Source organism: Microvirga sp. RSM25, assembly GCF_044784385.1.
Classification (GTDB): Bacteria; Pseudomonadota; Alphaproteobacteria; order Rhizobiales; family Beijerinckiaceae; genus Microvirga; species Microvirga tunisiensis.
In genome coordinates, this window is record NZ_CP173039.1 from 4,898,719 (window position 1) to 5,014,061 (window position 115,343).

Annotated in this window: 97 protein-coding genes and 3 pseudogenes (2 of these 100 only partly in view); 38 read left to right on the top strand and 62 right to left on the bottom strand. The window is 62.8% G+C overall.

Features of this window, described 5'->3' with window-relative positions; genetic code table 11:
* A protein-coding gene (locus ACD578_RS23290; RefSeq protein ID WP_404288918.1) for an SLC13 family permease crosses the window boundary here: on the top strand, nt 1-660 show its end. The gene continues 1,119 nt to the left of window position 1, outside the view; the window shows 660 of its 1,779 coding nt (coding positions 1,120-1,779); its start codon lies beyond the left edge, outside the window; it ends in the stop codon at nt 658-660.
* A 6-nt stretch (nt 661-666) separates the two neighbouring features.
* On the opposite strand, the gene ACD578_RS23295 is transcribed toward ACD578_RS23290, so the two are convergent.
* Nucleotides 667-918: a hypothetical protein gene (locus tag ACD578_RS23295; RefSeq protein ID WP_152710090.1), complete on the bottom strand. Its 252-nt coding sequence runs from the start codon at nt 916-918 to the stop codon at nt 667-669.
* A gap of 217 nt (nt 919-1,135) precedes the next feature.
* On the opposite strand from ACD578_RS23295, the gene ACD578_RS23300 reads away from it, so the two are divergent.
* Together ACD578_RS23300 and ACD578_RS23305 are read left to right on the top strand one after the other, a co-directional pair.
* The gene (locus tag ACD578_RS23300) at nt 1,136-1,909 is read left to right on the top strand and encodes a hypothetical protein (RefSeq protein ID WP_404288921.1); all 774 of its coding nucleotides are present in this window, start codon (nt 1,136-1,138) and stop codon (nt 1,907-1,909) included.
* A gap of 70 nt (nt 1,910-1,979) precedes the next feature.
* Complete coding sequence (locus ACD578_RS23305; RefSeq protein WP_152710092.1) at nt 1,980-2,939, top strand: DMT family transporter; 960 nt, start codon at nt 1,980-1,982, stop codon at nt 2,937-2,939.
* Here the strand turns inward: ACD578_RS23305 and ACD578_RS23310 are convergent.
* Nucleotides 2,908-3,861, bottom strand: a complete 954-nt coding sequence (locus ACD578_RS23310) for a hypothetical protein (RefSeq protein ID WP_404288923.1) — start codon at nt 3,859-3,861, stop codon at nt 2,908-2,910. The two genes, ACD578_RS23305 and ACD578_RS23310, sit on opposite strands and share 32 nt — an antisense overlap.
* Before the next feature lie 256 nt (nt 3,862-4,117).
* On the opposite strand from ACD578_RS23310, the gene ribA reads away from it, so the two are divergent.
* Nucleotides 4,118-5,230 carry a GTP cyclohydrolase II RibA gene (gene ribA / locus ACD578_RS23315; protein WP_404288925.1) on the top strand — a complete coding sequence of 371 codons (1,113 nt, stop codon included), beginning with the start codon at nt 4,118-4,120 and terminating at the stop codon, nt 5,228-5,230.
* Nucleotides 5,231-5,377: 147 nt separating this feature from the next.
* Nucleotides 5,378-7,061, top strand: a pseudogene (locus ACD578_RS23320) (L-lactate permease).
* Between the two features lie 66 nt (nt 7,062-7,127).
* Here ACD578_RS23320 and ACD578_RS23325 read toward each other — a convergent pair.
* The 8 genes from ACD578_RS23325 to ACD578_RS23360 all read right to left on the bottom strand — a co-directional run bounded on the left by ACD578_RS23325 (nt 7,128) and on the right by ACD578_RS23360 (nt 14,310).
* Complete coding sequence (locus tag ACD578_RS23325; protein WP_404288927.1) at nt 7,128-8,297, bottom strand: M20 aminoacylase family protein; 1,170 nt, start codon at nt 8,295-8,297, stop codon at nt 7,128-7,130.
* Between the two features lie 93 nt (nt 8,298-8,390).
* Complete coding sequence (locus ACD578_RS23330) at nt 8,391-9,320, bottom strand: peptide ABC transporter permease (protein ID WP_404288929.1); 930 nt, start codon at nt 9,318-9,320, stop codon at nt 8,391-8,393.
* Nucleotides 9,251-9,601 (bottom strand): hypothetical protein, encoded by a 351-nt coding sequence (locus ACD578_RS23335; protein ID WP_404288931.1) that lies wholly within the window; start codon nt 9,599-9,601, stop codon nt 9,251-9,253. Before ACD578_RS23335 ends, ACD578_RS23330 begins: the two co-directional genes overlap by 70 nt.
* A gap of 225 nt (nt 9,602-9,826) precedes the next feature.
* Entirely contained in the window at nt 9,827-10,717 is an 891-nt protein-coding gene (gene mmsB / locus ACD578_RS23340) for a 3-hydroxyisobutyrate dehydrogenase (RefSeq protein ID WP_404288933.1), read from the bottom strand.
* Nucleotides 10,714-11,148: a DUF4267 domain-containing protein gene (locus ACD578_RS23345; protein WP_404288935.1), complete on the bottom strand. Its 435-nt coding sequence runs from the start codon at nt 11,146-11,148 to the stop codon at nt 10,714-10,716. The genes mmsB and ACD578_RS23345 overlap by 4 nt, the downstream gene beginning before the upstream one ends.
* Nucleotides 11,145-11,516: a DUF5367 family protein gene (locus ACD578_RS23350; protein ID WP_404288937.1), complete on the bottom strand. Its 372-nt coding sequence runs from the start codon at nt 11,514-11,516 to the stop codon at nt 11,145-11,147. Before ACD578_RS23350 ends, ACD578_RS23345 begins: the two co-directional genes overlap by 4 nt.
* Nucleotides 11,513-12,664, bottom strand: a complete 1,152-nt coding sequence (locus ACD578_RS23355; RefSeq protein WP_404288939.1) for an isobutyryl-CoA dehydrogenase — start codon at nt 12,662-12,664, stop codon at nt 11,513-11,515. Before ACD578_RS23355 ends, ACD578_RS23350 begins: the two co-directional genes overlap by 4 nt.
* Before the next feature lie 149 nt (nt 12,665-12,813).
* Nucleotides 12,814-14,310, bottom strand: a complete 1,497-nt coding sequence (locus ACD578_RS23360; protein WP_152710101.1) for a CoA-acylating methylmalonate-semialdehyde dehydrogenase — start codon at nt 14,308-14,310, stop codon at nt 12,814-12,816.
* 121 nt (nt 14,311-14,431) lie between these two features.
* On the opposite strand from ACD578_RS23360, the gene ACD578_RS23365 reads away from it, so the two are divergent.
* From ACD578_RS23365 to ACD578_RS23375, 3 genes are all read left to right on the top strand, one after another.
* Nucleotides 14,432-15,322, top strand: coding sequence for a LysR family transcriptional regulator (locus ACD578_RS23365; RefSeq protein WP_404288941.1), 891 nt, complete (start codon nt 14,432-14,434; stop codon nt 15,320-15,322).
* Nucleotides 15,323-15,392: 70 nt separating this feature from the next.
* Complete coding sequence (tal, locus tag ACD578_RS23370; protein ID WP_404288943.1) at nt 15,393-16,364, top strand: transaldolase; 972 nt, start codon at nt 15,393-15,395, stop codon at nt 16,362-16,364.
* Between the two features lie 5 nt (nt 16,365-16,369).
* Complete coding sequence (locus ACD578_RS23375; protein ID WP_404288945.1) at nt 16,370-16,933, top strand: cysteine hydrolase family protein; 564 nt, start codon at nt 16,370-16,372, stop codon at nt 16,931-16,933.
* 64 nt (nt 16,934-16,997) lie between these two features.
* Here the strand turns inward: ACD578_RS23375 and ACD578_RS23380 are convergent, their stop codons facing one another.
* The 3 genes from ACD578_RS23380 to ACD578_RS23390 all read right to left on the bottom strand — a co-directional run bounded on the left by ACD578_RS23380 (nt 16,998) and on the right by ACD578_RS23390 (nt 21,755).
* Nucleotides 16,998-18,677, bottom strand: a complete 1,680-nt coding sequence (locus tag ACD578_RS23380; RefSeq protein ID WP_404288947.1) for a thiamine pyrophosphate-binding protein — start codon at nt 18,675-18,677, stop codon at nt 16,998-17,000.
* A 187-nt stretch (nt 18,678-18,864) separates the two neighbouring features.
* Nucleotides 18,865-20,415, bottom strand: coding sequence for an aldehyde dehydrogenase family protein (locus tag ACD578_RS23385; protein WP_404288949.1), 1,551 nt, complete (start codon nt 20,413-20,415; stop codon nt 18,865-18,867).
* Between the two features lie 206 nt (nt 20,416-20,621).
* A complete protein-coding gene (locus ACD578_RS23390) occupies nt 20,622-21,755 on the bottom strand; it encodes a saccharopine dehydrogenase family protein (protein WP_404288951.1) in 1,134 nt (377 codons plus the stop codon).
* A gap of 114 nt (nt 21,756-21,869) precedes the next feature.
* On the opposite strand from ACD578_RS23390, the gene ACD578_RS23395 reads away from it, so the two are divergent.
* Complete coding sequence (locus ACD578_RS23395) at nt 21,870-22,298, top strand: Lrp/AsnC family transcriptional regulator (RefSeq protein WP_404288953.1); 429 nt, start codon at nt 21,870-21,872, stop codon at nt 22,296-22,298.
* Nucleotides 22,295-23,503, top strand: coding sequence for an NAD(P)/FAD-dependent oxidoreductase (locus ACD578_RS23400; protein ID WP_404288955.1), 1,209 nt, complete (start codon nt 22,295-22,297; stop codon nt 23,501-23,503). The genes ACD578_RS23395 and ACD578_RS23400 overlap by 4 nt, the downstream gene beginning before the upstream one ends.
* Here the strand turns inward: ACD578_RS23400 and ACD578_RS23405 are convergent.
* On the bottom strand, nt 23,500-24,222 hold the full coding sequence (locus ACD578_RS23405; RefSeq protein ID WP_404288957.1) for a hypothetical protein: 723 nt from the start codon (nt 24,220-24,222) through the stop codon (nt 23,500-23,502). The two genes, ACD578_RS23400 and ACD578_RS23405, sit on opposite strands and share 4 nt — an antisense overlap.
* A 207-nt stretch (nt 24,223-24,429) precedes the next feature.
* On the opposite strand from ACD578_RS23405, the gene ugpB reads away from it, so the two are divergent.
* The 5 genes from ugpB (at nt 24,430) to hutH (ending at nt 31,296) form a co-directional block, all read left to right on the top strand.
* Nucleotides 24,430-25,740: a sn-glycerol-3-phosphate ABC transporter substrate-binding protein UgpB gene (ugpB, locus tag ACD578_RS23410; protein WP_404288959.1), complete on the top strand. Its 1,311-nt coding sequence runs from the start codon at nt 24,430-24,432 to the stop codon at nt 25,738-25,740.
* 123 nt (nt 25,741-25,863) lie between these two features.
* Nucleotides 25,864-26,745: a sn-glycerol-3-phosphate ABC transporter permease UgpA gene (gene ugpA / locus ACD578_RS23415; RefSeq protein WP_404288961.1), complete on the top strand. Its 882-nt coding sequence runs from the start codon at nt 25,864-25,866 to the stop codon at nt 26,743-26,745.
* Entirely contained in the window at nt 26,745-27,590 is an 846-nt protein-coding gene (gene ugpE / locus ACD578_RS23420) for a sn-glycerol-3-phosphate ABC transporter permease UgpE (protein ID WP_404288963.1), read from the top strand. Before ugpA ends, ugpE begins: the two co-directional genes overlap by 1 nt.
* Before the next feature lie 115 nt (nt 27,591-27,705).
* Nucleotides 27,706-28,782: a sn-glycerol-3-phosphate import ATP-binding protein UgpC gene (locus ACD578_RS23425; protein WP_404288965.1), complete on the top strand. Its 1,077-nt coding sequence runs from the start codon at nt 27,706-27,708 to the stop codon at nt 28,780-28,782.
* Nucleotides 28,783-29,664: 882 nt separating this feature from the next.
* Nucleotides 29,665-31,296, top strand: a complete 1,632-nt coding sequence (hutH, locus tag ACD578_RS23430; RefSeq protein ID WP_404288967.1) for a histidine ammonia-lyase — start codon at nt 29,665-29,667, stop codon at nt 31,294-31,296.
* Nucleotides 31,297-31,347: 51 nt separating this feature from the next.
* Here hutH and ACD578_RS23435 read toward each other — a convergent pair whose 3' ends face one another.
* Nucleotides 31,348-31,653 (bottom strand): hypothetical protein, encoded by a 306-nt coding sequence (locus ACD578_RS23435; protein ID WP_404288969.1) that lies wholly within the window; start codon nt 31,651-31,653, stop codon nt 31,348-31,350.
* Nucleotides 31,654-31,733: 80 nt separating this feature from the next.
* Between ACD578_RS23435 and ACD578_RS23440 the strand changes: the two genes are divergently transcribed.
* On the top strand, nt 31,734-32,249 hold the full coding sequence (locus ACD578_RS23440) for a GNAT family N-acetyltransferase (RefSeq protein ID WP_404288971.1): 516 nt from the start codon (nt 31,734-31,736) through the stop codon (nt 32,247-32,249).
* Between the two features lie 6 nt (nt 32,250-32,255).
* Here ACD578_RS23440 and ACD578_RS23445 read toward each other — a convergent pair whose 3' ends face one another.
* The 8 genes from ACD578_RS23445 to ACD578_RS23480 all read right to left on the bottom strand — a co-directional run bounded on the left by ACD578_RS23445 (nt 32,256) and on the right by ACD578_RS23480 (nt 40,203).
* On the bottom strand, nt 32,256-32,696 hold the full coding sequence (locus ACD578_RS23445) for a GNAT family N-acetyltransferase (protein ID WP_404288973.1): 441 nt from the start codon (nt 32,694-32,696) through the stop codon (nt 32,256-32,258).
* Between the two features lie 10 nt (nt 32,697-32,706).
* Nucleotides 32,707-33,945 carry an allantoate amidohydrolase gene (locus ACD578_RS23450; RefSeq protein WP_404288975.1) on the bottom strand — a complete coding sequence of 413 codons (1,239 nt, stop codon included), beginning with the start codon at nt 33,943-33,945 and terminating at the stop codon, nt 32,707-32,709.
* A gap of 73 nt (nt 33,946-34,018) precedes the next feature.
* Nucleotides 34,019-35,062, bottom strand: a complete 1,044-nt coding sequence (locus ACD578_RS23455; RefSeq protein ID WP_152710116.1) for an NAD(P)/FAD-dependent oxidoreductase — start codon at nt 35,060-35,062, stop codon at nt 34,019-34,021.
* 169 nt (nt 35,063-35,231) lie between these two features.
* The gene (locus tag ACD578_RS23460; protein WP_152710141.1) at nt 35,232-35,546 is read right to left on the bottom strand and encodes a 2Fe-2S iron-sulfur cluster-binding protein; all 315 of its coding nucleotides are present in this window, start codon (nt 35,544-35,546) and stop codon (nt 35,232-35,234) included.
* A 104-nt stretch (nt 35,547-35,650) separates the two neighbouring features.
* Nucleotides 35,651-36,367 (bottom strand): ABC transporter ATP-binding protein, encoded by a 717-nt coding sequence (locus ACD578_RS23465; RefSeq protein ID WP_404288978.1) that lies wholly within the window; start codon nt 36,365-36,367, stop codon nt 35,651-35,653.
* Nucleotides 36,364-37,140: an ABC transporter ATP-binding protein gene (locus ACD578_RS23470; RefSeq protein ID WP_404288980.1), complete on the bottom strand. Its 777-nt coding sequence runs from the start codon at nt 37,138-37,140 to the stop codon at nt 36,364-36,366. The genes ACD578_RS23465 and ACD578_RS23470 overlap by 4 nt, the downstream gene beginning before the upstream one ends.
* Nucleotides 37,137-38,984, bottom strand: a complete 1,848-nt coding sequence (locus ACD578_RS23475) for an ABC transporter permease (RefSeq protein WP_404294008.1) — start codon at nt 38,982-38,984, stop codon at nt 37,137-37,139. The genes ACD578_RS23470 and ACD578_RS23475 overlap by 4 nt, the downstream gene beginning before the upstream one ends.
* A 13-nt stretch (nt 38,985-38,997) precedes the next feature.
* Complete coding sequence (locus ACD578_RS23480) at nt 38,998-40,203, bottom strand: ABC transporter substrate-binding protein (RefSeq protein WP_404288982.1); 1,206 nt, start codon at nt 40,201-40,203, stop codon at nt 38,998-39,000.
* Nucleotides 40,204-40,358: 155 nt separating this feature from the next.
* Between ACD578_RS23480 and ACD578_RS23485 the strand changes: the two genes are divergently transcribed.
* From ACD578_RS23485 to ACD578_RS23500, 4 genes are all read left to right on the top strand, one after another.
* Nucleotides 40,359-41,549: an amidase gene (locus ACD578_RS23485; RefSeq protein ID WP_404288985.1), complete on the top strand. Its 1,191-nt coding sequence runs from the start codon at nt 40,359-40,361 to the stop codon at nt 41,547-41,549.
* Nucleotides 41,550-41,735: 186 nt separating this feature from the next.
* Nucleotides 41,736-42,614: an SMP-30/gluconolactonase/LRE family protein gene (locus tag ACD578_RS23490; RefSeq protein ID WP_404288987.1), complete on the top strand. Its 879-nt coding sequence runs from the start codon at nt 41,736-41,738 to the stop codon at nt 42,612-42,614.
* Nucleotides 42,615-42,619: 5 nt separating this feature from the next.
* Nucleotides 42,620-43,621, top strand: coding sequence for an aldose epimerase family protein (locus ACD578_RS23495; RefSeq protein WP_404288989.1), 1,002 nt, complete (start codon nt 42,620-42,622; stop codon nt 43,619-43,621).
* Nucleotides 43,622-43,708: 87 nt separating this feature from the next.
* The gene (locus ACD578_RS23500; protein ID WP_153885288.1) at nt 43,709-43,885 is read left to right on the top strand and encodes a hypothetical protein; all 177 of its coding nucleotides are present in this window, start codon (nt 43,709-43,711) and stop codon (nt 43,883-43,885) included.
* Nucleotides 43,886-43,914: 29 nt separating this feature from the next.
* On the opposite strand, the gene ACD578_RS23505 is transcribed toward ACD578_RS23500, so the two are convergent.
* Both ACD578_RS23505 and ACD578_RS23510 read right to left on the bottom strand, forming a co-directional pair.
* Nucleotides 43,915-45,993 (bottom strand): M3 family metallopeptidase, encoded by a 2,079-nt coding sequence (locus ACD578_RS23505; protein WP_404288991.1) that lies wholly within the window; start codon nt 45,991-45,993, stop codon nt 43,915-43,917.
* Between the two features lie 51 nt (nt 45,994-46,044).
* Complete coding sequence (locus ACD578_RS23510; protein ID WP_404288993.1) at nt 46,045-46,827, bottom strand: dienelactone hydrolase family protein; 783 nt, start codon at nt 46,825-46,827, stop codon at nt 46,045-46,047.
* Nucleotides 46,828-47,021: 194 nt separating this feature from the next.
* Between ACD578_RS23510 and ACD578_RS23515 the strand changes: the two are divergent.
* Nucleotides 47,022-49,039, top strand: a pseudogene (locus ACD578_RS23515) (AI-2E family transporter).
* A 6-nt stretch (nt 49,040-49,045) separates the two neighbouring features.
* On the opposite strand, the gene ACD578_RS23520 reads toward ACD578_RS23515, so the two are convergent.
* From ACD578_RS23520 to bcsN, 19 genes are all read right to left on the bottom strand, one after another.
* On the bottom strand, nt 49,046-50,029 hold the full coding sequence (locus tag ACD578_RS23520) for a peptide ABC transporter ATP-binding protein (protein ID WP_404288995.1): 984 nt from the start codon (nt 50,027-50,029) through the stop codon (nt 49,046-49,048).
* A complete protein-coding gene (locus ACD578_RS23525; RefSeq protein ID WP_404288997.1) occupies nt 50,026-51,042 on the bottom strand; it encodes an ABC transporter ATP-binding protein in 1,017 nt (338 codons plus the stop codon). The genes ACD578_RS23520 and ACD578_RS23525 overlap by 4 nt, the downstream gene beginning before the upstream one ends.
* Nucleotides 51,043-51,044: 2 nt before the next feature.
* A complete protein-coding gene (locus ACD578_RS23530; protein ID WP_152710127.1) occupies nt 51,045-51,956 on the bottom strand; it encodes an ABC transporter permease subunit in 912 nt (303 codons plus the stop codon).
* Nucleotides 51,953-52,963, bottom strand: a complete 1,011-nt coding sequence (locus ACD578_RS23535) for an ABC transporter permease subunit (protein ID WP_152710128.1) — start codon at nt 52,961-52,963, stop codon at nt 51,953-51,955. The genes ACD578_RS23530 and ACD578_RS23535 overlap by 4 nt, the downstream gene beginning before the upstream one ends.
* Before the next feature lie 65 nt (nt 52,964-53,028).
* Nucleotides 53,029-54,630, bottom strand: coding sequence for an ABC transporter substrate-binding protein (locus tag ACD578_RS23540; protein ID WP_152710129.1), 1,602 nt, complete (start codon nt 54,628-54,630; stop codon nt 53,029-53,031).
* Nucleotides 54,631-54,874: 244 nt separating this feature from the next.
* Nucleotides 54,875-56,773 carry a response regulator gene (locus tag ACD578_RS23545; RefSeq protein WP_404289000.1) on the bottom strand — a complete coding sequence of 633 codons (1,899 nt, stop codon included), beginning with the start codon at nt 56,771-56,773 and terminating at the stop codon, nt 54,875-54,877.
* 14 nt (nt 56,774-56,787) lie between these two features.
* A complete protein-coding gene (locus ACD578_RS23550; RefSeq protein WP_404289002.1) occupies nt 56,788-58,512 on the bottom strand; it encodes a response regulator in 1,725 nt (574 codons plus the stop codon).
* Nucleotides 58,509-59,585, bottom strand: coding sequence for a chemotaxis-specific protein-glutamate methyltransferase CheB (gene cheB / locus ACD578_RS23555; protein WP_404289004.1), 1,077 nt, complete (start codon nt 59,583-59,585; stop codon nt 58,509-58,511). Before cheB ends, ACD578_RS23550 begins: the two co-directional genes overlap by 4 nt.
* A 10-nt stretch (nt 59,586-59,595) precedes the next feature.
* The gene (locus tag ACD578_RS23560; RefSeq protein ID WP_404289006.1) at nt 59,596-61,797 is read right to left on the bottom strand and encodes a response regulator; all 2,202 of its coding nucleotides are present in this window, start codon (nt 61,795-61,797) and stop codon (nt 59,596-59,598) included.
* Between the two features lie 26 nt (nt 61,798-61,823).
* Nucleotides 61,824-63,500, bottom strand: a complete 1,677-nt coding sequence (locus ACD578_RS23565) for a methyl-accepting chemotaxis protein (protein ID WP_404289008.1) — start codon at nt 63,498-63,500, stop codon at nt 61,824-61,826.
* A gap of 1 nt (nt 63,501) precedes the next feature.
* On the bottom strand, nt 63,502-64,098 hold the full coding sequence (locus ACD578_RS23570; RefSeq protein ID WP_404289010.1) for a chemotaxis protein CheW: 597 nt from the start codon (nt 64,096-64,098) through the stop codon (nt 63,502-63,504).
* A 2-nt stretch (nt 64,099-64,100) separates the two neighbouring features.
* Entirely contained in the window at nt 64,101-65,546 is a 1,446-nt protein-coding gene (locus tag ACD578_RS23575) for a CheR family methyltransferase (protein ID WP_404289012.1), read from the bottom strand.
* The gene (locus tag ACD578_RS23580) at nt 65,546-66,052 is read right to left on the bottom strand and encodes a chemotaxis protein CheW (protein ID WP_404289014.1); all 507 of its coding nucleotides are present in this window, start codon (nt 66,050-66,052) and stop codon (nt 65,546-65,548) included. Before ACD578_RS23580 ends, ACD578_RS23575 begins: the two co-directional genes overlap by 1 nt.
* A gap of 94 nt (nt 66,053-66,146) precedes the next feature.
* The gene (locus ACD578_RS23585) at nt 66,147-67,856 is read right to left on the bottom strand and encodes a tetratricopeptide repeat protein (RefSeq protein WP_404289016.1); all 1,710 of its coding nucleotides are present in this window, start codon (nt 67,854-67,856) and stop codon (nt 66,147-66,149) included.
* Nucleotides 67,857-67,960: 104 nt separating this feature from the next.
* Nucleotides 67,961-68,263, bottom strand: coding sequence for a hypothetical protein (locus tag ACD578_RS23590; RefSeq protein ID WP_404289018.1), 303 nt, complete (start codon nt 68,261-68,263; stop codon nt 67,961-67,963).
* The gene (locus tag ACD578_RS23595) at nt 68,254-69,351 is read right to left on the bottom strand and encodes a glycosyl hydrolase family 8 (protein ID WP_404289020.1); all 1,098 of its coding nucleotides are present in this window, start codon (nt 69,349-69,351) and stop codon (nt 68,254-68,256) included. The genes ACD578_RS23590 and ACD578_RS23595 overlap by 10 nt, the downstream gene beginning before the upstream one ends.
* Nucleotides 69,348-71,579: a cellulose biosynthesis cyclic di-GMP-binding regulatory protein BcsB gene (locus ACD578_RS23600; protein ID WP_404289022.1), complete on the bottom strand. Its 2,232-nt coding sequence runs from the start codon at nt 71,577-71,579 to the stop codon at nt 69,348-69,350. The genes ACD578_RS23595 and ACD578_RS23600 overlap by 4 nt, the downstream gene beginning before the upstream one ends.
* Before the next feature lie 365 nt (nt 71,580-71,944).
* Complete coding sequence (gene bcsA / locus ACD578_RS23605) at nt 71,945-74,140, bottom strand: UDP-forming cellulose synthase catalytic subunit (protein WP_404289024.1); 2,196 nt, start codon at nt 74,138-74,140, stop codon at nt 71,945-71,947.
* 161 nt (nt 74,141-74,301) lie between these two features.
* Nucleotides 74,302-75,084 carry a cellulose biosynthesis protein BcsN gene (gene bcsN, locus ACD578_RS23610; RefSeq protein WP_404289026.1) on the bottom strand — a complete coding sequence of 261 codons (783 nt, stop codon included), beginning with the start codon at nt 75,082-75,084 and terminating at the stop codon, nt 74,302-74,304.
* A gap of 530 nt (nt 75,085-75,614) precedes the next feature.
* Here bcsN and ACD578_RS23615 point away from each other — a divergent pair.
* Complete coding sequence (locus tag ACD578_RS23615) at nt 75,615-76,802, top strand: multidrug effflux MFS transporter (RefSeq protein ID WP_404289028.1); 1,188 nt, start codon at nt 75,615-75,617, stop codon at nt 76,800-76,802.
* Here the strand turns inward: ACD578_RS23615 and ACD578_RS23620 are convergent.
* The gene (locus tag ACD578_RS23620) at nt 76,793-77,689 is read right to left on the bottom strand and encodes a LysR family transcriptional regulator (RefSeq protein WP_404289030.1); all 897 of its coding nucleotides are present in this window, start codon (nt 77,687-77,689) and stop codon (nt 76,793-76,795) included. The genes ACD578_RS23615 and ACD578_RS23620 overlap by 10 nt on opposite strands.
* A 144-nt stretch (nt 77,690-77,833) precedes the next feature.
* Between ACD578_RS23620 and ACD578_RS23625 the strand changes: the two genes are divergently transcribed.
* The 3 genes and pseudogenes from ACD578_RS23625 (at nt 77,834) to ACD578_RS23635 (ending at nt 81,034) form a co-directional block, all read left to right on the top strand.
* The gene (locus tag ACD578_RS23625) at nt 77,834-79,033 is read left to right on the top strand and encodes an acyl-CoA dehydrogenase (protein ID WP_404289032.1); all 1,200 of its coding nucleotides are present in this window, start codon (nt 77,834-77,836) and stop codon (nt 79,031-79,033) included.
* Nucleotides 79,034-79,050: 17 nt separating this feature from the next.
* A pseudogene (dapB, locus tag ACD578_RS23630) lies at nt 79,051-79,856 on the top strand (4-hydroxy-tetrahydrodipicolinate reductase).
* A gap of 5 nt (nt 79,857-79,861) precedes the next feature.
* Nucleotides 79,862-81,034: a CaiB/BaiF CoA transferase family protein gene (locus tag ACD578_RS23635; RefSeq protein ID WP_404289034.1), complete on the top strand. Its 1,173-nt coding sequence runs from the start codon at nt 79,862-79,864 to the stop codon at nt 81,032-81,034.
* Between the two features lie 90 nt (nt 81,035-81,124).
* Here the strand turns inward: ACD578_RS23635 and ACD578_RS23640 are convergent, their stop codons facing one another.
* A complete protein-coding gene (locus ACD578_RS23640) occupies nt 81,125-81,697 on the bottom strand; it encodes a TetR/AcrR family transcriptional regulator (protein ID WP_404289036.1) in 573 nt (190 codons plus the stop codon).
* A gap of 143 nt (nt 81,698-81,840) precedes the next feature.
* Here ACD578_RS23640 and ACD578_RS23645 point away from each other — a divergent pair, with 143 nt between their 5' ends.
* On the top strand, nt 81,841-82,974 hold the full coding sequence (locus ACD578_RS23645; RefSeq protein WP_404289038.1) for an efflux RND transporter periplasmic adaptor subunit: 1,134 nt from the start codon (nt 81,841-81,843) through the stop codon (nt 82,972-82,974).
* Between the two features lie 9 nt (nt 82,975-82,983).
* Nucleotides 82,984-86,067, top strand: a complete 3,084-nt coding sequence (locus ACD578_RS23650) for an efflux RND transporter permease subunit (RefSeq protein ID WP_152714306.1) — start codon at nt 82,984-82,986, stop codon at nt 86,065-86,067.
* An 85-nt stretch (nt 86,068-86,152) separates the two neighbouring features.
* Here the strand turns inward: ACD578_RS23650 and ACD578_RS23655 are convergent, their stop codons facing one another.
* The 7 genes from ACD578_RS23655 to ACD578_RS23685 all read right to left on the bottom strand — a co-directional run bounded on the left by ACD578_RS23655 (nt 86,153) and on the right by ACD578_RS23685 (nt 93,229).
* A complete protein-coding gene (locus tag ACD578_RS23655) occupies nt 86,153-86,605 on the bottom strand; it encodes a Fur family transcriptional regulator (RefSeq protein ID WP_152714305.1) in 453 nt (150 codons plus the stop codon).
* A 202-nt stretch (nt 86,606-86,807) separates the two neighbouring features.
* Nucleotides 86,808-87,218, bottom strand: coding sequence for a Fur family transcriptional regulator (locus ACD578_RS23660; RefSeq protein WP_404289041.1), 411 nt, complete (start codon nt 87,216-87,218; stop codon nt 86,808-86,810).
* 103 nt (nt 87,219-87,321) lie between these two features.
* A complete protein-coding gene (locus tag ACD578_RS23665; protein ID WP_404289043.1) occupies nt 87,322-88,497 on the bottom strand; it encodes a Gfo/Idh/MocA family protein in 1,176 nt (391 codons plus the stop codon).
* Between the two features lie 19 nt (nt 88,498-88,516).
* The gene (locus ACD578_RS23670) at nt 88,517-89,578 is read right to left on the bottom strand and encodes a sugar phosphate isomerase/epimerase family protein (RefSeq protein WP_404289045.1); all 1,062 of its coding nucleotides are present in this window, start codon (nt 89,576-89,578) and stop codon (nt 88,517-88,519) included.
* Between the two features lie 120 nt (nt 89,579-89,698).
* Nucleotides 89,699-90,649, bottom strand: a complete 951-nt coding sequence (locus tag ACD578_RS23675; protein WP_404289047.1) for a substrate-binding domain-containing protein — start codon at nt 90,647-90,649, stop codon at nt 89,699-89,701.
* 64 nt (nt 90,650-90,713) lie between these two features.
* On the bottom strand, nt 90,714-91,712 hold the full coding sequence (locus tag ACD578_RS23680; protein ID WP_404289049.1) for an ABC transporter permease: 999 nt from the start codon (nt 91,710-91,712) through the stop codon (nt 90,714-90,716).
* Nucleotides 91,709-93,229 (bottom strand): sugar ABC transporter ATP-binding protein, encoded by a 1,521-nt coding sequence (locus ACD578_RS23685; RefSeq protein WP_404289051.1) that lies wholly within the window; start codon nt 93,227-93,229, stop codon nt 91,709-91,711. The genes ACD578_RS23680 and ACD578_RS23685 overlap by 4 nt, the downstream gene beginning before the upstream one ends.
* Before the next feature lie 253 nt (nt 93,230-93,482).
* On the opposite strand from ACD578_RS23685, the gene ACD578_RS23690 reads away from it, so the two are divergent.
* Entirely contained in the window at nt 93,483-94,541 is a 1,059-nt protein-coding gene (locus ACD578_RS23690) for a LacI family DNA-binding transcriptional regulator (protein ID WP_404289053.1), read from the top strand.
* 6 nt (nt 94,542-94,547) lie between these two features.
* On the opposite strand, the gene ACD578_RS23695 is transcribed toward ACD578_RS23690, so the two are convergent.
* Complete coding sequence (locus ACD578_RS23695) at nt 94,548-94,928, bottom strand: hypothetical protein (protein WP_404289055.1); 381 nt, start codon at nt 94,926-94,928, stop codon at nt 94,548-94,550.
* 350 nt (nt 94,929-95,278) lie between these two features.
* On the opposite strand from ACD578_RS23695, the gene ACD578_RS23700 reads away from it, so the two are divergent.
* Nucleotides 95,279-95,692: a VOC family protein gene (locus ACD578_RS23700; RefSeq protein WP_404289057.1), complete on the top strand. Its 414-nt coding sequence runs from the start codon at nt 95,279-95,281 to the stop codon at nt 95,690-95,692.
* Between the two features lie 6 nt (nt 95,693-95,698).
* Here the strand turns inward: ACD578_RS23700 and ACD578_RS23705 are convergent, their stop codons facing one another.
* On the bottom strand, nt 95,699-97,330 hold the full coding sequence (locus ACD578_RS23705) for an alpha-D-glucose phosphate-specific phosphoglucomutase (RefSeq protein WP_404289059.1): 1,632 nt from the start codon (nt 97,328-97,330) through the stop codon (nt 95,699-95,701).
* Nucleotides 97,331-97,853: 523 nt separating this feature from the next.
* Here ACD578_RS23705 and cphA point away from each other — a divergent pair.
* Both cphA and ACD578_RS23715 read left to right on the top strand, forming a co-directional pair.
* Nucleotides 97,854-100,688: a cyanophycin synthetase gene (gene cphA / locus ACD578_RS23710; RefSeq protein WP_404289061.1), complete on the top strand. Its 2,835-nt coding sequence runs from the start codon at nt 97,854-97,856 to the stop codon at nt 100,686-100,688.
* 87 nt (nt 100,689-100,775) lie between these two features.
* A complete protein-coding gene (locus ACD578_RS23715) occupies nt 100,776-101,630 on the top strand; it encodes a cyanophycinase (protein WP_404289063.1) in 855 nt (284 codons plus the stop codon).
* Here ACD578_RS23715 and ACD578_RS23720 read toward each other — a convergent pair whose 3' ends face one another.
* Complete coding sequence (locus tag ACD578_RS23720; RefSeq protein WP_404289065.1) at nt 101,631-102,290, bottom strand: alpha/beta hydrolase; 660 nt, start codon at nt 102,288-102,290, stop codon at nt 101,631-101,633.
* A gap of 40 nt (nt 102,291-102,330) precedes the next feature.
* The gene (locus ACD578_RS23725) at nt 102,331-102,588 is read right to left on the bottom strand and encodes a hypothetical protein (RefSeq protein WP_404289067.1); all 258 of its coding nucleotides are present in this window, start codon (nt 102,586-102,588) and stop codon (nt 102,331-102,333) included.
* A gap of 211 nt (nt 102,589-102,799) precedes the next feature.
* On the opposite strand from ACD578_RS23725, the gene ACD578_RS23730 reads away from it, so the two are divergent.
* Nucleotides 102,800-103,786: a Bug family tripartite tricarboxylate transporter substrate binding protein gene (locus ACD578_RS23730; RefSeq protein WP_404289069.1), complete on the top strand. Its 987-nt coding sequence runs from the start codon at nt 102,800-102,802 to the stop codon at nt 103,784-103,786.
* Nucleotides 103,787-103,810: 24 nt separating this feature from the next.
* Here ACD578_RS23730 and ACD578_RS23735 read toward each other — a convergent pair whose 3' ends face one another.
* Complete coding sequence (locus tag ACD578_RS23735; RefSeq protein WP_404289071.1) at nt 103,811-104,608, bottom strand: DUF1194 domain-containing protein; 798 nt, start codon at nt 104,606-104,608, stop codon at nt 103,811-103,813.
* Nucleotides 104,609-104,945: 337 nt separating this feature from the next.
* Between ACD578_RS23735 and ACD578_RS23740 the strand changes: the two genes are divergently transcribed.
* The 5 genes from ACD578_RS23740 (at nt 104,946) to ACD578_RS23760 (ending at nt 110,176) form a co-directional block, all read left to right on the top strand.
* Entirely contained in the window at nt 104,946-105,365 is a 420-nt protein-coding gene (locus tag ACD578_RS23740; protein WP_404289073.1) for a DoxX family protein, read from the top strand.
* A gap of 297 nt (nt 105,366-105,662) precedes the next feature.
* Nucleotides 105,663-105,953: a hypothetical protein gene (locus tag ACD578_RS23745; RefSeq protein WP_404289075.1), complete on the top strand. Its 291-nt coding sequence runs from the start codon at nt 105,663-105,665 to the stop codon at nt 105,951-105,953.
* 409 nt (nt 105,954-106,362) lie between these two features.
* Entirely contained in the window at nt 106,363-108,669 is a 2,307-nt protein-coding gene (locus ACD578_RS23750; protein WP_404289077.1) for an EAL domain-containing protein, read from the top strand.
* Nucleotides 108,670-108,951: 282 nt separating this feature from the next.
* Nucleotides 108,952-109,716, top strand: coding sequence for a LuxR C-terminal-related transcriptional regulator (locus tag ACD578_RS23755; protein ID WP_404289079.1), 765 nt, complete (start codon nt 108,952-108,954; stop codon nt 109,714-109,716).
* Nucleotides 109,717-109,960: 244 nt separating this feature from the next.
* Nucleotides 109,961-110,176 carry a hypothetical protein gene (locus ACD578_RS23760; RefSeq protein ID WP_152711429.1) on the top strand — a complete coding sequence of 72 codons (216 nt, stop codon included), beginning with the start codon at nt 109,961-109,963 and terminating at the stop codon, nt 110,174-110,176.
* Between the two features lie 85 nt (nt 110,177-110,261).
* Here the strand turns inward: ACD578_RS23760 and ACD578_RS23765 are convergent, their stop codons facing one another.
* The 4 genes from ACD578_RS23765 to ACD578_RS23780 form a co-directional block, all read right to left on the bottom strand.
* Nucleotides 110,262-110,462, bottom strand: coding sequence for a hypothetical protein (locus ACD578_RS23765; RefSeq protein WP_404289081.1), 201 nt, complete (start codon nt 110,460-110,462; stop codon nt 110,262-110,264).
* Nucleotides 110,463-110,557: 95 nt separating this feature from the next.
* Nucleotides 110,558-111,448, bottom strand: coding sequence for a LysR family transcriptional regulator (locus ACD578_RS23770; protein WP_404289083.1), 891 nt, complete (start codon nt 111,446-111,448; stop codon nt 110,558-110,560).
* A gap of 440 nt (nt 111,449-111,888) precedes the next feature.
* Nucleotides 111,889-113,049 carry a hypothetical protein gene (locus ACD578_RS23775; protein WP_404289085.1) on the bottom strand — a complete coding sequence of 387 codons (1,161 nt, stop codon included), beginning with the start codon at nt 113,047-113,049 and terminating at the stop codon, nt 111,889-111,891.
* Between the two features lie 198 nt (nt 113,050-113,247).
* Nucleotides 113,248-114,042 carry a DNA-binding response regulator gene (locus tag ACD578_RS23780; protein WP_404289087.1) on the bottom strand — a complete coding sequence of 265 codons (795 nt, stop codon included), beginning with the start codon at nt 114,040-114,042 and terminating at the stop codon, nt 113,248-113,250.
* 788 nt (nt 114,043-114,830) lie between these two features.
* Between ACD578_RS23780 and ACD578_RS23785 the strand changes: the two genes are divergently transcribed.
* Nucleotides 114,831-115,343: the 5' portion of a hypothetical protein gene (locus ACD578_RS23785; RefSeq protein WP_404289089.1), read on the top strand. It continues 873 nt past the right edge of the window; 513 of the gene's 1,386 nt are visible here — the first part of the coding sequence; the start codon lies at nt 114,831-114,833; the stop codon falls past the right edge of the window.

Consider the following 115,343-nt stretch of genomic DNA (forward strand, 5'->3'; position numbering starts at 1 on the left):
CTGCCCGACACCTTGCGCGATCTCGGCTGTCTGCCCTTGGCCGAACGGGAGATCCGGCTCGGCAGCGCGCGGCGCAGCTTCATGCCGGCCGCGATCCTCGTGGGTGCCATGGTGCTCGTCGCCTTCAACATCCTGCCGGTGGCGATCGCCTTCTTCGGGGCGGGCGTCCTCCTCGTCCTGTTCGGCTCCCTCACCTTGCGCGAGGCCTACGAGACGATCGAGTGGCCGATCATCGTCATGCTCGGAGCCCTGATTCCGGTCAGCGAATCGATCCGGACGACCGGCGGCACGGACCTGATCGCGGGATGGCTCTCAATGGCCGCCAGCATGCTGCCGCCCACCGGTGCTCTCGTGCTCATCATGGTGGCCGCCATGGCGGTGACGCCGTTCCTCAACAATGCGGCCACCGTGCTGGTGATGGCCCCCATCGCGGCGAGTTTCGCCACCCAACTCGGCTTCAAGCCCGACGCGTTTCTCATGGCGGTGGCCATCGGGGCAGCCTGCGATTTCCTCACCCCCATCGGCCATCAGTGCAACACCCTGGTGATGGGGCCGGGCGGGTACCGATTCGGCGATTACTGGCGGCTCGGGCTGCCGCTTTCGATCCTGGTGGTGGTGATCGGCGTACCGCTCATCATGCTGGTCTGGCCGCTGCAGTAATATCAATCAGCGGAAGATCGCCGTGAGGAGCAGGGTGGTGCCCGCCACCGACGACGAGAGCGCGACGATCATGGCCCAGATGTGCAGCCGGTCCCGCTCCTCCTGATTGAGCAGGGGGCGATAGCGCGAATCCGAGCGACCGAAGATGAAGCTGGTATTCCGCGCCGGCCGAGGATCGTGAGGCAGCACGCAGAAGCTCGACCGCACCGCGTGATGGCGGACGCTGTAGGACGGTTCGCGGGAGAGCGGCGGGGTCATGGCGGGGCGCTACATGGGACAAGATTACGGGCGAGAGGTTCGCCTTAAAGCCGTGAACGAGTGGTAAAGGCGCGGGGTCACTTTCCATCGTCGTAAACCAAACCTTGATGACCCTTCGATCTTCCCTGTGGATCGTCCGGACCATTCAGGGCTGTTATTTCATTTTCCAACGTTTTATTGTTATATTATGTCGTAACGTCAGCGGAAGAGGCGAATCATGATCAAGATCGCAACCGGGGCAGGCGCTCTAGCGGGGGTAGGCGCTCTTGCGATGGTGCTCCTTCTGGCCGCCTGTAATCAGAATGGGGCCGGATCGGTTGCGCTTGGAGCGGCCACGGGACTGGATCCGACCGGCCTGTCCGGAACCGCGGTCAGTATGGTCCAGAGCGCTCAGCCCGAGCGGGATCCGGACTCGCAGAGCGTGGATTTCAGCCGATTCGCCTCACGTCTCTCCGATGCGGCTGCCGGCAACACGGCGCGACCAAATTATCTGGGTGAACTCGATCGCCAATCGAGCCTGATGATGGCCAGGCACGCGGCTGGGATGGCCAGTACGGTTGCATCGGCTGCCATCGGCGGAGCCATGACCGGCGGTGTCGGCTTGGCGGCCGCGGCTCCTTCTCTCGCCATGCAGGCTGCAGCAGCAGGCATGACGACAAGCCAGCTGGCCGCTGCGAGAGGTCAGGCCAGCGCCGCCATCGCACAGGCGGAGGCTCAGCGGGCTGCCGAACAACTCGTTTCCGATGCGGATCGCCCTGCGGAGGCACAGGCCGTTCTCTCCATCCTCAATGGTGCCGGCGCAGCCAGCGCCACTTGGCAAAATCCGTCGACCGGGGCTTCCGGCAAGGTGAGCTTGAAACCGATGAACAAGAAGGCGTTCGGCGCGCTCGATTGCCGCCTCGTCCGGCGAGAAATGCGAAGCCGTGGCGCCACGCGGACCGGCGAGATGCTCGCGTGCCGAAGCAACGGGGAATGGTACGACCTCTCCTGACCGCAGAAAACGGGTCGTGCGGCGGTCGGCTTTGTGTCATTTCCGATCGGTAAGATCCGGAATCGACCCTATGACGCAAGCCTCCATCCAAAAAACCATGACCGCGTCCGATTGGGCGCTGTTGGCCATTCTCTCGATCGTCTGGGGTGGCTCCTTCCTCTTCGTGGGCGTGGCCGTCCGCGAATTGCCGCCCCTGACGATCGTGGCGCTGCGGGTGGTGACGGCGGCCTCGGCGCTGCTTCTCACCTTAAGACTCATGGGGGTGGATCTGCCGCGTACCCGTCAGGTCTGGTCTGCCTTTCTCGGCATGTCGATCCTCAACAACGTCATCCCCTTCACCCTGATCGTCTGGGGGCAGAGCCATATCGCCAGCGGCCTCGCGTCCATTCTCAATGCGACGACGCCGCTCTTCACGGTGATCGTGGCCCATTACCTGACCGAGGACGAGCGCCTGACGGGACAGCGCTTCGCCGGCGTGATCGTGGGTTTTGCCGGCGTTGCGGTGATGATCGGGGCCGCGGCCTTCGCTTCGTTGGATGCGAGCATCCTGGCGCAGCTGGCGGTCCTGGGAGCGGCCCTCTCCTATGGCTTTTCCGGCGTGTTCGGGCGACGTTTCAAGACCATGGGCATTCCACCTCTTGCGACCGCAGCCGGACAGGTCACGGTCTCAAGCGCGATCCTTCTGCCCACTGCGCTGATCGTCGATCGGCCCTGGACGCTGGCGATGCCGAGCACCGGGGCGATCGTGTCCCTGGCGGCCCTCGGCCTGGTCTCGACGGCTTTCGCCTATCTGATCTTCTTCCGCCTGCTCGCGCGGGCGGGCGCCACCAATGTGGGCCTTGTGACCTTCCTCATCCCGGTCAGCGCCATCCTGCTCGGCGTGCTCGTCCTCGGCGAGACCTTGGCGATGCGGCATATGGCCGGCATGGCTCTGATCGGCGGAGGCCTCATCCTGATCGATGGCCGCCTCCTCTCGGCTTTGAAAGCGCGGTTCAGCGTTAAGGAGCCGGCGCCGCACGGAAACGGTTGAACATCATGTCGGGCGCGCTGGTATTGTGGCGCGAGGGAACGAGCCTGCCCATCCACGCATCGGTCACCTTGGCGCCCGGAAAATTCATGATCGGCTCTTCGCGCCAGGAGCGGGCCCCAGCCTCCCGTACGGCGATGCGCGCCACGTCGGCGTTGAACTCGGTCACGTACATGGAACGCAGCCCTGCGAAGGGCAGGCCGGAGACACCCAGATCGAAGGCGACATCCAAGGTCATGCGCTCCTCATTGAGGGCCTTGACGGCAACGGTTGATCTGCCGCCCTTCGCCAGGGTCAGCGTGAAGGTCATGGTCTTCGGGTCGAAGGCCACGTCCTTGAGATTCACCACGGGCCGCTGGTCGAATTCCACCGGGCCGACGAGGAAAGAGGAGCCGTAGGAGGTCCAGTCCAGATGCTCGGGCGGGAGCGGCTTGATGCGCCAATAGCCGTCGCCCGGATAGATCACGAGCACTTCCACCGCCTTGTCGCCGCGCTTCTTGAGCAGCTGAAGGAGATGGATCCTATGCGTGACCTTGTCGCCGATGGTCACCGTGACGTCGCTCGGGCGCCAGAACTCGGTGAACGACAGCCCCATGATTCGGACATTGCCGTCCTCGTAGAGGGTGCTCATGGTGGGATGCGGCTTGGCCGAGGTTTCCTGCGTGATGTCCTCACAGGCGGTCCAGTCCGGCTCCCAGCGGTCCTGGCGCAGGGACCCCATATAGGCCGGATGCACGGCCTCGATCTGGAAATGCTTCACCGCGGGCGAGGTGAAGTTGATCGCCACGTTGTCCTTTTCCGCGCACAGCACCGGTTCGCTGGTATTCGTCACGTCCACGGCCAGCCCATCGAGGGTGGCGGCGCCTGCCGTGGAGGCAAAGCCGAGGAAGCCAAGGGCGATAAGCCGGGGCAAGAACATGGGCATCGTCCAGTATCTTTACGGAAGCTAAAGCGGAGGGAAGCGCCAGAGATAGCGCGGTCCGGCTATGCCGTCGAGCCAAGAGACTTTTGCAGCCGAGCCTGTTGATGAGGCATGGCTGCCATCGCATCTATGGGGTTAGGGATCGGGGGTAGCCTGTGATAGGGTGAAAATCGTCCTGAAGCGTGGCTTCAGGGGCCGTCTGGCCCCAAAGACCCCCTGACCTGCCAGATTTGAGGCCGTCTTTCTTGAGTTTCCGATTATGCGCCTGACCTTGAGCCTGTCCGATAATCCCGCCACGACCTCGGTCGAGCGGGCGATCATGGAGTTTCGCAGCGCCCGTCCCGTGGTGATCGACGGGACTGAGGGCAGCGCGCTCGTGGTCGGCGTCGAGAACCTGGACGAGACCATGGACACCGAGATCGAGGCCGTTGCAGGCGGCCACGCCCATCTCGTCCTGCCGGCAGCAAGGCTCCGTCGCCTCGGCCTTGAGCGTGAGGTTCCCGGCCGGGTGGCTCTGCCGGTGGTGGACCGGAACCGCGTGGAAACCTTAGGCCTCAAGGTCGATGGTCGCATCGACGCGCCGGTTCGCCCCGCCGACGAGCTGGACGGCGAGGCGCTGGAACTGGCCCGCCTGTCGCTCGTCCTGCCGGCCGTGATCGTGGTGCCGCTGGCGAAGGGCATCGAGATCGCCCCGTCACTCGTGCGCGTGTCGGGCGAAGCCATTCGCGGCTATCGTCGTGCCAAGGCCGCCGACCTGGAGATCGTCAGCCGGGCGCCGGTGCCGCTGGAAGGCGCTCCCACCAGCGAGTTCGTGGTGTTCCGTGGCGGCGAGGGCCTGCGCGATCAGGTGGCGATCGTCGTCGGCAAGCCGGATGTCTCGAAGCCGGTGACCGTGCGGCTGCATTCGGCTTGTCTCACGGGCGATCTCTTCGGCAGCCTCAAATGCGATTGCGGCGACCAGCTGCGCGAGACCGTACGCTTCATGGCCCAGAATGAGGGCGGCATCCTGCTCTATCTCGACCAGGAGGGACGCGGGAACGGCATCGCCAACAAGATCCGCGCCTACAAGCTTCAGTCGCAGGGCTACGACACCTACGATGCCGACGAGGTACTGGGCTTCGAGGCCGATCAGCGCCGCTTCGATTTCGCCGCCGCGATGCTGCAGGGGCTCGGTGTCGGCAAGGTCCGCCTGATGACTAACAACCCCGAGAAGATCGCGGCGCTGACCAAGGCGGGCCTCGAGGTGATTTCCGATCACCGCGTGCTGGGGCGTCCGACGGCGGAGAATGTCAGCTACCTTGCCGCCAAGCGCGACCGCGCCGGCCATTACATCGACCTCGAGGGCATGCTCGCCTGCTCGAACAAGGATTGAGCGGTTAGCGCCGCAATATTCCTGTCAAGCTTGTATTGTCACTGTAAAACAATGTTCTAGCTTCTCCTTAAGGCGGAAAGGACCGCTCCGGCCCGACCGCTACGCCATGCATGCCAGCTTCCGCTGGCAGGTTGAGGGGGAAAGCCCATGTGGAGCCAAGTCTATAATCCGTTCAACAATGCGACGTTGTCGACCATAGCGGCCGCCGTTCCGGTCGTTCTGCTCTTGGTGATGATCGCCTCCGGCAAGGTGAAGGCACACATTGCCGCCGTCATCGCGCTTCTCGCGGCGATCGCCGTCTCCGTCTTCCTGTTCACCATGCCCACCGGGCTTGCCACACGCGCCGCCTTGTTCGGCGTCGCAACCGGCATGTTCCCGATCGGCTGGATCATTCTGAACGTCATTTTCCTCTACCGGCTGACGGTGGAGAGGGGGTATTTCGCCACGCTTCAGCAGTCGGTCGGGAACATCACGACGGACCGACGCCTTCAATTGCTGCTCGTCGCCTTTGCCTTCGGGGCTTTCTTTGAAGGCGCAGGCGGCTTCGGCACGCCGGTTGCCGTGACGGGTGCCATCCTCATCGGTCTTGGCTTCTCGCCGCTGGCGGCCTCCGGTCTCTCGCTGATCGCCAACACCGCTCCGGTCGCCTTCGGCGCCCTCGGCGCGCCGATCCAGGGCCTTGCTTCCGTCACCGGCTTCGATCCTTATGTTCTCGGTGCCATGGTCGGCCGTCAGCTGCCCTTCTTCTCGCTCATCGTGCCGTTCTGGCTTATCGCGGTGTTTGCGGGGTTGCGCGGCATGATGCAGATCTGGCCTGCGATCCTGGTGTGCGGCGTCTCATTCGCGATCCCGCAATTCCTGATCTCGAATTACATCAATCCCTGGATCGTCGACATCGGTGCATCTCTGATCTGCATGGCGTGCCTCGTCGGCTTCATGCGAGATCTGGCACCCGAAGGAGATCTGGACCTCGCCGGCCCTGCGCACGCGCGACGATTCCGTGGGAACCCTGACCCGGACTGCTCCCCTGAGCGCCGCCACACCCACCATGACCCCTCAGGTGGACCGGGGAGAGGTTTTCCGTGCCTGGGTACCGTGGATCATCCTCTCCGTCATCGTCGCGATCTGGGGCACGGGCTGGTTCAAGGCGCTCGTCAACCCGATCTTTACCTGGAGCTATCCCGTCCCAGGCCTGCACAACATGGTGCAGAAGGTTGCGCCCATCGTGGCCAATCCGACGGCGGAGCCTGCCGTCTTCGCCTTCACCTACATGTCCTATACGGGCACGGGCGTGCTGATCGCAGCCATCATCGCCGGCTTCGTCATGGGATTCTCCCCCTTGCGGCTCATCACCGCCTGGTTCGAGACGATCTGGGTGCTGCGCTATTCTCTCATCACCATCGCGGCGATGCTGGCCATCGGGACGCTCACCCGCTTTTCAGGTGTCGACGCAACGCTCGGATTGGCTTTCGCCGGGACGGGAATCCTGTATCCGTTCTTCGGCACCTTGCTCGGCTGGCTCGGCGTGGCGCTGACGGGCTCTGACACCGCGTCCAACGTCCTGTTCGGTGGCTTGCAGAAGATCACGTCCAACCAGCTTGGGCTGTCACCCATCCTCATGGCGGCGGCGAATTCGTCCGGCGGCGTCATGGGCAAGATGATCGACGCGCAATCCATCGTCGTGGCGTCGACGGCGACGAACTGGTTCGGGCATGAGGGAAGCATCCTGCGCTTCGTGTTCTGGCACTCCATCGTGCTCGCCTGCCTCGTCGGCGGCCTCGTGATGCTGCAGGCCTATGTCCACCCGTTCACGGAAATGGTCCTGCACTGACGGAAGACGTGGGATGAAAGAAAGCCGCCGCCGGAGAGATCCGGCGGCGGCTTTTGTCAAAGAAAACTACCGGGCCGGCATGCCGGTTTCGACGATCTTCGCCCAGAGCGAGACGCCGTAGGGGCTCGCCTCGTCGTTGAAGTCATAGGCCGGGTGGTGTACGCCGGCCGTGTCGCCGTTGCCGAGGAAGATATAGGCGCCCGGGCGCTGCTCCAGCATGTAGGAGAAATCCTCCGCGCCCATGAGGGGGAGCACGGTCGTGTCGACGGCATTCTCACCGCTGACGGCACGCGCGACGTTTGCCATGAACTCGGTCTTGTCGGGATCGTTCATGGTGACCGGATAGCCGCGGTCATAGTCGATTTCGGCCTTGGCCCCGAAGGCGGCGCAGACATTCTCGACGATGGCGCGGATGCGAGTCTCGGCGAGATCTCGCACGTCCGGAGAGAGGGTGCGCACGGTGCCGAGAAGCATCGCGGTCTGCGGAATGACGTTGAAGGCATCGCCCGCCTTCACGGTGCAGACGGAAACCACCACGGAATCGAGTGGATCGACGCTGCGCGAAGCGACGGTCTGAAGGGCCGTGATCACGTGAGCCGACACGACCACCGGGTCGATACAGTCATGCGGGCGCGCCGCGTGGCCGCCCTTGCCTTCGATGTTGATGGTAAAGCGGTCCGCCGCCGCCATCATCGCGCCGGGGCGGATGGCGAACTGGCCCACGGGAATGCCCGGCATGTTGTGCATGCCATAGACCTCGTTCACGCCGAAGCGCTCCATCAGGCCGTCCTTCAGCATTTCGTTGCCGCCGCCGCCGCCTTCCTCTGCCGGCTGGAAGATCACCACGGCCGTGCCGTCGAAATTGCGCGTCTCGGCCAGGTACTTCGCAGCCCCGAGCAGCATCGCCGTGTGGCCGTCATGGCCGCAGGCGTGCATCTTGCCGGGCACCTTGGACTTGTGCGGAACGTTCGTCGCCTCCTCGATGGGCAGCGCGTCCATGTCGGCGCGAAGACCGATCACCTTGCCTGAATTGTTCGAGCGGCCCTTGATCACGCCGACGACGCCGGTCCGCCCGAGCCCGGTCACGACCTCGTCGCAGCCGAAGCTCTTCAGCTTCTCCGCCACGATGCCGGCCGTGCGATGCACGTCGAACAGGAGCTCCGGGTTTTCATGGAAGTCGCGACGCCAGGCGGCGACTTCATCGGCAAGGTCGGCGACGCGGTTGATGATCGGCATGAACGTTCCTCGGGTTAACGAATCCGCAAGCCGTCAGCCAAGCAGAGGCAGGGCCTCTCCGTCAATCCTTCTCCACGAGGGAGAAGGAGGTCGTTACACTGTGCGACGCAGAGCGGCCTTGGGACGCTTCGTGCGAAATTGCCCGCGCTCGATGGCGACGAAGATCAGCACCAGAACCACGAGCGCCGTGAACCACCAGACCTGCGCGGTGCCGATGCCGAGGCAGCCCAGGGTGAAGGCGCACGCGAACGCGGCCATGATGCCGGGCGCCACGGTGGCACGATGGCTCTTCGCGCCGACGACGGCCTGATACAAAAGAACGCTGCCGGCCGCCGCGCCCACCAGTCCGAGTTCGTACCAGATTTCGAACAGCAGGGTGGATGGCGCGCTCGGTGGAACCAGTCCGAAGAAGCGGCCGCGCAGGGCGGTCTCCAGCCCGTGTCCTGTCAAGAGCCGCAGCGGCTCGTCCAGAATGATCCGGCGCCACACCTCGAGGCCGAGGGTCGTCGGCGAGTTTGCGCCGAGCAGGCTGGCCGCCACGGGCTTCAGGATGAAGGGCAGGACCGGTGCAAACAGCAGAAGGCCCGCCATGACGAAGCCGATCAAGCGAGAGCCGAAGACCGGATTCCATGCCGTGATAACGAAGACGACGGCGCCTGCAGCCAGACCGTAGAGGGGCAGGCCGTCACGCGTGAGGAGGGAGCAGATGGCAACGGCGAGCGCAAGGCCGATGGCTTCCAGGTTGCGTCCGCGGGAGTGGAGCCAGGCGATGGCAGGCCAGAGCAGCAGAACGAGCATGAGCATGCCGCGCTCCAAGCTCAGGCCCTCCGGGTCGAAGTGGCTGCCGCCGGTGATCGTCAGGGAAATGGCGATCAGGGCCGCGAGGCCCACGCCGACGGGAAGAAGATAGAGGTTGGCCGAGCGCATGCGCTCGGGAATGGCGAAATACCCGCCTAGCCCCATGAGGGCCATGCCGATGATGTTGAGAAGCCGCTCGGAGGCCTGGGGCAGAAAGGAGTCCAAACCAGGGACAGCCCGGCCCAGAACAGCAGGACCAGCCCGGCCACTCCGCCCGGAGAGGCGGCAAGCGCAGTGAGCTTATCCCATGCATGCCTTGCGCCTCCGTCGAGCACCGAGGCGAGGACGAGGAGAATGACCGCGAGAGGCGCCATCACCACCAGCGCGCGCCGCGTGAAAAGGGCCGCCAGAGGCACGGCAAAGAACAGGATCGCAAAGCCGAGGCGCCGCAGCATGGCGGCGGCATCGGCTGAAGGATTGGCCGTTTGGGAAACGGAGCGGATCATGGAGGTGGACAATCGGCGGTTGAGTGTTCAGGAACGGAAAGCGTAATGGACGGGAGCACCAAAAGCTGTAGGTGCGATGCAACACATCCCAGCCCTTGTGCCTTTTGGGAGAGCATGCCCTCCTTCGTCATTGCCGGCCTTGCGCCGGTGATCCCGATCCGAAAGGCGCAGCGCTCTTCCAATCGAGATGGCCGGCGCAAGGCCGGCCATGACGTGGGAAGGTTCCTACCCCTTTTGTCCCCGTATGAAGTTGATGATGCCGGAAAAGTCGTCGCCCTCGTGTCCGGCATTGTTGAACAGGGCATAGAGTTGGGCCGCCTCCGCGCCCAACGGCGTCGAAGCTCCCGAGCCGAGGGCCGCCTCCTGCGCCAGCTTCAGGTCCTTGAGCATCAGCGCCGCCGCGAAGCCCGGCTTATAGCCGTTATTGGCGGGCGAGGCCGGCACGGGTCCGGGCACCGGGCAATAGGTGGTGAGCGACCAGCACTGGCCTGAGGACGTTGAGGCGACATCGAACAGCGCCTGATGCGACAGCCCAAGCTTTTCGCCGAGTACGAAGGCTTCCGCCACGCCGATCATCGAGATTCCGAGGATCATGTTGTTGCAGATCTTCGCCGCCTGGCCCGCGCCGGCCTCGCCGCAATGGACGACTTTCTTGCCCATCTTGGAGAGGATCGGCTCGGCCCGATCATAGGCTGGCTTGGCGCCACCCGCCATGAAGGTGAGCGTGGCACCCGTCGCGCCGCCGACACCCCCGGACACCGGCGCGTCGAGGCTCAGCAGGTTGCGGCCCTGCTCGCGCGCCATAGCATGCGCCTTGCGCGCGCTCTCCACATCGACAGTGGAGCAGTCGATGAGCAGCGTGCCTTCCTTCACCGAGGGCAGGATGTCGGTCCAGACCGAGAGCACATGCTTGCCGGCCGGCAACATGGTGACGACGACCTCAGCATCCTTCACTGCATCGACGGTGGAGGCGGCGATGCTCGCTCCGTCGTTCCGCGCCTGATCACAGGAGGCGGGCGACAGATCGAAGCCGGTGATGGTGTGCCCGGCCCTGACGAGATTGGCGGCCATCGGCCCGCCCATGTTGCCGAGGCCGATGAAGGCGATGCTGGTCATGAGAGTCCTCCCGGATTGCGATGTGACGTTCGGTTGAGCAGCCAGAATGCGCCCGCCGCCATGACGATACCGCTGCCGGCATGCAGCAAGAGGTGTTTCGGGCTCTCGAAGCCCCGCTCCAGAAAGACGAGGATGACGTCGCCGGCAGGAATGAGAATTGTGAGCCCGAGCACTGTGCCTACGATGCGACGGGTCGACAGACGCGACAGGGCCGCGAGATATGCCCCGAAGGCGAGGTCCCGCAGACCGATGGCCGAGACATAGGACAGGCCCGGTCCCTCGGGCGCTGCGATTCCGAAAAGGGCTGCCCCGGCGCGCGGCGCGAAGATGAACAGCAACCCTAAGAGTACGAACACGCCCGACAGGGCGAACACGAGCCATGTGCTCGGCTCGTGCAAAGGCAATCCCGATGGTTCGTTCCTGAGCGTCATGCGCGTCGCGCCACCCACAGGGCTCCGACAAGCGCGAAGCCGTAGAACCACAGCATCAGCGATCCGAAGACCTTGTCCAGGGTAGGATCGAGCTGCGGGAAAAAGACTGCGAAATGCGAACCCACGGCGGCCATGATCAGCATGCCCGGAACAGCCGCCAGACCCATGACATGGATGGCAGCTTTTCGCGACACGCGCAGGATGCGGTCGATCGACAGACCAAATCCTAAGCCGAGCACCGCCCCTGCTGTGAAGTTGAGCTGGAACGGTCGGCGACCCTCCAGGAAGAACCATGGCCCTGCCCACGAGAACAGCGCGAAGATCGCCGCGGCGATGCCGAAGCCGAGGCCGAGCGATCTCACCATCATCGGTTGCCGCGTCCCACCAGGTCGCGCGCAACGATCAGGCGCATGATCTCGTTGGTGCCCTCGAGGATCTGGTGCACGCGCAGGTCCCGCACGATCTTCTCGACGCCGTAATCGGCGAGATAGCCGTAGCCGCCATGGAGCTGCAGGGCATCGTTCGCCACCTGGAAGCCCACATCGGTCGCCATGCGCTTGGCCATGGCGCAAAGCTTCGTGGCATCGAGCGCCTTCGCATCGAGGGCGGAGGCCGCACGCCACAGGAAGGTGCGCGCGCATTCGAGTTCGGTGGCCATGTCGGCGAGCTTGAACTGCAGCGCCTGGAAATCCGCGATGCGCTTGCCGAAGGCCTTGCGGTCGCCCGTATAGGCGAGTGCCTTGTCCAGCGCCGCCTGAGCGCCGCCCAGCGAGCAGGCGCCGATATTGATACGCCCGCCGTCGAGGCCCGACATGGCGATCTTGAAGCCCATGCCCTCGTCCGAGAGCCGGTTGGCCACGGGCACGCGCACGTCCTCGAAGATCACGGCGGCGGTGGGCTGCGCATTCCAGCCCATCTTCTTCTCCTGTGCGCCGAAGGAGACGCCCGGCATGTCCTTCTCGATCACGAGGGTCGAGATGCCGGACGGGCCGTCCTCGCCCGTGCGCACCATGGTCACGTAGATGTCGGATGTGCCGGCGCCCGAGATGAACTGCTTGACGCCGTTGACGATGTAATGATCGCCGTCGCGCATGGCCCTGGTCTTGAGCGCGGCCGCATCCGAGCCGGAGCCCGGTTCGGTCAGACAATAGCTCGCGATCAGTTCCATGGTGACCAAGCGCGGGATGTAGCGGCTCCGCTGCTCCTCGGAGCCGTAGCGGTCGATCATCCACGTCGCCATGTTGTGGATGGAGAGATACGCCGAGATGGCCGGGCAGCCGGTGGCGAGCGCCTCGAAGATCAGCGCCGCGTCGAGCCGCGTCATGCCCGATCCGCCCACATCGTCGCGGGTGTAGATCGCCGCCATGCCGAGGCTTGCGGCCTCGCGCATCACATCCACGGGAAAATGCTTCTTCTCGTCCCATTCGAGGGCGTGAGGGGCGAGGTTGTCCGCCGCGAAGGCGAGCGCCATGTCGCGGATGGCGATTTGATCGTCGGTGAGTGAGAACTGGGTCATGGGCCTAAATCGTCACGACAGAGGCGCTTCGTGCACCCCGACTTTGGATCTAGAGCATCCTTCGGCGAAGTGGCCTGAGGTCACGCAAAAAGATGCGGCCCCGAAAAAGCAAATGGCCGGGATCAAGGTCCCGGCCATCATGATCGTGCCTACTTCATCGTCGGAATGGAGAATTCCGCGCCTTCCTTGATGCCGGAGGGCCAGCGGGACGTGACGGTCTTGGTCTTGGTGTAGAAGCGCACCGCGTCCGGGCCATGCTGGTTGAGGTCGCCGAAGCCCGAGGCCTTCCAGCCGCCGAAGGTGTAATAGGCCAGCGGCACCGGGATCGGCACGTTGATGCCGACCATGCCCACATTCACCTTGGAGGCGAAGTCGCGGGCAGCGTCGCCGTCGCGGGTGTAGATCGCGACGCCGTTGCCGTATTCGTGGTCAGAGGGCAGGCGCAGCGCCTCGTCGTAGTTCTTGGCGCGCACGACCGAAAGCACGGGCCCGAAGATCTCTTCCTTGTAGATGCGCATATCGGGGCGCACATCGTCGAAGAGGCAGCCGCCCATGTAGAAGCCGTCCTCGTAGCCCTGCATCTTGAAGTCGCGGCCGTCGACCACGAGCTTGGCGCCTTCCTGGACGCCGAGATCGACGTAGGAGCGCACCTTCTCCATGTGCGCCCGGGTGATCATCGGGCCGAAATCGGCCGACGGATCGGTGGAGGGACCGACCTTCAGGCTTTCCACACGCGGGATCAGCTTGTCCATGAGCGCGTCGGCCGTCGCCTTGCCGACCGGCACCGCCACCGAGACTGCCATGCAGCGCTCACCGGCCGAGCCGTAGCCGGCGCCGATCAGCGCATCGGCCGCCTGGTCGAGATCGGCGTCGGGCATGATGATCATGTGGTTCTTGGCGCCGCCGAAGCACTGGGCGCGCTTTCCGTGCGCGGTAGCGCGGGAATAGACGTACTGGGCGATCGGCGAGGAGCCGACGAAGCCCACGGCCTTGATGTCCGGATCGTCGAGGATCGCGTCCACCGCTTCCTTGTCGCCGTTGACCACGTTGAGGATGCCGGCCGGAAGGCCCGCCTCGATCATCAGCTCGGCGAGGCGCATCGGCACGCCCGGATCGCGCTCGGAGGGCTTGAGGATGAAGGCGTTGCCGCAGGCGATGGCGGGCGAGAGCTTCCACAGCGGGATCATGGCCGGGAAGTTGAACGGCGTAATGCCAGCGACGACGCCGAGCGGCTGGCGGATCGAATACATGTCGATGCCGGGGCCGGCGCCCTCGGTGAACTCGCCCTTCAGGAGGTGCGGAATCCCGGTGCAGAACTCCGCTACCTCGACGCCGCGCTGGATGTCGCCCTTCGCGTCGGGAATGGTCTTGCCGTGTTCGCGGGCGAGCATTTCGGCGAGCGTGTCGGTTTCCTTCGCGATGAGCTCGAGGAACTTCATCATCACGCGGGCGCGGCGCTGCGGATTGGTGGCGGCCCAGGCCGGCTGCGCGGCCTTGGCGTTCTCGACGGCCTGGTGCAGCTCGTCCTTGGAGGCGAGCGCGACCCGGCCGAGGACCTCACCGGTCATGGGCTGGAAGAATTCGGTGGTGCGACCCGATTTGCCGGGAACCTGCTTGCCGCCGATGAAATGTCCGACCTCGCGCATGGCGTCTCTCCTCCTCAAGGGTGTTTTTCGTGGTCTTCTTCTATCATTGTTGAAATCGCACGACTATGGGTGAAACCAAAGCACCGTTGTGCGAAAACACCAATACGGCAAGGGCACGGGCATGAGCGCATTCGATTGGGACGATCTCCGCTTCTTCCTGGCCGTCGCCCGGGCCGGGCGCCTCACCGCCGCCGCTCGCCAACTCGAGGCGGACCACACCACCGTGTCCCGCCGCATCTCGGCCCTGGAGGCGGCGCTCAAGGCCAAGCTGTTCGAGCGCAGCCCTCAGGGCTACACCCTGACCGAACAGGGAGAACGGCTGCTCAAGCACGCGGAGACCATGGAGACCCAGGCTCTTGCGGTGGCAAGCGAACTCGGGGGCGCCGATCTCGCGCTCTCGGGGACCGTGCGCATCGGCGCGCCTGACGGGATCGGCACCTATTTCCTCGCTCCGGAACTCGGCGCCCTCGCCGAGCGGCATCCGGGCCTCACCCTGCAACTCGTGGCGTTGCCGCGGACCTTTTCGCTCTCCAAGCGCGAGGCCGACATCGCCGTGACCCTGGAACAGCCGACGGAAGGGCGCCTCGTCTCACGCAAGCTCACCGATTATCGCCTCAGGCTCTATGCCTCGCAGGATTATCTCAGGCGGCACGGGCCGGTGACGGAGCTGTCGGACCTGACGGGCAAGACCCTCGTCACCTATGTGGCCGACCTGCTCTACAGCCCCGTGCTCGATTACTTCTCGGCGCTCGAAAAATACACCGCCCGCCGGTTCGAGTGCGCCAGCGTGGTGGCGCAGGCGGAGGCCGTGCGGGCAGGCGTCGGCATCGGCGTCCTGCACGATTACGCGGTGCGGCAGTTCCCGGAGCTCCAGGTCGTGCTGCCCGATGTGTCCTACCTGCGCACCTACTGGCTCGTCACCCATGCCGATGTGCGGTCCTTACGCCGGGTGGAGGAGGTCTATTCCTTCATTCTGAGCCGCGTGCGGGCCAACCGGGGGCTTTTTGTCTGACGCTTTGCCCTTCACGCGGGTATCTTATGGGACTAAGTCAGACGTCAAAGGACAACCCACGGAGATCCCGATGCCCTCCAAGCTCGACCAATTGCGCACCATGACGGTCGTCGTTGCCGATACCGGCGACCTCGACGCGGTGCGCCGCCTGAAGCCCCAGGACTGCACCACCAACCCGACCCTGCTGCTGAAGGCGGCCGAGACCCCCGCCTATGTCCACATCATCGAGGAGGCCCTGGCCTGGGGTCGGTCCCAGGGCGGTAGCCGCGAAGGCGTGGTGGCGGCGATCTGCGACCGGCTGGCGGTAGCCTTCGGTACCGAGCTTGCGAACATCGTGCCCGGCCGCGTCTCGACGGAGGTGGATGCGGATCTCTCCTTCGACACCGAGGCGACGCTCGCCAAGGCGCGCGCCATCATCAAGGCTTACGAGGAGCGCGGCATCGGACGCGAGAAGATCCTGATCAAGATCGCCTCCACCTGGGAGGGCATCCGCGCCGCCGAGATCCTCGAGAAGGAAGGCATCGACTGCAATCTCACGCTCTTGTTCAGCCAGGCGCAGGCTCAGGCCTGTGCGGAAGCGGGCGTGTTCCTGATCTCGCCCTTCGTCGGCCGCATCCTCGACTGGCACGTGAAGGCCGGCGGCGGCCCCTACACGGGCGAGACCGATCCGGGCGTGGTCTCCGTGCGCAAGATCTACGCTGCTTACAAGGCTCAAGGCATCAAGACCGTGGTGATGGGTGCCTCCTTCCGCAACATCGGCGAGATCGAAGCGCTCGCCGGCTGCGACCGCCTCACCATCTCGCCCGCGTTGCTCGACGAACTGGCGAAGGCCGAGGGCGAGCTGCCGCGCAAGCTCTCGCCGGACACCATCGAGACAATCCAGCCCCTGCCGCGCCTCGACGAGAAGAGCTTCCGCTTCGCATTGAACGAAGACGCGATGGCAACCGAGAAGCTTTCTGAGGGCATCCGCTCCTTCGTGAAGGATCTGCGCGGCCTGCGCACGCTCGTGGCGCAGCGGCTCGATGAGGCGAAGGCCGCCTGATCGCGATGTCGAAAGCTCTTCTCATCATCGACGTGCAGACCGACATCCTGAACGTGCCGGGCGCCAAGCGCCCGGCCGTCAAGGAGCGCTTCGATCAAGTGCGCGGCAGGATCGGCGGTCTCGTGCGCGATGCCAGAGACCAGAAGCTGCCGATCATCTTCGTTCAGCACGACGGCGATCCCGGACACCGCCTCGAAACGGGCACACCCGGTTGGGAGATCTGTAGCGATCTGGGCCGGACACAGGACGATATCGTCGTTCGGAAAACGGCCTGCGACTCGTTCTACGAGACGGATCTTCAATCCGTTCTGTCCGGGCGCGGGATCCGTCATCTCGTGGTCGCCGGCCTGATGACGCAGTATTGCGTTGACACCACCTGTCGACGTGCGATCAGCCTTGGCTATGACGTGACCCTTGTAGCCGATGCTCACACGACGGCAGATACGGAGAAGTTCACGGTCGAACAGATCGTGGAACACCACAACGCTCTGCTCGACGGCTTCGATGCCGGAAAAGCCGTGATCCGGGTCAGACCCGCCAGCGCAGTAGAGATGCGTGCGGATGCTTGAGAGCGTCACTCTCTGAACGAAGCAGGGAGGCGGTGATCCGCCTCCCTTTGGTTATCGAACGACGTTATTTCTTTCCCGCCAGCGCCTTCTCGCGGATCGCCGTGAGCGACATGGTCGGCGTGATGACTTCCGGATCGATGATGCAGTGGAGGATCGCCGGCTTGCTGGAGGTCAGGGCCCGCTGCAGGGCAGGGCCGAACTCTTCCGTATTCGCCACCCGCTCGCCATAGCCGCCGAAGGCCTTGGCATAGGCTGCGAAGTCCGGGTTCTTGAGCATGGTTGCCGAGACGCGGCCGGGATAATCGCGCTCCTGGTGCATGCGGATCGTGCCGTACATGCCGTTGTCGAGCAGGATCACCAGGATCGGCAGGTCATATTGCACGGCAGTGGCGAATTCCTGCCCGTTCATGAGGAAGTCGCCGTCGCCGGCGAACACCACCACGGGGCTGTCGGGCTGGATGCGCTTGGCGCCGACGGCAGCGGGCACGCCGTAGCCCATGGAGCCGGAGGTCGGAGCGAGCTGCGTGCCGTATTCGCGGAAGGGCCAGAAGCGGTGGACCCAGGTGGCGAAATTGCCCGCGCCGTTGCAGAAGATCGTATCGGAGGGCATCACCCTGCGAAGATGCGCCATCACCTCGCCCATCTGCAGGCCGCCGGCGGTGCGGATGGCGCTCGGATCGCTCCAGGCGAGATAATCAGCATGCGCCGTCTTCGTGCTTTCGCTCCACGGCAGTGAAGCCGGCGGATGTACGCCTTCGAGCGCCGCCGTGAAGGCGATCGGCGAGGCGTTGATGGCAAGATGCGGGGAATAGACCCGGCCGAGCTCGCTCGGATCGGGATGGATATGCACCAGCGTCTGCTGCGGCGCAGGAATGTCGAGGAGCGAGTAGGCTTGGCTCGGAATCTCGGAGAGGCGGCCGCCGACGAGCACGACGAGATCCGCTTCCTTGATGCGCGCCAGAAGCTTCGGGTTCACGCCGAGCCCGAGATCCCCGATGTATGAAGTATGATCAGCAGGAAACAGCATCTGGCGGCGGAAGGTGCAGGCGACCGGCAGCTCGAAGCGCTCGGCAAAGCGCACGAAACGCTGCACGGCTGTTTCCGACCAGCGGCTTCCACCGAGGAGTGCAATCGGGTTCTTCGCGCCATGTAGAAGCTTCTGCAGCTCCGCCATCTGCGTGAGACCCGGATGCGTCTCGATGATCTGATAGCGCGGCGCATCGGCCACCGCCGCCATCTCGGTCAGCACGTCTTCCGGCAGCGCGATCACGACCGGGCCGGGACGGCCTGAGGTCGCCACATGGAAGGCGCGGGAGACGATCTCGGGGAAGCGCGCCGGATCGTCCACCTCCGTCGCCCATTTGGCGAGAGGGCCGAAGGCGGCGCGGTAATCGAGCTCCTGGAACGCTTCGCGCTCGCGCATGCCGCGCTCGATCTGGCCGACGAACAGGATCATCGGCGTGGAATCCTGCTTGGCGATGTGAATGCCGGGCGAGGCGTTGGTCGCGCCGGGGCCGCGGGTGACGAAGCAGATGCCGGGCCGGCCGGTGAGCTTGCCATAAGCCTCCGCCATCATGGCCGCGCCGCCTTCCTGGCGGCAGACCGTGACGTTGATGCTCGCATCATGCAGCGCATCGAGAGCCGCCAGATAACTCTCGCCCGGAACGCAGAAGATGTGATCGACTCCGTGGATGAGAAGCTGATCGACGAGGATCTGGCCGCCGGTGCGGGAGGGCTCTGTCATGGAAGGCTCGCATCGTTAAGAGGGCAGATAACAAAACGGAGGGCTAAAGCATCGGACCCAAAAGTGGCGCCCACTTTTGGGATCCAATCCGATGCCTTCTTTTTGATGAGAGCATCGTTGTGCGCGGAAAACCGGATCCACTTTTCCGCACGATGCTCTAACGCCCTCCGCCGGATTGTTGAAGCGATCAGGCGTCGACGTCAAACTTCACGCCTTGGGCGAGCGGAAGCGTCGAACCGTAATTGATCGTGTTGGTGGCGCGGCGCATATAGGCCTTCCAGGCATCCGAGCCCGATTCACGGCCGCCGCCCGTTTCCTTCTCGCCGCCGAAGGCTCCGCCGATCTCGGCGCCCGAGGGGCCGATATTGACGTTGGCGATGCCGCAATCGGAGCCGGCTGCCGACACGAAGGCTTCGGCCTCGCGCAGGTTGAGCGTGAAGATCGACGAGGAGAGACCGGCGCCGACCGCGTTGTGCAGCGCGATCACCTCGTCGAAATCCGAATAGCGCATCACGTAGAGGATCGGCGCGAAGGTCTCGCGAGTCACCGGGCCGGTCTGGCTCGGCATCTCGACGAGCGCCGGACGCGCATAGACGCCGTCATTCGCCACATCCGTGGTGCGTCCGCCGCCATGCACCTTGCCGCCGGCCGCGCGAGCCTCGTCGAGCGCGCGCTCCATGCCGTCGAAAGCCGCCTTGTCGATCAGCGGGCCGACGAGCGTGCCTTCGGCGCGCGGGTCGCCGATCTTCACGCTGCCATAGACTTTTACGAGGCGCGGCACGAGCTGGTCGTAGACGCTCTCATGCACGAAGAGACGGCGCAGCGTCGTGCAGCGCTGACCGGCCGTGCCCATGGCCGCGAAGGCAATGCCGCGGAGCGCGAGATCGAGGTCGGCGGAGGGCGCCACGATGGCCGCGTTGTTGCCGCCGAGCTCCAGGATCGCGCGGGCGAAGCGCTCGGCGAGCTTCGGGCCGACCTGACGGCCCATGGCAGTGGAGCCGGTGGCGGAGAGAATCGGTACGCGGTGATCCTCCACAAGGATTTCACCCACTTCGCGACCGCCCAGCAGCACCTCGCAGAGGCCTTCCGGCACGCCGCCGAAGCGCTTGGCGGCACGTGCGACGATGGCATGCGTGGCAAGCGCCGTCAGGAGGGTCTTTTCAGAAGGCTTCCACACCACGCTGTCGCCGCAGACGAGGGCGAGCGCCGCGTTCCAGGACCAGACGGCAACGGGGAAGTTGAAGGCGGAGATCACGCCGCAGACGCCGAGCGGATGCCAGGTCTCCATCATGCGGTGATCGGCGCGCTCGGTCGCGATGGTCAGCCCATAGAGCTGACGGGAGAGGCCGACCGCGAAATCGCAGATGTCGATCATCTCCTGCACCTCGCCGAGGCCCTCGGAGACGATCTTGCCGGCTTCCAGGGTCACGAGACGGCCGAGATCGTCCTTGGCGGCGCGCAGTTCCTCGCCGAGAAGGCGGATGAACTCGCCGCGCTTGGGCGCCGGGATCTTGCGCCAGGTCTTGAAGGCGGCGTCGGCCCGGCCGATCGCCGCCCTGGCCTCGTCCGGCGTGGTCTCGCGCACATGGGCGATCACCTCGCCGGTGATCGGCGACATGGCCGGCCGGCCGGTCGAGGCGAAGGCGCTCTCCGGCACCCCGAGGCGCGCGAGAATGGCGCGGGCCTCATCCGCAACGGAAGCGGGTGCGGGGGATACGGGTTTCAGGCTCGCGGTCATGTCGGGTCTCCCTGGATGCGGGCTTAGGGCTCATACAAGCCCACCACCCTCGCTTGTCTTGAGAACAAGAAGACGGCGGCTTTCATGCAACCGTCTTAATGCATGACCGGATGAGCTGGGAACTGCTTTTCCCGAATAGGGTCATGCCATTTTGTAAAGAACTTGGCCGCTCCCGCTTCAGCGGCAGCGGTCACATAGCCCATCTATCATGCCACTGCGTCGAGGTGGATGCGCTTCACCGCCGGCTCATGGTCCTCGTCCAGGCGCTCGCCGGCATAGACGCGGCCGAAGCGGTTGGCGAGGAAAGTCTCGAGGCCGATCTCCTCCTGGCGCACGAAACCTTGTTTCGGGAGCTTGCCCGCGACCAGCAGATCGAGCATGGCGCAGATGCCGGCGGCGGTGGTCACCTGGATCGCCGTGCGCTGGATGCCGGCGACCTTCTGACCATAGACGCTGCGGGCGTAGGTTTCCTGAACGAAGCGGCCGCCGCGCTCGCCGGTCACGGTGACGAAGACGATGACCATGTCCTGCATGGTGGCCGGAACGGCGTTCTCCAGGATGTCCTTCAGGACCTCGCGGCGGTTGCGCAGCTGAAGGTCGTTGAGCAGGACGCGCATCAGAGCGCAATGGCCCGGATAGCGGATGGTCTTGTAGTTCAGATTTCGCACCTTGCCTTCCAGCGTCTCGCACAGGGTGCCGAGGCCGCCGGAGGTGTTGAAGGCTTCGTAGCGCGTGCCGTCGAGGGAGAATTCCTCCAGCTCTTCCATGGCCGGAACCTCGCGCAGCTTGCCGTCGACGACGGCTTCGCAGCGCTCGATATATTCGTTGATGACGCCGTCCGTGCTCCAGGTGAGGTTGTAGGACAGGGCGTTCGACGGATATTGCGGCAGGGCGCCGACGCGCAGGCGCACGGTATCGAGCCTGTCGAAGCGGCTCGCGATGTCGTGAGCCACGATGGAGATGAAGCCGGGAGCAAGCCCGCATTGCGGAATGAAGGCGGTGGTGGCGCCTTCCGCCAGCTCCTTCACCATGCGCGTGGTGGCGACGTCCTCGGTCAGGTCGAAATAGTTGACGTCCGCAAGGCGCGCGGCCTTCGCCACGTGACTGGTCAGGTGATAGGGCGCAGCGCTGAGCACCGCGTAATGGCCTTTGAGAGCATTCTGTAGGGCGACCGCGTCACTGAAATCGAGCTGGATCGTCTTGATGCCATCCTTGGCGACCGCTTCGAGGGCGGCGGCGGACGCGTCCGCGACGGTGACGTCGTAGTCGCCGACCTCGTTGAGCATGTCGACAATGGTGGAACCGATCTTGCCGGCGCCGATGACGAGGATCGAATGCATGAAAATCTCCCTATGGTTCCTCAAGAAAACGGCAAAGCCATACAAAACGCCATAGACAAGCTGACGAAAAGCCGAGTAGTTCTCGGCATATTGCCATTATGACTGGTCATAGTGATGCTCGACGCCACAGATCGTGCCTTGATTGCCCTCCTGCGGGAGAATGCCCGGATCGGTCATGCGGAGGCGGCCCGGCGGCTCAGGCTTTCCCGCACGACGGTGCAGGCCCGAGTCGAGAGCCTGGAGCGCCGGGGCGTGATCGCCGGCTATACCCTGCGCCTTGCCGAGGAGGTCGCAAGCCGCATGGTGCGGGCGCACGTGACCATCGTCGTGGCGCCCAAGGCTTCGGGCGGCGTCGTCACGGCGCTCCAGCGCATGCCAGAATTGCGCGCGCTTCATTCGGTCGCGGGTGTCTTCGATCTGCTGGCGGTGGTAGAGGCTGAGGACGTTCCCTCCCTCGATGCCGCCATCGACAAGATCGGCGCGCTCGAAGGGGTGGAGCGCACGCAATCCTCCATCATCCTCTCAACGAAATTCGAACGATGACCTCCTCAGCCTCTCCTTCAGCCGACGTCGTGATCGTCGGCGGTGCCGTCATGGGCTCCTCCGCGGCCTATCACCTGCTCGCCGATTCCGGCTTCAAGGGACGCGTCATCGTCATCGAGAAGGATCCGACCTACCAACTCTCGGCTTCGGCTCTGTCGGCGGCCTCGATTCGTCAGCAATATTCGAGCGCGGTGAACATCCGCATCTCGCTTTATGGCATCGATTTCCTGCGCAGCATCGGTGACCGTCTTGGCGTCGATGGCGAGCGGCCGGAGATCGGGCTGAGGGAAGGCGGCTATCTCTATTGTGCGTCGGAGGCCGGTGCGTCGATCCTGGCGGAGAACCACGCGCTTCAAGCGGCCGAGGGCGCCGACATTCTTTATATGGATCCGGCTGCGCTCAAGGATCGCTTCCCCTGGCTCAACGTGGACGATCTCGCCGCCGGCACCTGGGGCCACTCGGGCGAGGGCTGGTTCGACGGCTGGGGTCTGCTCCAGGCCTTCCGCAAGAAGGCTCGCTCCCTCGGCGCCGAATATGTGAAGGGCGAGGTGGCCGAGATCGAGCGGGACGGCAGCACCATCGTCGCCGTGCGCCTCAAGGACGGCACGCGGATTGCCTGCGGCACGCTCATCAACTGCGCCGGCTCCGGCGGACGGGCGATCGCCGCCATGGCCGGGCTCGAGATCCCGGTCCAGGCCAAGCGCCGCTACGTCTTCACCTTCTCGTGCAAGGGACCAGTCGAGAATTGCCCGCTGCTCATCGATACCTCGGGCGCTTATGTACGGCCTGAAGGGGAGGGACACTTCATCTGCGGTGCCTCGCCGGAAGCGGATCTCGATCCCGACTGGTTCGACGAGGATCCCGCGTCCCAGGAGATTGATCACTCGTTCTTTGAGGAGTTCATCTGGCCGTCGCTCGCCCATCGCGTGCCGGCTTTCGAGGCGATCAAGCCGGGCCGTGCCTGGTCAGGGCCCTACGACATGAGCCTGCTCGATCACAATGCCATTATCGGCCAGGCCGGCGCGTTCAACAATTTCTACCTCTGCAACGGCTTCTCGGGCCACGGCCTGCAACAGGCTCCGGCGGTGGGCCGGGGCTTGGCCGAGTTGATCGTCCATGGCGGCTACCGAACGCTCGATCTGTCCGAGCTCGGCTACGAGCGCGTTCTCGCCAACCGGCCGCTGCTCGAACGGAACGTGATCTAGAGGCCTGTCTCCTCGGAGGTGCGGTAGGCCCAGACCCGACCGCCCCGGTTCATGTGGCGCTGCATCAAGCCGGGCTGGTCCGGATCGGGCTGGGTGTCGACCGCAAGCTCGTTGACGCCCTCCCGGTCGGCCCGTTCGTCGTCGCGGCGCGAGCCGGTGCCGACCGTCGTGTTCGAGCCCTGGTTCGACTGGGAGAACTCATCCGTCCTCAGGTCTGCGGTGCCGAGATCGTCCGCCCCTTCCGCCATGAGGCCCATGCCGGGCAGGATGCTCGTGGTAGTCGTTCCGCCACCCGAGCCGCCGGTAATCCCGGCTGCCAGTGGAGCGCCCGCATCGGCTCCAGCCTGGTCGGAACCGCTCTCTTTCAGCCATTCCCGGCTGCTGCCGTCGAGATCGACCGGCTCGAACATCTCCAGCACGCGCGCGGCCTCCTCGGCATTGTCCCGGTCGACCTGGGCGGCGATCAGGGTGAGATGCCTGTGAAGTCCCTGCTCGAAGATCCGCTTGTCGGATTCCGGCAGGTTCAGGTCGTGCAGGGCTTCAAGCGCGTCATCCCGGGCCGAGAGGCTGCGGAAGCCGGAGATCGACGAGATCTCACGGGCATCGGCGTTGCCGACCGCGACGATTCGGTTCTGGGCGATGCCCATCTCAAGCAGGGATTGAAGGGCCTGACGGGCCTGGGCGGGATCCCTGAACAGGGCAGTGATCATCTGGGGCATGGGTTTCTTCCGTTAGGATACTCCCTCAACGAAGAGGTGTTCGGGGCTGTTCCCAGGGGGTGCCATTAAGCCTTTTGGATGAAAGGGCTTCCATTTTGAAGCCGGCTATGATTGTCATGTTTTCGTCATAGAAACGTCATCCGGCCTTAATGCAGGGGTGATGAACGACAAGAACGTCCCCGACGGGATGACATGGGAGAGATTACTATGATGAAGAAGTCCCTCCTCGGCGCTCTGGCCCTCGGCCTGGCGACGAGCACCTCCGCCTTTGCCCAGACCGAGATCCAGTGGTGGCACGCCATGACCGGCGCCAACAACGAGGTCGTCAACAAGCTGGCCGAAGAGTTCAACAATTCGCAGAAGGACTACAAGGTCGTCGTCAGCTACAAGGGCCAGTACGCTGATACCCTGAACGCCGGCATCGCCGCCTTCCGCGCGGGCAACGCGCCCCACATCCTGCAGGTGTTCGAAGTCGGCACGGCGACCATGATGGGCGCCCGCGGCGCGATCAAGCCTGTCTACCAGATGATGGCCGATGCGGGCGAGAATTTCGATCCGAAGGCTTACCTGCCCGCGATCACCGGCTATTACTCCACGGCGAAGGGCGAGATGCTCTCCTTCCCGTTCAACTCCTCCTCCATGGTCATGTGGGTCAACAAGGACGAGCTGAAGAAGGCCGGCGTCTCCGAGATTCCGAAGACCTGGCCTCAGGTGTTCGATGCCGCCAAGAAGCTCAAGGCTGCCGGCCATGAGACCTGCGGGTTCTCCTCGGCGTGGACCACCTGGGCGATGATCGAGCAGTTTTCGGCCTGGCACAATGTGCCGATGGCCACCAAGGCCAACGGTCTCGACGGCTTCGACACGGAGATGAAGTTCAACTCTCCGCTGCACGTGAAGCATCTGCAGAGCCTGATCGATCTGCAGAAGGACAAGACCTACGACTACTCGGGCCGCGATTCGAAGAGCGAAGGCCGCTTCACCTCCGGCGAATGCGCGATCTTCCTGAACTCCTCGGGCTTCTACGGCAACGTGAAGGCCAACGCGAAGTTCGACTATACCTCGGTGCCGATGCCGTATTATCCGGACGCCCAGGGCGCTCCGCAGAATTCCATCATCGGCGGCGCTTCGCTGTGGGTCATGGGCGGCAAGAAGGCTGAAGAGTACAAGGGTGTGGCCAAGTTCTTCACCTTCCTGTCCGACACGGACCGTCAGGCGAAGCTGCACCAGGAATCGGGCTATCTCCCGATCACCAAGGCGGCCTACGAGAAGACCAAGGCCTCGGGCTTCTACGAGAAGAACCCCGTCCTGCAGACTCCGCTGCTGGAGCTGACCAACAAGGAGCCGACCGAGAACTCCCGCGGTCTGCGCTTCGGCAACATGGTTCAGATCCGTGACGTGGTCTCTGAGGAGATCGAGGCTGCCCTCGCCGGTCAGAAGCCCGCCAAGGATGCCCTCGATGCAGGCGTGACCCGTTCGAACCAGATCCTGCGCCAGTTCGAGCGCTCCGTCAGCCGCTAAGACGATCTGACATCACGACCTTTCATCCCGGGCGGCCCCGCTGCCCGGGATGATCTTATAGATCACCTTCGCAGACCGGTTGCCGCCGTCATCTGCCCCATCATTCGGACAGCCGTAAACGCGATGGAAAAACGAGCTCATTTTTCAGGTTGGACGCTGCCGCTTCTGCTGATCGTTCCGCAGATGGCGGTCACCGTCATTTTCTTCTATTGGCCGGCCTCTCAGGCCATCTGGCAATCCTTCCTGCGCGAAGACGCCTTCGGCCTCTCGTCGGAATTCGTCGGGTTCGAAAACTACATCGCGCTGTTCGAGCAGCCTGAATATTACCGGGCCATGGCCACGACGGCGATCTTCTCGTCCCTCGTCGCCTTCTTCTCGCTGGGCTGCTCGCTGCTGCTGGCGACACAGGCCGACAAGAACCTGCGCGGCGGACAGGCCTTTAAGACGCTGCTGATCTGGCCCTATGCGGTGGCCCCCGCCATCGCGGGCGTGCTCTGGATCTTCATGTTCCATCCGACGCTGGGAACCCTGTCCAAGCCGATCAAGGCGGTCGGCATCGACTGGAACCCGATGCTCAACGCCAACCACGCCATGACGCTGCTCGTGCTCTCCGCCACCTGGAAGCAGATCAGCTACAACTTCCTGTTCTTCCTGGCGGGTCTTCAGGCCATCCCGAAGAGCGTGATCGAGGCTGCGGCGATCGACGGCGCGGGCCCCCTGCGCCGCTTCTGGACGGTGATCTTCCCGCTTCTGTCGCCAACCACGTTCTTCCTTCTCGTGGTCAACATCGTCTACGTGTTCTTCGACACCTTCGGCATCATCGATGCGGTGACGGGCGGCGGTCCTGCCGGGCGAACCACGACCCTCGTTTACAAGGTTTACGCGGATGGGCGCCTCGGCGGCGATCTCGGCGGCTCGGCCGCGCAGTCGGTGATCCTGATGATCATCGTGATCGCGCTGACCGCCGTCCAGTTCCGTTATGTCGAGCGCAAGGTGCAGTACTGATGGTTGAGAATCGTCCGTTCACCCAATTCATGGCCTATCTGACGCTGGCCCTCGGCATCGTCATCGTGGTCTTCCCCGTCTATCTCGCGATCATGGCATCGACCTTCGACGCCGCCACGATCATCAACGGCAACATGCCGCTCACGCCGGGCAATCAGGCGGGCGAGAACTATACGCGTGCGCTGTTCTACGGCGGCGTGTCTGCTCGCGAACCCGTCGGCGGCATGATGCTCAACTCCATGATCATGGCGCTGGGCATCGCGATCGGTAAAATCCTGATCTCGGTCCTATCGGCCTATGCGGTGGTGTACTTCAAGTTCCCGTTCCGCAGGACCGCGTTCTGGATCATCTTCATCACGCTGATGCTGCCCGTCGAAGTGCGTATCTATCCGACCTACAAGATCGTCGCGGATCTCGGTCTTCTGGATACATATACGGGCTTGATCATGCCGCTGATCGCGTCGGCCACCGGCACGCTGCTCTTCCGCCAGTTCTTCATGACGATCCCGGACGAGCTGTTGGAGGCGTCGAAGATCGACGGCGCGGGCGCCTTCCGGTTCTTCAAGGATACGCTCCTGCCGCTCTCCATGACGACGATCGCGGCACTCTTCGTGATCCAGTTCATCTACGGCTGGAACCAGTATCTCTGGCCGTTGCTGATCACGACCAAGAGCTCGATGCAGACCATCGTCATCGGCATCAAGAAGATGATCACGACGACCGATGCGCTGACCGAATGGCAGATCGCGATGACCACGGCCGTGCTCGCCATGCTGCCGCCGGTGCTCGTGGTGGTCTTCATGCAGAGGCTCTTCGTGAAGGGTCTCGTCGAAACGGAGAAGTGACGCGAGGGATCGCGCAGAGCCCTCCCTGCAAGGGCGGGAGGGCTCGCTCTCACATCATTGAAATTTTCGCCCGGTACCCATGGCGGCGCGGGCAGTGGTCAAAAGGAACAGAACGATGGCAGGGGTCACCCTCGATACGGTCAGGAAGATCTATGCGGGCAACGTGGAAGCCGTGAAGGGCGTCTCTCTCGGCATCGAGGACGGCTCCTTCTGCGTGCTGGTCGGCCCGTCCGGCTGCGGCAAGTCCACGCTTCTTCGCATGATCGCAGGCCTTGAGACGATTTCCGGCGGCGAGGTGAAGATCGGCGACCGGGTCGTGAACCAGGTCGAGCCGGCCGACCGCGACATCGCGATGGTGTTCCAGAACTACGCGCTCTATCCGCATATGAGCGTCTACGACAACATGGCCTACGGCCTGAAGAACCGCGGCACGCCGAAGGACGAGATCGAGAAGCGCGTGAAGGAGGCGGCTCGCATCCTCGCCATCGAGCCCTTCCTCACCCGCAAGCCGCGTGCGCTTTCCGGCGGCCAGCGCCAGCGCGTCGCCATGGGCCGCGCCATCGTCCGCAAGCCCCAGGTGTTCCTCTTCGACGAGCCGCTCTCCAACCTCGACGCCAAGCTGCGCGTGCAGATGCGCGTCGAGATCAAGCGCCTGCAAAGGGCCCTTGGCGTGACGTCGATCTACGTGACCCACGATCAGGTCGAGGCGATGACGCTTTCTGACAAGCTGGTGGTGATGTCCGGCGGCCAGATCGAGCAGGTCGGCAGCCCGTCCGATGTCTACCGCCGTCCCGAGACCCGGTTCGTCGCCACCTTCATCGGCTCGCCGCCCATGAACATCCTGCCCGGAACGGTGGAAGGCCCCGGCCGCGTGTCGGTCGGTGGACAATCCATTGCCGTCACGGACATGCGTGAAGGCCTCACCCCCGGCTCCGCCATCGAGGTGGGCTTACGTCCCGAGGACGTGCAGGCGGGCGGCGCCGGTTCCAGCTCGCTCTCCATGGACGTGGATTTCGTTGAGGAGCTCGGCGCCACCCAGCTCTTCCACGGCAAGGTCGCCGGCGCCGAATTCGTCGTGCAGGCCTCCACCGGCCAGCTCCCGGCCGACACCCGCAAGCTGACCCTCGCCGTCGAACCGGCCAACGTCCACCTCTTCGACCCCCAGACCACGAAGCGCCTCGGTCGGGTGTGATTCTGTCAGTCGACATATGGGCATGAGTCCTGAGGCCTCGGCATAGCCGGGGCCTTTTTGTTGCTGGTAGGGAGCGGGGCGCCGTGTCATCCCTGGCGACCGCGGGCCGGGAAGGACGCCCACCCGGTCATTCCAGGGCGCACCTCCGGTGCGAATTCGGAACCATCCCTACGACGTCTCAAGACAGAGTGAGCAGCGTTGTGTCCTATCCTGTACGGTCAGCGGTGATGGCTTCCGGGCTCCGCTGCGCAGCCCCGGAATGACACGGCGGTACCCTCTCGTCATGGCCGGGCCTATCCCGGCCATCCCGATCCGGTGAGGTGCTGTGCTTTACGGATCGGGATCACCGGCACGAGCCCGGTGATGACGTGGAGGGTTTAACCAGGTCTGCGGACTATGTTCTCACTTTGTTCTTGACACTGTGTTTCATCTGGGCTAGACCCTTGCTCATCCCGGCCCGACAGGGGGCGCGCTCGCGAGGCGTTGCAAGAGTGGGGCGGGGAGCGGTCCTGCAACAGCCCTCGCACGCCGGTTGGCGGGAGGCCCTTGGCAGCCCTGGGCTGGTCCAAGTCTAAACGCCTAAAAGTCCCGCATGCGAGGCGCCGTCCGGCTCTTCCATTCCACCATACCCATCGAGCCGGGCTGCCCGTCGCACCACCCTCGATCACCCCACGGCTCGCAGCGCAAGCTGCGGGCCTACGGGTGCTGGCTCTTTGAAGCCCGACCGCGAACGGCTGTTGCGCCCCGATGAGACGCCCTTTATCCCTTGTCCACTCAAGCATTTTCGGCGAAGCGGATCCGGTTCGCCGTCAAAGGTACGGCGCGGCAGAGAGAAGAGATGATTCCATGCAAGTGGAAACAGCTCTGACATGAGGAACAGCAATGACGGTCAAGCTCGACGGGGCCACTCTCGGCATTCAGGACGTGGTGCGCGTGGCGCGCCCCGATGCCGAAGGAGCATTCGCCCAAGCGGCCCTCGAGCCGGAGGCGCGCGAGCGCATTGCCGCGACGCGGGATTACATCGATCGCACCTGGATGCATGACGACGCGCCGCTCATGTATGCCTTCAACACCGGCGTCGGATTGTTCAAGGATCAGCGCGTCCTCATCAGTGACATGGCCGCCTATCAGCGCAAGACGGTCTATGCCCACGCCACCGGAATCGGCGAGCCGTTTGCCGAGGATGTAACGCGCGCCATGATGCTGCTGCGCGCCAATGCCTTCGCGTCGAACTATTCCGGGCCGCGTGTCGAGCTGGTCGAGCGCCTCATCGCGTTCCTCAATGCGGGTCTGCATCCGGTCGTTCCCCAGAAAGGCTCCGTCGGCGCTTCGGGCGATCTTGCGCCGCTGGCGCATATGGCCGGTGCGGTCTGCGGCTTCGAGGAAGCCGAGATGGTTTATCGCGGCCGTCGAATGCCGGCGCGCGAAGCCATCAAGGCTGCCGGCTTCGATCCCGATTTCGATCTCGGCGCGAAGGATGCCTCGGCCCTCATCAACGGCTCGACCACGTCGCTCGCGCTCGGCGCTCTCGCCACCCACGATGCGCGCCGTCTGCTGAAGCAGGCCGATATCGCCATGAGCCTGTCGCTCGAGGCCATGCGCGGCGAGCTCGCAGCCTTCGATCCGCGCGTGCACAAGGCGCGCCCGCATCCGGGCCAGGCGCGTGTGGCGCGCAATTTGCTGCGGATCCTGGACGGCACGAGGCGCTGCTCTCAAGCTGCGCGCGACGTCGTCTTCCCCGACGAGCCGCGTCAGCCGGGAACGCCTGCCGCTCCTCGCGTGCAGGACGTCTATTCTCTGCGCTGCACGCCGCAGGTTCACGGACCCGCCGTCGAGGCGGTGGAATATGTCGAGCGCATCATCGGAACGGAGATGAATTCCGCCACCGACAACCCGCTGATCTTCGACGACGGACAGGGCGGCTACGTGTCGATCTCAGGCGGCCATTTCCACGGGCAGTACATGGCGCAGGCCATGGATTTTCTTGCCATCGCCATGGCCGATCTCGGGGCGATTTCCGAGCGGCGCCTCGCGCGCCTCATCGATCCCACCATGTCCTACGGATTGCCGCGCAATCTTCTGGCGGGCAAGCGTGGCCTCAATACGGGCTTCGCCACGGTGCAGTGCTCCCTATCGGCGCTGGTGATGGAAAACCGCGGACTGGCGACGCCGGGTTCGGTCGATTCCATTCCCGGCAAATCCAATGCCGAGGATCACGTCTCCAACTCCACTTGGTGCGGGCGCAAGGCGCGCATCATCGTGGAGAACGTGGAGCAGATCGTGGCGGGCGAATTGCTGATGGCCGCGCAGGCGCTCACGCTCGTGGAGCCGCTCGCCAAGGATTACCCGCTGGGCAAGGGCTCGCGGGCCGCGATGGAGGCGATCCGCGGGGTCATTCCACCGGCGCTCGAAGGCGACCGATGGTATGCCATCGAGATGCGTCAGGCGCTCGACCTCGTGCGCTCGGGCGCCGTGGTCGAAGCGGTCGAGAGCGTCGTCGGCGAACTGGAATAATGGAAAGGGCCCGGAGTCACCGGGCCCTGAACTGTCGAGTACCGAGCTTGATCAGCGGCAGCGGCGGATGTCGCGATAGACCACGCGCCCGTTGGGACGCACCACGCGCTCACGCACTGTGCGGCAGCGATCAACGCGTCCCCATCCCGGCCGTACGCCGCAATCCCGCACGGTCCGATAGACCACGCGGCCGTTCGGGCGCACGGTGCGGATCCGGCGGGTGACGCATTGCACGTTGTCGACAAGCGTCGGCGCCTGCAACTGCTCGGCGCCAAAACGGGCCTGAGCCTCTTGCGGTGCAGCAAGGAAGCCGGCGCCGAGAGCAAGAGCGAAAGCGGGGAGAATGATGGCTCGCATGGTCCATTCCTTATGTTTTGAGGAGGGGCTGACGACAACGGCATGTCTATGCCATGGTTCCTGAAGCAGGAATGAACCCCATGTTGTCACGCGTTGTCATTCGTCCCGTTCAAGCCTCGGACGCCGCCGAACTGATTGCCGCCAACCTAGCGAGCATCGAGCTGCACGAGCCCTGGGTGTCCCCCTGCCGCGACCACGCGAGCTTTCTCGGCTATCTCGCCCGCTGTGACGGCGACCGATCCATCGGCTTCATCGCCCGCGAGCGGGAGAGCGGGCGGGTCGTCGGCGTCGTCAATTTGAGCGAGATCGTGCGCGGCTTCTTCCAGAGCGCCTATATGGGCTATTACGGCATGGCCGGCATGAACGGGCGCGGCCTGATGGGCGAAACCGTGAGTCTCGTCGTGGCGCATGCCTTCCGCGAGCTCGGCCTGCATCGGATTGAAGCCAACATCCAGCCGGGCAACGAGCCGTCCCGCGCACTCGTCAAGCGACTGGGCTTTCGCCAGGAGGGCTACTCGCCGCGCTATCTCAAGATCGACGGCGAATGGCGCGATCACGAACGCTGGGCCGTGCTCTCGGATGAGTGGCGCCGCTGACTTGCATCAGGCGACGGGCCCGAGCCTCTTCTGCAGAAAGAAGCGGCTCCCGCCGACAGGATAATCCTTGAGTTCGCCGAAGATCTCATATCCCAAGCGCTGGTAAAGTCGGAGCGCCTCGGGATTGAGTGTGTCGATCCAGGCCGAGTGGCAGCCTCTGGTTCGCGCTTCCTCCTCGGCCATCGCGATGAGCTGCGTGGCAAGTCCCACGCCGCGAAAGGCTTCGGGCACGAAGAGGAGCTCGATGCCGAGCCAGCCGCCATTCGTGCGTCCCAGAAGTCCCCCGACAGGCTTGTTGCTGTCCGGATCGCGAATGGCGATGGCGAGATCCTGGCCCGGCGGATGATTGGCGAAGAGCATTTTGTTGAAGCCCCGCACGCCCTCCAGCACGATCGGATGAAGCGCGGAAGCATCGTCGACGAACGCGATCGTGGGCAACTGCGTCATCGTGCAGACCCTATGCCGCGATCCGCTTGACGGCGTCGATCAGCACACGGGCCGCCACGTCCGCATCCTCGGTGGTGATCGATTCCGCCGGATTGTGGCTGATGCCGTCCTTACAGCGCACGAAGAGCATGGCGGAGGGACAGAGATTGGCCATCGCGACCGCATCGTGGCCCGCACCGGAGGAGAGATGCAGGGGTTCGATGCCGAGACTCCTCACAGTCTCTTCGAGCCGCCCGATCAGATCCTTGTCCATGGGCGTCGCGGGCGATTCCATGAACGGCTCGATGGTGAAGCTCACATTGCGTCTTTGCGCGGCAGCCTGGCACTCGGTCACGATGTCCTGCACCATGGCGAGACGCACCGCATCGTCCGGCGAGCGGGCGTCGAGGGTGAAATCGACGCGCGCCGGAATGACGTTGATCGCGCCGGGCTGCACCTGCACCACGCCGACGGTTGCCACCGTGTCGGTGCGCGTCGAGCCCGCGCGCTCCACGATGCCGATTATCTCGGCGACGGCCGCGAGCGCATCCCGACGCATATTCATCGGCACGGTGCCCGCATGGCCCGCTTCGCCGATCACGCTGGCGCGGGCACGGGTGATGCCGTTGATGGCGGATACGATGCCGACGGGCAGGCTCTTCGCCTCAAGAAGCGGACCTTGCTCGATGTGAACCTCGAGGTAGCCGCGATAGCGCGCCGGATCGCGGGCCAATGCAGCCGCGCCTCCCGGATCGCCACCAAAGCGGATCAGCGCATCGCGGAAAGAAATTCCGTCCTGATCCCTGCCGTCGAGCCAGGCCGGGTTGAAGCGACCGGCGAGGGCCTGGGACGTGGAGAGATTGGTCGGGAAGCGCACATTCTCCTCGTCCCCGAAGGCCACGATCTCGATGGGGCAGGCCGGCGCGATGCCCTGCTGCTTCAGCGCCTCGGCCACGACGATGCCAAGCACGACGCCGAGATTGCCGTCATAGCGGCCGGCATCGACGACGGAATCGATATGGGAGCCGATGAGGAGCGCGGGTGCTTCGGGATTGGCACCCTCAACGCGGCCGATCACGGAGCCGAGCGCGTCGATATGGGCATCCAGGCCCGCCTCCTGCATCAGCCGGAGCGTGGCATCCGCGGCCCTGCGGTGTGCATCGGAGAGATAGAGGCGTGTGAGGCGGCCGGGCTCGTCCGTATGCTGGGCCAACTCCTCGATCATCGCCATCACGCGGCGGCCGAGGGGGAAATCTGTCGCGTTTATCATGGGCCGGAGAGTTTCAGGAACCGGCCTGCTTCGCAAGGGGAAGACGGTCCGGTTCCCAAACGCTTTTCAGCCGTTAGGCAGCAACGCCGAGCTTCTTCTGCAGGCTCGTGGAGGAGGTCGTGTATTGGAACAGGAGCTTCTTCTCAGGATACACGTAGCGATGCACCTTCTGGGCCGCCAGAGCGCCCTCGTGGAAGCCGGAGAGGATGAGCTTCAGCTTGCCCGGATAGGTGTTGATGTCGCCGATGGCGAAGATGCCGGGAACGTTGGTCTCGAACTTCTCCGTGTCGACGGGAACCAAGTTCTCGTGCAGGTTCAGCCCCCAATCGGCGATGGGGCCGAGCTTCATGGTGAGCCCGAAGAAGGGCAACATCACGTCGCAATCCACGAGGTGTTCCGAGCCGTCGTCCTTGCGGATCACGGCGCCTTCCAGCACATGATTCCTCCCTTTAAGCGCGCTCACCTGACCGAGGTGAAGATCCATCTCGCCGGAGGCCACGAGGGAGCGCATCTTCTCCACGGTGTGGGGCGCGGCGCGGAAGGCATCGCGGCGGTGGAGCAGGGTCAGGCGCTTGGCAATGGGCTGGAGGTTCACGGTCCAGTCGAGGGCAGAATCGCCGCCGCCGACGATGAGCACCTTCTTGTTCCGGAACATCTCCATCTTGCGCACGGCGTAGAACACGCTCGTGCCCTCATAGGCCTCGATGTTGTCGATCGGGGGCTTCTTGGGCTGGAACGAGCCGCCGCCGGCCGCGATGATCACCGCCTTGCAGACGAAGGTGGTATCATTCTCCGAGGTCTTGACCCGGAAGAGCGGCGCCTCGGGCGTGCCGATGGACTCGAGGCTTTCCACCATCTCGTTGAGGTGGAAGGTCGGGTTGAACGGCTCGATCTGCGCCATCAGGTTGTCGACGAGGCCCTGGCCCGTCACCATCGGAAAGCCCGGGATGTCGTAGATCGGCTTTTCCGGATAGAGCTCGGCGCATTGGCCGCCCACTTTCGGCAGGATGTCGATGAGATGGCATTTGATGTCGAGGAGGCCCAGTTCGAACACGGCGAACAGGCCCACGGGCCCGGCACCGATGATGACGACGTCCGTTTCGATATGGTCGGTCATGAACAGGCTCCTTCGAGAGACGGCCATTCGAAAAGCACGGTCTCTCGGTCTTGGCAATGCGGCAGGCTGACGGCGAAGACCTTTTTCATGAAACTCGTTTCATGAAAAAGGCTTGTTTGGGTTGGAACGCATTTTCAGCAAAACCGCTCTCCGCTTTTGCTGAAAATGCCTACCCTCCGGTCGGCGCCAGGGTGACCTCAAGGCCGTCGAGTTCGGGGGTCCAGAGGATCTGGCAGGACAGGCGGGAGTTAGGCTGCGTCATCACGGTATCGAGTTGATCCTCCTCCTCGCCGGTGGGAGGATAGAGCTTGTCCAGCCAGTCCTCGGCGACGAAGACATGGCAGGTCGCGCATTCGCAGGCTCCGCCGCACAGGCCCTCGATGGGCAGGCCCCAGTCCCGGATGATCTCCATCACCCGCCAGCCCTCGATGGCCTCAAGGATATGGCGCTGGCCGGCCCGGTCGGTCACATGGATGACGCCCATGAAGCGGGAATTCCTCTTTCGTGCATTCTGGGATGTGGCGCGGAACGGGCGCCGGATGGGCTGCATATCGCCCTTCACGTCTCTTCCGTCAACGCTTTAGCGCATCAAACACCGAGGGTTTCCGCCCGCAAGGCCTCATCGGCCATAAGCTCGGCCATGGAGCCCTGGAACCGGATCTCACCGCGCTCGATGACGCAGGCCCGGTCGCTGATGCCGGCGGCAAAGGCCCAGTTCTGCTCCGAGAGGAGCACCGCTACGCCTTCGGCCTTCATGGCCCGGATCGCTTCGGCCATCATCTGGACGATGACCGGGGCGATGCCCTCGGAGGGCTCGTCGAGCAGGATCGCATCCGGGTTGCCCATGAGGGTGCGGGCGATGGAGAGCATCTGCTGCTCGCCACCGGACATCTGGTTGCCGCGCCGCCCACCCATCTCGGCGAGGTTCGGGAAGAGCCGGAAGAGCCGCTCGGGCGTCCAGGGCGAACGGCCGGCGCCGGCCGGCCGGCGCCCCGTCTCCAAATTCTCCTCGACGGTGAGATCGGTGAAGATGCGCCGGTCTTCGGGCACGTAGCCGAGCCCCAGGCGGGCGATCTTGTAGGTCGGAAGCTTGCCGAGGGAGTGCCCCTTGAAGGTCGCATGGGTGGCGGACGCTGAAATCAACCCCATGATGGCCTTCAAGGTCGTGGTCTTGCCGGCGCCGTTGCGGCCGACGAGCGCCACCACCTCGCCCGGATAGAGATGAATCGACAGGCCGAACAGCACCTGCGCCCGGCCATAGAAGGCGCTGAGGTTCCGGACATCGAGCAGCGCGTCTCGTCTCATGCGAGGCTCAATCCTTTCGGCCGCTCCAGGGCATGCTCGTCGCCAAGGTAGGCCCGCCTGACTTGGGGATCATGGCGGATCTCGTCCGGCGTTCCGGCGGCGATGATCTGGCCGCGCAGGAGCACGAGCACCCGGGCCGCATGGCCGAAGACCACATCCATGTCATGCTCGGTGAAGAGCACGCCGATCCCCTGCGAGGCAGCGATGGATGCGGTGAGATCCATCAGTTCCGCCCGCTCGCGCGGCGCCATGCCGGCCGTGGGCTCGTCCATGAGGAGGAGCTTGGGCTCTCCGGCCAGCGCGATGGCAAGCTCGACCCGCTTCACGTCGCCATAGGCCAGCGCGGAGCAGGGGATATCCGCCGCCTCCACCATGCCCACCTGAGAGAGCAGCGCGACCGCTTTCTCGCGGTGGCGCTCAGGGGCCGGGGTCCAGAGACCGTTGCTTTGCCGATGGCAGCTGATCAGCGCCATCTGCACGTTCTCCGCCGCGCTCATGGAGAGAAAGGTCTGCGCCACCTGGAAGGTGCGTCCCACGCCGCGGCGAAAGCGCTTCTGCGGCGAGGCATGGGTAATATCCTGATCGTCGAGCAGAACCTGGCCGCGATCAGGTCTCAACTGGCCGCCGACCATGTTGAACACGGTGGACTTGCCGGCTCCGTTGGGGCCGATGATGGCGAGCATCTCGCCACGCTCGACGATGAACTCCACGTCCCGGGCCGCCATCACGCCGCCGAAGGATTTGTGCAGGCCGGTTACGACAAGAAGCGTCATGCGCGCTCCTCTCGCCAATATTGCACAGTGCCCACAAGGCCGCGCGGAAAGATCAGCACCATGGCGATGATGCTTAAGCCCAGCAGAAGCCGCCAGAGCGGCGTGAGCGGCATTATCAGATCGCGCAGGAAGTGCAGGACGGCGGCACCGACGAGCGGACCCGTCACCGTCTGAATGCCGCCGAGGAGCAGCATGGTGAGCGCATCGACGGAGGTCGAGATGCCGAGCAGACTCGGGTCCACCGAGCCGCGGGAAAAGGCATAGAGGCCGCCCGCAAGTCCGGCTGCAGCCCCGGAGATCACGAAGGCGAGCCAGCGGTGTTGGCGGACCTTCAGGCCGATCGCTTCCGCGCGGGCTTCCGAATCGCGGGCGGCCCGTAAGGCATAGCCGAACGGCGCGTCGACGATCCGCTTCAAAAGCAGCACCGTGACGAGCGTCAGTGTGGCGGTCAGCAGGTAATAGGGCACCGGCCCGCTGGCCCAGCTCGACGGCCATACGCCGACGATGCCGTTGTCGCCGCCGGTCACGTCGACCCATTGGAAGGCAACCGCGTAGAGGATCTGGGCGGCGGCAAGCGTCATCATGGCGAGATAGATGCCCGACAGGCGGACCACGAAGGCGCCGATCAGTGCCGCGCCCAAAGCTGCCAATGCGAGTGCGAGGGGGAGGGCCGCCGCCATCGACGTGCCGAGCCATTTCACGGCAAGGGCTGATCCATAGGCCCCGAGACCGAAGAACGCTGCATGGCCGAAGCTCACGAGCCCACCGACCCCGATGAGAAGCTGCAGGCTGAAGGCGAAGAGTGCGAAGATCAGGATCTCGGTCGCGACCTTCAGCAAGTACGCATCGGCCAGCAGCGGGAAACAGGCGAGCGCCGCGATGACGGCGAGCAGGATAAACGGACGGCCGGGCAGGGGCTTGCGGCTGGCGATGCCCACCGCATGGGTTCCCCCGATGACCTCGGCACGCCCGAAGAGACCGTAGGGTCGGATCGCCAGCACCACGGCCATGAGCAGGAACACCACGACGAGGGTGCTCTTCGGAAAGACCAGGATGCCGAAGGCCTGCAGCTGACCGATGATGAGTGCTGCAAGAAACGCGCCGGGCACGCTGCCCATGCCGCCGACCACCGTGACGACGAAGGCCTCGACGATGATGGAGAGATCCATGCCGGCATTGGCCGAGACGCGCGGGATCTGAAGCGCGCCGCCGAGTCCGGCCAGGAATGCGCCGAGAAACAGCGTGCCCGTGAACAGCATGGCCTGATTGACACCGAGCGACGCCACCATGTCGCGATCCTGCGTCGCCGCGCGCACCAGCACGCCAAACCGCGTCTTGCGCAAGAGAAGCCACACGAACCCCAGCACGATGGGACCGGCCGCGATCAGCACGAGTTCGTAGGAAGGAAAGCGCCGTCCGAGAATTTCCACGGGTGCGCGCAATCCCGGTGCGCGCGGCCCCAGAATATCCTCCGGCCCGAACACCTGCACAACGAGATCCTGCACCACCAGCACGACACCGAAGGTGGCAAGCAACTGGAACAGTTCCGGTGCGCCGTAGATGCGCCGCAGGAGCAGGACTTCGATGATCACGCCGATGATGCCGACGATGAGCGCCGAGGCCAGGATGCCGGCCCAGAAGGTAACCGGCCCGAACGAGAGTTCGAGCAGGCGCGGCACCAGGGTCGCGGCCGTATAGGCGCCGATCATGTAGAGCGAGCCGTGCGCGAAATTCACGATCCGCGTGACGCCGAAGACGATGGTCAGTCCGCAGGCAGTGATGAAAAGCGATGAAGCGCTGGAGAGGCCGCTGAGGGCCTGAACGGCGAGGAAGGAGGGATCCAGCGCCAGCAATCCGCTAATCCTTCCGTACTGCCTTCACCTCGGCCTCGGTCGGCATGAACGACGTGCCGTCCTTGTAGGTCCAGTCCGTCATGCCGCCGGCGGCGCCCTTGAGCACGAGCTTGCCGACCCAGGCCCCCATGGTGGACTGGTTGTCGATGCCGCGCATGGTGACGGGACCGATGACGGTGTCGAACTTCGCATCCTCGAGCGCCTTGATGATCGCCTCGGTCTCCGTGGAGCCCGCGCGGTCGATGGCGTCGCGGATCATGTTGACGACCATGTAGCCGAGGAGCGAGCCGAGACGCGGCGTGTCGTTGTACTTGGCGCGGTAGGCATCGACGAAGGCCTTGTGCGTCGGTTCCTTGATCTCGTCCCAGGGATAGCCGGTCACGGTCCAGCCCGCGGGCACCTCGTCCTTCAGGGGCAGGAGCCATTCGGGCTCGCCGGTGAGGAGCGAGAGGACCGTCGCGCCCTCGAAGAGGCCGCGGGTGTTGCCCTCGCGCACGAACTGGGTGAGGTCGGGTCCGAAGAGCACGTTGAAGATGCCGTCTGGCTTGGCCTGTTCGAGCGCCGAGGCGGTGGCGCCCGCCTCGATCTTGCCGAGCGCCGGATATTGCTCGGCGACGATCTGGGCTCCGGGCACCCGCTCCTGGATCAGGCGCTTGAAGACGGCCGCCGCCGATTGGCCGTACTCGTAGTTCGGCGCGACGATGGCCCAGCGCTTCGCGCCCGAGGCCTTGGCCTGATCCACCAGCATGCCGACCTGCATGAAGTTGTTGGGCCGGATGCGGAAGGTGTAGCGGTTGCCCTGTGCCATGGTGACGGCATCGGTCAGGGGTTCGGCGGCGATGTAGACGATCTTCTTCTGGTTGGCGAAATCCGCCATGGCGACGCCGACATTCGACAGGAACGAGCCGAAGAGCAGCGATACGCCCTCGCGGCTCACGAGCTCGTCCGCCACGCGGGTGGCGCTGCCCGTCGTCGCGCCGTCGTCGCGCGAGACGATCTCGAGCTTGCGGCCCAGCACCCCGCCCTTGGCGTTGATCTCGTCGAGGGCCATCTGCCAGCCGTTGCGATAGGGCACGGTGAAGGCCGCCCATTGCGCATAGGAATTTAGTTCGCCGATCTTGATCGGGGCCTGCTGCGCGTGAACCGCCGGCGCTCCGAGCGCGAGCGCTGCTCCAAGAGCCAGCCAGCGGATCGTCGAAATCTTCGCCATTGCACGTTCCTTGCAAACGAGAACCTGCGTGGATTTAGGGCCAATCCCGGTTCGAAGAAAGCCCAAACTGCCGAGCTTCGTGAATTCCTGCCTTGCTTGAGCCAGGGAGGCAATGACACATTCGCCGCCTTCGTTCCCTGAACCCCGACAGGCCCATGCTCCTCGACCGAGACCCCGCTCATGCTTTCATGCCTTACCCGGCCATTCCAGTCCCCCATGCATCGAGCGGCCCGCTGTCGGGCCTGACCTTTGCCGCCAAGGATCTGTTCGATGTGGCCGGCTACCCGACGAGTGCGGGATCGCCCCACATGCTCGCCATGTCCGGCACCAAGACCCGGACGGCACCCACGGTGCAGAGGCTTCTCGATTCGGGCGCCCGTCTCGTCGGCAAGACGATCACCGACGAGCTGGCCTTTTCCATGAGCGGCAAGAACGCCCATTTCGGCACGCCGGTGAACGGCGGTGCGCCGGATCGCATTCCGGGCGGCTCGTCCTCGGGCTCGGCGGCGGCCGTCTCAAACGGATTGTGCGATTTCGCGCTCGGCACCGATACGGGCGGGTCCGTGCGAGCGCCGGCCAACCATTGCGGCCTCTTCGGCATTCGTCCGACCCATGGCCGGGTGAGCCTCGAAGGGTGCCATGATCTTGCGCCCTCCTTCGACACGTGTGGTTATTTCACCCGCGACGGCGCCACTTTCGCCCGGGTCGGCGAGGTGCTGCTCGGGAAGGATCCCCAGCCCCTGCAGCCGAGCCCACGGGTACTCCTGGCGCGCGACGCCTTTGCCCTTCTCCACAAAGAGGTGCGAGAGGCGCTTGCCCCGGCGCTGCGTCAAGCGGAGGGCGTGCTGGGCCAGCCGGAGCAGACCGAGGCGGCGCCGGACGGCTTCACGGCCCTTTACTGGGCGATGCGCTACATCCAGAGCCGCGAGGCCTGGACGGTCGATGGACCGATGATCGAGCGCTACCATCCGCCTCTCGGCCCCGGCGTAGCCGACCGGTTCGAGTTCTCGAGGGCCGTGACGGATGCGCAAGTGGCGGAAGCTCAGGTGATTTGGGCGGCTTTCCGCAAGCGGTTCGGCGCGCTCCTCGCTGATGACGCAGTGCTGATCCTGCCGACCATGCCCGACATCGCGCCGCTGCTCTCGGAGAGCGACGAGGCCCTGAACGATTATCGCAACAACGCCCTGAACCTGCTCTGCCTGTCGGTTCTGTCGGGCCTGCCGCAGGTCTCGATCCCGCTCGCCTCCCGATCCGGCGCGCCGCTGGGGCTGTCGCTCATGGGACCGGCCGGGTCCGATATGAGCCTTGTTGCGCTGGCACACCGAATCGCCGACAGCGCATCCTAATGACGGGACCCATCCCGCCTGGCCGGAGTTACCGGCAGGAGCGGGGGAGCACACAAACCGCCTCGAGCGCATCGTGCGAAAACGTGGACACGGTTTCCCGGACCGAACGATGCGCCATTTAAGGGATTGAGCATCAGACCCAGAAGTGGGGTCACTTCTGGGTCTGATGCTCTAAGGGGAAGAAACATGACACATCCAGCCGTTCATCCGGAAACACCTCATGTGGCGGTGGCGAGTGCCTGCATCGTGGGTGAAGGACCCGTTTGGGACCATCGCTCGAACACGCTCTTCTGGGTCGACATCAAGAACCCGGGCATCTGGCGTTACCATCCGGAGACGACGGAGCATTTTCGCGTCGACGCGCCGGAACGGGTGGGCTTCATCGCCCTGACGCCCGATCAGGATGTGGTCGTCGCCGGCTTCAAGTCGGGGCTTGCCCGCTTCAATCTCGGGACGGGCGAAGTGCAGCCCATCGTGTCTCCCGACAAGGACAAGCCGAACAACCGGATCAATGACGGCCATGTGGGACCGGACGGCGCCATCTATTTCGGCACCATGGATGATGAGGAGAAAGAGGGCTCGGGTGCCTTCTGGCGCTGGGACGGCAAGGAGCTGACCCAGTTCCATTCCGGCATCGTCGTCACCAACGGACCGGCCTTCAGCCCGGACGGGCAGATGCTTTACGCAACCGACACGATGGATGGAACGGTTTATGTTCTGGATGCTCAAGGAGGCCAGATCGGCAAGCCGCGCCCATTCGTCCGCTTCGAAGAAGGGTGGGCCCATCCGGATGGCATGGCAGTCGATGCGGAGGGTAATGTCTGGGTCTGCCACTGGGGCGCTTCGCGCATCACCCGCTTCGCACCGGACGGTTCGGTCGAACGCATCGTGCCGGTTCCTACGGCACAGGTGACGAAATGCGCCTTCGGCGGGCCCGATCTCACCACGCTCTACATCACCACGGCGGCCATCGGCCGCGATTCGCATATCGACGTGATGGCAGGCCATCTCTTCAAGGTCGAGACAGACGTTCGCGGCCTTCAGGCCCACATTTTCGAGGGGTAGGGATCATGACTATCGAGCGTTTCGGCACCTTGAATGGGCAGGATGTGCTGCAGGTCTCGCTGAAGGGACCGGACGGCATGGCGATGCAGGTCCTCACCTGGGGCGCCGTGGTGCGGGATCTCTCCGTGCCACTGGCCGGGAGCTCGCAGCGGGTGGTGCTGGGTCTGAATTCCATTGAGGACTACGTCGCCCATTCCCCTTATTTCGGTGCCATCGTCGGGCGCTATGGCAACCGTATCGGGAAGGCACAATTCATTCTGAACGGCGAGACCTACGGGCTCGATGCCAACGAGGGCGAGAACCAGCTTCACGGAGGCAGCAAGGGCTTCGGCACGCGCCTGTGGAGCATCGTCGACCACACGTCTTACAGCGTAACCGTGAGCTTGGTGTCCGAAGACGGCGACATGGGCTATCCGGGCCGCCTCGTGGCGACCTGCACCTATACCCTCCTGCCGTCGCTTCGCCTTCGGATCGAGCTTGAGGCGACGACCGACATGCCGACGCCGGTCAACCTCACCACCCATGGCTATTTCAACCTTGACGGCGGCCCCGACATTTCCTCCCACGAGCTGACGATCGCAGGCGACTTCATCACGCCGACCCGGCCCGATCTCATTCCGACGGGCGAGATCGTGTCGGTTGCAGGCACCGACTACGATTTCACAGCGCCGAGGCCGATCCATGGGGCGCAGCCCACCCTCTACGACATCAACTACGTGCTGCGCGGGCCCTATGGCGAGCTTCGCCGGGCGGCGACACTGGAGTCACGCCAGAATGGTCTCTCTATGGAATTGTGGACCACGGAGCCCGGCGTTCAGTTCTATGACGGTCATCTGATCGACATGCCGGTCCAGGGCTTGGGCGGCACCCAGTACGGCCGCCATGGCGGGCTTTGCCTTGAGCCGCAGCGCTTCCCCGACAGCCCCAATAAAGCCCATTTTCCATCGTCTATCCTGCCGCGCGGGCAGGTTTCCCGACAGGTCAGCGAGCTCCGGTTCTCTCGTTGAGCGAGGGAACTTTGCTTTTGTGGAATTGTTCTTCTTTGTAGGCGTTGCGTTTCCGGTCAAACACGAACCAAGAAGGGATAGTTCCCCATGCCGGTGCTCGATGCGAAAGCCTTGGAGATCGATCCAAAGGGAGCGGCCTTCCTGAAGAGTGTTTTGCGTCCTATGCCCGTGCCGCAGGCGCCCCCCAAGGAAGCATCCCGGATCGTCAAGATCCGGTTCTACGCGCTGAAGCGGTCAAGGGAGTTCGCGACCGGCGCGGCGTGACGGGCCATTTTCAGGCCCGCCAGCTTTTCTCACGCATCTTCAACCACGGCCGCCAATCCGCGCTTGGCAAGAAGCGCGTCTGCGGTCGGCAGGCGCCCGCGGAAGGCCGTATAGGCCTCGGCCGGGTCGCGCAGATTGCCGGCTGAGTAGATGAAGCACTTCAGCTTGTCCGCCATGTCCTTGTTGAAGGCATCGCCCGTCTCTTCGAAAGCCGTGAAGGCGTCTGCATCCAGCACCTCCGACCAGAGATAGCTGTAATAGCCCGACGAATAGCCATCGCCGGAAAATACATGCGTGAAATGCGGCGTGCGATGCCGCATGATGATCTCGCGCGGCATGCCGATCGTCCGCAGGGTTTCCGCCTCGAAAGCCGACACGTCGAGATTGCCTAGATCCTTGCGGCGGTGAAGCGCCAGATCGACGAAGGCGGAGGACAGATATTCGACCGTGGCGAAGCCCTGGTTGAAATTGCGCGCGGCCATCAGACGTTCGAGCAGTTCTTCCGGAATCGGTTCGCCGGTCCGGTAATGGGTTGCATACCGACGCAGGATGCCAGGCTGCGACAGCCAGTGCTCATAGAGCTGCGAGGGAAGCTCCACGAAATCCGTCGACACGGCCGTGCCGGCAAGCAGCGGATAGGTTACGTTCGAGAGCAGGCCGTGCAGGCCGTGGCCGAACTCATGGAACAGCGTGCGCGCATCATCAAAACTCAGGAGCGACGGCTCACCCGCGGCACCCTTGGCGAAGTTCATCACGTTGACGATGATCGGCCGGATATCGCCGGTAAGCTTTTCCTGCGAGCGGAAGGCGCTCATCCAGGCGCCGCTACGCTTGGACGAGCGTGCGAAATAATCGCCGATGAAGGTACCGATGTGATTGCCGCCCGCATCCAATACCTGCCAGGCGCGGATGTCGTGGTGATAGCGCGGGAAGTCCTTCAGCTCCTCGAAGCTGAGACCGAAGAGCCGGTGCGCCGTCTCGAACGAAGCCTCGATGATCCGATCGAGCTGGAAATAGGGCTTGATGGTCGCTTCATCGAGATTGTGACGCGCCATGCGGACCTGATCGGCATAATAGCGCCAGTCCCACGGCTCGATGACGATATTGTCGCCGATCGATTGTGCCTGGGCCTGCAGATCGTCGCGCTCCTTTTTCGCGCGGGCGATGGCCGGTGTCCAGACGTCGTTCAGGAGCTTCTGCACGTTGTCAGGCGTCTTGGCCATCGTGTCGGCGAGCTTGAAATCGGAGAACGTCTCGTAGCCGAGAAGTTTCGCCCGCTCCGCACGCAAGGCCGCCGTCTCGGCGATGATCGCCTTGTTGTCGGTACCATTGCCATTGTCGCCGCGCGCTGCCCAGGCCTTGAAAGCCTGCTCGCGTAGATCGCGCCGCTTGGAGAATTGCAGGAAAGGCTCAATGCTGGAGCGGGAGAGGGTGATCACATACTTGCCCTTCAACCCGCGCTCCTCGGCAGCCTGAGCCGCTGCTTCGCGTAGGAAAGACGGCAGACCTTCGAGATCGGCTTCGCCCTCGAGAACGAGCTGATAGGATTTCTCGTCCGCCAGCACGTTCTGCGAGAACTGAGTGCCAAGACTCGCCAGCCTCTCGGTAATGGCGGCGAGGCGCTTCTTCTCGTCCGGTCCGAGCTTCGCACCGGCGCGCACGAAAATGGTGTGGTAACGGTCGAGGACGCGGGCCTGCTCAGAGGAAAGACCGAGGCTGTCGCGCTTCTCGTAGAGCGCCGCCACGCGCTTGTAGAGCGCCTCGTTCATGAAGATGCTGTTGCGGTGCTTGGCAAGGATCGGAGCCATCTCGCGCTCGACGGCCTGGATCGCATCATTGGTGTGCGAACCGGCAAGATTGAAGAACACACCACCGACCTTCTTCAGCGTCTGTCCGCTCGTCTCCAGCGCTTCTATGGTGTTGGCGAAGGTCGGCGCCTCCGCATTGTCGGCAATGGCCGCGATCTGCGCCTGCTGCTCGGCGAGCGCCGTGTCGAAGGCAGGTTTGTAATGCTCCGGTGCGATGCTCTCGAAGGGCGGAAGACCGAAAGGCGTGGTCCAGGATGCAAGGAGAGGATTGCCTGAAAGAGCCGTGTCTGAAGCCGTCATGATCGGTCCTGCCTCTGAAAGAAGGGGCTTAGTCTTAATCATCTCATCCGTTCACGGAAAGGGGGCCGGCGTTCGCCGGAGCCGCCGTGCCCGCGAGATGACGCAGCAGGAACTCCAGGGACCGGGCGGTCGCATCGTCTTCCGCCACCCCCTGAAGCCGTGACCCTGTCCGGGATAGACCTTGATTTCATGCGGCACGCTCTGTTGGCGCAGCAGCGCCTCGATCGCATAGGCGTTCGCCACCGGCACGATGGGATCGGCCGAGCCGTGCAGGACCAGGGTTGGCGGCAGCTTGGACGTGGTGGCGATTGCACCCTGCGGCAGCGGCCCGAAATAGTTCACCAGCGCCCTCACGCGCGGATCCGTGCTCGCCACGGCAAGTCCCAGTGCCGCTCCGAGCGAGATCCCGATGATGCCAATGCGATGCGGGTCGGCTCCCGGATGATCCGACGCGAAGGCGAGCGCATCCTGTACCGTGCCCATCCAAGGCATGAAGTTCTGGAACAGGGTGCTGAAGGAAGCTCGCTTTTCGCCGGTGCGGTCGAGATAATGAACGAGGTGAACCTGGTAGCCGGCCGCCGCGACATCGCGGGCGCCTTCACGGTACTGTGTATTATAGTTCAGGCCATCGGCGCCATGGAGCATGAGAACCGTGGGACGGGGCGAGGAGCCGGCCGTCCGGAAGGTTTCGACGGCAATGGCCTTGCCTCCACTTTTGAAGCTGTTTCGTTGCGTGGTGACGGGCATTGCGTTCTGCTTGTCCTGTTGGGCATGAGCGGTCGAAGAGGCAGCAAGGGCTGCACCGATCAGGAGGTTGCGTCTGGTGATCGACATGGGGCTTGGCGTTAGGGCGAGAGTACGGGGGTCTTTGGGAGATGGGATCGGTTTTCCCGTGCTTGCAGATGGCAAAAGGTCCCAGCTTTTCTCGAACAGACAAGCTTCCTGCTCCGCTCAAGGATCGTTTGGCCCTTGGAGGCGTTGTTTGCAGGTCGGCGAGATCGTCTCGCGGCTCAGCAGAGATTGACCGTATGCGCCCCACACCAGCTCCCGTGCCGCCCCCGGAGACGGAAATTCAGCCTCCCGGCGTTCCAGGCCTCTCTGGACTGCTGACCCTGGCTGTGGCGGTTGTCGTGCTGGCTGCCCTCTATGTGGGTCAGGACGTGTTCCTGCCAGTGGTGCTCGCCATCCTCCTGGCTTTCGTGCTCGCGCCTTTCGTCGACGTGATGCGCAAGTGGCACATGGGCCGCGTGCCGGCCGTCATCATTGCGGTGCTCGTCGCCTTGGGCATCATCCTGTCTCTCGGCACCACCATCGGCTTCCAGGTCGCCGGCCTCGCCTCTGACATCCCCCGCTATCAGACTACCATCGAGAGCAAGGTCGGCTCACTGAGGGAGGGCACGCTTGGAAAGCTGCCGGCTCTCCTGAAGGATTTCGGCCGCCGCTTCGATAAAGCCGTCGCCGAACCGCCGCCGGAGCAGCAGGCGCCGGCATCTCCCAGCGTCGCCGCGCCTCCGGCCGCCGAGGAGTCGGGCCCGCTGCCTGTAGAGGTCCATGAGCCGGAACCGACCCCGGCCCAGATGGCCAGAGACCTCCTTCTGCCCCTGCTTGAGCCGCTGGCAACCACAGGCATTGTATTCGTGGTTCTGGTCTTCATCCTCATGCAGCGGGAGGATCTGCGCGATCGCATGATCCGCCTGTTCGGCGCCAGCGACCTTCATCGGACCACGGCTGCCATGGACGATGCGGCGCGCCGGCTCAGCCGGTATTTTCTGACCCAGCTCGCGCTGAATGCCGCCTTCGGCGTCGTGGCTGCCATTGGCTTATGGCTGATCGGGGTGCCAAGCCCCATCCTGTGGGGGTGTTCGCCGCGCTGATGCGCTTCGTGCCCTATATCGGCTCCTTCGTTGCAGCTCTGCCGCCTATCCTGCTCGCCGCCGCTGTCGATCCGGGTTGGTCGATGGCGCTCATGACACTGGCGCTGTTCCTCATCGGCGAGCCGCTGATGGGTCACGTGGTCGAGCCGATCGTGTATGGGCAGAGCACGGGCCTCTCGCCCTTCGCCGTCGTCATCTCGGCGATTTTCTGGACCTGGCTCTGGGGGCCTGTGGGCCTGCTCATCGCAACTCCCCTGACGCTCTGCCTGGTGGTGCTGGGCCGACACGTGGAGCGGCTCGAATTTTTGGATGTGTTGCTCGGCGACCGGCCTGCGCTGACGCCGGCCGAGAACCTCTATCAGCGCATGCTCGCCGGCGACCCGGACGAGGCATTGGAATCGGCGGAACTCCTGCTGAAGGAACGCTCGCTCACATCCTATTACGATGAGGTTGCTCTGAGGGGGCTTCAGCTTGCCGCCAACGATGCAACCCGTGGGGTCCTCACCAAGCTCCAGCTCGAACAGGTCAAGGATGTGATCCGGGCATTGGTGCAGGACCTCGGCAGCCACGACGATGTGGAACCTCACCCGCACGAGACCAAGGACGAGCCCGTCGCGGCACCCGCGAGCGAAAAGCCTGCCAACAAGGAACCGGCAGTGACGCAGCCGATGCCGCCGGAAAGCAATATTCCCGAAGCCTGGAGAGCGGAAGGGGCGATTCTGTGCGTCGCCGGACGCGGCCCGCTGGATGAGGCCGCATCGGAGATGCTGGCGCAGCTTCTGAGCAAGCATGGGCTGGGCACCCGCGTTATCCCGCATTCGGCCGTGTCGCGCCGGGAGATCTTCAATCTCGACATGTCCGGCGTGCAGATGGTGTGCATCAGCTACCTGGAGATCAGCGGCACGCCGGCGCATCTGCGATATCTGCTGCGCCGGCTGAAGCAGAAAGCGAAGGCTCCGACCCTGGTCGGTCTCTGGCCTGCGGAAGATGCGATTCTGAAAAGCGAGACGATGCGCGCCACCCTGGGCGCCAATTACTATGTCTCGTCCTTAAGGGAAGCGGTGGTGCAGGGCCTGAAAGTGGCAACGGGCGAGGAAAAGCTGCCGGAACCGGCCAACACGTCCGCGGCCGAAGAGGCAACGGCAGCCAAGCGACTGCCGTTGCCGGCTTGACCCGGTTTAAGCTGCGGCATCCTTGAGGAAGTTCTCGGCGTAGTGGCAGGCAACCTGACGGCCGTCGAGTTCACGCAATTGCGGACGCTCCACCTTGCAGCGCTCGGTCACATAGGGGCAGCGGGTCGAGAACACGCAGCCTTTCGGCGGGTTGAGCGGCGAGGGCAGTTCGCCTTTGAGCACGATGCGCTTGCGCTTCACGCCGGTGATGCCGGGTGTGGAGGAGAGAAGCGCCTGCGTATAGGGGTGCAACGGGCGGGCGTAGATCCTGTCCTTCGGACCGTGCTCGACCGCGTGGCCGAGATACATGACGAGCACGTCATGGGCGATGTGCCGGACGACGCCGAGATCGTGCGAGATGAAGAGATAGGCAAGGCCCATCTCCTGTTGCAGATCGGCGAGAAGGTTGAGCACCTGAGCCTGAATCGACACATCGAGGGCCGATACCGGCTCGTCCGCGACCACGAGCTTCGGCGAGAGCATGAGCGCGCGAGCAATTGCGATGCGCTGGCGCTGTCCACCTGAGAACATGTGCGGATAGCGATTGTAGTGCTCCGGCCGCAAACCCACCTTCGCCATCATTGCCCGCGCGCGCTCGGTGCGCTCTGAAGAGGACAGCTTGGTGTTGATGGCGAGCGGCTCTTCCAGGATCGTACCCACTTTCTTGCGCGGGTTGAGCGAACCGTAAGGGTTCTGGAACACCAGCTGCACCATGCGGCGCAGCTCCCTGGCATAATTCGACGGCGGATTGACCGCATCGATGCCGTCGAGGGAGAGCGAACCTTCCGTTGGCTTCTCGATGAGCGTCACCATGCGCGCGAGCGTGGACTTGCCACAGCCGGATTCACCCACGACGGCGAGCGTCTTGCCGGGCTCGATGGCAAAGGAAATGCCGCCGACGGCCTGCAGATGGCCCGGCTCCTTGAACAGGCCGCGTTTGACCTTGTAGACCTGCTTCAGGCCTTTGGCTTCGACAACGGGAGTGCTCACGACGCAGCCTCCGTTCCAATGGGGTGATCGTGTTTGATTTCGGCATTCCGGTTCGGATCGCCGAGCGGATAATGGCAGCGAATATGGCCGCCGGCCCAGGGGCGCAGGTCAGGGCGCACGCTGCGCGAATGCTCCGTGGCATAGGCGCAGCGCGGGCTGAACAGGCAGCCCTTCGGGCGGTCGTAGAGGCCGGGAACCACACCGGGGATCGTCGCAAGGCGCCCGCCTTCGCTGCGCTCCGGGAGAGCGGCAAGCAGAGCCGCCGTGTAAGGATGCTGCGGCGAGGCGAAGAGATCCACCGCGGAACGCTCCTCCATGATCTGGCCCGCGTACATCACCATCACACGCCGCGCAGTGTCGGCTACCACACCCATATTGTGGGTGATCATGACGAGTCCCATGTTGCGCTCCTTCTGGAGCGTCATGAGCAGGTCGAGGATCTGCGCCTGGATCGTCACGTCGAGAGCGGTGGTGGGCTCGTCAGCGATCAGCAGCTTCGGATTGCAGGCGATCGCCATGGCAATCATCACGCGCTGGTTCATGCCGCCCGAGAGCTGATGCGGATAGGCGGAGAGGCGGCTTTCCGGCGAGGGAATGCCGACCTGTTCCAGGAGTTCGATGACCCGGCGGCGCGCTGCCTTGCGGTCCATGCCCTCGTGCAGACGCAGGGTCTCGGTGAGCTGGAAACCGATGGTGAAGGACGGGTTCAAACTCGTCATCGGCTCCTGAAAGATCATCGCGACGTCCTTGCCCGTGAGCTTGCGCCGCTCCTTGTCGGAGATCGTCAGGAGGTCGCGGCCGTTGAAGGTGAGCTTGTCAGCTCTCACGCGACCGGGAAAGGGAATGAGCCCCATGAGGGCCAGCATCGTGACGCTTTTGCCGGAGCCGGATTCGCCCACGACGCCGAGAACCTCGCCCTCTTCGAGCTTGAGGCTCACGCCATCAACGGCACGCATGATGCCGCCTTGGGTCGGGAATTCGACCGACAGATTTTCAATTTCGACTAGGGCCATGATCAGCGCTTCAGTTTTGGATCGAGGGCGTCGCGAAGACCGTCGCCCAGAAGATTGAAGGCAAGCACCGTGACGAGGATGGCGAGACCCGGGAAGGTCACGACCCACCAGGCGCGAAGCACGAATTCGCGGGCATCGGCCAGCATGGTGCCCCATTCAGGAGAAGGAGGCTGCGCGCCGAGGCCGAGGAAGCCGAGCGCGGCAGCATCCAGGATTGCGGTCGAGATGCCGAGGGATGCCTGCACGATCAGGGGAGCGGTGCAGTTCGGCAGCACTTCCTTGAACATCAATCGCGTCGTGCCGGCGCCGCTCACGCGAGCCGCCGTCACGTAATCCTTTGAGGTTTCGGTGATCACCGCCGCGCGGGCAAGGCGCACGTAATGCGGTAGGATCACGAGGGCCACCGCCAGCATCGCATTCATTAGGCCAGGGCCGAGCACCGCCACGATCACGATGGCGAGCAGGAGGCTTGGCAGCGTGAGGACGATATCCATCAGGCGCATGATGAAGATCTCGGTCAGGCCACGGAAGAAGCCTGCCACGAGTCCGAGCACGGTGCCGATCGCGATCGAGATGGACACCACCACGATGCCGATGAGCAAGGACAGCCGCGCGCCGTAGATCAGACGGGACAGGATATCGCGCCCGATGGGGTCCGTGCCGAGCGGATAGGCTATCGAGCCGCCTTCCTGCCAGAACGGAGGCTTGAGCGCGATGGCTGTGTTCGTGACATTGGGGTCATGAGGGGCGATCACGTTCGCCAGCAATGCGACGAGCACCACGGTGACAATGATCACGAGCCCGGCAACAGCGCCATGGTTGGCGCTGAAATAGCCCCAGAACTCGCGGAGGGGATGGGGCGGGGTGGCCGTCGGCACTGCGACGGCGGGGGCTTCCATGGTTTCAGTGGTCATCGCGTATGCCTGATGCGAGGATTGATGAGCCCGTAGGCAAGATCGACGAGAAGGTTCACGCCCATCACGACGACGCCGAGCAGAAGGGCGCCGCCCTGCAGTACGGGATAATCGCGGCGGAAGATGGCATCGATGAGCCATTTGCCGACGCCCGGCCAGGAAAAGATGGTTTCCGTGAGGATCGCGCCGGTGAACAGCACGCCTACCTGCAGGCCGATCACCGTTACAACGGGAATGAGGGCATTGCGCAGGGCATGCAGGGCGACGATGCGGAACCGGGAGAGTCCCTTGGCCTTGGCGGTGCGGATGTAATCCTCACCGAGCACTTCCAGCATCGCCGAGCGCGTCATGCGGGCGATGACGGCGAGCGGAACGGTGCCGAGCACGATGGTGGGCAGGATCAGGTGGTTCACCGCCGACCAGAAGGCTTCGGGCTCATCGGAGAGCAACGTGTCGATCAGCAGGAAACCGGTGATCGGCTCGATGTAGTACAGCACGTCGATCCGGCCGGAGACCGGGGTCAGGTCGAACTGCACCGAAAACAGCAGGATGAGGATCAAGCCCCACCAGAAGATCGGCATGGAATAACCGGCGAGCGAGATGCCCATAACTCCATGGTCGAAGATCGAGTTTCGCTTGATTGCAGCGATGATGCCGGCCGGAAGGCCGAGAACAAGCGCAAAGATGATGGCGCAAAGAGCCAGCTCGATGGTGGCTGGGAACAGCGCCGAGAACTCGTTCAGTACTGGCTCCTGCGTGATCATCGACTTGCCCAGATCGCCTTGAAGGACGCGGGCCAGGTAGATTCCATATTGGACGATGATCGGCTTATCGAAGCCGTATTCCTTGCGGAGCTGCTCGTGGCGGGCAGGGTCGATGCCGCGCTCGCCGGCAAGCGTTTCGATGGGATCGCCTGGCACCAGGCGGATCAGGAAGAAGGCCAGCAACGTGATTCCGATGAAGGTCGGAATGATCAGGCTGACGCGAGTTAAGATGAATCTGAGCATCGTCTGAACGTAAAAAGGCGGAGCGGCTTTTTTGAGCCGCTCCGCCGCAGGTTGATGGGATTAGCTTACTTGCCCTTGAGGTCCACGCCGTAGAAGGTGTGGCGGCCGAACGGCGAGAGCTTGAAATCCACGACTTCCTTGCGGACCGGCTTCAACTGCACGGCGTGAGCGATCGTGAACCAGGGAGCCTGCTCTTTGAAGATCTTCTGAGCTTCTTGATAGAGCTTGGTGCGCTCGGCCTGGTTGGTCACGACCTTCGCCTTCGTCACGAGATCGTCGAACGGCTTGTAGCACCACTTGGCGATGTTCGAGCCGGAAGCGCTCTGCGCCGAGGCGCAGCCCAGCAGGGTATGCAGGAAGTTGTCCGGATCGCCGTTATCGCCGGTCCAGCCGAGCTGAGCCATCTGGTGCTCGCCGGCCTGGGCCCGCTTGCGGTACTCACCCCACTCGAAGCTCTTGATTTCGGCCTTCACGCCAATCTTGGCGAGATCGGCCTGCATGAGCTCGGCGATGCGGCGCGCATTCGGGTTGTAGGGACGCTGAACCGGCATGGCCCAGAGGTCGGTCTCGAGACCATTCGGGTAGCCAGCTTCCGCCAGGAGCTTCTTGGCCGCTTCGGGGTTGTACTCGTCTTCCTTCACGGAGTCGTTGTACGACCACATCGACGGCGGGATCGGGTTCTTGGCCGGAACGCCGGAGCCGAGGAAGACGGCATCGACGATAGCCTTCTTGTTCATGGCCATGTTGACGGCCTTGCGGACGCGCACGTCGTCGAAGGGCTTCTTCGTCGTCTGGTAGGCGAGGTAGCCGATGTTCAGGCCGGCCTGCTCCATGAGCGTGACGTTCGGGTCCTTCTTGATGGCCTCGATGTCAGCCGGGTTCGGATACGGCATGACGTGGCATTCGCCCTTCTGGAGCTTCGCCCAGCGGACGGAGGCATCCGGGGTGATGGCGAACACGAGATCGTCGATCTTCGCCTTGCCGCCCCAATATTCAGGGAAGGCCTTGAAGCGGACGATGGCGTCCTTCTGGTAGTTGACGAGGGTGAACGGGCCCGAGCCGATTGGATCCTGGTCGATCTTCTCCGGGGTGCCGGCCTTCAGCATCGCGTCGGCATATTCTTTCGACTGGACGCCGGCCCACTGCATAGCGAGGTTCGACAGGAAGGGAGCTTCAGGCTGGTTGAGGGTGATGCGGACGGTGTAGTCGTCGACCTTTTCCACCGACTTCAGCAGCTTGGGCATGCCCATGTCCGTGAAGTAGGAGTGGTTCGGGCTCGTGACCTTGAAGTAAGGATTGTCTTCCTTCCACTGGCGCTCAAGCATGAACACAATGTCGTCGGCATTCAGGTTTCGGGTCGGCTTGAAGGCCTTATTGGAGTGGAACTTCGCGTTCTTGCGGATATGGAAGGTGTAGACCGTGCCATCAGCCGAGATGTCCCATTTCTCGGCGAGGCCGGGAACAACCTGCGTGCCACCGCGCTCGAAATCCACGATGTTGTCGTAGATGTGCTCGTTGACGTCGAACGAAGTGCCGGTGGTGTTGATGCCGGGATAGAAGTTTTCTGGGCTGCCCTCGGAGCAGTAGACGAGGGTTTTGGCGGCCAGCGGAGCGGCGGCCAGAAAGGCCGGAACGCAGATGGCTGCGAAAAGGGCTGATTTTTTCATTACCTAGGTCCTCTGAGACGGCTCTACTCGTGGCCGTTCTGTGACGGAGTTAAGGTGCGAAGCCCCGATAATGTCAATCTGTCCATGCAACAATGGATAATTTTTAAAAGAAATTTACCATTTTCTGCCTCTGCGGCAGTTCAAATCAGCACCGTCAGGGGTCAATTTTCCGCGATTCTGAATGCTTTTCGGCCAAAGTCGCCCCAAAAGCCCTTGCCCACAATTGGCGGCCCGGGAGGCATCGTCAGATGGACGAGCTTCGATCCTGATCCCAGCAGGTCGCAGCGGTAACCTTCGCAGCCAGATCGGCGCGGCTGAAGGGCTTGTGGAGCATCAGATAACCGTTCGGAAGCCGCTTCGGATCGGCATATCCCGTCACGAGCAGGATGCTGAGGTCGGACCGTATCTCTCTTGCCTTGTCGGCCAAGTCGGTTCCTGTCATGCCGGGCATCGCAAAATCGGCAATGAGGACATCGATCTGATCGTCCGCCTTCAGGATGTCGAGGGCTGACAATCCGTCTGCAGCCTCCACAACCCGATGTCCCATCTCGTTAAGATAGGCGGCCGTCACAGTTCTCACTTCCGCATCGTCATCGACGAGAAGAATGCGCATCTTGGGCGCGTTAGGTGCAATCGCCGGCTCCTCCTGCGGACCGTCCTCCCGCTCAACGGCCGCACGGGACAGGTAAAGCTCGACAGTCGTGCCTGCCCCGATCGTGCTGTGAATGGTCACGGTGCCGCCGGATTGCTGCGCCAGCCCATAGACCATGGGCAACCCGAGTCCTGTTCCCTTGCCAACCTCCTTCGTGGTGAAGAAGGGCTCGAGTACCCTCGCCAGAACCTCCGGTGGAATGCCGCTGCCCGTATCTTTGACAGAGATCACCACGTACTCACCACCGCTCAACTCCGTAATCCTTCCCTCTTCCACTGTCTCGTTGCGGGTCGAGAGAGTGAGGACCCCGTTCTCGGTCATGGCGTCGCGGGCATTGATGCACAGGTTGAGGATCGCGAGTTCGAGCTGATCCGGGTCGACCATGGCCGTCCACAAGCCATCATGAAGATGCCGCTCGATCCGGATGACGCCGCCAAGCGTACGCGTCAGCAGATCGTTCATGCCGGTGATGACCTGGTTCACGTCCACGGCCTGCAGCCGCAGGTCGCGTTGGCGGCTGAAGCTCAGGAGCCGCTGGGTCAGGGAGGCGCCGCGCTCCGCCGCATAGGTGGCGTTTTGCAGCAGCCGGGTCAGCCGTGGATCGTCAGGCGCCCGGCGCGAGGCGAGATCCAGGCTGCCGAGGACAGCCATCAGCAGGTTGTTGAAGTCGTGGGCGACACCGCCAGCGAGCGTCCCGAGGGCCTGCATCTTGTCCGCCTGCCGCAGGCGCATCTCCATCAGCTTGCGCTCGGTGATGTCGCGCTCGATGGTGGCGAGGTTCGTGACGGTTCCTGCCTCATCCAGGATCGGAATATGGTTGATGAGGACCCACTGTGTCGTACCGTCGGGCGAGGTTCGCTCGTCGATCACATCGTCGGGCGCGCGCGCCGCAATGGCACGGCGCTCCGCCTCCTCGATCATCGTAGCCCGTTCTGGCGAGACATAGTCCCTTTCCTTGCGGCCCAGGCAATCTTCCGAGTTGCACCCTAGGCTTCGCGCCTTGCTGGCGTTCAGGCGGACGAAGCGGCCGTCCAGATCCTTGAACGAGATCAGATCGCCCGTGCTTTCCATCAGCCCGCGCAATAGCGCGCGCTCCGTGTCGAGCTTGCGGGCCAGCATGCGCCGCTGATAGGCCGCGGCCACCATGTTGGAGAGGGCGGCCGGATCCCAGGGTTTCGGAACGTAGGCCATGATGCGGCCCTTGTTGACCGCACCGATCACGGCCTTGAGATCCGCATAGCCGGTGAGAAGGATCGCATCGGCATCGGTCTCGTGGCGGGCCTTGGCCAGGAACTCGTCGCCCTGCATCTCAGGCATGCGCTGATCCGAGATGATGATGGCGATGTCAGGTTCCTGCCGGATGATATCGAGCGCTTGGATTGGAGACGAGGCCGTCAGAACCCGGTAGTCGTTCTCGAACAGATCCTCGAGCGCGATCAGGATGTCCGGTTCGTCATCGACGACCAGGATCGTGCCATTGGTTGAAGTCATCTCGCTCGACAAGGTCATGAAACAATATGCCTCGGGATCGTGATGGTGAAGCTGGCGCCCCCCAAGGCGCCTGAATCCACCGCAATCGATCCTTTATGGGCCTGGACGACGCTATAAGCGATAGCCAGACCAAGTCCAGTTCCAGACCCGACGGGCTTGGTGGTAAAGAACGGTTCGAAGATGCGTTCCCGCAATTCCCCTGGAATTCCCGGACCTGTATCGCTGATCTTGATGGTATAGGTTGTCTCGTTGTTTGCAGTTTCAATGTCTATGCCACCGGTGCCCTTGATCGCATCGGCGGCATTTCCGACGATGTTCATGACCACCTGGTTCAAAAGGGCCGGGGAGCAATAGAGGTCTGGGACGGCGTTGTAATGGCGGCGCACGTCAATCCGGGTGCCGAGCTTATGGCCAAGGAGCGCCAGCACGGTCTCAATGGATTCGGGCACGTTGATCGTCTGAAAATCGCCTTCGTCGAGCCGTGAAAAGCGCCTCAGGTTGAGAACGAGTTCCTGAATCCGCGCAAGGCCAAGCTTCATCGCACCGACGCGATCGCGTGATTTCTGCACCTGCCGCTCAAGGCCTCCCTCCGGTGGGAGTTTCGCGGCAATCTCGGTGAGCAATTTCTCCACAGTCCCCTGGTGCGCCTGGATGAAGGCGAGGGGATTGTTGATTTCATGGGCGATGCCGGCCACCAGTTCGCCAAGCGACGCCATCTTGGCCGCCTGGACGAGTTGGGCCTGAGTGCCTTTCAAGAGGTCGTTGGCCTCTGCCAGTTCGCTGTTGGCTTTGGCCAACGCGTCCGCTGAGGCAGCCTCTGCGCGGGCCTTGGCGAGGGCCAGCTCCTGCTCGCGCAGCTCAGCCTCGATGCGCCAGTTCTCGTCCTGCATGAGCTTACGCCGGACGAGCGCGCGAATGCGCACGCGCATCACATCGGCCTCGATTGTGGAGGGAACGATATCGTCCACGCCCGCGGCAAAGGCGCGTGCGAGCATGTCACCGCCCTCCTCGTCGCCCTGACCGACAATGGCAAAGCTTGGGGCATCCGTGCCTGGCAGGGGCGCGAGCCCGCGATAGAGATTCAGCTGTCGGCACAACTCGATGCCGTCGAAGTCCGGGCTGAGCAGGTTGATCAGAATGCAGTCCCATTTGGCATCTGGCGAGCGGACCTGCCGGAGAGCTTCGGTCGGCTCCGAGACCGGCGTCACCGCATATCCTTCATGGGCCAGCAGGTTCTGGAGATAGGTGCGGCGTGTCGGGCTGTCGTCCACGATCAGGACGCAGGCCCGGCGGAAGGTGCCGAAGCTGGGGGATTGCCGCTCTTCCTTGGAATCGCCAATGGGGGATGAGCGACGGCGTAGCAGCGCCTGGATCCGGAGAACGATCAGCTCCTGCTCGGCGGATTTGGAGATGTAGGCATCCGCGCCGCTCTCCAGGCCTTGGCGCTCGACCGCACGCTCACGCGCTTCCGTCAGCATGATCACCGGGATCGCCCGCGTCCGCACGTTGAGGCGCATCTGGCGGGTCAATTCGTCCCCGTTCATGCCGGGCAGGTGGAAATCGGCGATGATGAGGTCGGGCAGCTTTTCGTTCAGGCTGTCGAGGGCGGCTTCCGCCGTAGAGCGCCACGAGACGTGAAAGCCGCTCGTTTCCAGCATATGGCGCAACTGCAGCGCCTGCGTCTCCGAGTCTTCAACCAGGAGGATCTCGGCCGCCTGCGCAACGGATCCTGCGCTCATTCGCCGTCTCCCCGCGCCAGTCTCAGGATGCGTGGCGCAATCAGGTCGAGGGGCAGGCTGACATTGACGCCGCCCATGCGGGTCGCCGCTGCCGGCATACCATAAACGACGGCGGTGCTTTCATCCTCTGCCAGTCCATAGCCCCCGGCCTGGCGCATCTCGACGAGGCCCTGCGCCCCATCCTCGCCCATGCCGGTGAGAATGACCCCGAGCCCCCTCCGGCCCACCGACCGGGCCATTGATTGGAACAGCATGGTGGCAGAAGGTCGCTGATTGCCCACGGGCGGTTCCGCACTCACCTTCAGGGCGCCCGCAGGAGAAAGCAGCAGGTGCCGGTCACCGGGAGCGACATAAACATTCCCGGCCGTCGGGATCTCATGATCCTGGGCCAAGCGGACCTTCAGAGGCATCAGCCCGTTCAGCCAGGAGGCGAAGCCCTCCATGAACGGAGCCCCCATGTGCTGGACGAGGAGGATCGGTAGCGGAAAGTCCTCCGGGAGGGCTCCCAGGACCTTGGCGAGGGCTGGCGGCCCGCCCGTGGAGGCGGCAATGCCCATGATGCTCGGGAGTGTCGCGCTCCATTCCGGATCGCGCTTGGGGGCCGTATTCGTGATCTTATCGCGCCATGGTGCGAACGAGCGCTGTCGGACGACCGGTACCTGGCTCATGATGTAGAGTTGGGTGCAGATGGTGCTGGCGATCCCCGCATAATTGGCGCTGGAGAGGCCGACAGGCTTTTCCACTACCGTGAGCGCACCGGCCCGGAGCGCATTCATGGAGATCTTCAGCGAAGAGTCCTCAATGCTGTCGGCAATGACAACGATGGGCGTCGGGTGCTCCGACATGATTTGGCGTGTCGCTTCGAGCCCGTCCATTCCCGGAAGGCGGATGTCCATGGACACGACGTCCGGTTGCACGCGGCCGATTTCCCGGAGCGCCTCCTCGGCCGAGCTGACGGCGGCTGCGACTACGAGGCGCGGATCGCTGGCGATGATATGGACGAGCAGCTGACGGACGACGAGGGAATCCTCGACGACCATCACACGGACCCGTGGTTGAGACGCCATACTCATCGCCGGAAACTCACAACACCTGCCCGATCGTTGCCAGGAGTTCGCGCTGATCGAACTTCTGCTTTGTAATATAGGCGCTCGCGCCCAGATCGAGACCCTTGCGTACATCCTCCGGGTCGGCGCGCGAAGTCATGAGGATCACGGGAAGGGTGGACAGCCGCTGGTCGTTCTTGATCGCCTGCAGCAGGCCGAAGCCGTCCATGCGCGGCATTTCCACGTCGGCAATGACGAGATCGACGATGGCCTCGCCCGAGCGCAGCACGTGGAGGGCGTCGATGCCGTCAACGCTGAGGAGAACCGCGTAGCCCTGCGCTTCCAGGATACTCTTCTCAAGGGTGCGGGTTGTGATGGAATCATCGACCACGAGAATGGTCCTCGCCCGGCGTCCCTCCTCGGGAGCCCATCGGGTCAGGCCTAGGCCTCCGGCCGCGAGCTTGCCTTCGTTCTTTACCCAGTGCTCGACCAACTTGTCCGGGCTCAGCACGAGGGCCGGCAACTCGTTTTCCAGAAGAACGGTGCCCGAAACCAACTCGTTCAGGCCGATCGCCTGGACGTCGCTGACCAGCATTGTGCGAACATCGTGGAATGCATTGACGGCGAGCGCACAGGTGCGGGAACCATGACGGACGAGCACGGCCTTCACGTGTCCTGCCTCTGTGGGGAGGGGTGCATTCGGGGATCCTGTCAGGGTAGCGAGGGCGACGACTGGAACGATAACGTCTTCTCCCCCGATCTCGATCCGTGCCGTGGGACGGCCTTCCACACTTTCCAGCGTACTGGCAGGCAGCCGCAGGAGGCGCTCCACTGCATGGGATGGCAAGCCGAACGTCCGCTCCTCGGCTTCCAGCAGCAGCAGCGGCTGGCGCGCCGCCGTGAAAGGCACGTTCAGCAGAACCTCTGTTCCATGAGGATAGCGCGGCCGCAGCAGAACCGAACCTTGCAGCTTGCGAACCGCTTCCGCGACGACGGAAAGCCCCATGCCGCGGCCCGACAAGCGGTCGACTTCGCCAGCCGTCGAGAAGCCGGGGGTGAAGACGAGGGACAGCAGCTGATCCATCATCGGCGGGAGATGGCCTGCATCCCGCGGCTGCAGCAGCCCGCGTTCGACGGCGACCTGCTCAATGCGCGCCAGATTGGGGCCGCGTCCGTCGTCGCGGATGCTGATGGCCAGACGTCCGCCACGGGAGGCCAATTCCAGGCTCACCTCGGCCCGCTCGGGCTTACCCTTGGCGACGCGCTCCTCCGGCGGCTCGGCACCGTGGCTCACCGCATTGCGGAGAAGGTGCATCACGGGATCCTTGAGGGCCTGAAGCACTTGCCGGTCTACCTGAATGTCGAGGCCGATGCTGCGCACATGCACGTCGCGTCCGGCTTTGCGCGCGATCTCGCGCACCATATGGCCGAAACCGCCGAAAACGGTTTCCGCCGACACGAGAGATACGCGGTCAATGCTGTCACGCACCTGGCGTGCCGCCTGCTCAATGGACCAACTCGATTGCCTTCTGTCCCGGGACAGGGCGGACAGCCTGCGAAACAGCGCTTTCAGGCCCTGATCGAAATCGCGCAGGCGTGGAGCAATCGATGGGCCGTTGCGGCCCTGTTGTGCTTGTGCTGCGTGACCGAGGGCGTTCACCTGCGCATGCAGCTGATCCCAGCCTCTCCTCAAGCCACGAATCTCCAGCTCGATCTGCCGCAACGTCTCGTCGATCCCTTCATCTGCCTGCAGCTCCGCCAGGAGCTGGTGCATGGAATTGGACAACTCCTCCATCTGCTCGACGGCAACGCGGAGATAGGAGCCTGTGCCTGTGTCGGCGGAAGCATCCGTCTTCGGGCCATCTGGTTCCGGTTCAAGCACCACGGGCTTCGACGCCGGGGCTGAGGGCGTCTGCGGTCCTGACGGCTTCAGGACATCCGCGACAAGATCTTCGATGAGGTCGAGATTCTGCCGCACCGTGGCGATGGCGGGGTCGTCCAGGGCTTGTTGCCCATCGAGCACCTGGGAGAAGAGTGCTTCGAGCTGGTGCGCGACCTCTTCCACCGCCGGAAGGTCGACAGCGCGGGCTGCTCCTTTGAGGCTGTGCGCCCGGCGAAAGACATCCGTCAGGTCGATCTCCCCCCCGCCTGCATGATCGAGCGCGGTCCGGATCGCCTGAAGATGCTCCCGGTGCTCCGCCTCGAAGGCTGCCAGCAGCTGCTTGCGAATATCCGTCACGATGCGCGCGTCCCCATGGTGACGGTTTACAGGCGATAGCGCTCGGCGAGGCCGAGCAACTGCTGCGCAAGGGTGGACAAGTTGGCGGCGGCCGTATCGAGCTGTCGCGTGCCGGCGGCCGTCTGCTGGCTGGCTTGGCGGATGTTCTGGAGGGCACCCATCACCTGCTCGATGCCGAGCTGCTGCTGGTTCGTCGACGCGATGATCTGCTGGAAAGTCTGAACGCTCTCCTGAATCTGGCCCGAGATGTCGGTGATGGTCTGTTGCGTGATGTCCGTGCGCTCCTTGCCGGCGGTCACACGCTTCACGGCTTCCTCTGTGAGCATCACGGACGAATTGATGCCGCGCTGAATGTCGCCGAGGATCGAGCGCACCTGCAGCGTCGCGTCCTTCGCCTGATCGGCAAGCGTCTTCATCTCCGATGCCACCACCGCGAAGCTGCGTCCGTTCTCGCCGGCTGCGGCGGCTTCGATAGCGGCGTTGAGGGCAAGAAGATGCGTGCGCTCGGAAATGTCATTGACCGATGTGATGATCTCGCCGACGGCCTGCGTCTTCTCGCTCAAAGCGACGATGTTTTCCGCCACGGCTTCCGCCTGCTCGCGGATGGCATCCATGGCGCGTGCGGTCTCTTCAACAGCCTGTAATCCCGACATGCTGGTCTGTGCCGCAGCCTGCGCCGAGGCGATGACCTCCTGCGCGCGCTTTCCGATCTGCGTGCCCGAATGCGTGATCTCATCGACAGTTGCGGCGGTTTCCTGAACGGCGGCCAATTGTTCCTCGACGGAGGCTGCCTGTTCCTGGGTCGAGGCGCGGATTTCCGCCGCTGCGGCGTTCAGGTTTTCAGTCGCCTCGCGGCTCTGTTGCGCGAGCTGGCGCAGGCCTTCGACCATAGTATTGAGGGTCGCACCGAGATGCCCGATCTCGTCTTTGCCCGTTACGGCCATCTGGCCACCGAGCTCGCCGCGTCCGACCCGCTCGACGAAGCCCATGAAGGCGCTGAGCGGCCCCGTGATGGAGGAGCGCAGCGCATAGGTGATCAGGACGCTCAGAAGCGCAGCGCCCGCTACGGCCAGGATGATCGACATCCGGCTCTGCTCGTAAACCTCGCCGATCCGTCTCTGCCCAATCGTGATCGCTTCGCCCAGGACACTGCGGGCTTGCACCAGGTTTCTGTTCCAGGATTCGCGGCTGGTGTTCAGGGCATTCTGTGTGGCGGCTACCGCTGCAAGGTCATTACCCTGCTGGGCCGCGAATTGTCGCTCGGTCGAGGAACGAAGCTGACGCAGGTCTCCGCTGGCGCGGTTGAGAATCTCGGTAATACGTCGCCAGGCATCTGCTCTCTGCGAGGTGACTGATCGCGCGGCGAAATCGGTTACCGTCGCAATCGCCTGCGCCATAGAGGCTTCGGTCGCGGCGGCCTGCTGTTCCCAGGAGCGGACGAGATCGTTACTGGCGGCTTGCTGCTGGCCAAGCGAGCGCAGGAAGAAGCGGGAGAGAACTTCCTCCCGCAAGCCCCGCATGTCGTTCTGCAGATCGCCAAGGTCCTCGATCTGACGCATCAGGGCCAGATCGCGCGTCACGATCGTCTCGGTCGACTGGCGGACGTCGTCGAGCTGGTTGAGGGCATAGACGCCGAGGCCGACCATCAGCGCGACGATGACGGCGAAGCCGAGAAGAATGCGGTTGGCAATCGAGATCGTCACGTCAGACTCCAGGAACAGATGAAGAGAGTAGTAAGGAACGCAGAAGGCGTTCGATATCGAGAAGAGAAACAATTTCGTCCTGATCGGCAGGGCCGGATCGGGTCTTGCCATAGCCGGTAACGGCATCATTGCGAAAGCCCGCGGCCTCCTCGCCAGTCAGGGGCAGAATATCTGTGACCGCATAGGCGCGCTCGACCCTCAATGCCACCTGAGGCTGCTCCCGCCGCAGCAGGATGAAGTGAGCGTATTCGTCTTCCGACGAAGTGGCCTCTAATCCAAGTGCGAGAGCAAGATCGATGACGCTCACCACCAGTCCGCTACGCCCGAACAAGCCGATCAAGGCGGGCGGCCCATCCGGAACGGGCATGCACTTTTGCGGCGGCAACACCTCGGCGACGGCCTCGATCGGGAGGCCGAAGCGCTCGCGCCCAGTGCCGCAGAGCAGCACGCGGGGCAAGGCTTCTGCCGGGGCGGTGGCATCCCTGCGGGCTGCAAGGCGTTCCGTGCGCTCGTCGAGGATCTGCTGTACGCGTTCCTCGGCCGAGCGAATGCGGACCCGCTCCATCAGCCTCAGCCTACCGTGCACCGAATTCGCCACAATCATCTCCTGGGCTTGGACGGCGTGGTCGCTTCGAGATGGATACGGACCAGATTGCGCAGATCCATGGCGGTGATTCCGTCCGACTCGTCGAGAAGGTGGTCGTCACGCATCATTGAAGCAATGCGGGCCGCATTGGTCAGTGCGCGCCGGCCACAACCGGATCGCCCTTCTGCGAGCAGCAGAAGTCCGAGGTGGTAGTGAGCCATGGCAAAGCTTTTATCGAGATAGATGCTTTTAAGGAAGCTGTTCTCCGCATCATGGGGTCGTTTGAGCGCCTGCAGGATGAGGCCATGGTAAAAGTGAAGGGCGGCACTCAGGGGCTGCTCGGCAAGGGCTTCCCGGCAGAGAGCATCGGCGGCGGCGAATTCGCCGGAATTGGCTTGCGCTTTGACCCTGTCCAGCAAGGCATCCGGAGGCTGAGGATTAGCGAGGGAGACCGGGGCCTTGGGGGAAGCCTCCGCAGGACATGGAAGAATTTGCCGCTTGGTGGGTTCTGCCGGCTTCGGAGCGGGTGGAAGCGGTGCAAGTTCCCTCAGAGGCAGTTTGGGGGGCTCGAAAGCTGGTATTGCAGGCGCTTCTTCTCCTGAGCCGGACCGATAGGCCACCGTCCCCGGCAGATTCAGGCTCTGCATCATAGCGGAGAAGGCGGGGTTGGGCTCCGCATGGCCCAGCAGCATCCAACCTCCCTCCGCAAGGCGGCCGTGCAGAGCCCCGACGATCCGGATCACGGTGTGCGGATGAAAGTAGATCAGGACGTTGCGGCAGAGGATCAGGTCGAAATCCGTGAACTCGAGAGGCGAGGTACCGTCGAGAAGACTCAGGAGATTGTGCTTTTCGAATCGGACCAGGGAGCGGAATTCCGGCCGCACCTGCCACTGGTCCTTTCCCGCGCCCAGGAAGTAGCGTTCTCGTTCCTCGGCTGGCATCGACCGAAGTGCCCACTTTCCGAATCGTGCCTGCTTGGCAAGGTTGAGGAAGCTGTCGTTAATGTCCGTGCCGACGATGCTGACACGCCATGTTCCAAGGCTCTCGCCGAGAATCCCGTTGACGAGGATGGCGAGGGAGTAGGGCTCGGCTCCCGTGGAGCATCCTGCGCTCCAAATCCGCAGCCGCCGCGTGGCGCTCTTCCTTTCGATGATCTCGGGCAGGATCGTATCGCGCAGGGCTGCGAACTGCTCCGCGTAGCGGAAGAAGAAGGTCTCGCCGATGGTGATCTCGGTTTCCAGCTTGCCCCATTCGGCAGGGCCGGAAATCGCATCGTTCAGGAGGTTGAGATACTGAGTCGAATCGGGAAGCGCCGTCGCGCGCAGGCGCTTGCGTACCCGCTCCCACAGCAGGTCGTCTTTATCCTGATAGTAGAAATGCCCGGTGCGGTCGATGATGCGGCTTTTCAGTTCAGGAAAGCCGGCATCGATCAGAGGGGCAGCGTAAGCGCGTGTGGCCATCAGGCCGAGACCGCCCATTCGCTAAGGCGGTTCTGGGCCTGGCGTCCGAGTTCCGCCAGAGCCTGCTGCTCCTCGGCGAGGAGAATGCGTTCGACGGAAAGCAGGTGGACGAGCCGCTCGTCCCACGTGACCTCCGCCTCGACGCAGCCGTTCAAGGTGGCTTCTTCGCTGACGGATGAAAGCTGGCACGTATCCACGCGGGCAACATCGAGAACCCTGTCGACGAGGAGTGCAGACGTTCCCGATGCGCTGAACCGATCAATGAGGATCAGATGCCGATAGAGATCCGCCTCGGCGCCATCCTCGACCGGCTGCAGACCGAACAACACATCGAGCCGAAGTACCGGAACCGCATGGCCGCCCAAGTTAAAGAAACCCGCCACCGGGTGGGGCATGACTGGGGGACGCCACAGGTGCGGCAGCGGCAGGAACTCGCGTGCGGCGCTTCTGTGCAGGGCACAGGCGATACCGCACACGTCGAACACTATGATCTGCAAGCTGGCCATGGATTCGATCGAGGGTGGACACCGAGAAGGCTAACGCTCATTCGACCATTAGATAGGTGCAAAGCTTGGTCTGGCAACCACTCGCGCGGGACAGCTAATAGCGCATCTGGCCGGTGACTTCGCGAATGGCATTGAGCCCGGCAGCGGCTTCCTCGGAATATCCCGTCTGTTGAACCGCGCGGAAAACCTTCTCCGCATCGTTGTAGCGACCGAGTTTGAGATAGGACCAGCCGCGGATGAGCAGAAGATCGTTCTGTTCCGGGACGATCCGGGCTCGCTCGCTCAGGGCGAGGAGGGTTTCCACATAGCGCCCGTCGCGATAGGACGCCAGCGCCCGCTGGGTCAGGATCGAAGCGCCGAGTTCCACCCGGCGCTCACGTGTCTGGGGCGCCTCGGCGGCTGCGATGGCCGCCTCAGACGTCAGATTCTTGCGCAGATAGGCGAGGGATTTGCCGTAGGCCGCTTCCTCGCGGGCGCGGCTGCTGCCGGTGGCGGTGGCCTGATCGAAGGCGGCCACGGCTTCCATGGGACGGTTGATCTCCATGAGGCACCAGCCGCGGGTGAGGGCGCTGTCGCCTGACAGGCCGGCCGGATTGCGCGTCATGGCGCAATTGCGCCCCAGAGCTGATCGGGCCTGGGTCTGCCTGCGCCGGACGTTGTCCTCGGTCCGGGCGAAAGTCTGCTCGGTCTCGACCCGTTCCACCGTGACCTGGCGGGGTTGGACCGGCGGCGGAGGGCTCTCGATGGGCTCGGGCATGGGCGCCTGTGCGACAACAGGCTGTGTGACGACAGGCTGCCGTCTGGAAGCCGGATTGGCACCGTCCGCCAGATCGGCGATGCGTTGCGAGCGGCCGCGCCATTGGGCGACCACGGCGTTGAAGCCGGCACGGTCGGTGAGACGCTGGGTCGTCAGGGCCAATCCATAGGCGGAGGCTTCGTCGTCGGCCTTCCAGGTCAGGGCTGTGCGGAACCAGTCGCGCGCCGTGCGGATCTGCTCCGTATTGTAGGAGTACCATCCAAGGGCCTGGGCCGCGTCCGAGAAGCGCTGTGCCGTGACGACCGGGACGATCCGCGCGATCACCGGGGGTTCGAGCCGCGGCGGCGGATCCTGGCTGAGGAGCGCCGTCGCCACGTCGAGATAGATCTTCATGTTCTCGGGCGCGCGCTCGCGCCATTCATAGGCGAAGGCTTCCGCATCCGAGAGCCGTTCGAGCGCCCGCAGCGACATGGCATAGCCCTCCGCCGCCTTCGTGCCGCCATTGCGGTCAAGGGCCGTCTTGAACAGTTCGAGCCCCCGCGCGGGATTGCCGTGATGGTAATTGTACCATCCGAGGATCAGCAATGGCCCGGCTTCGTTCGTGTTCTGGATCAGCCGCTCGACCACGGCGAGATCCTCGGCCGATGCGGTCACCTTGCTGTCGAGGGAGGCGCGCTCGACCCGGCGGCGAGCCAGCTCGTCGCGGATAGAGGTGAAATCGTCCGGGGACTCGCCCGTCTTGCGTTCGAACTGGAGCAGGGCTGTCATCTGCTGCTCGGGCAGCAGGGTCAGGGCCTTCTGCAGGGTTGCGAGGCGTTCGCCCGGGTTGGCACAATTCTGCAGGAGATAGGTGTAGACGTCCCGCGTCCGGTTCGGCTGGTCGGTCCGGGCAAAAGCTTCGGCCACCCGCCAGAGCACGTCCACGTTCACGCAGGTCAGGAGGCTGGGCGCTTCCGTGGCCACCTGCAGGACCGTACGCCATTGGCCCGTATCCGACGCATTGGTCAGGCGGCGACGCGCCTCGACGGTCTCGAGAGCCGTGACCAACTCTTCCGGGGCCTTCCAGTTCGGGTCAGAGGACTGACGTTCGGCAATGGCGGCGCGAACCTCGGCGATTCGATCTTCGCGATAGAGATTCCAAAGGCGTTCAATCAGCGGGTCGGGCGCCGCGGCGGCGGCGGCTCCCGAGAGTTGCGACAGGTCGCTGGGGGAGTCCAGTTGGGATAGAGCGCCCGCAATCGAGCGATTTCCGCATTCACGCGGCGGGTATCGCCCTGGGACGCGAAATAGCGCAGGGCGGATTCATCGACCTGAGGCTGGGATCCGTTCGCCGGAGGTGTCGACGTCGGCGATTCGGCAGGCGGCTGGCTGCTGCCGGAACCCGTCTGCTGCGCGATAGCTGCGAAGCCCAGGATTGCAACTGCAATCGTTATGGCACTGCCGACTAGACGCATTGCGGATATTTTTCACCGAGCAGGGATTTTGCCAAAAGGTACAGGGTGGACGGATAATAGAGGCTCGGCTCAAAGGTCTTCAGCGCTTCAGGAACGGGCGTTCCGTCGAGCGCGCAGGCCAGAGCTGCGGGCAGAATGGCATAGCCCTGATCGGTCAGTCGTTCCCGGACCTGTCCGGTCACCACATTGACCACGGCTACTCCCTCGTTCTCCGTAGACCAGCGTTGCTTGAGAGCCCTCAGCCACTCCATGTCAGTCATCCCTGCTCTCAACAGGTAAAGCGGTATCCTTAACGAGTTGTAACCGAACTCGGGAGGAAAGCCATCAGCCGGCTGAGGTTGGAGTCCGTTCTGAATCGAGACCCAGTCGGCAGGAAGCCTGACGCGACCCGAGGTCGCCTGCTGCAGCAGCATCACGCCGTCTCGCCAGACGCGGTTCCATTCGTATTCGGGGGCCAAGGCAGCCAGCACCGGAAAGGTTTCGAAGACCCAGTAGGAGAGATTGATGACAGGACCGTCGGGGCGGTCGCCTGCGCCGAAACCCTGGGCGCCCGGCAGGAGAATCATTGACCGTCCGCTGAGGCTGAACGTGCTCTTGCCAATGGCTTTGGCGAGCTTCTGCGCGGCCGTTGTGTAGCGGGGCTCCTGCCAGGCCGTTCCGGCCTTGGCCAGGGCATAGGCAATGAGAATATCACCGTCGCTGGCATTGTTGCGATCGGTGACCCGCGGCTTGCTGGCGGGATCCCATTTCCAAACGGCCAGGCCGTCGTCCCGGATGAGAAGTTCGGTGAAGGTGAAGGTCCAGATCTGCTCGAAGGAGCGCCTGTCGGCGGCTGCCAGGGCGAGCAGCAAACCGTATCCCTGCCCCTCGCTGTGACTGATGTTGCCGTTGGCTGTATCGACCACTCGCCCATTGTCTTCCACGAATCGCGAGCGATAGGCCTCCCAGTCGGCCGGGGAGATGGACCCCACTAGGTTCAAAGGCTGGACGGAGAGGCTCTGAGAGAATGCCACCGACGCCATGAGAAAGAAGAAGGCGGCAAAGAGCCAGGGCAGGAGCTGGATGGGCCGGGAAAGCCGGATCGTCATGACCGGCGTCCCAGACGGTTCAGAAGCAGGGAGGTTGCCACGCCCAGAAACGTACAGCAAGCCAGCATGAGAACAGCATAGGGAAGGATGTTGGCGGACATCCAGTTCGCTGCGACGAGGCGCAGATTCGTCAGGGACGGAGGCAGCGTCTGCACGAAGCGATAATCCTTGATGGGCTCGACCTGCAGCTTCATCTCCCTCGGTTCCAGGGCGATCGCCCGGCCCGCGACCTGTGACCATATCATGGGATTGGCCAACCGGGCCGTTTCATCTGCCAGTGCCTTGTCCGTTCGGGCCGTCACGAGGGTCCAGACCCCGGACGCTTCGGTGCGGCTTTGGGCGACGAGCAGGGAGGCGCGCTGCGGCGGCTCATAGGGCACGTCGGTGCGCTCTTCCAGCGATAGGGAGCTGACGGAGAGACTGAAGGTCTTTTCCATCCAGTCCTGCACCGTCCCGATCGTCTGCTGAAGAACGCCGCGCCTCTGGAACGTCTCCGACCACCGTTTGCGGACCTCGTCCGTCGATGCCGTAGCTGTGTGATCCGGCGAGGCCTGGGCGGCGGGAAGGCTGAATTCCGTGCTGACCATCTGAGGTCCGGAACGGTCGCCCGCTGTCGGCGTCGAAGGCCAGATCATGCGCAGATGTTCCGACACCTTCACACGGTTGAGCAGGCCTGCGGGGATCTGATCAACGGCGCCGATGAAGAGCACGGATTCGTCATCCGCCGAGGCCGCGTTGGAGAACTGCGCGCGCACCGGCGCACCGGCGCTGCGTGCCATGCGGGCGAGCAGGGTGCCTGCCGCGGAATAGTTCAGCGGGTCGGGTCGGGCCAGAACGACAGTTGTCGGAAGATCCTCATCCGGGAAGCGGCCCGCGCTCAGAACGGCAAGATCTGGCAGGCGTCCGATGCGCCCATAAGTCGGAAACTCGAGCGCGGTGGTGTCGAACAGGACGAAGCGGTTCGCCTCGGAGAGGGTCTCGCCCGGGGCGCAGCGCTCATCGGCATCCGTCAGCAGGACGGCCTCAATGGTGATTTGGTTGAGACCGGATTTGAAGTTCTTGAGCGGTACTCGGATGTTATGCCGCCGGACGATGTCCCCTTGCGAGGTGATCGTCATCTGCGTGCTGATCATGCCATTGACGAACACGTTGACATGGCTGCCCGGCCGCACCGCCGACGTGTAGGCCGCATCCAGATGCAGGACGGTCTCGCCATATTCGGTGGCGTAGAAATCAGAGGGCAGGTTGATGGAGAAGCCGGTCTTCAGCCGCCGTCCGGAGAATTCCTGAGTCGGTACTCCGAGATCGGCAAAGCGGAAGGAATGCGCGCCGAAGGCGGTCGGAACCTCCGGCCATTGCCATGAGGCGGTGTCGATCACGCCGCGTTCAACCTGCGCGGCATTAATGCCTCGAGCTCCGACGATGCCGATGGCGGTGTCGAGATCCTGCCAGGTCGGCCCGGACACGACCAGGGTGGATCCCAGGGATACCGGCTCCTGCATCATCATGGTCAGCGGCTGTATCGTGGCTGCATCCGGGACGCCTGCAACTAGGCCGCGCAACTCGCTAGCGAGACCCATGGCCACTTTGATCGTGCCGATGGGGGAGGGGCCCGGATCGGATTCCACCACCTGGATCACGGGATGGGCATAGCGTCCGCGCAAAGCCACGAGCTGCACGAGGCGCAGCAGACGGTCGCGGATTTCGGGGCGGTAGATCTTGGGAGCGACCACCCGGATCGTCGTCACCCCCGTGTTATCGACGCCGACGGCGGGCAGATCGTCCAGGCCGCGCAGCGTCTTGGTGGCGCCTTCGGCGAAGATGAGCTTTGTGGAGGCCGAGTCCACATCGGTCCAAAGCTCGTAGGTGGCTTCGATAGTGCAATCCGTCCGGTGGCGCTGAAAGGCTTCCATGCGGATGATGTTCTGCCCCGCCCGCAGGAGACCGGGACGGATCGACGCCGTCATGCGCTTGATGTCGTTTGACGATGAGATCGGCGTGTCGACGACGGACTCGCCATTGATCGCGATCCTCAGACGTGACCCCTCGGGCATGACCACAACAGCGTTCTTATAGCCGAGCGCGATACTGGCGCCGCTCGATGCCTCGTCTTGCGTGAGGTGGACGGTCCAGGACCTCGCATCGATCTCGCCCTCGAGGCGGATCGTCTCGAAGGGAAGGACAGGACGTTCAATGCGTGCAACGCTGCGGCCCGCCGTGGCTCCCATTGCGGGCGGCGCAGCGGGTCTGGCCGGGGCTGTACTACCGCCCTGCGCCTGAGGAGCGACTGGAGCCGGGCGCTGGGGCGCTATGTTGAAGGGCGTTGCGGTGCTGGCCGGGGGGTAGGCTGGGCCGGATATGCGGGTTGTGCCGCAGGAGGCGTCGAAGGGGCTGCGCCTGGCTGGCGCATCTCGAAGGGTGCGGCAGACGGGGCTTGTTGCGCCGGTTCCTGCTGCGGTGCAGGCCGGGCTGCCGGGGGCGTTCTCGGTGCGCCGGGCGACATGCCGAAGGATGCCTGCGCGGCAGCGTTTTGCGCAGTCAGCGTCTGGAAGGCGAGCAAGGAGAAGATCAGAACCCGACGCACGATAAACCTCTACTTGACGGCCGGGGCCACGGACGGCGCCGGAGGGTTTGAGGTGCCGATCTTCTGCAGACCAAAGAAATAGGAGAGGCCTCGTCCCGTCTGATAGAACGCGACCATGAAGAACCAGAGCGTACCGCGGAGAACGCCAATGTCATGGTGTCGGTTCTTCTGGAATTCGCTCCACTGGTCCGCATTGGCGAAGACGAGATCGGCGATCATCCGGCGATGCTCGGGCTTTTCGGTCATGAAGCGGCAGCCGAGCAGCAGGCCCCTGTCGTCCATGCCGACCTTGCGGATCTCCATCGGCAGATGCTGGACGGGAAGGCTGGAGAAGGGCTGGAATTCGAGTGTACCCGAGGTGCCCTTCTTCAGCTTCGGCTCGGCGGAAGGCGGAACGTGAACCCTTGCGCCTCCAACCGAGACGTCCTTCAGGACTGCATCGATGATCTCGTCGCCCAGGACGAAGCGGCAGGGCCGCTCGACGCGAACCCGATGGCTCTGGCGCCGTGTGGCCCGCTCCGACACCACACCCAAGGCACAGCCTGCGATGATGAGGTTGAGGACGTTCCAGGCGCCCGTCACCAGAGTAAGATCGGCCTTGTAGGGCTCTGCCCAAACGCGGATGCCGGTGGCGATGACGCCGAGAATCAGGATGCCGAAGATGATGAAGTACGGCGTTCCCAGTTCCGAGACGCGGCTCTCTTCCATGGACTCGTTCTTCGCCGTGACCTTGAAGGTAGGCTTGCTGGGATTGGCGATCACCGACAATACAGCCGGCAGCAGATAGATCGTCTGGATGTACTCGTAGAGATCCGAGATCCACGGCCAGCGATAGCGGCCGTAGAGATAATTCTGCATCATGAAGTTCACCATCATGTAGGTAAAGGTGTAGGCGAGGAACTCGCCTCCCGATGCAGTAAAGATCTCAAGCCCAAAGAAGAGATAGCACAGCGGTGAAATGAGAAAGCAGAACCGTGAGAACGGAAACAGCCAGAACATGCTGCTCGACATGTAACACAAGCGCTGAGAGATCTTCAGCCCGCGCTTGAAGGGCGGGAATTTGTAGCGCAGGATCTGCATCATGCCTTGCGCCCAGCGCGAGCGCTGGCCGATGAAGCTCGCGAAGCTGTCCGGTTGCAGGCCGGCGATCAGCGGCTTGTCCACATAGACGCTCGTCCAGCCGCGGGAATGGAGCTCAAGGGCGGTCTCGCAATCCTCGGTGATGCTGACGCCGCTGAAGCCATTGGTTTCCTGCAGGGCTTCGCGTCGGAGCACGGCGGCCGAACCGCAGAAGAAGGCCGCATCCCACTTGTCGAGACCACGCTGGATGACGCCGTAGAACATCTCGTTCTCGGACGGCATGGTCTGGAAGGTGCCGAGATTGCGCTCGAGCGGATCGGGGTTGATGAAGAAGTGCGGGGTCTGAACCAGGAACAGGTTCTTGTCCGTGGTGAAATAGCCGACGGTCTCTGTGAGGAAGCTGCGCGCGGGAGCGTGGTCCGCATCGAACACGGCGACCAGGTCGCCAGTCGAGTGCTCGAGGCCGTTGTTGAGGTTGCCGGCCTTGGCATGCAGGTTGCGCGCCCGGGTCAGGTATTTCACGTCCATGGCGGCGCAGAGGGCCTGCAGCTCGGCGCGGCGCTCGCGGGCTTGGTGCGCGGCGTTAGCGTTGCTCGAATTGCACTTCTCATCCGTGCCGCCGTCATCCAGAAGCCAGACCGTAACCTTGTCCGCAGGATAGGTCATGCCTTTCGCAGCGGCCAAGGTCGTCGCCAGCAGATCGGCATTCTCGTTATAGCTCGGAACGAAGACATCGACTGTCGGCAGGTTTTGCGGATCGATCTGGGGCGCCTTGCGCGATTTCAGCGGGCTCGACACGACGAAGAGGCTCAAGAACAGCATCATGACACTGTACATCTCGGCCAGATAAAGCAGAAAGCCCGGGATGAAGCTTGTGACCTCGGTGATCGGTGGGATCGTGCTGGTGGTGCGCCAGAAGACGTAGCGCAGGACGATGGCGGTGCCGAGAGCCAAGGCGATCAGCCGCCAGATGCCTTGGGCGCGGAAGAACTTGAGGATGATCATGCAGGCCACAACCGTGAGGCCCGCAACAAGATGTGCCTGGAGGCTGATGGGAAGAGCAACGATCGAGATGATCAGTACCGCCGCCACAGCCCAAAAGGCCACGATAAGACCCGCTCGCATCGTCTGGATTCTCGGCTTGAATGTTTGCGTGAGAGACTGCACGCTTAATTCAAGACTAAAGTCGGGTCTATTAATATATCCATAGTGTTGCTTAGGCCTAATGTCACAGTAGTAAATAGATCGCTATTTAACTTTATAGCATTGCTGTGTTCGACCTCGCGTCATTGAGCGGGCGGTGGCGGCACGACCGGATAACCGCTCGGTGGTGCTGCTTCCGGCGGAGCGGCAGCAGGCGGTTCAATCGTATCTTTGTCAATGGTGCGCCTTGGCGCTTGCACGGATGGGGCGACGCGACGCGTTTCCTCGGATAGGCTCCGCCGGCGGACTACTGTGGCACTTTCCCCGCTACCGAGACCCAGCGGATACAAGGGGGCATCCTTCTCCCCGAAATGAGCGGGCGGCGAGGGCGGGTCTCCGTAGGGGTTCCAGGATTCCTGGCGGTAATAGGCGGCGATGGTGTAGCCGTAGAAGACACGCAGCAGTTGATCAACACTGGCATCCGCATCGCAAAGGCGCAGGCGGACCGAAACGGCTCCGCCCGGCACGAAGATGGCGGGCTCGCCTGGCTCGATCCGCTGCCAGGCGTAAAGGCACAGATCGCCCGCGGAGGAACGCCCTGTGGCAAAGCCGAAGGGGCCGAACCGGTTCTGCACATAAACCAGCGAGGTCTCCATCTCGACGCCCGGCATCCGCTCTTCCATCTCGCTCTGGAGCCGGTCCGGGGTCATGGAGGGCAAGGACAGAGTATTCGGGATTTCCATGTTGCCTGCGGTGTTGTTGAGCAGGCTCACGTAAAAGGCGTTCTGGCCCGTGGTCAGCGAGGCCGTCGATAGGGCGATCTCCTGCGAGAGGCCATCCTGGTATTGCTGCTGCAGAACCGCGACCACGGAGGGCCCGCCGGGCGGGGGGACGACGATCGCACGCGTTGCCGGCACTTCGGACATAAGGCTCGCATAACCCAGATCCGAGCGACCTGCGCAGGCGGAAACCGTCATCAGAACGGCCACGACAGCAAGACAATTCAGCGCATTGTGACGACTGGCCGGCCTCCCAAGCGTGGAATTGGAGTGTGGTGCGGACCGCGAAACGCTGAGACTCGTCTGATTCGGGGACATCGAAGCGGTCATGAAGAACTTTGATAACTCGGGGGCCGGCCGGGCAGCCGCGCTGCCCCGCATGAGGGACGGATCGTTCGCGGATGAGCCCATCCAGCTGGATGGTTAATTAGCTATGGCCATTCATGGTTAACGAAGAGTAAGCATTATTTCCAGACCGGATTATAGTCCGATAACAAACGGGTGGCTGTCTTGAACCTGGCCGATGAAGGGCTTACAAGCGGCGCCCGTCCTCCGGTGCTCCTAGCCCGAGGTGAGCCGGGACCTTTTTTCGTCCGCATTGCTTGACCCGTTCCTCCAGTGGGCAGGCCGTTTTCTCAATCTCGGCTCGTCGGCCGGAGCTACGAAAGCCGTTCTCCATGAAGTCCGCCTTCTTACGCAACGCGCTGGTTCTCGGCATGCTCTCCGCCGTAGGTCCTTTTGCCATCGACATGTATCTGCCGTCCTTCCCGGCCATTGCTCGCGAGTTCCAGGTCGATGTCAGCGCCGTGCAGATGAGCCTGATGAGCTTCTTTCTGGCAGTCGCGGTCTGCCAGATCGTCTATGGGCCGCTCTCAGATCGGTTCGGACGCAAGCCGCCGCTCTATTTCGGACTGGGCCTTTTCATTCTGGCAGGCATCGGCTGCAGTTTCGCCCCCACTGTGGAAACGCTGATTGCCTTCCGCTTCCTGCAGGGCGTCGGTTCCTGCGCCGCCATGGTCATTCCCCGCGCCATCATTCGCGATCTGCATACCGGGCATGAAGCGGCCCGGCTGATGGCGACGATGATGCTGGTCTTCAGCGTTTCGCCCATCCTGGCGCCTCTGGCCGGCAGCACCCTGACGGCATTCTTCAGTTGGCGCGCCATCTTCTGGGCCATTGCCGTAATCGGCCTCGCGGGTCTTGCCGTCGTCCTCTTCCTCCTGCCAGAAACCCATAGGCCGGATGCGGACCGGAAAGGCATTGGACATGCCTTTGCCACTTACAGGAATCTTTTGAAGGATCGTCGTTTCCTGGGGCTCGCCTTCATCGGCGGTTTCAGTCAGGCGAGCTTCTTTGCTTATCTTGCCGGCTCATCCGTCATCTTCATCGAGCATTTCGGCCTGACGCCCTCGGCCTACAGCATGGTCTTCGCGTCGAATGCCATCGCCTTCATCGGCAGCGCGCAGTTCAACAGCTTCTTCATGAGGCGCTTCGGTGCCGAGCGGGTGGTGCGCACCGCGATCTCCGGCTTTGCCGCTTTGGTGGTCCTGCTGTTCGTGCTCACCATCCTCGGCATCGACAACGCCTATGTTCTCTGGGGCCTGCTTTTCGTGTCGTTCGGCTGTCTCGGCTATGTCATTCCCTCGACGGCCGTGCTCGCGCTCGAAGACCATGGTCCCGTGGCGGGGACTGCTTCGGCGCTCATGGGTACCTTGCAACTCAGCACGGGTGCCGTGATCATCGTGCTGGTCAGCGCCTTCTACAACGGCACACCGCTTTCGATGGTGAGCGCCATCGTCGTCTGCGGGCTCGTGGCGTTCACCTTGAGCTTCCGCACCTTGAAGCCGAAACAGGTCTATCCCTGACGGATCTCGTCCAGAATCCAGTCGCGGAAGGAGCGCAGCAGCGGCGTCTCCGCCTTGTGCTCCGGGTAGACGAGGTAATAGGCGCCGCCGCTGACGAGGCTTTGGGGGAACAGAATCTTGAGGCGCCCCGAGGCCAGTTCGTCGGCGATCAGGAAATGCGGAATAAGGGCTGCCCCTAATCCCGCTGCGGCAGCCTGGGCCACCATGGCGAATTGCTCGAAACGAGGACCGCGCAACGGATTGCCGACCTCCACGCCGACGCTGGCGAACCACTCGGCCCAAGCCGTCGGGCGGGTGCTTTGCTGCAGCAGGGTGGCGCGGGTCAGATCCTGCGGCGAGTACAGGTTCTCCCGTTCCCGGTAGGCCGGGCTGCAGACAGGCACGACCTCTTCGGTTCGCAAGAGCTCGCAGACCGCGCCCGGCCAATGCGGCTCGCCGAAATGGATGGCAGCATCGAAGGGCTCAGCGGCAAAATCGAAAGGTACGAGGCGCACGCCGAAATTCACCGTTGCGCCGGGGTGCCTGGCGAAGAAGTCCGGAATACGGGGAATGAGCCAGCGGGTGCCGAAGGTCGGCAGGGTGGCAAGATTCAGGACGCCGCTGGTTCCGGAGAGAGCGATGGCCTGATGGGTGGCGTCGGAGAGTTCGGACAGGGTGCTGCGCACATGAGAGGCATACATGCGGCCCACGTCAGTGAGCACCACCCGCTGCCGAGAGCGGCTGAACAGAGAGACGCCGAGGGATTCCTCCAGTTGTTGGATTTGCCGCGAGACGGCGCTCTGGGTCAGGTTCAGTTCCTCGGCGGCTCGCGATACGCTGCCATGACGGGCTGTGGCCTCGAAGGCCAGGAGGTTGCCCACATTGGGCAGGAAGCCGCGGCGAAACAAACGTTCATTCCAATTGAGAATAACCTGCTGCGAAGATGTCGATTTACATTTGCCCTGTCCAGCGCGATTTTGCCACTCAAATTCAATGGGTTTGGCTGGCCTGACGCCGGCACCCTCAAGGCTTGCATGGGAAGGACAATCATCATGGCCGGTGCTCAACAGGAACTCGCGAAGCTCAAATGGGAAGACCCGCTTCTCCTCGACGAGCTTCTCACCGGCGACGAGCGCATGATTCGCGATACGGCCCGCGCCTACGCCCAGGATAAGCTCCTGCCGCGCGTGATCGAGGCTTACCGCGAGGAGAGGACCGACCGCTCCATCTTCAACGAGATGGGTGAGCTCGGCCTCCTCGGCGTGACCCTGCCGGAGGAATACGGCTGCGCTGGCGCTTCCTATGTTGCCTACGGCCTCGTGGCACGCGAGGTGGAGCGGGTCGATTCCGGCTACCGCTCCATGATGAGCGTGCAATCTTCCCTCGTCATGTATCCGATCTATGCCTATGGCTCCGAGGAGCAGCGGCGGAATTACCTGCCCAAGCTCGCCTCGGGCGAGTTCGTGGGCTGCTTCGGCCTCACCGAGCCGGACGCGGGCTCCGATCCGGCAGGCATGAAAACCCGCGCCGTGAAGACCGATGGCGGCTATCGCCTCACGGGCTCCAAGACGTGGATCTCCAACTCCCCCATCGCGGATGTCTTCGTGATCTGGGCTAAATCCGAGGCCCACGACAACCAGATCCGCGGCTTCGTGCTGGAGAAGGGCATAAAGGGTCTCTCCGCGCCGAAGATCGGCGGCAAGCTCTCCCTTCGCGCCTCGATCACCGGCGAGATCGTCATGGACGGCGTCGAGGTGGGCGAGGATGCGCTGCTTCCCAACGTGTCGGGCTTGAAAGGCCCCTTCGGCTGCCTCAACCGGGCGCGCTATGGCATCTCCTGGGGCTCCATGGGGGCAGCGGAGGATTGCTGGCACCGGGCGCGTCAATACACGCTCGACCGTAAGCAGTTCGACCGGCCGCTCGCTGCGACCCAGCTCGTACAGAAGAAGCTCGCCGACATGATGACTGAGATCACGCTCGGCCTTCATGCCAGCTTGCGCGTTGGACGCCTCTTCGACGAAGGCCGCGTGGCACCGGAGATGATTTCGCTGGTCAAGCGTAACAATTGCGGCAAGGCGCTCGATATCGCCCGCCAGGCCCGCGACATGCATGGCGGAAACGGTATCCAGGAGGAATATCATGTCATGCGCCATGCGCAGAACCTGGAGACCGTGAACACCTATGAAGGCACGCATGACGTGCACGCCCTTATTCTGGGCCGCGCGCAGACGGGCCTGCAGGCATTCTTCTGAGAGTAGGCTGGTAGCTCATGTCAGTTCGGATTACCTTGGCGGGCGCGACCGGCTGGGTCGGCAAGTCCCTCGTGGCGGCGATTGCCGCTTCCGACGATCTCGTGCTCGCAGGTGCGGTGAGCCGCAGTGCCGCGAGCCAGGATGCGGGCGAGGCCGCAGGACTTCCCCCTTGGGAGTTCCGATCAGCGCCACGCTGGAAGAAGCCTTGAAGGTACCGTCCGATGTGGTGATCGACTACACCAAGCCCGGTGCCGTCAAGGCGCATGCCCTGACGGCGCTTGCACAGGGCCGGCATGTGGTCATCGGCACGTCCGGGCTCTCCGCTGAAGATTATGCGGAGATTGATCGTCATGCGCTCAAGGCCGAGCGCGGCGTGCTCGCGGCCGGCAATTTTTCGATCACGGCGACGCTGCTGCGCCGCTTCGCCCTTGAGGCTGCCCGCTACGTGCCCGATGTGGAGGTCATCGATTACGCTTCCGCCAAGAAGCCCGACACGCCATCCGGGACGGCCCGCGAGTTGGCAGAGCTTCTCAGCGAGGTGCGCCAGCCCGCGACGTCGAAGCCGGTCGCCGAGCTGACCGGCGTGCGCGAAACCCGCGGCGGCTCCCTCGGCGCGAAGGAGCCGGTGCAGGTCCATTCGCTGCGCCTGCCGTCCTTCGTCCTGTCCTGCGAGGCCGTGTTCGGCGCGGACAATGAGCGGCTTGTGATCCGCCACGATGCGGGCTCCTCGGCCGCTCCCTATGTCGCCGGCACGCTGCTGGCAGCCCGACGCGTTCGGTCATTCATCGGATTGAAACGCGGTCTCGATGCCGTGATGGATTGACCGGAATGAAACCGCTCGAAGGCCTCAAAGTCCTCGAACTCGCGCGCATTCTCGCGGGCCCCTGGGTCGGCCAGCTTCTCGCCGATCTCGGCGCCGATGTGGTGAAGGTCGAGCGGCCCGGTGTCGGCGACGACACCCGCGGATGGGGACCTCCCTTCATCGAAGGGGCGGAAGGCGACGATCTCTCGGCGGCTTATTTCCATTCCTGCAATCGCGGCAAGCGTTCCATTGCGGTCGACTTCGAGACGCCGGAGGGGCAGGACCTCGTCCGCCGGCTCGCTTCTCAGGCGGACGTGGTGATCGAGAACTTCAAGGTCGGTGGCCTGAAGAAGTACGGGCTCGATTATGACGGCCTGAAGCAGGTCAACCCACGCCTCGTCTATTGCTCGATCACGGGTTTCGGGCAGAACGGCCCCTATGCCGCCCGCGCCGGCTACGATTTCATGATCCAGGGCCTCGGCGGCATCATGGACCTGACCGGAGATCCTGAAGGAGAGCCGCAGAAGATCGGCGTGGCCTATGTGGACATCTTCACTGGCGTCTATTCCGTCGTTGGCATCCTCGCTGCCCTTCGCCGCCGCGACCAGACGGGGGAAGGGGCGCATCTCGACATGGCGCTCCTCGATGTGCAGACGAGCGTTCTGGCCAATCAGGCCATGAACTACCTGGCGTCCGGAAAGTCGCCCCGCCGCATGGGCAACGCCCATCCCAACATCGTGCCCTATCAGGTCTTCCCCGTCGCGGATGGCCATGTGATCGTAGCGGTGGGCAATGACGGGCAGTTCGCCCGCTTCGTGTCCGTGCTGGGGAAGCCCGAGCTGGCGCAGGACGAGCGCTTCAGGACCAATGCCGGCCGCGTCGGCCATCGGGCCGAACTCGTGCCCCTGCTCACGGAATTGACCCTGACATTCACGCGCGAGGACCTTCTGGCGGCCTTGGAAGGGCAGGGCGTTCCGGCCGGTCCCATCAACACGGTGGCCGATGTCTTCGCCGATCCGCAGGTCATCGCCCGGGGCATGAAGATCGATCTGCCCTCCCAGGCCGCCAAAGGCGGGGCCATTCCGTCCGTTCGCTCGCCCATCGTGATGGATGGGCAGCCCATGGCGGCCGGCCGTCCTTCGCCGCGCCTCGGTGAGCATACGGATGAGGTTTTGAGCGACCCGTCCTGGATGGCCTAGAGCGTCGGACCCGAAAGCGAGCCCACTTTTCGGGTCAGTCGCCGACGCGGATCGTCTGTTCCGCACGATGCGCTGAGGCCGGAAAATCCGCTACTCGGCGATGCCCTTGACCACGACCCGGTCGATGGCCCTCACGATCCGCTCCCGATCCGCGTTCGAGAACGGGCTGAGATTATGCATCTCGAGATTGCTGAGGCCCTCGGTCGCAAGCCAGCCCAGCAGGGCGGCATCGAGATCGTCCGAGTTGGCCTTCAACTGCTCCAGGGTGGTGCTGATCACCTGACGGACCGGATCGAGGAGGCCTGGGTTCTCGGCCGTCGCCGCCATCATCCCGGTGGCGAACTCCTGCATCTTGCCGCCGCAGCAGATATTGAGCAGGGTTTTCGTCACCACGCGGGCTTCCAGGTTCGGCCCGGGTTCGGCCTTTTCCCGCAGGGCATCCTTCTCGGAGGTGACCTGGTCGATCATGCGCTGGATCATACCCTGCAGCAGGGCTTCTTTCGTGGGAAAGTTGTACAGAAGCCCGCCCTTGCTGAGGCCAGCCTTCTCCGCGACGGCATCCAATGTGAGCCGTCCGGCGCCGATTTCGGCAACGAGTTCTGCCGCCGCGTCAAGGATCTTTTCGCGGGAACTCTTACGGCCTCTGGTACAGGGAAACAACATCCACCACTCTTGCAACTAAACCGTCCAGACGGTATATAAATTCTCTCTCACGGCCTTGGCGTCAAGGTAAAGTTACGCTATTGCCGCACCCACCATAGTCGTACAGGGCTCACGAGGTGAGCCCTAACTCTCGGAAAAAGCCTATGAAACGGCGCATTGTAGTTGCTCTTGTCTTCATTCTTGCAATCGGACTTTGCGCCGGGTTGGTCTGGTTCAACTTCTTCCGCGACAAGATGATCACCCAATTCTTCGCCACCATGCAGCAGCCGGCCCAGGCGGTTTCTGCCGCCAAGATCGAGGCCAAGACGTGGACGCCGAGCATTAGTGCCATCGGTACGGCCAAGGCCGCCAACGGCGTCGAGTTGGCCTTCGAGATCGCCGGCATCGTCAGCGAGATCAAATTCAAGGCCAACCAGAACGTTCGCCAAGGCGAGGTTCTGGTTCAGCTGGACGACACGGTCGAGCGAGCCGACATTCAGGACGTCCAGGCGAACGTGAAGACGGCCGAGAGCAGCTTCGAGCGCGCCAAGACCTTGTCGACGCGCGGCTATGGGACGGAGGCCAATCTCGATCAAGCCAGCGCCTTGCTCGCCGCCGCACGCTCCCGCCTCGCCCGTCTGCAGGCGACCATCGAGCAGAAAGCCCTGAAAGCTCCCTTCTCGGGTGTGATCGGCATTCCGCGGATCGATGTCGGTCAGTACCTGCAGCCCGGAACCGTCATTGCGAGCTTCCAGGACCTCTCGTCGATGAAGGTCGATTTCACGGTTCCCGAGCAGCGGGCCGGCGAGATCAATCTCGGCCAGGAGGTTCATATCGGCACGACCGAGGGCAACCTGCCGTTCAAGGGCCACGTCACCGGCAAGGACCCGCGCGTCGATCCCAAGACCCGGCTCGTCTCGGTCCAGGCTCTCGTCGAGGACAACAAGAACGGGGCCATTCTCCCGGGTCAGTTCCTCCACGTGGAGGTGATCCTGCCGGAGCAGCCCAATGTCATGACCGTCCCGCAGACGGCCGTTATCGCCAGCCTCTACGGCGATTACGTCTACACGATCGACCAGGAAGAGAAGCAGGGCCAGCAGGTCCAGGTCGTCAAGCAGGTCTTCGTCAAAACCGGCCGCCGTCGTGGCGGTGCTCTCGAGATCGTCTCCGGCGTCAACCCGGGTCAGCAGGTGGTCGCCTCCGGGCAGAACAAGCTGCAGTCCGGTGCAACCGTCAAAATCGACAACAGCATCGATGTGACGAAGCTCGACGCATCGAAGCTCGCGAGCGGACAATAGGCATAAGCCATGAGTTTCACTGAACTTTTCATCCGCCGCCCCGTCCTGTCGATGGTGGTGAGCCTCCTGATCCTGTTGCTCGGCGCGCAGGGACTGATGAACCTTCAGGTGCGTCAGTATCCCGAGGTCGAGGAAACCACGATCACGATCACGACCACCTATACGGGTGCGAGCGCCGATCTGATCCAGGGCTTCATCAGCACGCCTATCGCCAAGTCCGTGTCGAGCGCAGAGGGCGTGGATTACGTGACGACGCAGAGCCGGTTGGGCATCAGCACGGTGTCCGTGCGCATGCGCCTGAACACGGATCCGAACGCGGCGCTCACCGAAGTCACGGCGAAGGTGCAGCAGGTTCGCGCGCAGCTTCCGTCGGACGCCGAAGATCCGGTCATCATGAAGGGTACGGGCCAGAGCTTCGCTCTCATGTACATCACCTTCGGCAGCACGGAGATGAATCCGGAGCAGGTCTCCGAATTCCTGACCCGTGTCGTGCAGCCGCGCTTTGCAACGCTTGAGGGTGTCGGCAACGCCGAGATCCTCGGCGGGCGCGACTTCTCCATGCGCGTGTGGATCGATCCCGTCCGTCTGGCCGCGCGCGGCGTGACGGCTGGCGACGTCGTCCAGGCGATCAATGCCAACAACTTCCTCGCGGCTCCCGGCAAGACGCAGAGCGAATACGTGGCCTACAGGCTCGACATGCAGACCACGCTGCAGACGCCTGAGACTTTCAGCATGCTGCCGATCCGGTCCAATGGCGACCAGGTCGTGCGCTTGCGCGATGTGGCCGATGTCGAACTCGGGCCCGAGAGCACAGACACCATCGTCAGCTTCAACGGCAGCCAGGGCACCTTCATCGGCATCACGCCGACCCCGTCCGCCAATCCGCTGACCGTTGCCGAGGCCGTGACGAAGGCCATCGATTCGATCCGTCCGACCCTGCCCAAGGGCATGAATGTCGAGATCGTCTACGATGCGTCGAACTTCATCTCGGCCTCCATTGAGGAGGTGTTCAAGACCATCGGGGAGGCGGCGCTCATCGTCGTCGTGGTGATCCTGTTGTTCCTCGGGTCATTCCGCTCGGTGCTGATCCCCATCGTGACGATTCCGCTCTCACTCGTCGGCGTCTGCTTCTTCCTCTATGCGCTCGGCTATTCGATCAACCTTCTGACCCTGCTGGCGATGGTGCTCGCCATCGGCCTCGTGGTCGACGACGCCATCGTGGTGCTGGAGAACATCCACCGCCATATCGAGGAGGGGCTGAAGCCCGTCGAGGCTGCCGTCGTGGGCATGAAGGAGATCTTCGTTCCCATCGTCTCCATGACGATCACCCTGGCAGCCGTGTATGCGCCGATCGGCTTTACGCAAGGATTGACCGGTTCGCTGTTTCGCGAATTCGCCTTCACGCTTGCAGGGGCAGTGATCATCTCCGGCATCGTCGCCGTGACGCTTTCGCCGATGATGTCCTCGAAGCTGCTGAAGTCCCATGGGGCTCAAGGACGGTTCGCTGCCTTCGTGGACCGCACCTTCACGCGGCTTGAGAACTGGTATGCAAGGCGCCTGAAGGGTTCGCTGGATTATCGCGGCGTGACTCTGGTCATCGTCGCGGTCCTGCTCGGCACCACGGCCTTCCTGTTCACCAAGACTTCTTCCGAGCTTGCGCCCGAAGAAGATCAGGGTGCCTATCTCGGCCTGGTCAATGCGCCGAAATATGCGACCGCCGACTACACGCAGGCCTTTTCCAAACAGTTCACGGGCGCAGCCGAAAAGATCCCCGAGATCGACGACAGCTTCCTGATCGTCGGCATCGACGGCGGCGGCGGTGGCTTCGTCGGCTTCAAGTTGAAGGAATGGAGCGAGCGAGAGAAGAAGGGTCCTGTGACGAAGCAGGAGATCCAGAACCTCCTGAACGAGAATGCCGGCGTGCAGGCCTTCGTTTTCGCGCCTCCCTCCCTGCCCGGTGGCGGCGATGGCCTGCCGATCCAATATGTGCTGCGCACCATCGGTGACTCGTCTCAGGCTTATGAGATCGGTGAACAGATCCGGCAGCGTGCGATGAAGTCCGGCAAGTTCATCGTGGTTCAGAACTCGATCTCCTATGAGACGCCCCGGGCTCGCATCACGGTGGATCGCGACCGCGCCGCCGCCCTCGGCGTGCCGGTCTCGGAAATCGGTAACACGCTCGGCGCTCTCGTCGGCGGCGCGCCGATCTCGAAGTTCGACCGCGACAACCGGAGCTATGACGTCGTCAGTCAGGTCCGGCAGGAGGATCGTCTGAATCCGGAACGTCTGGCCGAGTACTATGTCCGTGCCTCCGACGGATCCATGGTTCCGCTTTCCGCTTTGGTGAGCATCAAGACGGATGCGGCGCCGGCCGTCATCGAGCAGTTCAACCAGCTCAATTCGACGACATTGTCGGCGCTGCCGCTCCCCGGCGTGACCACGTCGGAAGGCTTGGCGACTCTGCGCTCCATCGGGCAGGAGGTCATGCCGCAGGGCTTCTACGAGGATTATGCCGGCCAGTCCCGCCTGGAGATCCAGGAGGGAAGCTCGATCTTCCTCGCCTTCGGTCTTGCGGTCATCGTGATCTATCTGGTGCTGGCGGCACAGTTCGAGAGCTTCCGCGATCCGTTCATCATCATGATGTCGGTGCCGCTCTCCATGTTCGGTGCCATGATCTTCCTGAATCTCGGCTTGGCGACGCTGAACATCTACACGCAGGTCGGGCTGATCACCCTCGTGGGACTGATCACCAAGCACGGCATTCTGATGGTGGAGTTCGCCAACGAGCAGAAGGAAAAGCATGGCGTCAGCAAGCGTGAGGCCATCGAGGAGGCGGCCCGGGTGCGCCTTCGCCCGATCCTCATGACCACGGCCGCCATGGTGCTCGGCGTCGCGCCGCTGCTCTATGCGACCGGTGCAGGTGCAGCGGCTCGCTTCTCCATGGGTCTCGTGATCGCGTCGGGCATGTCGATCGGCACGATCTTCACGCTCTTCGTGGTGCCGATGTTCTACACCTTCATCTCGAAGGAGACGGTGCGGGCCGAGCGGGTGGAAGAGAAGCATCCCCATCGCCAGGCCCTCGCGGCGGAGTAAAGAAAAGGCCGGGCAATGCCCGGCCTTTTAAGTTCAAGTCGCGATAGGCAGGGTCAGAAATCGACTCTACCTTTTGTTTTCAAATTCACTGGGCGATCTCGCCCTCGACTTCCATGAACGGAGAGACCGACTTGAAGCCGGCCTGCTCGGCCGCCTTCTTCACGGCCTCTGCAACCTCGGTCGAGTGAACCTCGATGGTCTCGCCCGTCTTGGAATCGACGAACATGATCTTCATCGCGTTCACGTCCGGCTGGCCGTGGGAGATGACGTAGGAGTTCTGGGTCGCCAGACGATGGACGAGACCGGCATCGCGCAGGAAGTCGAGAGCGCGATAGATCGTGACCGGAGCCAGACGCTTCTTCTCGCTGCTGAGACGGTCGACCAGATCGTAAGCTCCGACCGGGCCGCCGCTCTGGACCAGCTCGCGATAGACGCGTTCGCGAATCGGCGTGAGTCTGAGATTGTTCTGGCGGCACAGATCGTCTGCACGACGGAGGAGGTTGTCCTCTTCTTCTTTCCTGAGGGCCTTGGTGCTCATGAGCCACACTCCTGTTATTACGGAACCTATATATTCATATAGGTAAAATGCGAATCTGACAATGTGCTATCGTTACTGGAGGCGCTTGCAGCTGTGCATATTCCGCAAAGGTATCTGGCGTTTAGACACACAAAGGGTGGAGTTTGCCCCCTTACTGATACGTATTAACGTATCTATTTGCCTGATGTTCCGACGCTCAAGCTCACTTTGCGCAGGTCTCGCACAGACCGCGGATCTCCACTGTTACCTTCTTGGTGCAGAAGGCATGGTCATCGCCCCAATGGGAGAGGCGCTCGCTGATATGCGGGTCGGTGAATTCCTTGACCAGGCCGCAGCTCTCGCAGATGGCGAAGGCCGCCATGTCGTGTTCGTGGTGCGGGTGCTTGCAGGCCACATAGGCGTTGAGGCTCTCGAGCCGGTGCGCCAGGCCCTTCTCGATCAGCTTGTCCAGGGACCGGTAGACTGTCGGCGGCGTCACGGCGCCTTTGGCCCGCATCTTGTCGAGGACCTCATAGGCCGAGAGCGGGTTCTGGGCGGAGCACAGAATCCGGTGAACCCGCTTCTGAGTGTCGTTTAGGTCCTCGAGGCCGTGATTGTGGTGCGTGGAAGCCATCTGAAATCGTCAATTCCGCCTATGAGCGTGTCACCCTATACGTCATGATTGCAGAGGCGATTTCAAGAGAGATGCACAGGGGGCCGGCCCCCTGTGCCGCAGGCTAGAGATCGACCCAGGCCGCCTTGCGTTGCGAGGAGCGCACCGCCGCCTCGATGAAGCGCACGCCGCGCACGCCGTGCTCGACGTTGGGCACCTGGAGCGAAAAGGGATTGGGTTCGCGGTTCTCGATCCGCGCCGCGATCTGCTCCGCCACATCCGTGTAGAGCTGGGCGAAGCCTTCGAGATAGCCTTCCGGATGTCCGCCCGGAATGCGCGAGGCTGCGCGGGAGACCTCATCGGCGCCATAGCCGTTGCGGCGGATGGTGCGCGGCGGTTCGCCGAGCGGCGAGAAGGTGAGATAGTTCGGGTTCTCCTGATGCCATTCGAGACCCGCCTTCTCGCCGTAGACACGAATGCGGAGGCCGTTCTCGAGGCCGGCCGCCACCTGGCTGCACCAGAGCATGCCCTTGGCGCCCGACGCGAAGCGCAGCATCATATGGGCGTTGTCGTCGAGCCTGCGACCTTCAACGAAGGTATGCAACTCCGCCGACAGCGACGCGACCTCGTCGCCGGCGATGAACTCGGCGAGGTTGAAGGCGTGAGTGCCGATATCGCCGACGGCGCCGGCAGGGCCCGAGCGGGCCGGATCGGTGCGCCATTCCGCCTGCTTGCTGCCGGTCTCCTCCATGCGGGTGGCAAGCCAGTCCTGCGCGTATTCCACCTGCACCACGCGAACGGCCCCGAGCTCGCCCGCCTGCACCATGGCGCGGGCCTGCCGCACGAGCGGGTAGCCCGTGTAATTGTGCGTAACCGCGAAGATCAGACCGGATTCGCGCGCCAGTTTGGCCAGTTGATCCGCCTCGCGCCGCGTGGTCGTCAGCGGCTTGTCGCAGATCACATGGATGCCGGCCTTCAGGAAGGCGCGGGCCGCCGCCGCATGGGCGTGGTTCGGCGTCACGATGGCGACCGCGTCGATGCCGTCCTTCAGCCGCCGCTCGCGGCGCGCCATCTCATTGAAATCGCCATAGATGCGGTCCGGCTTCAGAAGAAGGTCCTGGCCGGAGGCCTTAGCCCGCTCCGGATCGGACGAGAGGGCGCCCGCCACCAATTCCCAACGGTCGTCGAGGCGGGCGGCAATGCGGTGAACGGCGCCGATGAACGCGCCGCGTCCTCCGCCGACCATGCCGAGGCGCAGCCGGCGGTTGAGCTTCTGATCCGGAGATCCAGCGATCGTCATGTGTTTGCCCCCTTGAAATTTATGCGGCGTCGATGCCGAGCATCCGACGGTTGGCGGCCTCGTCCGTCCCGCCGGCGGCGAAATCGTCGAAGGCCTTTTCCGTGACGCGGATGATATGCGCCTGGATGAACTCTGCGCCTTCGCGCGCGCCGTCCTCCGGGTGCTTCAATGCGCATTCCCATTCCAGCACGGCCCAGGAATCGTAGTCGTACTGCGCGAGCTTGGAGAAGATGGCGTTGAAATCCACCTGCCCGTCACCGAGGGAGCGGAAGCGGCCGGCGCGGTTAATCCAGCTCTCGTAGCCGCCATAGACGCCGACGCGTCCGGACGGGTTGAATTCCGCATCCTTGGCGTGGAATGCCTTGATGCGCTCGTGGTAGAGATCGATGAAGGCGACGTAGTCGAGTTGCTGCAGCAGGAAATGGCTCGGATCGTAGTTGATGCAGGCGCGCCGATGTCCGCCGACCGCATCGACGAAGCGCTCGAAGGTCGCGCCGTCGTGAATGTCCTCGCCGGGATGGATCTCGTAACAGACATCGCAGCCGGCTTCCTCGTAGGCGTCGAGGATGGGCTTCCACCGGCGCCCCAGCTCCTCAAAGGCCGTCTCGACGAGACCGGCGGGACGCTGCGGCCAGGGATACATGAAGGGCCAGGCCAGCGCGCCGGAGAAGGTGACGCTGGCATTCAGGCCCAGACGCTTCGAGGCCTTTGCCGCCATCAGCATCTGGTTCACCGCCCATTCCTGCCGCGCCTTCGGATTGCCGCGGACCTCTGGCGCCGCAAACCCGTCGAAGGCTTCGTCATAGGCTGGATGAACGGCGACGAGCTGGCCCTGCAGGTGAGTGGAGAGCTCGGTAATCTCCATGCCGTGCGAGCGCACGATGCCGGCGATCTCGTCGCAATAGGTGTCCGATTCCGCGGCTTTGCTGAGATCGATCAGGCGCGGATCCCAGGTGGGGATCTGAACGCCCTTGTAGCCGAGGGAGGCTGCCCAGCGGCAGATCGCGTCGAGCGAGTTGAACGGAGCCTCGTCGCCGGCGAATTGCGCAAGGAAGAGGCCGGGGCCCTTCATGGTCTTCATGGGTGAACTCCCGAAGTGACGTGAGTGAAGGCGAAAAGAGGCAAGGGGAAGAGGCCCTTGATCAAGAGCAGCTTGCCGTTGCCTCGCCCCTTCGTGCCGAAGGGGCGAGAGCCACGCCGATTAGAACGGCGAGTTCGGGAAGTAGTGCTCCTTGGCGTTGTCTTTCGTGATCAGCTGGGCGTTGAGCACGTAGGTGCCGCGCATAGGAGCGTTGGTGTAGAAATGCGCCGCGGTGACGCCCATGGCGGTGGAGATCATCGATGGCGGATAGGACACGTCGGCCGGGATCATCTTGTCGCCGTCCATGACTTTCTTGATCATGTCCTTCATGCCGGCGCCGCCGAGGACGAACTTGATGTCCTCGCGCTTGGCCTGACGGATCGCTTCCATGATGCCGAGCGCCATGTCGTCGTCCGAGGCCCAGACCGCATCGATCTTCGGATGCTTGGACAGGAAGTCCTGCATCACCTTGAAGGCATCGTCCCGGTTCCAGTTGGCATATTGCTTGTCGATCACCTTCACGCCCGAGCCTTCGAGGGCCTTCTCGAAGTTCGTCACGCGCTCCTCGTCGATCACCGTCGGAATGCCGCGGAAGACGACGACGTTGCCCTGTTTCAGGTTGTCGACGAAGTACTTGCCGGCGACGCGGCCGAATTCTGGATTATTGCCGGCGACATAGATATCCTGGATCGACGGATCCTTGAGGCCACGATCGACCACGGTGATGAGGGTGCCGCGCTTCTTGATCTCGCGGACGGGGTTCGTCAACTCGTCGGAGTTGAAGGGCAGGACCACCAGCGCATCGACCTTCTGCGAGGTCAGGTCGTCGAGGGCGTTCGCCTGCGCCGCGCCATCGGGAGAGGTCTTCACGATGACCTTGAGGCCCGGATAGCCCTTTTCGAGCTGCTTCGCTGTCTCCTGCGCATGATAGACGACGCCACCCGTCCAGCCATGGGTCGCAGCCGGGATCGAGACGCCGATCGTCACGTTCTTCTGCTGGGCCGTCGCGCCGGTGGCAACGCCGGCCATAAGGCCTGCCGCCATCGCGAACTTCAGTACCGTTGCTTTCATCTCATTCCTCCCTGAAGGGTTGGTTTGGGGCCTTTGTCCCTTGTCCGGCAGGCCCGCACCGGTTTCATCGCCCGCGGTGAACCGACCGCTGCACGAGCATGGCGATAATGATGATGGCGCCCTGAACCGCGCCCACGAGAAACTCGGAGACGAAGTTCGACAGCACCATGATATTGGCGACGAGTTCGAGGATGACGGCGCCGACCACCGTGCCCCAGACGCGGCCGATGCCGCCCTTGAGGGCCGTGCCGCCGATGACGACGGCCGTGATGGCCTGCAATTCCCACAGAAGGCCGGTCGTCGGCGTGGCGGAGCCGAGGCGCGGCACATAGACCAGCACGGCGATGCCGACGCAGATGCCCTGGATGATGTAGGTGAGCGTGCGCACGCGCCAGATTGGCACGCCCGAATAGCGGGCCACATCCTCGTTGGAGCCGAGCGCGACGACATGGCGGCCGAAGGAGGTGCGATAGAGGATCAGCGCACCGATGGCGGCGACCAGCAGGAACGCGATGATGGGAATCGGAACGCCGAGAATGCTGTCGAAATAGACCGGGCGGTAGAGCTCGCGCAGCTCGAAATTGCGCATTGTGATGGTGCCGCCTGCCGCAAGCCAGATCACCAGGGAGCGATAGATGCCCATGGTGCCGAGCGTCACGATGAAGGGCTCGATGCGTCCGAAGGTGACGATGAGACCATTTGCCAAGCCGCAGGCCGCACTCAAGGCAATGGCGGCGAGCATGCCAAGCGCCAGGGTGCCCACGTCCCCGCCGCCGAGGTTGTTCAGGGTCAGGATCATGACGCCGGCCGTGAGCGCCGCCATGGAGCCGACGGAGAGATCGAGCCCGCCGCCGGCGATCACGAAGGTCGCGCCCACCGCGATGATGGCGATGAAGGCCGAGCGCGTCACCACATTGAGCAGGTTCGACGCGGTCAGGAAGTCCGGGTTGATCAGTGCGCCCGCGATGATGAGCACGATGAGCGCGATGAAGGGCGAAAGAGCCCGCATGTCGATATTGAACCGGCGCTTTTCAGCGCTTGAGCGAAGCACTGTTTCGGTCATGCGTGGCCCGCGGCGATTTCCGCCGCCCTTTCTTCGTGAACGCCAGTGGCGAGATAAACGATGGAATCTTCCGACAGATCGGCTTGCCCGACCTCGCCCGCGACGCGGCCGTTGCGCATCACGACGACCCGGTGGCAGAGGCCGATCAGTTCCTGCATCTCGGAGGAGATGACCACGACAGCGCGGCCCTCGGCGGCGAGCGAGGCGATGAAGCGGTAGATCTGTTCCTTGGTGCCGATATCGACGCCGCGCGTCGGCTCGTCGATGATGACGATACGTGGTGCCACCAGCATCATCTTGGCGAGCAGCAGCTTCTGCTGGTTGCCGCCGGAGAGCTGCCCGGCGAGGAGGTCGCGGCGCCGGGTGCGGATGTCGAAATCCTTGATCGCCTTGTCGAGCGCCTTCTCCTCGCCGCCTCCATCGATGAAGGGTCCTCGGCTGAACTTTTCGAGGGCCGCCAGGGTCAGGTTGACCCGGAGGTTCTGCTGCAGCAGCAGGCCTTTCCCTTTCCGGTCCTCGGAGAGATAGACGATCCCCGCCGCCATCGCTTCGCGGGCATCGCGGAAATGAACCTGTTTGCCATCGAGGTTGATCGCGCCGTGGCCAGGACGAAGGCCCACCAGAGCTTCGAAGAGCTCAGTGCGACCCGCTCCGATCAGGCCGCCGAAGCCGAGGATCTCGCCGCGGTGCAGAGTAAACGAGGCATTCTCCACATACCCTGGCACGGCCATGTCGTGCACCGTCAAAAAAGACTGGTCGGAGGCGGTGGCCGGCTTTTCCGGATAGAGCTTGGACATGTCGCGCCCAACCATCAGGCGCGCCATCTCCAGCGGTTCCAGACCTTCGACATCGCGGGTTGAGATGTGGCGCCCGTCTCGCAGCACCGTGACGCGATCCGCAATCGCCTTCACCTCGTTCAGGCGGTGCGAGATATAGAGCACCGCCACACCCTGAGAGCGCAGCTTGCGGATGATCTCGAACAGGCTCTCGGCCTCGATAGGGGTGAGCACCGCCGTCGGCTCGTCGAAGGCCACCACCTTGTGCGGCACCAGCAGCGCGCGCGCGATCTGGACAAGCTGCCGGTCGGCGATGGAGAGGCGGCTAACCTCCCGGTCGGGATCAATGCCCGTGCCGAGTTCACGCAGGATCGCCCGCGTCCGCTCGCGCATGGCCTTGTCGTCGACCAAGCCGAAACGCCTGATCTCTCGGCCGAGGAAGAGGTTCTGCGCCACCGTCAGGTCCGGAGCGAGAAGGATTTCCTGGTGCACGAGAACGATGCCGTGGCTCTCCGCATCCACGGGTCCTGAGAAGCTGATCGGCTGGCCGTTCAGATGCAGGCTGCCCTTCGTGAGCGCGATGTGACCCGACAGAATGCGCATCAGGGTCGACTTGCCGGCCCCGTTCTCGCCGATGACAGCATGAACTTCGCCGGGCCTCAGATCCAGCGAAATGCCGCTCAGGACCTCAATCGGTCCGAAGGATTTCGAGATGTTCTCTGCACGAAGGACGGATTCCATAAACGGCTCCGGATGAGCGGCATCGCTCGATTCCGCTAGGGAAGATGGTCGTCAAAGGCTGTGCGGGTGGGGTCAGCTGGACGGCGCGTGAGCTGGCATTCGTTTCCTCCTGGCCTATCGCCTTGTCCTCTGCCGGGACATCTGACGATCTAGTGCTATCGAAGGGCACGACAAAGGCCCTATGTAATCGATTACATAAAACTTTACCGAAACTACGGCTTCTGTCAAACAGAACCATGGTAGGGGGAGGTCCATGGACGACGTAGGGCAAAAGGACAGGCCGGAGCCGGGGGGCATTTCGATCCGTGCAGCGCGGATTCAGGATGTCGCGAAGCTTGCCGATGTCTCGACTGCGACGGTCAGCCGAGCCCTTGCGACGCCGGAGCGTGTTTCGCCCGAGGCTCGTGCGCGGGTGCTGGAGGCCATCGCCAAGACCGGTTATGTGCCCAACCCCGCCGCGCGCACCCTGCGCTCGCAGAAGACCTATATGGTGCTGGTCGTTCTGCCGGATCTCTCGAACACTTTCTTCTCCAAGATTTTGCGCGGCATTGAGGAAACCCTCTTCGAGGCCGGCTACGGCATGATCATCAGCGATCTCGACGGTTCGCCCGAGAAGGAGGCGCATTTCGCGGCCTTCACGGCGGCAGGCCGGGTGGACGGCGCCATTCTTCTTAACGGTCACCTGTTCGGGCAGAGCCGTGAAGGGGAGGGGCAGCCGGCCCGGATCAAGATCCCGCTCGTGGCGGTCTGCGAAGCGATCCCCGGAGCCGACATTCCGCAGATCGAGATCGACAACCGCGCCGCAGCCTACGGCATGACGCAGCACTTGGCCTCCCTGGGTCATCGCAGCATCGCCTATGTAAGTGGTCCGGCCAGCAATATCCTCGAGCGCGAGCGCTTCCAGGGCTTCAAGGACGGATTGGAGACAGCTGGTCTGCCGTTCGACCCGGCCCTCGTCCTTCCGGGGGATTACACCATCGAGGCGGGCGTGCGGGCTGGTCAGGACCTAGTGGCACGACCCACCCGTCCGACAGCCGTGTTCTGCACCAGCGATGAGATGGCCATCGGTCTCATGCGCACCCTCTTCTCCGCTGGGCTCAGAGTACCCGAGGACATCTCCGTGGCCGGGTTCGATGATATCGAGTTTGCCGCCGTGGCCGAGCCGCCGCTGACCACGATCCATCAGCCGCGGCGGGAGTTGGGGCAGGCGGCGGCATCGGCCCTGATTGAACTTCTGCAGGGCCGGCCGTCGCCCAAGCGGATCCGGCTGGAGACGGAGTTGGTGATCCGGGATAGCGTGGCGCCGCTCTGATGCGGATCAGAAGATTGAGAAGGCGCCGATGAACAGGACGAGCACCAGGCCGATGAAGCCGACAAAGGCGTACAGGGCCTTCCGCGAATCCTGATGGGCGTAGCTGTCCTTCTCAGCTCCGTCCTTCCAGCGCACGGACGATTCCTGGTGACGGGCCAGATCGACCTGCTCCGATGTCGGCGGAGTGCCGCCGGCTTCATCATCGGTGCCCAACGGAGAGAGACCGGGATCGAACACCGCATTCTTGTCGCCTGTCCGGCCGCTGTTGATGTCGCCCTTCAACTGCGCCGTGGTCGAGCGCTCGGTGAGAGGCGGTGCATCCACCGGCTTGACCGTATGCGTCGGAGGAATGTCAGCGTGATGAGGATTGTCTGAACGGGTGGACATCGTACTCTCCCGGGCTCCGCTGAGGGGAAAAACCGTTGGAGTTACGCGAGGTTCCGGTCCTGAAGTCGCCTCAGGATCCTCCTGTCTCCAGACAAGAAAAAAGGCCGTTGTTGCCAACGGCCCGAAGTTTAGGGAGGAAACGCCCAAGAAGGGCAGCAACACTTCGACGCCAATCGCCGTGCTGCACTGCAATAATTAAGGGACGCGCTGGTCTGTTTCAAGATCAAAAGGTCAGCACCATTGCCCATTTTTTCGCCGCTTTGGAATGCCCGGATTCCAGGGACAACTGGACATGGCAAAGGCGCCGGAGGACAAAATACAGGCAGACCGGATCTCACATGGGGTCAGAGATGCCCAAGCTGAATGCCATTCTTGAGACCGCGCTTTATGTTGACGACCTGTCGCGCGCGCGTGCCTTCTACCAGGACGATCTCGGCCTGAGACCGCTTTTCAGCAACCAGCGTATGTGCGCTTTCGACGTCGGCGGGAAAAACATCCTGCTCCTGTTCCTGCGCGGCGGCTCGAATGAGCCGATGCCCACGCCCGGCGGGACGATCCCGCCCCATGACGGGCAGGGACCGCTGCATATCGGCTTTGCCGTTTCAGCGAGCGAAATGGCCGAATGGGAGGGGCGGCTTCAGGAGCGGGGCATCCCCATCGAGAGCAGGACCACATGGTCCCGTGGCGGAACCAGTCTCTACTTCCGGGATCCCGACGGTCACCTTCTCGAACTGGCGACACCGGGACTCTGGGAAACCTACTGAGCTGCTTCAGGTCACGACGCTGGGCTCGTTGCGACCCGTGCGGGTCGCGATTTCCGCAATTTCATTCGCCGCCTGGACGAGAGGAGCCAGAACTTCGGCCGTCGACAGGTTGTGCCGGTCGGGGTTCGGCTCGAAGCGTTCGAGATAGACTCTCAGCGTTGCACCCGATGTGCCGGTTCCCGACAGGCGGAACACGGCGCGGGCATCCTCCGCGAAGAGGATGCGGATGCCCTGCTTCGGCGTCACGGATTTGTCGACGAGGTCCGTATAGGCGAAGTCGTCGCAGGACCGGACCGTGAGCCCGCCGAAGCGCTGGCCTGGCAGGGTAGGGAGCTTCGCCCGCAGGACGTCCATCAACTCATTGGCCGGCGCCGTTTCGAGTTCCTCGTAGTCGTGGCGCGTGTAGTAATCGCGCCCGAACGTTGCCCAATGCTCGCGCACGATCTGATCCGCCGGCTTCTTGGTGATGGCCAGGATGTTGAGCCACAGCAGCACGGCCCAGAGACCGTCCTTCTCGCGGATGTGGTTCGAGCCCGTGCCCGCGCTCTCCTCGCCGCAGAGGGTGATGAGACCCGCATCCAGAAGGTTGGCGAAGAACTTCCAGCCCGTGGGCGTCTCGAAGCAGTTGATGCCGAGTTTGGCCGCGACTCGGTCGGCGGCGCGGCTCGTCGGCATGGAGCGGGCCACGCCGGCGAGGCCCTTGGCATAGCCAGGGGCCAGATGGGCATGGCTCGTGAGAATGGCGAGGCTGTCGCTGGGCGTCACGAACAGTCCCGGGGCCACAATCATGTTGCGGTCGCCGTCACCGTCTGAGGCTGCGCCGAAATCGGGTGCATCGGGCCCAAGCATCAGCTCCATGAGATCGTGGGCATGGACAGGGTTCGGATCGGGATGATGGCCACCGAAATCAGGCTTCGGCTCGCCATTGACGACCGTGCCCGCCGGCGCGCCGAGACGACCTTCGAGTATGGCTTTCGCATAGGGGCCCGTGATAGCGCTCAGAGCATCGAAGCGCATGCGGAAACCCGAACGGAACAGATCGGCGATCTTCTCGAAATCGATCAGCTGCTCCATCAGCTCCGCGTAATCGGCAACGGGATCGATCACCTCGACCGCCATGGGGCCAACCTTGGTCGATCCGATGCGGCGGAGATCGATGTCCGCATCATCGACGATCTTGTATTCGCTTATCGCGCTCGCCTTCTGGAAGACGGCCTCTGTGAAGGATTCCGGGGCCGGTCCGCCATGGGACATGTTGAACTTGATGCCGAAATCGCCGTCAGGACCACCCGGATTGTGGCTGGCAGAAAGAACGAGGCCGCCGATGGCCTTGTGCTTGCGGATCACGCAGGAGGCAGCCGGCGTGGACAGAAGCCCCTTCTGCCCTACGAGGACACGGCCGAAGCCGTTTGCTGCCGCCATCCTGATCGCGGTCTGGACAACCGATTCGTTGAAGAAGCGCCCGTCGCCGCCTATCACAAGGGTCGAACCATCCTTGTTCTCGACAATGTCGAAGATCGCTTGAATGAAGTTCTCTACATACCGGGGCTGCTGGAAGACGGTGACCTTCTTGCGCAGGCCGGACGTACCGGGACGCTGATCGGAAAACGGTGTCGTCGGAATGCGGTTGGTCACCATCGGTGCAGATCACTTCCTTGGAGGTGGCTCTTGAAAGGCCGATTCTCGATTGCATGACACCCCGGCAGGGGCATGCGGACCATTTTAGGGTTGCGCGGACGAGATGCCACTGCCCAGATGAAGCTAAGATGAAGACACTCAATTGCGCTCTGCATCGTCTGATCCATCCAGGTGCAGGTCAAGACATCAAAACAGAGCGAAAAAGAAAGTCCTGAGAAGATCTGTACTTGAAGCTTGCTTGATTTCCGGAAGTTCCGGCGAACCCGTCACAACACGGAACAAGTATAACATATGTTATTGTAGCTTTAATATTGTGTTGGCGCTGTCTCCGTGCTGGAACAAAGGGCAGCGCTCACGAATTGAACAGCCCCAGAGTGCATTCTGCACGCTCTTTCATCATTTGATCGCCAATTGAGACGTGGACAAAGGCAGTCTGCGATAGCGGAGCCGTCTTGTCCTCTACCGTTAGGAGTTCCCGAGAATGGGCGATGATCGTCACGTACAAGCCGGTTCCGGAGAAGCCATGAGTCAGCTGTCTGATCAGAAGCACAACATTGATGCCCAAGCCTTTTACGAGGTGACGACGAGCCAGATGCATGTGATCGACCGTGGTGTTTACCGGGGACCTCATCTCTACAGTCTCACCCCGATGATCCGCATCAAGCTCGATCTCGGCACGCTGGAGGAATGGCCGTCCAATCGCCTGCCGGGCTTTACCGAGCGCCTCCTGTCTCTGCTGCCTGGGCTGCATGAGCATGGCTGCAGTTTTCATGAGCGCGGAGGTTTCGTCCACCGCCTTGAGGAGGGCACGTGGCTGGGCCATGTTGCCGAGCACATTGCCCTTGAGCTCCAGACCTTGATCGGCGCCCGCGTGACCCGGGGAAAGACCCGCTCCGTGAAGGGAGAAGCCGGCGTCTACAATGTGATGTTTGCCTATCGTGAAGAGGATGTGGGACTTGTAGCCGGGCGCTTGGCTCTCCAACTCGTGGATTCGCTGCTGCCGCCCGGACTTCAGGGCATCAAGGGACTTGACCGCATCTACAGGGATGAGAGCGAGCCAGCATTCGAAGGTCCTTTCGACCTTGATGCAGCCCTCAAGGCTCTCCGATATGTCCTCCGGCGCAGGGCGCTTGGCCCGACGACCATGTCCCTCGTACAAGAAGCTGAGCGGCGGGGTATCCCGGTCCTGCGCTTGGACGACCAAAGCCTCGTGCAATTGGGCACCGGACGATATCAGAAGCGGATCCGGGCCAGCATCACAAGCCTGACCTCGCAGATCGCCACGGATGCAGCCGGCGACAAGGATCTCACGAAGAGCCTCCTGGCCGACGCGGGACTGCCGGTCCCGCGGGGCGAGGTGGTTCGCAGTGCTGAAGATGCGGTGCGTGCCGCCGAGCGGATCGGTTACCCGGTCGTGGTCAAGCCGCTCGACGGCAATCACGGGCGCGGCGTCAGCATCGATCTATCGACGGTGGAAGAGGTCACCCGCGCGTTTGAGGAGGCATGTAAGCATAGCCGACGCGTCATCGTCGAGAGCTGTTTCAAGGGCTGCGATCACCGGATCCTCGTGGTGAACGGGGAGGTGGTGGCAGTGGCCGAGCGTATCCCTGCCCATGTTATAGGCGATGGCGAGCGCAGTATCACGGTCCTGGTCGACGAAGTGAACAAGGATCCGCGCCGCGGCGAAGGCCATGAGAATGTCATGACCCGGATTAAGATCGACGATCATACGCTCGGCGTCCTGGCGAAGGCGGGCCTTGACGCGACGAGCGTTCCGGATAGCGGGCAGGTGGTCTATCTGTGTGATACGGCCAATCTCTCGACCGGTGGCACGGCTGTCGACCGCACCGACGACATCCACCCCGACAATGCCCTGATCGCCCGCAGGGCCGCACGCGCCATCGGCCTGGATGTGGCGGGCATCGACTTTATCGCGCCCGACATCACGCGCTCGGTTCATGAGACGGGTGGCGGGATCATCGAGGTCAATGCCGCACCAGGCTTCCGCATGCACCTGCAGCCTTCGGAAGGACGCGCCCGCAACGTGGCCCGGCCCGTGATGGATATGCTCTTTCCTCGTGGCACACCGACGCGCATCCCGATCCTTGCCATCACGGGCACCAACGGCAAATCAACCACCTCACGCATGGTCGGACATATCCTGCGCGCTCAAGGCCTTAATGTCGGGCTGACGTCGACAACCGGCATCTATGTGAACGGCGACAGGATCGTGGAGGCGGATGCCTCGGGGCCTTGGAGCGCTCGCGTGGTACTCCGTGATCCGACCGTGGACGTGGCGGTGTTGGAAACGGCCCGCGGCGGTCTCCTGCGGGAGGGTCTCGGCTTCTCGGAATGCGACGTAGGCCTGATCACGAATATCCAGCCTGATCATCTCGGGTTGAAAGGAATCGACACCATCGAGGACCTCGCTTGGGTGAAGTCCGTTGTCGTGGAGGCGGTGCACCGCAACGGCACCAGCATCCTCAATGCCGATGATCAGATGGCAGTCAGTTTGCGTCGGCGGGCTGGCGGCAGGCTGGGATACTTCTCCCTTCGTGGCGGCGCCGACATGCCCGACTTCCTACGCGATCACATCGAGGATGGCGGCTTTGCCGTCGTGCGCGAACCGGGCGTGATCGACGGTGGCGAAATCGTGATCCATGACGATGGCGACAGCATTCATCTGATGCGTGCGGCCGAAATTCCGGCAACCCTCGATGGTCTCGCCGAGTTCAATGTGCAGAATGCCCTAGGTGCCGTAGCCATGGCCTACGCCCAGGGCGTTCCCGTCAATGTCATCCGTATGGCTCTGTCGACCTTCACGACCTCGTTCGAACAAAGTCCCGGGCGTCTCAACGTGTTCGATGGACATGGTTTCCGTGTCATCCTGGACTATGCCCACAATCCGGCGGGCCTTCAGGCTCTAGGCGACCTGATCCTCAAGATGCGTCCGCGCCATCGCCGGATCATTGGCATGATCAATATTCCTGGTGACCGCCGTGACGACGACATGCGGGAGATGGGAGCGCTCGCGACACGCTATTTTGATGAGATCATCTTCCGAGAGGATCCAGCCCGTCGCGGTCGCAAACCCGGCGAGATCACCGGGCTGCTGGCGGAAGGAGCACTTGCGGCAGGATATCCGGAGGAGCGTATCAGTCGGATTCTAGACGAGGATGAGGCTGCCGATCTGTGCCTCAGGAGGGCGCAACCCGGGGACCTTGTTGTCCTCACCCCGACCGATGTGGAAGCCATGTGGCAGCAGGTGCTCGAATTCCGGGCTGCTCCTTCCATATCAGTCGATGTGGAGGTCGATCGGACGGAGGAGCCGGCCGGAGGCTGGCGCAGGAGCGCCTGATCGACAGCAAGGACATTGTCAAGGCAACGATGCGATCCGCCCCTGGCTTTGGGGTGGTCGCTGCTTGAACGGAGCCCAGTTGCGGCCATGCAGGAACGCGCAAGGAAGAAATCGAAGGGACCGCTCATCATCATTGGCGGTGGTGAGGACAAGGAAGGCGAGCGCACTATCCTGCGTGAGGTTGCGAGACAATTGGGTGGAGGAAAGCTCGTCATTGCAACTGTCGCATCCCATGAGCCGGAAGGTTATTTCGAATCCTACCAGAGAGCCTTCAAGGATCTTGGTGTCACGGACCTGGTGGAAATCTACGTCAAAGACCGATCCGAGACGCTCGATCCGGAAAAGCTGCGCGTCTTCGACGGAGCAGCCGGCGTTTTCTTTTCCGGAGGCGACCAGCTGCGCATCTCGAGCCAGATTGGCGACACACCCATCGAGCAGCGCGTGCGGGACCTTCACGAGCGCGGCGGTGTCCTCGCCGGAACATCGGCCGGCGCATCTGTTATGAGCGAGACCATGCTGGTGAAAGGCACCAGCGGCGAGTCCTACAAGATCGGCGACCTGCACATGGCACCGGGTCTTGGTCTCGTGCGCAACGTCATCATCGACCAGCATTTTGCCGAACGAGGTCGGTTCGGACGCCTGTTTGGTGCCGTGGCGCATAATCCACGCGAGCTCGGGATCGGCATCGACGAGGACACGGCGCTAGTCCTTGAAGAGGAACGATTCGAGGTGATCGGCAGCGGCTGTGTCTATGTGGTCGACGGGGCTGGCGTTACCCACTCGAATATCGCCGAGGCCGAGCCTGAGCGGTCCCTGTCCATGTACGATATCCGCATGCATGTGCTGAGTTCCGGCGATGCCTTCGATCTGGCAAAGCGCCGCCCGACCGAAGTGCCGGACGTTAGGAAGAGCCATGCTATCGAGGCGCAGTTGGCGGGCTAATCAGGAAACAATGTTACGAAGCCACCGAGACAGATCCCGGTCGAGTGCCTCCTGACATTGATCAAGACCGTGAAAGCAGCCGGGATAAAGGATAAGCTCCTTAGGCTCACCTGCATGAGCGTGGAGATCTCGTGAGCAGGCCGGAGGCAGAATTTCATCCTTCTCGCCATGGATGAAGATCACAGGCTTGGGGCTGAGCTTGCCGATGGCGTGAGTGCCTGCCGTCTGGCTGCTGAGCGCTGCGACGGCGATGACGGCGTCACTGATGACGCCTGCGTTGATGACGACGGCGCCTCCGAAGGAATGCCCCACAAGGACGATTCGGCTCTTGCCGAGACTTTCCAGATAGGCGAGCCCGATCAGCACATCGAGAATGCAGCCTTCCAGATCTCCGGGCAGACGATAATCCAGCTCGAGGGATGCCGTTCCACTCTCCCGAAATTGGCGGCCAAGGCGCGTGTAGAGTCCACCCGCTGGGCCGCCAAGTCCGCCTCCGGCGCCGAACACCCAAAGAATGGCGTGTTCGCCTTCAGCCAGGTGATAGCGACAGGGAAGAGCGCCCTCGGACGTCACGAGTTGAAGGCGCTCCGATGTCTCACTCTCAGGCAGGTGGATGACATCCTGCAGGGCGATGGCCGAGTGCCGGAGCATTTGAGGCATGACACTGCCTGCCGTTCGCAACCTGCATGAGGGAAGCAAGTTACGGATTGTTGCCGCCGGACGGCCGCTTGGGCACATCGCCGGCCTCGGCGGGATCTGTGCCTTGGGGAGCATCCCCGGCCGGCTTCACCTCATCGGGGTTGGACACGGCCTTGGTTACGGGCTCCCGCGCCGGCTCCTCCTGCGGAGGAGGGCCCGCAACGGCCGAGCCGCCCATATAGGAGGGTGGATCGCTGGCCGGGAAGGAATATTCCGAGCCGGCATCGACCAGGTCGTCCTCTTCTTTTTTCACGCCCATAGGCCATCTCCAGTTCTCTAAAGCTTTCCGTCGCACAAGGGGAGAATGCAGGGAGTGCCGCCATGTTCAGGCGGGGCGGTAAAAAACTGAACATGGGCGCGACCTTTGAGAGGCGATCCTCGACCCGGCTCGGCCCTGGTCGTCCCAGGCTGCCCCGCTATCTGCAGCCGGGCACCTGAACCATAATGGGACCAAAATCCGGGAGAACGCCATGAGTCCAACCCGCCGCAGCATTCTCAAGACCCTGATCGCCGCCTCCGCCGCCTCGGCCCTGTCGCCATGGACGGCTTTCGCGCAATCCGCTTACCCCACCAGGCCCGTCCGGGTCGTTGTTCCCTATGCGGCCGGCGGCGGAACCGACTTCTTCGCCCGTCTCGTCTTTGCCGCCATGGGCGAGCAGCTCGGCCAGCAATTCGTCATCGAGAATAAGCCTGGCGCCGGCACCAATATCGGCGCCGACACGGCCGCGCGCGCGGAGCCCGACGGCTATACGCTCCTTTTGGGCGATACGGCGACCTTCGCGACGAACCGCACGCTTTATCGCAAGCTGTCCTTCGATCCGTACAAGGATTTCACGCCCATTTCGCTGACAGGACGCTTTGCCCTCGTGCTTCTTGTCAACACGAACAAGCTGCCGGTAAAATCCGTTCAGGAACTTGTGGCTGAGGCGAAGAAGAATCCCGGCCGCATCAATTATGCGACGCCGGGCTTAGGCAGCCCGTTTCATCTTGCCACGGAACTTCTCTCTCAAGGAGCCGGGATCAAGCTGACCCATGTGCCGTATCGGGGTGCTGCTCCCGCCGTGCAGGATCTGGTGGCGGGGCAGGTGGACATGATGTTCATCGACTTCGCCACCGCGCGCTCGCAGATCTCCGGTCCGATTCAGGCCATTGCGGTCGCATCCCCGCAGGAATTCTCGGGGCTTCCCGGCGTGCCGCCGGTGGCGGCCGATTATTCAGGCTTCGAGGCCTGGGCCTGGCAGGGTTTCGTCGCGCCGGTGAACACCCCATCCGATATCGTCACCAAGCTCAACGACACCTACCGGCGCGTGATTGGCAATGCGGAGGTCCGCGCCAAGCTGATCGGAGCCGGCATCGATGTGCTCCAAAGCTCTCCGTCTGAAATGGCCGCCTACATGCAGGAAGAAGGTGCCAAGTGGGAGAGGGTCATCAGGACGGCGGGCATCACGCTGGAATGAGCGTCGCCTGGGATGCGGACCGCGTCAGTTGCGGTCCCAGCGATACATCCCGCGATCCCCTTCCAGGCAGTTGACGGGCGCATCCGCCTGAAGCTTCTGGATCAGCGACTTCGCGGGGAGTGCGGCAATCTCACGGATGATCTTCGTGCGAATGGCGTCGGCAAATTGCTGACGCTCGCGCACCGGAACGAGAAATGCACCTTCTCCGCCGATGACGCAGCCTTTGTAATAGAGGTCGAGGTTCTCCATATCGCCAAAGCCGCTCGGGCGCTTGAGCATGATGGGAAGACCGTTGATGGTGATGCCCTTCGCAATGGCCTCGTCGCGGGCCGCAACTACGCCCCGTCCGCTGCTGTTGGGCCCATCGCCTGAAATGTCGATCACGCGCCGGATAGGCTCGACGCCGGTCCGTTCCAAAAGCTTCACGCCGAAGTCGATCGCACCCGAGATCGATGTACGCCGCAGGCGACCGATCGGATTGTCGTGCAAGCCGTCCGCGAATTTCATCGCGGCCTCCGAGCCGTCGATGATGGTCCAAGGAATGATGACGTTCTGATAATCAACCCCGGACCATTCGAAATAAGTGACGATGATCCGGCCCAGCATGCCGTTGCGGATGGCATCATGCACGTGGTGTGAGCGGAAGGCGTCGATGAAGCCCTGGCGCTGGAGTTCCTGCTCGTCCGGATCCATGGAGCGCGAGACATCCACCGCCAAGACGAGCGCAACGTCCACTTCCGTTTCCGCTCTCGCGTCGTGGACAGGCAGCCAGAGCGATGCTGCCATGAGAGCCGCGACTATGCTGAGACGCCTTACACCCATCCCGACCTCCATTCTCCTCTAGCGTATCGTGCTTAAAAGGTGGCTCCGGCTTTTCGCGGACGCGAACCTTCGGTTCGCCCCGAACGGCGCTCTGGAGAAGCTGACATGAATCTCCCGTCGGGCAAGGTTAGATCGTCTCAAGGGCGGAACCGGAGGCCTCAATTTCACGTGAAGCACACGCAATAGGGTATCATTGACGGGTCTACCCGGAGCCGGGAGGAGGAACTTCGGGCATGAGAGCGATGTTCGTCTTTCTCATCTGCGTTATGAACCCCGGGGCGACAGAGACTTGAGCTCGCCTTAGGATGCAGACCACAGGCAGGAGGTCCTTATTCGCATGTCCACTGCTCTCGACCGTTGGTCGCCCTACGCCTTGGCCGTCCTGAGGATCGTCACGGCGCTGATCTTTATGGAACACGGAACGCAGAAGCTGTTCGGCTTTCCGGCTCCTCCGGAGGGTGGAATGCCGCCACTCTTCTCGCTCTTCGGAAGCGGCGCTATCCTCGAACTCGTCGGAGGCTTTCTGCTCCTGATCGGGTGGTTTACCCGGCCCGTCGCCTTCCTTCTCGCCGGCGAGATGGCGGTGGCCTATTGGATGTTTCATGCTCCCCAGAGCCCATACCCGGCGCTCAATGGCGGCGATGCGGCCATCCTGTATTGTTTCGTGTTCCTGCTGTTCGTCTTTACGGGCCCGGGCGCATGGAGCATCGACGGTGCGAGACAGCCGACAGGGCCACGTCATTCCTGGGAGCGCTGATCCTGAGCTTCGACATCGACGGCAACGCGCGATGCCGGAGGGCCCTGATCCTTCGAGACGCGAGCAAGCTCGCTCCTCAGGATGAGGGCTTATGTGGGCGCCGGTCTTCGGAGCCATATGCTTAGGGCGGTCGTACTCCACAAGACCCGCCTAACTCGAAAGAGGCGGGTCACATTCCCGCTCCCAGCGACTATTCTTTGGAACGGTTTTCAAGAACCGTTCGTTTTTCAGGCGGGCCCATGACCTCCGCTTCAGAAGAGGATAAAGCAGGGCTCGTTTGTTGCGTAGGAGTAGGACATGGCCGAGATCATCGCGTTCAAGGATCTCAAGAAAATCGCCGACCGGTGCAAAGTGCTGACGCTGTTCGAGCCGAAGAGTCCTGCGAAATTAAAATCCCGCTCCGAGCCCAAGTCTTTCGAGTTCCCAAGCTCCCGTCCCTTCATCTCCGGAAACCTGACGGACCTGTTCGAGCAGGCGAACGCTGTGGCCATGCGTCACTACCATGGTGATCCGAAGGTGCCGGCCATTGTCGCCGAGAAATGCATGGAGCTCATTCAAGCTCTGGAAGACCATGCGCAGCCGGAATGAAATTTTAAGGTGCTCCGAAGAAAGAGATATACGTTACCTGGCGTGTAAAGCAGTGCCCGGCCGACCGTTCGCGATGTCGCGATTGGTTGATTTGAGTAATTTCTGATTAACATCCTTCCTGTTGCGGATGCGCTGTACGTGAGAAAGTTCATTAACTGTAAGATGCGAAGCATCCGGGCCCCATATCCAGTTCATTGACTTTGTGGCGCAACTGTTGGAATTTGCATTCTCAGCATGATACCTGTGGCAGGTTGAGTTGTTGGCCGCGAATTGCGCAACTCAAAGGCATGATGCCATCCTGTCAGGTCGGTGCAAATCCGGCGGTTTCCGATTCTCAGAAATCCTTCAATGCGATCCTGCCGTTGGCCTTTTTGGTCTAACCAACGCCGGGAATCGCTCCGGTGTCGACGTGTTGAAGACTATTATTTCAATTCTTTCCATTCATCGTGCGGATTTGCCTTTCGTCCGCAGCGTCGTTCTGCCTGTTCTGCTCGTCGCCATGGCAACCCTGTCTCTCGGAGCGGCTTCGATCCTCTGGGCCGTCCACAAGAGCAACGATGTCTCCGCCGAGCGCCAGCTTCGCATGACGGACCGTAGCATCCGGGCCGTCGTTCAGGAGCTCGCTCAACAGCAGGAAATGGTTGCCATCTGGGATGACGCGATCATCGAGCTCAACAAAAGCCCGATGGATCTCAAATGGATCGATGCCAATATTGGGGTTTGGCTCAGCCGAACATTCGGTCAGGAAGAAGTCTATATCCTGAACGACCGCAATGAGCCGATCAACGCTGTGATCGATGCGACGCGCGTCTCGAACCATGAATTCGAACGTATCCGGAGCAGTATCAGCGGCCTTGTCGCGGGCATTCGTGGGGCACCGAATTCGCTGCACAAAGACCACGCTGCGGAGAACGCCCAGGCACCATACCTGATAACGGGAAGAGCCGTTTATGATGCACATCTGCTGGAGCTGCTCGGCCGGCCAGCGGCTGTGAGCGTCATGAAGATCATCCCCGAGTCGGACGCTGTGCCGTACCCTCATGACAGGGAATTTCTCCTAGTCGGCATTCGGTATCTCGACGGAAACTTCATCAGGCAGATCTCAGAACGGAATTTGATCGAGGGGCTGCGCTTCGCAGTCGTCGACAATCCAAAATCAGGTGAGATATCGGTGCCGATCAGGTCAGACGTGGGCGATCTCATCGGCTATTTCATCTGGAATCCGGAATTGCCGGGAGATCATCTTCTCAGGGATGTCGGGCCGACGACCGCCATTGCCGCCGCCATCATCCTCCTTCTGCTCGTCGCATTGGTGCGGCGTCTTAAGCAATCCATGTCCACATTGGAAAGAACCGTTCTCGAGCTGAAGGCGAGCGAGGCTCAGGCCCATCATCTGGCCTTCCATGACGTGCTGACCGGACTGCCGAACCGGGCTCTGTTCGAGGACCGGCTCAATCACGCCATTGCGCGCAGGCAGGGCGGCGAGCGGATCACCGTGATGATGCTCGATCTCGACCGCTTCAAGCATGTCAACGACACACTCGGACACCCTGCCGGTGACAGCCTCATCCGCGATTTCTCGGTTCGTCTGTCCAAGCTCATCGGAGGCCAGGACACCATCACCCGTTTGGGTGGAGATGAATTTGCCATCGTTCAGGTCTGCACGGCAGGAATGGAGGGGCCTGAAGCGCTTTGCGACCGGATCCTCGCCATGGTTCATGAGCCATACGACGTCATGGGCAGTCAGGTCTTTGTAGGGACCAGCATCGGCCTCGTGCTTGCTCCTGAAGCCGGAATGGATAGAAGTGAGCTTCTGAGAAAAGCCGATATTGCCCTTTATCGCGCCAAGTCCGAAGGGCGGAATTGCTATCGGGTCTTCACGCCGGAAATGGATGAGACCGTCAATCTGCGCAGGATCATCGAAGAGGAGCTTCGCATTGCGCTTACAACCGGCGAGGGGCTCGAAGTCGCCTATCAGCCGCAGATTGCGATGGGCGATAACTCCATCGTCGGCGTCGAAGCTCTTGCTCGCTGGCGGCACCCGACGCGCGGATACATCCCACCAAGCCAATTCATCCCGGTTGCTGAGCAAACCGGCTTGATCGTCCAGCTGGGCGAGTGGGTTCTGCGTCAGGCCTGCCTCGCCTCACAGCGCTGGCCGGATCTGTTCGTTTCCGTCAATCTTTCCCCGATTCAGTTCAGAGCCAGCGACTTTGCCAATCACGTGATCTCCATCGTCCGTGAATGCGGAGCGGATCCTTACAAGATCGAGCTTGAGGTGACCGAAAGCGTTCTTCTGGATGAAGAGTGCGGGACGGCCGATGCGCTCCGTGCTTTACGAAACGCCGGGCTCCGCATTGCCTTGGATGATTTCGGCACGGGCTATTCGAGCCTGGGCTACCTTCACCGGTTCGAGGTCGACAAGATCAAGATCAATCGCTCATTCACCCAGAGTCTGGGTCAGGGAACCAAGGCTGCTGCTGTCATCAAGGCGATCGTATCGCTCGGGCATGCCATGTCTCTGACCGTGACGGCCGAAGGCGTCGAGACGGAGATTCAAATGAATTTCCTTCAAACGGCAGGTTGCAACGAGATGCAGGGCTATCTGTTCTCGAAGGCGCTCTCGCAGGAACAGATCACGCGATTGCTGATGCAGTCATCCTCAAAAGAGATCCAATGTTACGCTGGCGGTTCACCGGTTTTCGAAGCCAGCTGATCCGTCGCATCCTGGCAACGATGAAGCTTACTATTCGGTTGTACAAACGAGCCTGCTACTCCGTTCCGAAAATCCGATGGGCGGAGAGTTACCCCTTTCGGGGCCATGGTATCGAGGAACTAATGCCTGTACCGATTGTTGTCGCCAAGCCTGATCCTATCGCGGATCAGCTTCCTGGATCCGACACCTTTCGACCAAGGCTATCCCGCCTCACGTCACATGCGAATGGCGTCACGATCCTGCACCGTACATCGCTGAAAGCTATCAGGGGGCACAGCAGTCATGAGACACGATGTTGTCTATAAGGAGCAGATTCTTCCCATTGCTCAGGACCCATACCAGAATGTCACCACGGTTCTGATCTGTCAGAATCTCCTCCTTCGCACTGGCATCAGCCATATCCTCTCCGGAACGCGCTTCATTCTTACGAAAGAGTCTTGTGACGATCTGGCGAGCCTGCCCGCATTCACCGACAATGTGCCCATGCTCTTCATCATCTGCGAGAGCCGGCCGACGGACGAATACGCCGCGGCAGTCGAACAGCTGAAGGCGCAGTACCCATCCGCCCGGGTGGTTGTTCTGGCCGATGCAATGGAACCTGAAACTGCCATGCAGCTCTGCCGCGCAGGCATGGACGGGTTCTGCCCGACGAGTATGGGTCGGCATGCTTTGGTCAAAGCCCTCGAGATCGTGATCCTTGGCGAAACTTATATTCCCGCCTCGATAGGGCTCATGCTTCTCGATCTGATCCGGAAAGGCCGGGCTCATCCCGACAACGGCTTTGCCTTTGCGCCGGCCAACGATCCTGCGATGCTTCTGAACAAGCTGTCAGATCGGGAAGCCCAGATCCTCCGTTGCCTTACCCAGGGAGCTTCGAATAAGGTGATCGCACGGGAGCTCGGCGTGGCGGAGGCCACGGTGAAAGTACATATCAAAGCCATCCTGCGGAAGGTGAAGGCCTCCAACAGAACCCAGGCGGCCATGTGGGCGACCGGCCATCTCAGCTTTTCACAGGATAATGCTGCCTCCCTGGTTCCGGGCGAATGAGAATAGTTGCCAGCCTCATGATCCTTTTTGGCTGAATTCCGCGAGTCATCCCCTCGGCTTAGAGCGCCGATACGCGATCTACCCCTTAGGGGGTAGTCCGTGTGGCGAGTTGCGGATCAGTCGAATCCGGCTGTAAGCCTGACCTTGTCCTGATGGCGGATCAGTTGACTGACGATGTAAATGCGTATTTGCGCCTCAGGTTCAAAGCGATAACAAACCACCTGAACGGTGCAGCGGGGCATACATGGATTATCAAGTAGAGCTGGTTGCTCGTGCATTTTACGATGCCGAGTATGAAGATTGCCTGTGGGATGGCGAGGCTGAATTCATCAAGCAAGAATTTCGCGAATACGCGCGCAATGCTATCAATCTGCTTCACGACGACATCGGAGTTCTGCTGATGGCTCTAGAGAGAGCGACGGCTGAGGAGCATCCGGAACGGTCACGGGCCGCAGCTTAGACCACCTCTTCTATCGGAGTTAGGAGACTTGAGGATCGCGTTCCGACGTTCGATCCTCAAGCTCGCTTGAAAGCAATGCCGGATTTCAATGCGCATCCGGCGGCAGATCCGCGACCCGCTTGATCTCAAAGACGACCAGCATCAGGAACACAGACATGATCACGAGGCCGAGCGCATGCGTGAACACACTCGTGCTGACACCTGAAGCCGAAGAGACGAGAGCCAGGAGGATCAGAAAGGGGAGGCCGAGTGCAATGGCTAAAACAGCAAGAACGGACCGTGACATCGGGGTGATCCCCTGAGGGCTTGAGGAAACGTTCTACTAGCCTGGGAATCGTGGAGAAAATGAGGTTGAGACCTCGCTGCAGCTTCGAGGGGCATTCAAAAATCCCAGCGCTGCGCCTTGGAGACGAGGAATTCACGGAAGACCTGGACGCGCGCCACGGAGCGCATCTCTTCGGGATAAACGAGATAACTGTCGAGGGTCGGCATCTGCTCGTCGCGCAGAACCTGCTTGACCCGTGGATTATTGCTCATCGCGTAATCGGGAGCCATGCCGATCCCGGCCCCGTTCTCGATGGCCTGCCGGAGCGCCAGGCTGTCATTGACCACAAAACGGCTGGGACGAGGGTCCTTGGGATTGCGCCCCAGGTTCGTCAGGCGATGCAACCCGAGGATGAAGGAAGGCTGATCCCCTCCCAGGCTGACGATGGAATGATGATCGAGATCGTCGATGCTCTCCGGCTCCCCGAAGCGCTCGATATAGGTATGGGCAGCATAAGCGTGGTACTGGATGGTGAAGAGGCGGCGCTGGATCAGATCGGGTTGAGCCGGCAGGCGTAAGCGGATGGCGATGTCCGCCTCCCGCATCGCGAGGTCCAGTTCATCGTTGGTGAGGATGAGTTGGATGCGCACCTCAGGATAGAGATCGAGAAATTCCGTGATGCGCCGGGCAAGCCATATGCCGCCGATTCCGACAGTCGCCGTGACCCTGAGATCGCCGGAAGGGCGCTCGCTGGTCTCGGTGAGGCGCTGACGCGTCTCCTCCAGACGAAGGCGGATATCCTGGGCGGACCGGAAAAGCACGTCGCCATGCTCCGTCAGGACGAGGCCGCGGGGATGCCGGTGGAAGAGCGGAACCTTCAATTCATGCTCAAGGGCGCTGATCTGCCGGCTGATGGATGACTGGTTGACCCCAAGCTTCTCGCCGGCACGGGTGAAGTTCCCGGCGTTGACGACTTCGTAGAACAGTCTGATCTTGTCCCAGTCCAATGCAGATCCTCAGGCATGATGAAGGGCGCTCGGCAGCCTTCGACGGCCAAATGGAGAACACGGCGACCGGTCAGGTCAAGCCTTATCTTCAAGAGCGAGGGAGGGGTTCGTCGGCTCGATCGTCCTCACCCAGACGGGCCGATGGCTGGATGGACCCCGTGAGAGCGGAGAGCGGGAACTCGATCATGCGCCGTAGGCCGCCGGCGTGAACTCGGGCTCGGTCTTTGCATCAATCTCGTAGGGAAGGGTGTGCCCGATCAGTTTGGTGCCAACGACCCGCCGCCGCGGGGCCACTCCTGTGATACGGACGCCTGTTTCCCGCCATTCCAGCTTGAGTCAATGATCGGCATGGGACGCCGCACCACCTGTCAGCGCATCGTCCGGGCGAACCGAAGGTTCGTGTCGGCGAAAAAATGGGATCTACTGTTCCGCACGATGCGCTAGACAACTGAAAAGTCGATCCTGAGCGTCGTGTCCTGGTCGATCGTCGCTGTTTGGACGGCATCGACATCGACGCCGAAACCACCATCGGCGTAGCTGACGTCGATATCCGCATCCTGGTCGGCATCGATAGCCTGCTTCACGCCGATCGCCACCTTGATCGCGAACTTCTCCTCGAGCTCGTCCTCGATATCCACGTCGATATCGACGTGCTGACGGACATCGAGATCGTTGTTAACGAAGAATTGGCTCTTGCCATTCCAGCCGTCCATCATCAGATCGAGTTCGGTATCTTGTGCAATATCGACCTCGTTCTTGAGATAGAGGTCGACATAGAGGACTCCCTCGACCTCATAGATATCGAGGTCGATCTCGGTGTCCTGGTCGATCGTCATCGATTGGTCGAGACGCAGGAACATGCGATTGTTGCCGTCGATGTCGAGCTCAACGTTGGCGTCCTGAACCATGTCGGCATCGTTGTCCATGAAGACGCGGATCTTGCTTTCGCCCATCCAGCCGTTGAGAAGCACTTCCGCGTCCTGATCCACGAAGGCGGTCTGGACGATATGGATGTCGTCGCTGTCCGGAATCGCAATGGGGATCCCGGCTGGGGCCGGTGTCCCCGTCGGCGTGGCCGTCTCCAGCGGAGCCCCGGTTGCCGCTGGGTTCGACATCGGAGTGTCTGCGCCCCTCTCCTCCAGGGCGTGTCCAGGGTGCTCCCGATCTTCGCTCGTGAAACCGCCATCTGTCGGGTGAGGCGAGACGCCGTTGGGGATGAGTCCCGTCCCATAGGCAGCCCCTGAGGGAGATGCATGCGCTGAGAATGTGCCCGACCCGCTGTCATCGACCTTCATGGCTGAATGATCGCCGCGAATCGCATCCGCCCGATTCAGATCGACTGAGGACGAGGAGGCATATGCCGCCGGGTACTGTGCCGCCGGGGCTGCGCTCTCTTGAGGTGATGAACCGGTGTCCTGATGGATCGGCCCCACGTGAGGCCCCGCAGGGTCGATAGTGGGATTGGAGGAAGGGGAGGTCGATAGCCCGGGATCCGAGATCCGGCGAACCTGGCCGCCATCGTCGGCCGCCTGAACGATTTCATCCTGCTTTTCGATCAGGAGCGGGAGCAGGTTGCGTGTTCCCCTGTCGGGTGACAGCATCGGCGTCGACCTCGCGCGGCCGTTATGGACAAGACAATGTAGAGCGCGGAGTCGCCGATGCGCCAGTTACCCATTCAGGCGGTATCGATGTGCCTCAGCCAAGCATGGCGTATCCGGCGGGTGATGCCGGCGACCCGTCACGACGTCGATATAATCCGATCTAGTCCCAACGGACGACACCTGAATGGGTTACGATCCCTAACTCAAGCCGTTGAGCTGACGATGCCGGAAGACCGCTTCCGTTCTGTTTGTGGCGTGCAGCTTGCGCATGATGCGCTGGATATGCACTTTGATGGTGTTCTCGGAAATGTTAAGGGAATGGGCGATCCACTTGTTGGACCATCCTTTCTGGAGCGCTTCCAGCACATCCATTTCCCGTGCTGTAAAGATGACTGTCGCGCCGTTTGTCTCTGTCTTCAGCATGTCTCCGGTTTGCTCCACGATCGCGAAATAGGGTTGTTGACTGGTATGGGGCAGAACAAGAGGTTGATGCTCTTCCGGAACCAAGTCGCGCGCATCCTTGGTCCCGTTGGCGAATGGCAAATCTCCATTCACGAAACGCGGAAAATAGGTGCCGCCCACCATCACGAGCTGCAGAGCAGCGACTGCCACCTTGAATGAGGTGGACATCGGGATGATGCCGCGTACGCCCATGGCGATCGCTTCCTGCACATCCTTGGTTTTCATGCACATGGAGAGGATGACGATCGGAACATCGGGGTGGTACTGGAGGATGCCTCTGGTTTCATTCGTCAGTTGACCTCCCGAGGGTGAATGCGACTGAACCCTCAACAGCACGAGCCCAACCGGTGTCTCCTCGGCGTGGGAGAATTCACCGACCGTTGAAAATCCTATAACCGGCATGCGAGGGAATGCGCTGCCTATCGCGTGGACGAGGCATTCCTGCGAGAATGGTTCGTCATCGATGATGACGAGAGCCTCCGGACTCATACCATTCGGGTCACCATCGGGTGTCGCATACGAAAAATGCATCACAACCCTCCTTCATGTGAGGCGGATCTCGTTGAATGGGTTCCCAAGAATTTTTGCGTTTCCTACAGAGACTGATCTCACGCGACGATCGGACACCAAGGCCGGGCAAGCACTAATATCAGGGCTATCCCGCCATTGATCAGGCATACAACGTAACTTGGCGTTTAACGCCTAAACGCAAACGATACGCAAAGGCTATTCTACAATAGATAAACGCTTATTTTAACCGTTTTTCATGCCGATTTCTAACAAACAAACTGCCAAGCTTGGCTTCAACTCAAGCCTGCCTTGAAGTTCTCGCAGGGACTATTGCTCCCGACGCACCATCTCAGAGAACTTCAAAGGCACTCTGAATAGGTCAATTGTCACAGTCGGCTTCCGTGCGTGATGAGAAAGGAAGCCTTCCCATCCTCTAACCGCATCAACATTCACACGGATCAACCGAGCGCCATAAGATGCGAGACTACTTCGGGGTAAGTCCCATTCTCTGGTCGTGAGAATGCCGAGATAACGAGAATTCCCGATACCGATCATCAGGTTAGAGGACCCGTGGCGCGTATAGCCCCGAAGGATTACCGCATCAATAAGCTCACCAGTTCGGCTGATCCGTAGGCAATCCAACATCTGCAGATGCGTGCTCATCGCCCGAACGGGTGACCCGAGCACTCTCCTCACCCATTCTGCGGCATGCAAATCGGCAACTTTCTCTCTCGCCATGCATGCGGGAAGCTCTGCCAAACCGCCCCGAGACTCCACGAGGCGGCTGCAACCACGTGAGGAGCGCGAGAATGGCAGACCTATCAGAACTGCTGAGTGGATTCGGGTTCGATTTCGATTTGGATGTCGAGTTGAACAACACCCTGGATCAATTGCAGAGGCAGAACACCGACACGAACACCAGTCAGTCCTCGACCATCGACCAGGACAACGACAATTACGGCGCGGTCGACTATACCCCGGTGCAGCTGGCCTACAACGATGCCAGCGCCAACAATACCGCTGACACGGATGTCAGCACGGACAACGACTCGGATGTCGACTCGGCTGTGACCACCAGCGGAGACTCGACAGCCTCCACCAACAACAGTGCTGACGGCGGCACCGCGACTGCAGGCGATCCGACCGGTGGGGCCGCCACAGGCGGCGACACCGTTGGCGGCTGGACCTACAGCGGCGATTCCACCTCTGGCGACACGTTGGGAAGCATTGCGGAAGGTACTGGTGGCGCCGGAGGCGGCGCGACTGGCGGCGACGGCACGAGCGGCCCCAACTATTCCGGTGACGCAAGCACTGGTAGCGGC

Excerpts from the sequence above, each read along its gene's own strand:
- ACD578_RS23295 (WP_152710090.1), bottom strand. The coding sequence starts at position 918 with ATGACCCCGCCGCTCTCCCGCGAACCGTCCTACAGCGTCCGCCATCAC.
- ACD578_RS23300 (WP_404288921.1), top strand. The coding sequence starts at position 1,136 with ATGATCAAGATCGCAACCGGGGCAGGCGCTCTAGCGGGGGTAGGCGCT.
- ACD578_RS23305 (WP_152710092.1), top strand. The coding sequence starts at position 1,980 with ATGACGCAAGCCTCCATCCAAAAAACCATGACCGCGTCCGATTGGGCG.
- ACD578_RS23310 (WP_404288923.1), bottom strand. The coding sequence starts at position 3,861 with ATGCCCATGTTCTTGCCCCGGCTTATCGCCCTTGGCTTCCTCGGCTTT.
- ribA (WP_404288925.1), top strand. The coding sequence starts at position 4,118 with ATGCGCCTGACCTTGAGCCTGTCCGATAATCCCGCCACGACCTCGGTC.
- ACD578_RS23325 (WP_404288927.1), bottom strand. The coding sequence starts at position 8,297 with ATGCCGATCATCAACCGCGTCGCCGACCTTGCCGATGAAGTCGCCGCC.
- ACD578_RS23335 (WP_404288931.1), bottom strand. The coding sequence starts at position 9,601 with ATGATCCGCTCCGTTTCCCAAACGGCCAATCCTTCAGCCGATGCCGCC.
- mmsB (WP_404288933.1), bottom strand. The coding sequence starts at position 10,717 with ATGACCAGCATCGCCTTCATCGGCCTCGGCAACATGGGCGGGCCGATG.
- ACD578_RS23345 (WP_404288935.1), bottom strand. The coding sequence starts at position 11,148 with ATGACGCTCAGGAACGAACCATCGGGATTGCCTTTGCACGAGCCGAGC.
- ACD578_RS23350 (WP_404288937.1), bottom strand. The coding sequence starts at position 11,516 with ATGATGGTGAGATCGCTCGGCCTCGGCTTCGGCATCGCCGCGGCGATC.
- ACD578_RS23355 (WP_404288939.1), bottom strand. The coding sequence starts at position 12,664 with ATGACCCAGTTCTCACTCACCGACGATCAAATCGCCATCCGCGACATG.
- ACD578_RS23360 (WP_152710101.1), bottom strand. The coding sequence starts at position 14,310 with ATGCGCGAGGTCGGACATTTCATCGGCGGCAAGCAGGTTCCCGGCAAA.
- ACD578_RS23365 (WP_404288941.1), top strand. The coding sequence starts at position 14,432 with ATGAGCGCATTCGATTGGGACGATCTCCGCTTCTTCCTGGCCGTCGCC.
- tal (WP_404288943.1), top strand. The coding sequence starts at position 15,393 with ATGCCCTCCAAGCTCGACCAATTGCGCACCATGACGGTCGTCGTTGCC.
- ACD578_RS23375 (WP_404288945.1), top strand. The coding sequence starts at position 16,370 with ATGTCGAAAGCTCTTCTCATCATCGACGTGCAGACCGACATCCTGAAC.
- ACD578_RS23380 (WP_404288947.1), bottom strand. The coding sequence starts at position 18,677 with ATGACAGAGCCCTCCCGCACCGGCGGCCAGATCCTCGTCGATCAGCTT.
- ACD578_RS23385 (WP_404288949.1), bottom strand. The coding sequence starts at position 20,415 with ATGACCGCGAGCCTGAAACCCGTATCCCCCGCACCCGCTTCCGTTGCG.
- ACD578_RS23390 (WP_404288951.1), bottom strand. The coding sequence starts at position 21,755 with ATGCATTCGATCCTCGTCATCGGCGCCGGCAAGATCGGTTCCACCATT.
- ACD578_RS23395 (WP_404288953.1), top strand. The coding sequence starts at position 21,870 with ATGCTCGACGCCACAGATCGTGCCTTGATTGCCCTCCTGCGGGAGAAT.
- ACD578_RS23400 (WP_404288955.1), top strand. The coding sequence starts at position 22,295 with ATGACCTCCTCAGCCTCTCCTTCAGCCGACGTCGTGATCGTCGGCGGT.
- ACD578_RS23405 (WP_404288957.1), bottom strand. The coding sequence starts at position 24,222 with ATGCCCCAGATGATCACTGCCCTGTTCAGGGATCCCGCCCAGGCCCGT.
- ugpB (WP_404288959.1), top strand. The coding sequence starts at position 24,430 with ATGATGAAGAAGTCCCTCCTCGGCGCTCTGGCCCTCGGCCTGGCGACG.
- ugpA (WP_404288961.1), top strand. The coding sequence starts at position 25,864 with ATGGAAAAACGAGCTCATTTTTCAGGTTGGACGCTGCCGCTTCTGCTG.
- ugpE (WP_404288963.1), top strand. The coding sequence starts at position 26,745 with ATGGTTGAGAATCGTCCGTTCACCCAATTCATGGCCTATCTGACGCTG.
- ACD578_RS23425 (WP_404288965.1), top strand. The coding sequence starts at position 27,706 with ATGGCAGGGGTCACCCTCGATACGGTCAGGAAGATCTATGCGGGCAAC.
- hutH (WP_404288967.1), top strand. The coding sequence starts at position 29,665 with ATGACGGTCAAGCTCGACGGGGCCACTCTCGGCATTCAGGACGTGGTG.
- ACD578_RS23435 (WP_404288969.1), bottom strand. The coding sequence starts at position 31,653 with ATGCGAGCCATCATTCTCCCCGCTTTCGCTCTTGCTCTCGGCGCCGGC.
- ACD578_RS23440 (WP_404288971.1), top strand. The coding sequence starts at position 31,734 with ATGTTGTCACGCGTTGTCATTCGTCCCGTTCAAGCCTCGGACGCCGCC.
- ACD578_RS23445 (WP_404288973.1), bottom strand. The coding sequence starts at position 32,696 with ATGACGCAGTTGCCCACGATCGCGTTCGTCGACGATGCTTCCGCGCTT.
- ACD578_RS23450 (WP_404288975.1), bottom strand. The coding sequence starts at position 33,945 with ATGATAAACGCGACAGATTTCCCCCTCGGCCGCCGCGTGATGGCGATG.
- ACD578_RS23455 (WP_152710116.1), bottom strand. The coding sequence starts at position 35,062 with ATGACCGACCATATCGAAACGGACGTCGTCATCATCGGTGCCGGGCCC.
- ACD578_RS23460 (WP_152710141.1), bottom strand. The coding sequence starts at position 35,546 with ATGGGCGTCATCCATGTGACCGACCGGGCCGGCCAGCGCCATATCCTT.
- ACD578_RS23465 (WP_404288978.1), bottom strand. The coding sequence starts at position 36,367 with ATGAGACGAGACGCGCTGCTCGATGTCCGGAACCTCAGCGCCTTCTAT.
- ACD578_RS23470 (WP_404288980.1), bottom strand. The coding sequence starts at position 37,140 with ATGACGCTTCTTGTCGTAACCGGCCTGCACAAATCCTTCGGCGGCGTG.
- ACD578_RS23480 (WP_404288982.1), bottom strand. The coding sequence starts at position 40,203 with ATGGCGAAGATTTCGACGATCCGCTGGCTGGCTCTTGGAGCAGCGCTC.
- ACD578_RS23485 (WP_404288985.1), top strand. The coding sequence starts at position 40,359 with ATGCTCCTCGACCGAGACCCCGCTCATGCTTTCATGCCTTACCCGGCC.
- ACD578_RS23490 (WP_404288987.1), top strand. The coding sequence starts at position 41,736 with ATGACACATCCAGCCGTTCATCCGGAAACACCTCATGTGGCGGTGGCG.
- ACD578_RS23495 (WP_404288989.1), top strand. The coding sequence starts at position 42,620 with ATGACTATCGAGCGTTTCGGCACCTTGAATGGGCAGGATGTGCTGCAG.
- ACD578_RS23500 (WP_153885288.1), top strand. The coding sequence starts at position 43,709 with ATGCCGGTGCTCGATGCGAAAGCCTTGGAGATCGATCCAAAGGGAGCG.
- ACD578_RS23505 (WP_404288991.1), bottom strand. The coding sequence starts at position 45,993 with ATGACGGCTTCAGACACGGCTCTTTCAGGCAATCCTCTCCTTGCATCC.
- ACD578_RS23510 (WP_404288993.1), bottom strand. The coding sequence starts at position 46,827 with ATGTCGATCACCAGACGCAACCTCCTGATCGGTGCAGCCCTTGCTGCC.
- ACD578_RS23525 (WP_404288997.1), bottom strand. The coding sequence starts at position 51,042 with ATGGCCCTAGTCGAAATTGAAAATCTGTCGGTCGAATTCCCGACCCAA.
- ACD578_RS23530 (WP_152710127.1), bottom strand. The coding sequence starts at position 51,956 with ATGACCACTGAAACCATGGAAGCCCCCGCCGTCGCAGTGCCGACGGCC.
- ACD578_RS23535 (WP_152710128.1), bottom strand. The coding sequence starts at position 52,963 with ATGCTCAGATTCATCTTAACTCGCGTCAGCCTGATCATTCCGACCTTC.
- ACD578_RS23540 (WP_152710129.1), bottom strand. The coding sequence starts at position 54,630 with ATGAAAAAATCAGCCCTTTTCGCAGCCATCTGCGTTCCGGCCTTTCTG.
- ACD578_RS23545 (WP_404289000.1), bottom strand. The coding sequence starts at position 56,773 with ATGACTTCAACCAATGGCACGATCCTGGTCGTCGATGACGAACCGGAC.
- ACD578_RS23550 (WP_404289002.1), bottom strand. The coding sequence starts at position 58,512 with ATGAGCGCAGGATCCGTTGCGCAGGCGGCCGAGATCCTCCTGGTTGAA.
- cheB (WP_404289004.1), bottom strand. The coding sequence starts at position 59,585 with ATGAGTATGGCGTCTCAACCACGGGTCCGTGTGATGGTCGTCGAGGAT.
- ACD578_RS23575 (WP_404289012.1), bottom strand. The coding sequence starts at position 65,546 with ATGGCCACACGCGCTTACGCTGCCCCTCTGATCGATGCCGGCTTTCCT.
- ACD578_RS23580 (WP_404289014.1), bottom strand. The coding sequence starts at position 66,052 with ATGGCCAGCTTGCAGATCATAGTGTTCGACGTGTGCGGTATCGCCTGT.
- ACD578_RS23590 (WP_404289018.1), bottom strand. The coding sequence starts at position 68,263 with ATGCGTCTAGTCGGCAGTGCCATAACGATTGCAGTTGCAATCCTGGGC.
- ACD578_RS23595 (WP_404289020.1), bottom strand. The coding sequence starts at position 69,351 with ATGACGATCCGGCTTTCCCGGCCCATCCAGCTCCTGCCCTGGCTCTTT.
- ACD578_RS23600 (WP_404289022.1), bottom strand. The coding sequence starts at position 71,579 with ATGGGAGCCACGGCGGGCCGCAGCGTTGCACGCATTGAACGTCCTGTC.
- bcsA (WP_404289024.1), bottom strand. The coding sequence starts at position 74,140 with ATGCGAGCGGGTCTTATCGTGGCCTTTTGGGCTGTGGCGGCGGTACTG.
- bcsN (WP_404289026.1), bottom strand. The coding sequence starts at position 75,084 with ATGTCCGAAGTGCCGGCAACGCGTGCGATCGTCGTCCCCCCGCCCGGC.
- ACD578_RS23615 (WP_404289028.1), top strand. The coding sequence starts at position 75,615 with ATGAAGTCCGCCTTCTTACGCAACGCGCTGGTTCTCGGCATGCTCTCC.
- ACD578_RS23625 (WP_404289032.1), top strand. The coding sequence starts at position 77,834 with ATGGCCGGTGCTCAACAGGAACTCGCGAAGCTCAAATGGGAAGACCCG.
- ACD578_RS23635 (WP_404289034.1), top strand. The coding sequence starts at position 79,862 with ATGAAACCGCTCGAAGGCCTCAAAGTCCTCGAACTCGCGCGCATTCTC.
- ACD578_RS23640 (WP_404289036.1), bottom strand. The coding sequence starts at position 81,697 with ATGTTGTTTCCCTGTACCAGAGGCCGTAAGAGTTCCCGCGAAAAGATC.
- ACD578_RS23645 (WP_404289038.1), top strand. The coding sequence starts at position 81,841 with ATGAAACGGCGCATTGTAGTTGCTCTTGTCTTCATTCTTGCAATCGGA.
- ACD578_RS23650 (WP_152714306.1), top strand. The coding sequence starts at position 82,984 with ATGAGTTTCACTGAACTTTTCATCCGCCGCCCCGTCCTGTCGATGGTG.
- ACD578_RS23655 (WP_152714305.1), bottom strand. The coding sequence starts at position 86,605 with ATGAGCACCAAGGCCCTCAGGAAAGAAGAAGAGGACAACCTCCTCCGT.
- ACD578_RS23660 (WP_404289041.1), bottom strand. The coding sequence starts at position 87,218 with ATGGCTTCCACGCACCACAATCACGGCCTCGAGGACCTAAACGACACT.
- ACD578_RS23665 (WP_404289043.1), bottom strand. The coding sequence starts at position 88,497 with ATGACGATCGCTGGATCTCCGGATCAGAAGCTCAACCGCCGGCTGCGC.
- ACD578_RS23670 (WP_404289045.1), bottom strand. The coding sequence starts at position 89,578 with ATGAAGACCATGAAGGGCCCCGGCCTCTTCCTTGCGCAATTCGCCGGC.
- ACD578_RS23675 (WP_404289047.1), bottom strand. The coding sequence starts at position 90,649 with ATGAAAGCAACGGTACTGAAGTTCGCGATGGCGGCAGGCCTTATGGCC.
- ACD578_RS23680 (WP_404289049.1), bottom strand. The coding sequence starts at position 91,712 with ATGACCGAAACAGTGCTTCGCTCAAGCGCTGAAAAGCGCCGGTTCAAT.
- ACD578_RS23685 (WP_404289051.1), bottom strand. The coding sequence starts at position 93,229 with ATGGAATCCGTCCTTCGTGCAGAGAACATCTCGAAATCCTTCGGACCG.
- ACD578_RS23690 (WP_404289053.1), top strand. The coding sequence starts at position 93,483 with ATGGACGACGTAGGGCAAAAGGACAGGCCGGAGCCGGGGGGCATTTCG.
- ACD578_RS23695 (WP_404289055.1), bottom strand. The coding sequence starts at position 94,928 with ATGTCCACCCGTTCAGACAATCCTCATCACGCTGACATTCCTCCGACG.
- ACD578_RS23700 (WP_404289057.1), top strand. The coding sequence starts at position 95,279 with ATGCCCAAGCTGAATGCCATTCTTGAGACCGCGCTTTATGTTGACGAC.
- ACD578_RS23705 (WP_404289059.1), bottom strand. The coding sequence starts at position 97,330 with ATGGTGACCAACCGCATTCCGACGACACCGTTTTCCGATCAGCGTCCC.
- cphA (WP_404289061.1), top strand. The coding sequence starts at position 97,854 with ATGAGTCAGCTGTCTGATCAGAAGCACAACATTGATGCCCAAGCCTTT.
- ACD578_RS23715 (WP_404289063.1), top strand. The coding sequence starts at position 100,776 with ATGCAGGAACGCGCAAGGAAGAAATCGAAGGGACCGCTCATCATCATT.
- ACD578_RS23720 (WP_404289065.1), bottom strand. The coding sequence starts at position 102,290 with ATGCCTCAAATGCTCCGGCACTCGGCCATCGCCCTGCAGGATGTCATC.
- ACD578_RS23725 (WP_404289067.1), bottom strand. The coding sequence starts at position 102,588 with ATGGGCGTGAAAAAAGAAGAGGACGACCTGGTCGATGCCGGCTCGGAA.
- ACD578_RS23730 (WP_404289069.1), top strand. The coding sequence starts at position 102,800 with ATGAGTCCAACCCGCCGCAGCATTCTCAAGACCCTGATCGCCGCCTCC.
- ACD578_RS23735 (WP_404289071.1), bottom strand. The coding sequence starts at position 104,608 with ATGGGTGTAAGGCGTCTCAGCATAGTCGCGGCTCTCATGGCAGCATCG.
- ACD578_RS23740 (WP_404289073.1), top strand. The coding sequence starts at position 104,946 with ATGTCCACTGCTCTCGACCGTTGGTCGCCCTACGCCTTGGCCGTCCTG.
- ACD578_RS23745 (WP_404289075.1), top strand. The coding sequence starts at position 105,663 with ATGGCCGAGATCATCGCGTTCAAGGATCTCAAGAAAATCGCCGACCGG.
- ACD578_RS23755 (WP_404289079.1), top strand. The coding sequence starts at position 108,952 with ATGAGACACGATGTTGTCTATAAGGAGCAGATTCTTCCCATTGCTCAG.
- ACD578_RS23760 (WP_152711429.1), top strand. The coding sequence starts at position 109,961 with ATGGATTATCAAGTAGAGCTGGTTGCTCGTGCATTTTACGATGCCGAG.
- ACD578_RS23765 (WP_404289081.1), bottom strand. The coding sequence starts at position 110,462 with ATGTCACGGTCCGTTCTTGCTGTTTTAGCCATTGCACTCGGCCTCCCC.
- ACD578_RS23775 (WP_404289085.1), bottom strand. The coding sequence starts at position 113,049 with ATGCTGTCACCCGACAGGGGAACACGCAACCTGCTCCCGCTCCTGATC.
- ACD578_RS23780 (WP_404289087.1), bottom strand. The coding sequence starts at position 114,042 with ATGCATTTTTCGTATGCGACACCCGATGGTGACCCGAATGGTATGAGT.